At 34.3% G+C, this 115,343-nt stretch carries 96 protein-coding genes, 3 tRNA genes, 3 rRNA genes and 1 pseudogene (1 of these 103 running past the window's edge); 40 read left to right on the top strand and 63 right to left on the bottom strand.

What is annotated here, in order from left to right; translation table 11 throughout:
• Window positions 1–75: 75 nt before the first annotated feature.
• The 4 genes from AC1QSP_RS12320 to AC1QSP_RS12305 all read left to right on the top strand — a co-directional run bounded on the left by AC1QSP_RS12320 (window position 76) and on the right by AC1QSP_RS12305 (window position 4,276).
• Window positions 76–846 (top strand): DUF3822 family protein, encoded by a 771-nt coding sequence (locus AC1QSP_RS12320; RefSeq protein WP_484078952.1) that lies wholly within the window; start codon window positions 76–78, stop codon window positions 844–846.
• Complete coding sequence (locus AC1QSP_RS12315; protein ID WP_484078951.1) at window positions 837–1,379, top strand: RsmD family RNA methyltransferase; 543 nt, start codon at window positions 837–839, stop codon at window positions 1,377–1,379. Before AC1QSP_RS12320 ends, AC1QSP_RS12315 begins: the two co-directional genes overlap by 10 nt.
• Before the next feature lie 126 nt (window positions 1,380–1,505).
• A complete protein-coding gene (locus tag AC1QSP_RS12310; protein WP_484078950.1) occupies window positions 1,506–3,659 on the top strand; it encodes a TonB-dependent siderophore receptor in 2,154 nt (717 codons plus the stop codon).
• Window positions 3,660–3,784: 125 nt separating this feature from the next.
• Complete coding sequence (locus tag AC1QSP_RS12305) at window positions 3,785–4,276, top strand: TlpA family protein disulfide reductase (RefSeq protein ID WP_322970960.1); 492 nt, start codon at window positions 3,785–3,787, stop codon at window positions 4,274–4,276.
• A gap of 51 nt (window positions 4,277–4,327) precedes the next feature.
• Here the strand turns inward: AC1QSP_RS12305 and AC1QSP_RS12300 are convergent, their stop codons facing one another.
• The 3 genes from AC1QSP_RS12300 to dnaX all read right to left on the bottom strand — a co-directional run bounded on the left by AC1QSP_RS12300 (window position 4,328) and on the right by dnaX (window position 7,078).
• Window positions 4,328–5,254, bottom strand: a complete 927-nt coding sequence (locus tag AC1QSP_RS12300; RefSeq protein ID WP_484078949.1) for an FKBP-type peptidyl-prolyl cis-trans isomerase — start codon at window positions 5,252–5,254, stop codon at window positions 4,328–4,330.
• 88 nt (window positions 5,255–5,342) lie between these two features.
• Window positions 5,343–5,972 carry a hypothetical protein gene (locus AC1QSP_RS12295; protein ID WP_484078948.1) on the bottom strand — a complete coding sequence of 210 codons (630 nt, stop codon included), beginning with the start codon at window positions 5,970–5,972 and terminating at the stop codon, window positions 5,343–5,345.
• A gap of 17 nt (window positions 5,973–5,989) precedes the next feature.
• Entirely contained in the window at window positions 5,990–7,078 is a 1,089-nt protein-coding gene (gene dnaX / locus AC1QSP_RS12290; RefSeq protein WP_484078947.1) for a DNA polymerase III subunit gamma/tau, read from the bottom strand.
• A gap of 129 nt (window positions 7,079–7,207) precedes the next feature.
• On the opposite strand from dnaX, the gene AC1QSP_RS12285 reads away from it, so the two are divergent.
• Genes AC1QSP_RS12285 through ribB form a run of 4 tightly spaced genes read left to right on the top strand, consistent with a single transcriptional unit; the run spans window position 7,208 to window position 13,085 of the window.
• Window positions 7,208–9,829, top strand: a complete 2,622-nt coding sequence (locus AC1QSP_RS12285; RefSeq protein WP_484078946.1) for a DNA translocase FtsK 4TM domain-containing protein — start codon at window positions 7,208–7,210, stop codon at window positions 9,827–9,829.
• A gap of 17 nt (window positions 9,830–9,846) precedes the next feature.
• Complete coding sequence (gene lolA1 / locus AC1QSP_RS12280; RefSeq protein WP_322970965.1) at window positions 9,847–10,479, top strand: outer membrane lipoprotein periplasmic chaperone LolA1; 633 nt, start codon at window positions 9,847–9,849, stop codon at window positions 10,477–10,479.
• A 3-nt stretch (window positions 10,480–10,482) separates the two neighbouring features.
• A complete protein-coding gene (locus tag AC1QSP_RS12275; RefSeq protein ID WP_484078945.1) occupies window positions 10,483–11,949 on the top strand; it encodes an LptF/LptG family permease in 1,467 nt (488 codons plus the stop codon).
• A gap of 8 nt (window positions 11,950–11,957) precedes the next feature.
• Entirely contained in the window at window positions 11,958–13,085 is a 1,128-nt protein-coding gene (gene ribB / locus AC1QSP_RS12270) for a 3,4-dihydroxy-2-butanone-4-phosphate synthase (protein ID WP_484078944.1), read from the top strand.
• A gap of 70 nt (window positions 13,086–13,155) precedes the next feature.
• Here ribB and AC1QSP_RS12265 read toward each other — a convergent pair whose 3' ends face one another.
• The 7 genes from AC1QSP_RS12265 to rpsA form a co-directional block, all read right to left on the bottom strand.
• A complete protein-coding gene (locus AC1QSP_RS12265) occupies window positions 13,156–13,629 on the bottom strand; it encodes an Lrp/AsnC family transcriptional regulator (protein WP_323674070.1) in 474 nt (157 codons plus the stop codon).
• A gap of 124 nt (window positions 13,630–13,753) precedes the next feature.
• A complete protein-coding gene (locus AC1QSP_RS12260) occupies window positions 13,754–15,124 on the bottom strand; it encodes an MFS transporter (protein WP_484078943.1) in 1,371 nt (456 codons plus the stop codon).
• A gap of 24 nt (window positions 15,125–15,148) precedes the next feature.
• The gene (locus tag AC1QSP_RS12255) at window positions 15,149–16,585 is read right to left on the bottom strand and encodes a porin (protein WP_484078942.1); all 1,437 of its coding nucleotides are present in this window, start codon (window positions 16,583–16,585) and stop codon (window positions 15,149–15,151) included.
• A gap of 146 nt (window positions 16,586–16,731) precedes the next feature.
• A complete protein-coding gene (locus AC1QSP_RS12250) occupies window positions 16,732–18,027 on the bottom strand; it encodes a sensor histidine kinase (RefSeq protein WP_484078941.1) in 1,296 nt (431 codons plus the stop codon).
• Complete coding sequence (locus tag AC1QSP_RS12245; protein ID WP_484078940.1) at window positions 17,999–18,676, bottom strand: response regulator transcription factor; 678 nt, start codon at window positions 18,674–18,676, stop codon at window positions 17,999–18,001. Before AC1QSP_RS12245 ends, AC1QSP_RS12250 begins: the two co-directional genes overlap by 29 nt.
• 83 nt (window positions 18,677–18,759) lie before the next feature.
• A complete protein-coding gene (locus AC1QSP_RS12240; protein ID WP_484078939.1) occupies window positions 18,760–20,211 on the bottom strand; it encodes a porin in 1,452 nt (483 codons plus the stop codon).
• A 189-nt stretch (window positions 20,212–20,400) separates the two neighbouring features.
• Window positions 20,401–22,206 carry a 30S ribosomal protein S1 gene (rpsA, locus tag AC1QSP_RS12235; protein ID WP_484078938.1) on the bottom strand — a complete coding sequence of 602 codons (1,806 nt, stop codon included), beginning with the start codon at window positions 22,204–22,206 and terminating at the stop codon, window positions 20,401–20,403.
• Window positions 22,207–22,460: 254 nt separating this feature from the next.
• Between rpsA and AC1QSP_RS12230 the strand changes: the two genes are divergently transcribed.
• Complete coding sequence (locus AC1QSP_RS12230; protein WP_484078937.1) at window positions 22,461–24,110, top strand: ABC1 kinase family protein; 1,650 nt, start codon at window positions 22,461–22,463, stop codon at window positions 24,108–24,110.
• A 118-nt stretch (window positions 24,111–24,228) separates the two neighbouring features.
• Here AC1QSP_RS12230 and AC1QSP_RS12225 read toward each other — a convergent pair whose 3' ends face one another.
• Together AC1QSP_RS12225 and smpB are read right to left on the bottom strand one after the other, a co-directional pair.
• Window positions 24,229–25,731, bottom strand: coding sequence for a thrombospondin type 3 repeat-containing protein (locus tag AC1QSP_RS12225; protein ID WP_484078936.1), 1,503 nt, complete (start codon window positions 25,729–25,731; stop codon window positions 24,229–24,231).
• Between the two features lie 55 nt (window positions 25,732–25,786).
• The gene (gene smpB, locus AC1QSP_RS12220) at window positions 25,787–26,239 is read right to left on the bottom strand and encodes an SsrA-binding protein SmpB (RefSeq protein WP_484078935.1); all 453 of its coding nucleotides are present in this window, start codon (window positions 26,237–26,239) and stop codon (window positions 25,787–25,789) included.
• A 67-nt stretch (window positions 26,240–26,306) separates the two neighbouring features.
• On the opposite strand from smpB, the gene AC1QSP_RS12215 reads away from it, so the two are divergent.
• Window positions 26,307–27,932, top strand: a complete 1,626-nt coding sequence (locus AC1QSP_RS12215) for an ABC-F family ATP-binding cassette domain-containing protein (RefSeq protein ID WP_484078934.1) — start codon at window positions 26,307–26,309, stop codon at window positions 27,930–27,932.
• A 124-nt stretch (window positions 27,933–28,056) separates the two neighbouring features.
• Here the strand turns inward: AC1QSP_RS12215 and gyrB are convergent, their stop codons facing one another.
• The 3 genes from gyrB to AC1QSP_RS12200 all read right to left on the bottom strand — a co-directional run bounded on the left by gyrB (window position 28,057) and on the right by AC1QSP_RS12200 (window position 31,225).
• Window positions 28,057–29,994 carry a DNA topoisomerase (ATP-hydrolyzing) subunit B gene (gene gyrB / locus AC1QSP_RS12210; RefSeq protein WP_484078933.1) on the bottom strand — a complete coding sequence of 646 codons (1,938 nt, stop codon included), beginning with the start codon at window positions 29,992–29,994 and terminating at the stop codon, window positions 28,057–28,059.
• Window positions 29,995–30,146: 152 nt separating this feature from the next.
• Entirely contained in the window at window positions 30,147–30,773 is a 627-nt protein-coding gene (gene rsmG, locus AC1QSP_RS12205; protein ID WP_322970980.1) for a 16S rRNA (guanine(527)-N(7))-methyltransferase RsmG, read from the bottom strand.
• A 5-nt stretch (window positions 30,774–30,778) separates the two neighbouring features.
• A complete protein-coding gene (locus tag AC1QSP_RS12200) occupies window positions 30,779–31,225 on the bottom strand; it encodes a GAF domain-containing protein (RefSeq protein WP_484078932.1) in 447 nt (148 codons plus the stop codon).
• A 205-nt stretch (window positions 31,226–31,430) separates the two neighbouring features.
• On the opposite strand from AC1QSP_RS12200, the gene xrtF reads away from it, so the two are divergent.
• Both xrtF and AC1QSP_RS12190 read left to right on the top strand, forming a co-directional pair.
• Window positions 31,431–31,967 (top strand): exosortase family protein XrtF, encoded by a 537-nt coding sequence (gene xrtF / locus AC1QSP_RS12195; protein ID WP_484078931.1) that lies wholly within the window; start codon window positions 31,431–31,433, stop codon window positions 31,965–31,967.
• A complete protein-coding gene (locus AC1QSP_RS12190; protein WP_484078930.1) occupies window positions 31,960–32,400 on the top strand; it encodes an exosortase F system-associated membrane protein in 441 nt (146 codons plus the stop codon). Before xrtF ends, AC1QSP_RS12190 begins: the two co-directional genes overlap by 8 nt.
• 15 nt (window positions 32,401–32,415) lie before the next feature.
• Here AC1QSP_RS12190 and AC1QSP_RS12185 read toward each other — a convergent pair whose 3' ends face one another.
• From AC1QSP_RS12185 to AC1QSP_RS12175, 3 genes are read right to left on the bottom strand one after another with little or no spacing between them, the layout of a single operon-like run.
• Window positions 32,416–32,646, bottom strand: coding sequence for a hypothetical protein (locus tag AC1QSP_RS12185; RefSeq protein ID WP_322970984.1), 231 nt, complete (start codon window positions 32,644–32,646; stop codon window positions 32,416–32,418).
• Window positions 32,647–32,659: 13 nt separating this feature from the next.
• Window positions 32,660–33,409, bottom strand: coding sequence for a 23S rRNA (guanosine(2251)-2'-O)-methyltransferase RlmB (rlmB, locus tag AC1QSP_RS12180; RefSeq protein ID WP_322970985.1), 750 nt, complete (start codon window positions 33,407–33,409; stop codon window positions 32,660–32,662).
• Between the two features lie 16 nt (window positions 33,410–33,425).
• Window positions 33,426–33,689 (bottom strand): hypothetical protein, encoded by a 264-nt coding sequence (locus tag AC1QSP_RS12175; protein WP_484078929.1) that lies wholly within the window; start codon window positions 33,687–33,689, stop codon window positions 33,426–33,428.
• A gap of 81 nt (window positions 33,690–33,770) precedes the next feature.
• Here AC1QSP_RS12175 and AC1QSP_RS12170 point away from each other — a divergent pair, with 81 nt between their 5' ends.
• The 6 genes from AC1QSP_RS12170 (at window position 33,771) to AC1QSP_RS12145 (ending at window position 43,213) form a co-directional block, all read left to right on the top strand.
• Window positions 33,771–34,565, top strand: a complete 795-nt coding sequence (locus tag AC1QSP_RS12170; RefSeq protein ID WP_484078928.1) for a thymidylate synthase — start codon at window positions 33,771–33,773, stop codon at window positions 34,563–34,565.
• Window positions 34,566–34,704: 139 nt separating this feature from the next.
• The gene (locus tag AC1QSP_RS12165; protein WP_484078927.1) at window positions 34,705–37,326 is read left to right on the top strand and encodes a zinc-dependent metalloprotease; all 2,622 of its coding nucleotides are present in this window, start codon (window positions 34,705–34,707) and stop codon (window positions 37,324–37,326) included.
• 521 nt (window positions 37,327–37,847) lie between these two features.
• A complete protein-coding gene (locus AC1QSP_RS12160) occupies window positions 37,848–39,551 on the top strand; it encodes a zinc-dependent metalloprotease (protein ID WP_484078926.1) in 1,704 nt (567 codons plus the stop codon).
• A gap of 61 nt (window positions 39,552–39,612) precedes the next feature.
• Window positions 39,613–40,059 (top strand): hypothetical protein, encoded by a 447-nt coding sequence (locus tag AC1QSP_RS12155; protein WP_484078925.1) that lies wholly within the window; start codon window positions 39,613–39,615, stop codon window positions 40,057–40,059.
• A 51-nt stretch (window positions 40,060–40,110) separates the two neighbouring features.
• A complete protein-coding gene (locus tag AC1QSP_RS12150) occupies window positions 40,111–42,642 on the top strand; it encodes a M1 family aminopeptidase (RefSeq protein ID WP_484078924.1) in 2,532 nt (843 codons plus the stop codon).
• A 70-nt stretch (window positions 42,643–42,712) separates the two neighbouring features.
• Window positions 42,713–43,213: a dihydrofolate reductase gene (locus AC1QSP_RS12145; RefSeq protein WP_484078923.1), complete on the top strand. Its 501-nt coding sequence runs from the start codon at window positions 42,713–42,715 to the stop codon at window positions 43,211–43,213.
• Here AC1QSP_RS12145 and AC1QSP_RS12140 read toward each other — a convergent pair.
• From AC1QSP_RS12140 to AC1QSP_RS12110, 7 genes are all read right to left on the bottom strand, one after another.
• Window positions 43,194–43,619: a DUF2752 domain-containing protein gene (locus AC1QSP_RS12140; RefSeq protein ID WP_484078922.1), complete on the bottom strand. Its 426-nt coding sequence runs from the start codon at window positions 43,617–43,619 to the stop codon at window positions 43,194–43,196. The genes AC1QSP_RS12145 and AC1QSP_RS12140 overlap by 20 nt on opposite strands.
• Window positions 43,620–43,698: 79 nt before the next feature.
• A complete protein-coding gene (locus tag AC1QSP_RS12135) occupies window positions 43,699–45,078 on the bottom strand; it encodes a nucleoside permease (RefSeq protein WP_484078921.1) in 1,380 nt (459 codons plus the stop codon).
• Between the two features lie 18 nt (window positions 45,079–45,096).
• Window positions 45,097–45,726 (bottom strand): bifunctional nuclease family protein, encoded by a 630-nt coding sequence (locus AC1QSP_RS12130; protein WP_484078920.1) that lies wholly within the window; start codon window positions 45,724–45,726, stop codon window positions 45,097–45,099.
• Between the two features lie 110 nt (window positions 45,727–45,836).
• Entirely contained in the window at window positions 45,837–46,796 is a 960-nt protein-coding gene (locus AC1QSP_RS12125) for an electron transfer flavoprotein subunit alpha/FixB family protein (protein ID WP_484078919.1), read from the bottom strand.
• 25 nt (window positions 46,797–46,821) lie between these two features.
• Window positions 46,822–47,568, bottom strand: a complete 747-nt coding sequence (locus tag AC1QSP_RS12120) for an electron transfer flavoprotein subunit beta/FixA family protein (RefSeq protein WP_484078918.1) — start codon at window positions 47,566–47,568, stop codon at window positions 46,822–46,824.
• A gap of 68 nt (window positions 47,569–47,636) precedes the next feature.
• Window positions 47,637–48,473: a twin-arginine translocase subunit TatC gene (gene tatC, locus AC1QSP_RS12115; RefSeq protein ID WP_484078917.1), complete on the bottom strand. Its 837-nt coding sequence runs from the start codon at window positions 48,471–48,473 to the stop codon at window positions 47,637–47,639.
• A 1-nt stretch (window position 48,474) separates the two neighbouring features.
• Entirely contained in the window at window positions 48,475–49,440 is a 966-nt protein-coding gene (locus AC1QSP_RS12110; RefSeq protein ID WP_484078916.1) for a KpsF/GutQ family sugar-phosphate isomerase, read from the bottom strand.
• A gap of 151 nt (window positions 49,441–49,591) precedes the next feature.
• On the opposite strand from AC1QSP_RS12110, the gene recQ reads away from it, so the two are divergent.
• From recQ to AC1QSP_RS12085, 5 genes are read left to right on the top strand one after another with little or no spacing between them, the layout of a single operon-like run.
• Window positions 49,592–51,793, top strand: coding sequence for a DNA helicase RecQ (gene recQ / locus AC1QSP_RS12105; RefSeq protein WP_484078915.1), 2,202 nt, complete (start codon window positions 49,592–49,594; stop codon window positions 51,791–51,793).
• 58 nt (window positions 51,794–51,851) lie between these two features.
• A complete protein-coding gene (gene gpmI, locus AC1QSP_RS12100; RefSeq protein ID WP_484078914.1) occupies window positions 51,852–53,393 on the top strand; it encodes a 2,3-bisphosphoglycerate-independent phosphoglycerate mutase in 1,542 nt (513 codons plus the stop codon).
• 18 nt (window positions 53,394–53,411) lie between these two features.
• Window positions 53,412–53,831: a BT0820 family HAD-type phosphatase gene (locus AC1QSP_RS12095; RefSeq protein ID WP_484078913.1), complete on the top strand. Its 420-nt coding sequence runs from the start codon at window positions 53,412–53,414 to the stop codon at window positions 53,829–53,831.
• On the top strand, window positions 53,828–54,637 hold the full coding sequence (map, locus tag AC1QSP_RS12090) for a type I methionyl aminopeptidase (protein WP_484078912.1): 810 nt from the start codon (window positions 53,828–53,830) through the stop codon (window positions 54,635–54,637). Before AC1QSP_RS12095 ends, map begins: the two co-directional genes overlap by 4 nt.
• 40 nt (window positions 54,638–54,677) lie before the next feature.
• A complete protein-coding gene (locus tag AC1QSP_RS12085) occupies window positions 54,678–55,424 on the top strand; it encodes a methyltransferase domain-containing protein (RefSeq protein WP_484078911.1) in 747 nt (248 codons plus the stop codon).
• A gap of 42 nt (window positions 55,425–55,466) precedes the next feature.
• Here the strand turns inward: AC1QSP_RS12085 and AC1QSP_RS12080 are convergent, their stop codons facing one another.
• The 4 genes from AC1QSP_RS12080 to AC1QSP_RS12065 all read right to left on the bottom strand — a co-directional run bounded on the left by AC1QSP_RS12080 (window position 55,467) and on the right by AC1QSP_RS12065 (window position 59,957).
• On the bottom strand, window positions 55,467–56,060 hold the full coding sequence (locus AC1QSP_RS12080) for a hypothetical protein (protein WP_484078910.1): 594 nt from the start codon (window positions 56,058–56,060) through the stop codon (window positions 55,467–55,469).
• A gap of 96 nt (window positions 56,061–56,156) precedes the next feature.
• Entirely contained in the window at window positions 56,157–56,582 is a 426-nt protein-coding gene (locus AC1QSP_RS12075) for a hypothetical protein (RefSeq protein ID WP_484078909.1), read from the bottom strand.
• Between the two features lie 112 nt (window positions 56,583–56,694).
• Window positions 56,695–59,529 (bottom strand): DNA polymerase I, encoded by a 2,835-nt coding sequence (gene polA, locus AC1QSP_RS12070; protein ID WP_484078908.1) that lies wholly within the window; start codon window positions 59,527–59,529, stop codon window positions 56,695–56,697.
• A gap of 95 nt (window positions 59,530–59,624) precedes the next feature.
• On the bottom strand, window positions 59,625–59,957 hold the full coding sequence (locus AC1QSP_RS12065; RefSeq protein WP_484078907.1) for a 2Fe-2S iron-sulfur cluster-binding family protein: 333 nt from the start codon (window positions 59,955–59,957) through the stop codon (window positions 59,625–59,627).
• A gap of 143 nt (window positions 59,958–60,100) precedes the next feature.
• On the opposite strand from AC1QSP_RS12065, the gene AC1QSP_RS12060 reads away from it, so the two are divergent.
• Both AC1QSP_RS12060 and AC1QSP_RS12055 read left to right on the top strand, forming a co-directional pair.
• Window positions 60,101–60,892, top strand: coding sequence for a TIGR00266 family protein (locus tag AC1QSP_RS12060; RefSeq protein ID WP_484078906.1), 792 nt, complete (start codon window positions 60,101–60,103; stop codon window positions 60,890–60,892).
• A 256-nt stretch (window positions 60,893–61,148) separates the two neighbouring features.
• Window positions 61,149–61,910, top strand: a complete 762-nt coding sequence (locus AC1QSP_RS12055; RefSeq protein ID WP_484078905.1) for a LuxR C-terminal-related transcriptional regulator — start codon at window positions 61,149–61,151, stop codon at window positions 61,908–61,910.
• A 37-nt stretch (window positions 61,911–61,947) separates the two neighbouring features.
• Here the strand turns inward: AC1QSP_RS12055 and AC1QSP_RS12050 are convergent, their stop codons facing one another.
• The 4 genes from AC1QSP_RS12050 to AC1QSP_RS12035 form a co-directional block, all read right to left on the bottom strand.
• The gene (locus AC1QSP_RS12050; RefSeq protein ID WP_484078904.1) at window positions 61,948–64,770 is read right to left on the bottom strand and encodes a T9SS type A sorting domain-containing protein; all 2,823 of its coding nucleotides are present in this window, start codon (window positions 64,768–64,770) and stop codon (window positions 61,948–61,950) included.
• Complete coding sequence (locus tag AC1QSP_RS12045) at window positions 64,770–67,613, bottom strand: T9SS type A sorting domain-containing protein (RefSeq protein WP_484078903.1); 2,844 nt, start codon at window positions 67,611–67,613, stop codon at window positions 64,770–64,772. The genes AC1QSP_RS12050 and AC1QSP_RS12045 overlap by 1 nt, the downstream gene beginning before the upstream one ends.
• A gap of 128 nt (window positions 67,614–67,741) precedes the next feature.
• The gene (locus tag AC1QSP_RS12040) at window positions 67,742–68,794 is read right to left on the bottom strand and encodes an NAD(P)/FAD-dependent oxidoreductase (RefSeq protein ID WP_484078902.1); all 1,053 of its coding nucleotides are present in this window, start codon (window positions 68,792–68,794) and stop codon (window positions 67,742–67,744) included.
• Between the two features lie 145 nt (window positions 68,795–68,939).
• Window positions 68,940–69,013: transfer RNA gene (locus AC1QSP_RS12035), tRNA-Met, on the bottom strand.
• Window positions 69,014–69,271: 258 nt separating this feature from the next.
• Here AC1QSP_RS12035 and AC1QSP_RS12030 point away from each other — a divergent pair.
• A complete protein-coding gene (locus AC1QSP_RS12030) occupies window positions 69,272–69,739 on the top strand; it encodes a heme-binding domain-containing protein (protein WP_484078901.1) in 468 nt (155 codons plus the stop codon).
• 55 nt (window positions 69,740–69,794) lie between these two features.
• Here the strand turns inward: AC1QSP_RS12030 and AC1QSP_RS12025 are convergent, their stop codons facing one another.
• On the bottom strand, window positions 69,795–70,976 hold the full coding sequence (locus AC1QSP_RS12025) for a pyridoxal phosphate-dependent aminotransferase (RefSeq protein WP_484078900.1): 1,182 nt from the start codon (window positions 70,974–70,976) through the stop codon (window positions 69,795–69,797).
• A 117-nt stretch (window positions 70,977–71,093) separates the two neighbouring features.
• On the opposite strand from AC1QSP_RS12025, the gene tpx reads away from it, so the two are divergent.
• On the top strand, window positions 71,094–71,597 hold the full coding sequence (gene tpx, locus AC1QSP_RS12020; RefSeq protein ID WP_484078899.1) for a thiol peroxidase: 504 nt from the start codon (window positions 71,094–71,096) through the stop codon (window positions 71,595–71,597).
• A 79-nt stretch (window positions 71,598–71,676) separates the two neighbouring features.
• On the opposite strand, the gene AC1QSP_RS12015 is transcribed toward tpx, so the two are convergent.
• The 5 genes from AC1QSP_RS12015 to AC1QSP_RS11995 form a co-directional block, all read right to left on the bottom strand.
• Window positions 71,677–72,990, bottom strand: a complete 1,314-nt coding sequence (locus tag AC1QSP_RS12015; protein ID WP_484078898.1) for an OmpA family protein — start codon at window positions 72,988–72,990, stop codon at window positions 71,677–71,679.
• A 26-nt stretch (window positions 72,991–73,016) separates the two neighbouring features.
• Window positions 73,017–73,958: a PorP/SprF family type IX secretion system membrane protein gene (locus tag AC1QSP_RS12010; protein ID WP_484078897.1), complete on the bottom strand. Its 942-nt coding sequence runs from the start codon at window positions 73,956–73,958 to the stop codon at window positions 73,017–73,019.
• A 34-nt stretch (window positions 73,959–73,992) separates the two neighbouring features.
• Complete coding sequence (locus AC1QSP_RS12005) at window positions 73,993–76,953, bottom strand: T9SS type B sorting domain-containing protein (protein ID WP_484078896.1); 2,961 nt, start codon at window positions 76,951–76,953, stop codon at window positions 73,993–73,995.
• A gap of 75 nt (window positions 76,954–77,028) precedes the next feature.
• Complete coding sequence (locus AC1QSP_RS12000; protein ID WP_484078895.1) at window positions 77,029–77,919, bottom strand: 3-hydroxybutyryl-CoA dehydrogenase; 891 nt, start codon at window positions 77,917–77,919, stop codon at window positions 77,029–77,031.
• 33 nt (window positions 77,920–77,952) lie between these two features.
• Window positions 77,953–78,957, bottom strand: coding sequence for a Gfo/Idh/MocA family protein (locus tag AC1QSP_RS11995; protein ID WP_322971016.1), 1,005 nt, complete (start codon window positions 78,955–78,957; stop codon window positions 77,953–77,955).
• A gap of 73 nt (window positions 78,958–79,030) precedes the next feature.
• Here AC1QSP_RS11995 and AC1QSP_RS11990 point away from each other — a divergent pair, with 73 nt between their 5' ends.
• On the top strand, window positions 79,031–79,678 hold the full coding sequence (locus AC1QSP_RS11990) for a protein-L-isoaspartate(D-aspartate) O-methyltransferase (RefSeq protein WP_322971017.1): 648 nt from the start codon (window positions 79,031–79,033) through the stop codon (window positions 79,676–79,678).
• A 59-nt stretch (window positions 79,679–79,737) separates the two neighbouring features.
• Here the strand turns inward: AC1QSP_RS11990 and AC1QSP_RS11985 are convergent, their stop codons facing one another.
• The 4 genes from AC1QSP_RS11985 to AC1QSP_RS11970 form a co-directional block, all read right to left on the bottom strand.
• Window positions 79,738–80,202 carry a PepSY-like domain-containing protein gene (locus tag AC1QSP_RS11985; protein WP_484078894.1) on the bottom strand — a complete coding sequence of 155 codons (465 nt, stop codon included), beginning with the start codon at window positions 80,200–80,202 and terminating at the stop codon, window positions 79,738–79,740.
• Window positions 80,203–80,236: 34 nt separating this feature from the next.
• A complete protein-coding gene (locus AC1QSP_RS11980) occupies window positions 80,237–80,665 on the bottom strand; it encodes a PepSY-like domain-containing protein (protein WP_484078893.1) in 429 nt (142 codons plus the stop codon).
• Window positions 80,666–80,734: 69 nt separating this feature from the next.
• Window positions 80,735–82,015, bottom strand: coding sequence for a sensor histidine kinase (locus AC1QSP_RS11975; RefSeq protein ID WP_484078892.1), 1,281 nt, complete (start codon window positions 82,013–82,015; stop codon window positions 80,735–80,737).
• Window positions 82,016–82,687: a response regulator transcription factor gene (locus AC1QSP_RS11970; protein ID WP_484078891.1), complete on the bottom strand. Its 672-nt coding sequence runs from the start codon at window positions 82,685–82,687 to the stop codon at window positions 82,016–82,018.
• Between the two features lie 89 nt (window positions 82,688–82,776).
• Between AC1QSP_RS11970 and AC1QSP_RS11965 the strand changes: the two genes are divergently transcribed.
• The 4 genes from AC1QSP_RS11965 (at window position 82,777) to AC1QSP_RS11950 (ending at window position 88,016) form a co-directional block, all read left to right on the top strand.
• Window positions 82,777–83,793 (top strand): threonine aldolase family protein, encoded by a 1,017-nt coding sequence (locus AC1QSP_RS11965; RefSeq protein WP_484078890.1) that lies wholly within the window; start codon window positions 82,777–82,779, stop codon window positions 83,791–83,793.
• A 1,179-nt stretch (window positions 83,794–84,972) separates the two neighbouring features.
• Window positions 84,973–86,121: a DEAD/DEAH box helicase gene (locus tag AC1QSP_RS11960; RefSeq protein ID WP_322971023.1), complete on the top strand. Its 1,149-nt coding sequence runs from the start codon at window positions 84,973–84,975 to the stop codon at window positions 86,119–86,121.
• Window positions 86,122–86,201: 80 nt separating this feature from the next.
• Window positions 86,202–87,410, top strand: a complete 1,209-nt coding sequence (locus AC1QSP_RS11955; RefSeq protein ID WP_484078889.1) for an acyltransferase family protein — start codon at window positions 86,202–86,204, stop codon at window positions 87,408–87,410.
• A gap of 9 nt (window positions 87,411–87,419) precedes the next feature.
• The gene (locus AC1QSP_RS11950; RefSeq protein WP_484078888.1) at window positions 87,420–88,016 is read left to right on the top strand and encodes a hypothetical protein; all 597 of its coding nucleotides are present in this window, start codon (window positions 87,420–87,422) and stop codon (window positions 88,014–88,016) included.
• A gap of 31 nt (window positions 88,017–88,047) precedes the next feature.
• Here the strand turns inward: AC1QSP_RS11950 and prfH are convergent, their stop codons facing one another.
• From prfH to AC1QSP_RS11930, 4 genes and pseudogenes are all read right to left on the bottom strand, one after another.
• The gene (prfH, locus tag AC1QSP_RS11945; RefSeq protein WP_484078887.1) at window positions 88,048–88,665 is read right to left on the bottom strand and encodes a peptide chain release factor H; all 618 of its coding nucleotides are present in this window, start codon (window positions 88,663–88,665) and stop codon (window positions 88,048–88,050) included.
• A 6-nt stretch (window positions 88,666–88,671) separates the two neighbouring features.
• A complete protein-coding gene (locus AC1QSP_RS11940; protein WP_484078886.1) occupies window positions 88,672–90,063 on the bottom strand; it encodes an RtcB family protein in 1,392 nt (463 codons plus the stop codon).
• Between the two features lie 334 nt (window positions 90,064–90,397).
• Window positions 90,398–90,574 (bottom strand): annotated as a pseudogene (locus tag AC1QSP_RS11935) (PLP-dependent transferase); the annotation flags it as partial.
• Window positions 90,575–90,726: 152 nt separating this feature from the next.
• Complete coding sequence (locus tag AC1QSP_RS11930) at window positions 90,727–91,170, bottom strand: OsmC family protein (protein WP_484078885.1); 444 nt, start codon at window positions 91,168–91,170, stop codon at window positions 90,727–90,729.
• Window positions 91,171–91,455: 285 nt separating this feature from the next.
• Between AC1QSP_RS11930 and lepA the strand changes: the two genes are divergently transcribed.
• The 8 genes from lepA (at window position 91,456) to AC1QSP_RS11890 (ending at window position 101,924) form a co-directional block, all read left to right on the top strand.
• Window positions 91,456–93,252 carry a translation elongation factor 4 gene (gene lepA, locus AC1QSP_RS11925; RefSeq protein WP_484078884.1) on the top strand — a complete coding sequence of 599 codons (1,797 nt, stop codon included), beginning with the start codon at window positions 91,456–91,458 and terminating at the stop codon, window positions 93,250–93,252.
• A gap of 357 nt (window positions 93,253–93,609) precedes the next feature.
• Complete coding sequence (locus tag AC1QSP_RS11920; protein ID WP_484078883.1) at window positions 93,610–94,566, top strand: IS110 family RNA-guided transposase; 957 nt, start codon at window positions 93,610–93,612, stop codon at window positions 94,564–94,566.
• A 169-nt stretch (window positions 94,567–94,735) separates the two neighbouring features.
• Window positions 94,736–96,274 carry a serine hydrolase gene (locus AC1QSP_RS11915; RefSeq protein WP_484078882.1) on the top strand — a complete coding sequence of 513 codons (1,539 nt, stop codon included), beginning with the start codon at window positions 94,736–94,738 and terminating at the stop codon, window positions 96,272–96,274.
• Between the two features lie 45 nt (window positions 96,275–96,319).
• Entirely contained in the window at window positions 96,320–96,946 is a 627-nt protein-coding gene (locus tag AC1QSP_RS11910) for a DMT family transporter (protein WP_484078881.1), read from the top strand.
• Entirely contained in the window at window positions 96,843–97,208 is a 366-nt protein-coding gene (locus AC1QSP_RS11905; protein WP_484078880.1) for an EamA family transporter, read from the top strand. The genes AC1QSP_RS11910 and AC1QSP_RS11905 overlap by 104 nt, the downstream gene beginning before the upstream one ends.
• A gap of 124 nt (window positions 97,209–97,332) precedes the next feature.
• The gene (locus AC1QSP_RS11900; protein WP_484078879.1) at window positions 97,333–100,737 is read left to right on the top strand and encodes a hypothetical protein; all 3,405 of its coding nucleotides are present in this window, start codon (window positions 97,333–97,335) and stop codon (window positions 100,735–100,737) included.
• Entirely contained in the window at window positions 100,737–101,246 is a 510-nt protein-coding gene (locus AC1QSP_RS11895) for a hypothetical protein (protein ID WP_484078878.1), read from the top strand. The genes AC1QSP_RS11900 and AC1QSP_RS11895 overlap by 1 nt, the downstream gene beginning before the upstream one ends.
• Before the next feature lie 45 nt (window positions 101,247–101,291).
• Window positions 101,292–101,924, top strand: a complete 633-nt coding sequence (locus AC1QSP_RS11890; protein WP_484078877.1) for a CatA-like O-acetyltransferase — start codon at window positions 101,292–101,294, stop codon at window positions 101,922–101,924.
• Window positions 101,925–101,969: 45 nt separating this feature from the next.
• On the opposite strand, the gene AC1QSP_RS11885 is transcribed toward AC1QSP_RS11890, so the two are convergent.
• The 16 genes from AC1QSP_RS11885 to AC1QSP_RS11810 all read right to left on the bottom strand — a co-directional run.
• On the bottom strand, window positions 101,970–102,305 hold the full coding sequence (locus AC1QSP_RS11885; protein WP_484078876.1) for a hypothetical protein: 336 nt from the start codon (window positions 102,303–102,305) through the stop codon (window positions 101,970–101,972).
• Window positions 102,306–102,565: 260 nt separating this feature from the next.
• Window positions 102,566–103,213 (bottom strand): DUF2306 domain-containing protein, encoded by a 648-nt coding sequence (locus tag AC1QSP_RS11880; RefSeq protein WP_484078875.1) that lies wholly within the window; start codon window positions 103,211–103,213, stop codon window positions 102,566–102,568.
• A 99-nt stretch (window positions 103,214–103,312) separates the two neighbouring features.
• Complete coding sequence (locus tag AC1QSP_RS11875) at window positions 103,313–103,816, bottom strand: regulatory protein RecX (protein ID WP_484078874.1); 504 nt, start codon at window positions 103,814–103,816, stop codon at window positions 103,313–103,315.
• A gap of 262 nt (window positions 103,817–104,078) precedes the next feature.
• Entirely contained in the window at window positions 104,079–104,726 is a 648-nt protein-coding gene (rpe, locus tag AC1QSP_RS11870) for a ribulose-phosphate 3-epimerase (RefSeq protein WP_322971038.1), read from the bottom strand.
• A gap of 87 nt (window positions 104,727–104,813) precedes the next feature.
• Window positions 104,814–105,401: a hypothetical protein gene (locus AC1QSP_RS11865; protein ID WP_484078873.1), complete on the bottom strand. Its 588-nt coding sequence runs from the start codon at window positions 105,399–105,401 to the stop codon at window positions 104,814–104,816.
• Window positions 105,402–105,446: 45 nt separating this feature from the next.
• Complete coding sequence (locus AC1QSP_RS11860; RefSeq protein ID WP_484078872.1) at window positions 105,447–105,839, bottom strand: hypothetical protein; 393 nt, start codon at window positions 105,837–105,839, stop codon at window positions 105,447–105,449.
• 55 nt (window positions 105,840–105,894) lie between these two features.
• Window positions 105,895–106,761, bottom strand: coding sequence for a sigma-70 family RNA polymerase sigma factor (locus AC1QSP_RS11855; protein ID WP_322971041.1), 867 nt, complete (start codon window positions 106,759–106,761; stop codon window positions 105,895–105,897).
• 124 nt (window positions 106,762–106,885) lie between these two features.
• Window positions 106,886–107,812: a formimidoylglutamase gene (gene hutG, locus AC1QSP_RS11850; RefSeq protein ID WP_484078871.1), complete on the bottom strand. Its 927-nt coding sequence runs from the start codon at window positions 107,810–107,812 to the stop codon at window positions 106,886–106,888.
• Complete coding sequence (locus AC1QSP_RS11845; protein WP_322971043.1) at window positions 107,812–108,423, bottom strand: trimeric intracellular cation channel family protein; 612 nt, start codon at window positions 108,421–108,423, stop codon at window positions 107,812–107,814. Before AC1QSP_RS11845 ends, hutG begins: the two co-directional genes overlap by 1 nt.
• Window positions 108,424–108,535: 112 nt before the next feature.
• Window positions 108,536–109,147 (bottom strand): trimeric intracellular cation channel family protein, encoded by a 612-nt coding sequence (locus AC1QSP_RS11840; RefSeq protein WP_484078870.1) that lies wholly within the window; start codon window positions 109,145–109,147, stop codon window positions 108,536–108,538.
• 493 nt (window positions 109,148–109,640) lie between these two features.
• A 5S ribosomal RNA gene (gene rrf, locus AC1QSP_RS11835) occupies window positions 109,641–109,748 on the bottom strand.
• Between the two features lie 146 nt (window positions 109,749–109,894).
• Window positions 109,895–112,676, bottom strand: a 23S ribosomal RNA gene (locus tag AC1QSP_RS11830).
• A gap of 216 nt (window positions 112,677–112,892) precedes the next feature.
• Window positions 112,893–112,966, bottom strand: a tRNA-Ala gene (locus tag AC1QSP_RS11825).
• A gap of 42 nt (window positions 112,967–113,008) precedes the next feature.
• Window positions 113,009–113,082, bottom strand: a tRNA-Ile gene (locus AC1QSP_RS11820).
• Between the two features lie 121 nt (window positions 113,083–113,203).
• Window positions 113,204–114,720 (bottom strand): 16S ribosomal RNA (locus AC1QSP_RS11815).
• The 16S, 23S and 5S rRNA genes sit together here with 2 tRNA genes alongside, the layout of an rRNA operon.
• A 527-nt stretch (window positions 114,721–115,247) precedes the next feature.
• Window positions 115,248–115,343 carry the 3' end of a hypothetical protein gene (locus tag AC1QSP_RS11810; RefSeq protein ID WP_484078869.1) on the bottom strand. The gene runs 3,600 nt beyond the window's last position, so 96 of the gene's 3,696 nt are visible here — the last part of the coding sequence; the start codon falls outside the window, past its right edge; the stop codon is at window positions 115,248–115,250.

Genomic DNA, 115,343 nt, shown 5'->3' with positions numbered 1-115,343 from the left:
TTCAAAATTGTATTATTTTTAATATCATTCGCTTTGATCTATATCTTAATAAACGAACTGAAATAAATCGTTGCTATGTCAGAAAATTCATCTACTAAATCTTTAGCGCTTTTGGTATCCCATGATACAATTACCTTTTTAACAAAGACGAATCAGCACGACGAACTGTTTTATTCAGAACCCATCGTCATCGCAATGAAAGATCTGAATCAATCGGTAGCCTATGAAGAAATCGAAGGGATGATAAAAAATCATCTCCCTTTATTATTATATTACAATCAAATCATTGTTTGTTATCAATCGACACCAGTAGTCATTGTACCTCAAGCATATCTTGACGAACGTTCTGAAACGAATTATATTCAAAAATGGCCTCAAGATCAACTTGTATGTCCTCTTTCCAAAATTGATGCCTCTATCGCTTTCAATAACTTTGGTCATTTGTATAAAGTATTTCAAAATTTACCCAATTTTACAAATGCCATTTATACCCACACAGCCAAAAAATTTTTGGATAGAATAAAATACGATCGAGAAAAGATTCAAGTATTTGCACAATTTATCAATCAAAAGTTAGAACTTTGCATTTATAACAAAGGAATTTTTACATTGTATAATATATATGACATTATCGGCGATGATGATATTGTTTATCATATCTTAAATACAATGCAACAATTACAATTGGACCCTAGTCAAGTGGAAGTTTCGTTAGATGGTAATATTTCAGCAGATCATCCCATTTACGAACATCTACCAAAATATGTTCATTCTGTTTCATCAAATGAGGACATCCAAGAAAAGGGCCCAAAATATTTACTTTATAAAATTTTCGAATGCGAATAATTTCAGGAACATTAAAAGGAAAAAGAATTACAGCACCAAACAATTTACCTGTAAGACCTACAACCGATTTTGCAAAAGAAGCATTATTTAATATTTTAAATAATGAATGGTATTTTGACGAAATCGCAGTTTTAGACTTATTTTCAGGAATTGGATCGATCAGTTTAGAGTTTGCATCACGTGGCGCTAAAAAAATTACTTCAGTTGATAATTTTGTAGGCTGCATCAAATTTTTAGATGATACAGCTAAAAAATTAAATCTTGATCATATTATTGATACTCAAAAAGCAGATGCTATCAAATACGTAAATAAAAAAGCATCTAAATCGTATGATATTGTTTTTGCTGATCCACCCTATGATTTACCAGAAGAGGATTATCAAAAATTATTAAATGGAGTCTTAGAAAACGAATGGTTAGAAGAAGGTGGAAATTTTGTTTTAGAACACCCATCTCATATTCAATTCGAAGATCACCCTCGATTTGTACAGCATAAAAAATACGGAAACGTGCATTTTACGTTTTTTGAATAAAATTATTTAGAATATTTCTAAAAAAAGGATGATAAATGACATTTATCATCCTTTTTTATTTTTATTTATACCAATTCTAAGATTACTTTTGCGTTATAATTATTTAGAACAAATAAAAATAACTACATGAAAAAAAATACCTACTTAATTACTACTCTATCTATACTATTGAGCATTAATGCTTATGCTCAAGAAAATGATTCTATAAATAATTTACAACAAGTCGAAATATTTGGTGAACGCAATCAAAAACAACGTGGACTAGAAACCATCACTCGTTTTCCAGGTTCTCCACAAGAGCAATTACAATCGGTATCTGTAGTATCGGAAAAATTAATTGAAGATCAAGGAGCATTAACAATCACAGAAGCTGCTCGTAATGTTCCTGGTGTTACTTTATTTGGGTCTTATGGTGGAAATAGAGAATCCATGTCGATTCGTGGATACCGTGGTACTCCAGTTTTAAGAAATGGGGTAAGACAAGACTCTGATTTCAGATCTGCAGTAGGTGTAGCTGACATGCAAGGGGTTGAATCTATCCAAGTGATTAAAGGTTCAGCTTCAATCACTCAAGGAGTTGGAAATGGATTAGGATCTGCAGGTGGAGTAATCAACGTAGTTACAAAAACACCTCGTTTTATCAATGCAGGGAATATTGGTTTACGTGTTGGTTCATGGAATCAAATTCGTACAACATTTGATGTTCAAAGAACTTTAGGAGAACAAAAGAAATTTGCTTTCCGCGTAAATGGTGCTTATCAACAAGCGGATAGCTATAGAGATGTTATTAGTTCTAAACGTTTTTATGTACAACCATCTGTGGCTTGGAGACCAGACCGTAAGACGGAAGTTGTCGCAGAAATGGATTACTACAACTTTGATGGTGTGCCAGATCGTGGATCAGTGAATCTAGCGGCTGATGATACTGAAGCTTTAATCAACTTAGGACATAAATTCTTAGGATTTGATACTGATTTTGAAAAATCAGAAGCCATTACTTACTCTTTAAGAGCTACTCGTCAATTAACAGATAAAATTAGTGCACGTGTCGCATACTATGCATCATATTATGATCGTGACCAACAAGGAGCTTCTTTATCTGTTGGAAGAGGTGCTAATGTAAATTATGCTTTAAGAAACCGTGGAATGAGCCGTTCGTATAAAAACGACCGTAATTCAACTGTACAAATCGATATCATGGGTAGAGATTTAAAAGCAGGTATTTTCAATTGGAAATGGCAAGCCGGGTATGATTACACTACTGTTCGTGTTGATGCAAGATCTTCAGCTACTGTAAGTGGAATTGACCAAATCAATGTTTTAGAAGACTTTACAAATAGTTTACCGACTGATTTTGACATGAATCAAATGAATTTAACAACGGTGACGCCTTTAGAAACGAACTATTATTATGGTTTTATGACACAGCATCACGTAGACATTACAGATTATGTGAAAGTCGTTGGAGGTTTACGTTGGTCTTACTCAAGTGAAAATTCTAAAGATGTTATGGATCCAATGGCGGGAATTATGATTTCACCTGTGAAAAATATTCACATTTTTGGATCTTATACAACGACTTCTAACTTAAGAAGTGCATCTAATCCATTAGAAGGTGGAGGAACTGTAGGAACTTCGCGTACAAAACAAATTGAAGCAGGAGTAAAAACAGATTGGTTTAACGATCGTTTACGTGCTAATGTAACCTACTTTAATATGAACAATGATAATTTATCTTATCAAATTTATGACGCTGAAGGAAATGCTACAAACTTATATGGTTTAGCAGGTAACTTAAAACGTTCAGGAGTTGAAGTAGATATTACTGGTAGACCTTTACCTAACTTACAAGTATTATTAGGTTATGCTTATTTAGATTCTCGCTACGAAGATTCTCCTGCTTATATGGAAAATTCTCGTCCAATGAATGCGCCTTATACCACTGCAAATGCATGGGTACAATATAAATTTCAAAATACCCAATCTTTTATAGATGGATTATCATTATCTGCCGGAGTATATTATGTAGGTTCAAGACCTGTAAACGAATACACAAAGAAAACAGTGATTCATAACACAACACCAGGTGTAAAACCTTTCTTAATGCCAGATTATACTACATTGAATGCTCAAGTAGGATATGCGCTAAAGAATTTTGATATTCGAGTATTCTTCAATAATATCACGGATGCCGTGGGATATAACTCTTATTATAGAGGAGGTTATATCAACCAAATTGATCCATTTAACATGGCTGCACAAGTCGTATATAAATTTTAAATTTCAAACCAATCTTTAAGCTATAATAGTTTAATTAAAATTCATTTTTAGGAGACCGATTTTTCGGTCTCTTTTTTTATTTTTAAAAAAAGAGTACTTATCTTCCACTAAATTTAAGAAAACACATGAAATCTATTTTTACTTTTCTATGCATTACTTTCGCCTGTATTTTTAGTCAAGCACAATCTGCAACGGTAGAAATCCCTGCTCACCTTCCTGAATTCCAATTAATCAAAATCAAAGGAGAAGGTATTTTTGATTCAAAAGATATTGCGAAAAACAAAAAAACGTTATTAGGATATGTATCTCCCGAATGCATACATTGTTTATTATCCCTTGAACTGATTAATCATAATATGGAATTATTAAAGGATGTTAATATAATTTTTGTGACAGAGTATGATCAATCAGAATTCGAAGCAAAAGTAAAACCTATTGCACCAAAATTATTCGAAGCTAAGAATGTTGAAATTTTAAGAGATTCAGAATATGAGATGCCTGAAAAATTAAAATTAACAACATTACCGACATACTTCCTATTTGACAAAAAAGGAACTACCGAAACCATGAAAAGAGGATCGATTGAAGTAGTCCAAATATTCAATCATTTAAAATAAAAAAAAGCGAATCCCAAGGGATTCGCTTTTTTATGTTATGATTTTATCCGATTATTTACCCTGTTGAGCTTGAGCTTCGAATTGTTTTTGTAATTCTTTCATTTGCTCTTCTGTTAAACCTCCTTGAGATGGTGCTGGTTGAGCTCCACCGTCTTTAAAGTCTACTAATTCAACTTCGAATTCTAACGCTTGGTTAGGTCCAATTTGCCCGCCTGGTGCACCATTCTCTCCATATCCTAATTCTGCTGGAATATAGAATTTATAAGTTGCTCCTTTTGACATTAATTGTAAACCTTCAGACCATCCTGGGATAACAGCATTTAATGGGAATTCAACAGCTTCACCTTTATTGTTTTTCTCAGTAGAATCGAAAACTTTACCATTCGATAATAATTTCCCTGTATATTTTACTTTAACAATAGAATTTGCATTCGGTTTTTCTCCTGTTCCTTCTTTAACCACTTCGTAAACTAATCCAGAGGCAGTCGCTTTCGCTTTTCCTGTTTTCTTAGCTTCAACTAATTTTTTAGACTCTTCTTGATTCTTCTTAGCTGTATTTTTCATATGGTTTTGCGCATATCCATCTAAGAAAGTCATTCCAGCCTCTTGAGTGATTAACAATTTTTTGTGACGCACCACATCCATAATACCTTGTACAATGATGTCTTTGTCTAATTGATTTAATTGTTGTTGTTGGATAACAGTTTCAATTTGCTGTCCCATTTGTTGACCAATAGAGTAAGATTCTCTCCCTGTAGATCCGTTTAAATAGTCACTTAAACCTTTCTCTAACTGAGCGTAATCAATACTATCAGATTCTACTAAGCGAGCAGACATTTGTTTTACTCCTTCACCTAATCCAACTCCGAAAGCGTAAGATGCTTTTTGATCGTCGTTATCTAATTTTTCTACAGTTTTTCCTTTGTTACATGATGCTAATGATGCAACAACGAAAATTCCTACAAGAATTCTTTTCATTATATCTGTATTTAACTATGCAAGTTTACAAAATTATTTTATAAAATCACTTTTTATTGAAGCAATTACATGGAGAATTTTTAGTGATTTATTCATATAAATCCAATCCAAACTCTTCTTTTAGCTTTAGGATTGTTGGATTTTTTTGAACAAAAGCGTCGAATTTTTCTTTTGAGGTAAGGATATGACTTTTGGCTTCAGATTGCGAAAAGGCAATTTCAATGGTAAAATAAAAATTCTTAATCGCGTTTCTTAATCCATTCATAATTCGATTTTTATAAATCTCATATTCGGATTCTGATGAAGCCGAAATAAATTCCAGAACAATATTATTGTCTTCTTTTAAATGAATGGTTGTCGTTGCTAATGCATTATATGAAGGAATGTTATTCTCAACCTTTAATTTTTCTAAGAATTTATTCCAGAAGTTCTGTACATCTTCTAAAGTATATGGATTTCTCGGAAGATCATTGCGAAGAATTTCTTCTTCTGGAGCTGCCTCTTTCTTCTCTTCAACAATTTTCTTTAAACTAAATGCAGATCCATTAGCTGTTCCTAAAGGCTTGCTTACTCTTCGATTTTCATTCGGATTTGGAGGAGCAGGCACCGGTTTAGGCGAAGAAACAGGACTTGGATTAGGAGCAACAGATGGCGGAACAGAAGCAACCATTGATCCTTTCGTACCAATGGAACTTTGTTGTTGAGCATCTTCTGCCAAATAAAAAGAGGGAGGGACTATCCTATACTTTTTTTTTTAAGCCCTTGCTCTTCGGCTGTTAAAGAAGACAACTGCATTAAAGCAATTTCAACCGTTAGGCGAGGATTCTTACTCGTTTTATAATGAATATCAGCTGTATTACAAATTTCAATTGCACCAAATAAAAATACACTAGAACATTTTTGAGCATGTTCTACATATTTGGCTTTTGTACGCTCTCCTACTTCAAGTAATTGAACAGTATTGGTTGTTTTAGCCATTAATAAATCACGGAAATGAGATCCAAGTCCTGTAATAAATAAATGCGCATCAAACCCTTTGTTTAAAATGGTATTGAATTGAAGCATCGCTTCTGGAATATCATTTGACAAGAAAGCATCTGTCATTTTAAAATAATATTCATAATCCAAGACATTTAGGTTTTCTGCAACCGCTTCTAAAGTTAAATTCTTGTTCGTAAAAGTGACCATGCGGTCAAAAATTGATAACGAATCACGCAAGGCACCATCTGCTTTTTGAGCAATTAAATGCAAAGCATCATCTTCGTATGAAACATTTTCTTTCGAAGCAACATGGATCAAATGACCTTTGATGTCTTCAACTGAAATACGTTTAAAATCATAAATCTGACAACGCGATAAAATGGTAGGAATAATTTTGTGTTTTTCCGTTGTCGCTAAAATAAAAATAGCATGCGCGGGTGGTTCTTCCAAAGTCTTCAGAAAAGCATTAAACGCTGCAGTAGATAACATATGAACCTCATCGATAATATACACGCGATATTTCCCTACTTGAGGTACAATGCGGACTTGATCAATCAAATTACGAATATCATCAACGGAATTATTTGAAGCGGCATCCAATTCGAAAATATTAAATGCGAAGTCATTCTCTCCAGACACTCCATTTTCTTCATTGATTTTGCGTGCCAAAATACGTGCACAAGTTGTTTTACCAACTCCACGTGGTCCACAAAATAATAAAGCTTGGGGGATCTGATTACTGGTAATTGCCTGTTCTAAAGTGTTTGTGATTGAAGATTGACCTACCACATCATCAAATTCTAAAGGACGGTATTTACGTGCTGAGACAACAAAATTTTCCATACGAAGGCAAATATAATAGTTTTAATTCTCGTATAAAAAATATAATTTTAGAAAGTAAAATTTACTAAGATTTACAACAAGTCTACTTTAAAGTTTTATATTTTTGCAAACTCACAGATCAGATTGAAAATGGCTATAAAAAACACGCAACAAGAACCCAAAAAAAATAAAGCAAAACTATATTTACAATCACTTTATGTCGCAATATTTTGTATTGGGATAGCAATTTTAGCAGCCTTTGTTTCTTTTTATTTTAATGGATTTGAAGATCAAAGCCAAATTTCTGAAATGATTGATAAAAATGTAGAGGCTGAGAATTCTTTAGGGAAAGTCGGAGCCTTACTGGGCCATGTATTTATTGAAAATGGGGTAGGAATTGCCGCTTTTATTCTTCCAATTTTTATCATGTTATTTTCGGCGAAGAAAATTTCAGGTTTGTCTCAAATCAAACCATTTTATTTCTTATCTAAAACCTTATTTTTTGTGATTTGGTTGCCTATCTTCTTAGGCTTTGTATATCCAGACCATCCTACTTTTTCTGGCGTAATGGGATTTGAAATCAACGATTTTCTAAACAGTTTTATTGGAAAAATTGGGGTAGGAATTATCCTTGGAATTTCATTATTAATTTACTTAATGGTCCGTTACGACTTAAGCTGGGAAAGATTTCAAGCGTGGCAAGAACGTCGCAGAGAAGAATTACGTTTACAAAAGGAAGAGGAAAATCGAATTCTTTTAGAGCAAGAGAAAATAGAGTTGGCAAAACGTGAGAAAGAAAAGGCGGAAGAGTTACGTAAAAAATTAGAAGAAGAACGCATTCGCATTGCTAAAGCGGAAGAAGAGCTTTTAAATAAATTTAATGATGAAGTAGAAAATCAAAGTAAATCGAAAGAAATTACGCCCACTGCTTCATCTGAGATTGAACCTCAATTACCAGAAGATGCTTTTGATTTTGAAATAATCGATCGATCTCAAAATGAAATCAACATTACTTCTGCAGTGGAAGAAGATTTAACGGATGAACCGGTGCTCAATGAAAATGATTTGGATCAAGAATTAAATGCATCGAATGATAATTCGTTTGTATTTGAAATGCCTAAAGATGAAGATGTAGTAGCCGAAGATGATCAAGATAGCCTTCCTCCTACTCCTCCAACAACAGATGGTCCACAATTGGAAGTAGAAACTGTTGCCGAAGAAGAAACAGTAGAAGAAACGGCTGCACGCTTAATTTCTGAACAAGGGGAATACGACTCAAGAAAAGATTTGCCGAATTACCAATTTCCTACGCTTAATTTATTAAAACGCTATGAATCGGGTACAAATACCATCATTGATCAAAAAGAATTAGAACAAAATAAAAACCGAATCTTAGATACATTAAAGAATTACGGAATCGGTATTGAACACATCAAAGCAACCATTGGTCCTACTGTAACGTTATACGAGATCGTACCTCAAGCAGGGGTTCGTATTTCGAAAATCAAAAACTTAGAAGATGATATCGCTTTAAGTTTAGCAGCTTTAGGGATTCGTATTATTGCACCTATTCCAGGAAAAGGGACAATTGGTATTGAAGTACCAAACAGTAATCCATCCATGGTATCCATGCATTCGGTTATTGCTTCACAAAAATTTCAAAATGCAGATATGGAATTACCGATTGCTTTCGGAAAAACCATTACCAATGAAACCTTTATTGCCGATTTAGCTAAAATGCCTCACCTCTTAATGGCGGGAGCAACGGGACAAGGAAAATCGGTTGGATTGAATGCAATTATTACTTCATTAATTTATAAGAAACACCCGTCTGAATTAAAATTTGTGATGGTGGATCCTAAGAAAGTGGAGTTAACATTATATTCTAAAATTGAACGTCATTTCTTAGCCAAATTACCGGATGCTGAAGAAGCCATTATTACGGACAATGCTAAAGTAATTAATACGCTTAATTCATTGTGTATCGAAATGGATGATCGTTATGAATTATTGAAAAATGCATTTGTTCGTAATATTAAAGAGTACAATGCTAAATTCAAAGCTCGAAAATTAAATCCAGAAAATGGACACCGCTATTTACCATACATTGTTTTAATCGTCGATGAGTTTGCCGATTTAATCATGACTGCCGGGAAAGAAGTGGAATTACCCATTGCACGTTTAGCCCAATTGGCTCGTGCCGTAGGAATTCATTTAATTATTGCCACACAACGTCCATCGGTAAATGTAATTACAGGTACAATTAAAGCCAATTTCCCAGGACGTGTTGCTTTCCGTGTAACGTCTAAAATTGATTCACGTACAATTTTAGATTCTCCAGGAGCTGATCAATTGATTGGAAAAGGAGATATGTTATTCACAACAGGTAATGAACTTGTTCGTTTACAATGTGCCTTTGTGGATACACCGGAAGTGGATGATATTACTGAATTTATTGGAGAACAACGTGGTTATCCAGACGCAATGCATTTACCTGAATATGTGGGCGAAAACGAAGGTTCATCTGTTGATGTTGATCTATCTGATCGCGATCAATTGTTTGAAGATGCTGCACGATTAATCGTTATTGCACAGCAAGGATCTGCATCTTTATTGCAACGAAAATTAAAATTAGGATACAACCGAGCAGGGCGTATAATTGATCAGTTAGAAGCTGCTGGTATTGTTGGACCTTTTGAAGGCAGTAAAGCGCGACAAGTATTGGTCGCAGATGAAGTGAGTTTGGAACAGTTGTTGAATAATTTAAATTAACAAAATTGTCAAATTGTATGAAAAAAACTATTTTTAGTTTCATACTCTTATTAGTAGGGGTTGGAATGGTAAATGCACAAACTGCAAAACAGTGGTTAGATAAAGTGTATAATAAATACCAAAATGCGCAGACGTATTATATTAAATTTGATTTTGAACATCAGAATAAAGGAAACACTCAAAAAAATAGTGGGGAAGTCTATTCTGCAAAACAAAAATTTAATTTAAATGTGGATCAAACAAATCAAATTTTTGATGGTAAAAAATTATATACAGTTGCCAAGGATGAAAAAGAAGTCGTAATTTCAAATGCATCAAATACGGAAGATTTTTTAACGCCAACAAAAGTTTTAAATTCTTATAAAACAGGATACCACTACACGTTAGATAAAAAACAAACCATTGGTGGACAACCGATTCAATACATCAAATTAACGCCTACAACACAGAATGCAACAATGAAATATTCTGTTTTAGGAATTAATACCAAAAACAATCAAATCTATTCATACCAAGAATTTGGTAAGGATGGTGCAAAAACAACGATTACCGTAAAAGAATACCTAGAAAATTTAATTATTCACAAAGATTACTTTAACTTTGACCAAAAGAAATATAAGTCTAAAGGCTATATTGTTACTCAATTATAATCAATGTTAAAAAAGCTTGACGGATATATCCTTAAAACCTTTTTAGGACCATTTTTTTTCATCTTTAGTATTCTATTTTTCATCTTTATTGTACAGTTTGCCTGGCAAGAGATGGAAAAATTCATTGGAAAAGGTCTAGAATGGTATACCATCGCAGAATTATTACTATACTTAGGTATTAACGTTATACAATTAGTTTTACCTCTAACAGTCCTGCTAGGATCTATTATGACCTTTGGAGGATTTGGTGAACGATACGAATTAGCAGCAATGAAAGCGTCTGGAATTTCCTTGATGCGCATCATTGCTCCTATTTTCGTATTGGTATTTACCATGTCAGTTGGTCTTTATTTTTTTGGAGACCGCGTGATGCCCTTATCGCAACGAAAAGCTAAAAACTTATTATTCACGATTATTCAAACCAAACCTACCATGCAAATCAAGGAAGGAGTTTTTATTGACGCCATTCCTGGTTTTCAATTAAAAGTAAATGAGGTTTCTGGAGAAAATAGTGAATTTCTAAAAGATATTTTCGTTCATCAAAATGCAGGGTTTGGTGAAAATACCATGACGATTCTCGCGAAAAATGGAATACTTAAAGCTGATAAAGAAGACAATCGCTATTTGAAATTGGAGTTATTTAATGGTACAGCTTATACCGATAACATCCAAGGAAAAAACATACTGCAACGACAAAAGCAAGAAAATCAAACGACGAAGTTTGACACGTTAAATTATTACTTTGACATTTCGGAATTAATTGAAAAGAACAACAGTGATAATCAAGTGGGGGATCATTACAAGTTTTTAAATGGGAGTGATTTAAAATTGACCATCGATTCAGTAAAAGAGAATTTCAAAGTGGTATATAAAGAAGAGCAACAAAAAGCATATGATAATTCTTATTTTTATGCAAAAGAGTTCTCTAAAGTCGATTCAACCAATCTTGAACCGACTGTAACTTTTGATCAATTTTCACCTCAAGATCAAGATAAAATTTTGATTCAAGCCATTCAAAATGTAGAGCGTGAAAAAGAAAACTCAGGCTATTTGGTTGATTTCTTTAAAAATAACGATAAATATTACAGTAAAATCAATTTACATTATTATCGTAACTTATCTTACGCTTTTACATGTATCATTTTCTTTTTGATTGGAGCTCCTTTAGGATCTATCGTAAAAAAAGGAGGTATTGGTATGCCTGTAATTATATCCATTGTTATTTTCGTCGTATATTTCGTTATTAATTTCTCGGCAGAGAATATGGCCAAAAATGGTAAATTGACTCCATTTACAGCGGCTTGGATTGCGAATATGATTGCACTACCGATATCAATTGTATTATGTGTAAAAGCCAATAAAGATTCTGGATTATTTGATGCTTCAAAATATGTTGATCCAGTTATTGACTTTATCAATAAGTTTAGAAAAAAGAAACAAAACACGGAAGAACATTCCCGCTATCAATAAATATAAAAATGAGTACAAGATCATCTCAATTGAACACAATTGAAGAAGCTTTAGAAGATTTAAAACAAGGTAAAGTCATCATCGTAGTAGATGATGAAGACCGTGAGAATGAAGGCGATTTTTTGTGTACAGCTCAATCAGCTACTCCAGAAGTCATTAATTTTATGGCTACACATGGACGTGGATTAGTCTGTGCACCATTAACACAAGAACGTTGCAAGAAATTAGGTTTAGACCTAATGGTGGGACACAATACGGCGATCTATGAAACGAATTTTACCGTTTCAGTAGATTTACAAGGTCATGGATGTACAACAGGAATTTCTGCATCTGACCGATCGAAAACAGTACAAGCATTAATCGATGATTCTATCGATCCAGACGAATTAGGTCGTCCTGGACATATTTTCCCTTTAATTGCTAAAGATGGCGGTGTATTAGTTCGCATGGGACATACAGAAGCTGCGGTTGATTTAGCACGTTTAGCAGGACATTATCCAGCAGGATGTATCGTTGAAATTTTAAAAGAAGATGGGGAAATGGCACGTTTACCTCAACTTTTAGAAATTGCGAAAGAATTTAATTTAAAAATTATTTCGATTGAAGATTTAATTGCTTATCGTTTAAAACACGATAACTTAATTGAACGCATCGATGAATTTCCAGCGAAAACAACATTTGGAGAATTTAACCTGGTGGCATACAAACAAACGAATAACGCACAAGTTCACTTTGCTTTAACGAAAGGAGAATGGACAGAAAATGATGTTGTTCCAGTTCGTGTGAAATCATCCAATAATTATTATGATTTATTTGCTGCTTTACAAAATGGAGAAACGCCATTATTAGAAAAAACAGCGAAATTAATTGATGAAGCAGGAAAAGGTGCAATTATTTTTATTAACAATATCCAAGATGGTGATTTAGTTCAAACTAAATTGGATATGTTTAAAAAATATTCGAATGGATCTGCTGAAACAGCCATCTTACCAGAGGATGAGAAAAACCATGGCATTGGATCTCAAATCATCAAAGATTTAGGCATTAAACGTATGAATGTCATTACTCGTAAAATTTCAGAGGAACCTCATACGACACAATACGGATTAGAAATTGTTGATTACACACAATTATAATTACTCATCATTATAAAAGGAAAAAGCCAGTTCAATTTGAACTGGCTTTTTTTATGTCTTTTAAATGAGATTATTCAGGAATAACAATCGTCGGTACTTCTTTAATCGTTTGTAAAACAATCGTTGTACGCGTAGATGTAATTCCACCAATTTTACTTAATGAATTTCGCATTAATTCCACTAATCCTTCTGAATCTGCTGTTCGTACTTTAATCAAATAACCATCATCCCCCGCAATGTCATGAACTTCTAATACTTCTGGAATTTGAGCCAATTGATTCCCAACAGTTTCATCACCAATTATATCGGTCGTTTTTATGAACATAAACGATAATAACTTTTGACCTATTGCAACAGGATTAATTTTTGCATGATAGGATAAAATAACTTGCTTTTGTTCCAATTTTTTCACACGTTCTAAGATTCCAGATGGAGCCATTCCTAATTCACGTGCAATATCAGCATTATTGATACGTGCATTTTCTTGCATCAATCGCATGATCTTTAAATCAGTTGCGTCTAAATTTACTTCTATTTTATTCATATCCATTACAAAGGTATTATTTTATAATGATTTGACCGATTCTTGCAAAAAAAAAGCTGAATCAGAGATTCAGCTTTATCAAAATAATAAACAATCTAAAGTAATATTAATTTAAAATATAGTATTAGTCTTTATTTAACATCGAATGCTCTTTGGTATCTTTCATAAAGAAATAAACCACTAAAGAAAAGGCAATACATCCCGTGATGTACCAATAGAAATAATGCTCTACATTATTTTGTTTAAACAATAATGCTAAATATTCTGCAGTTCCACCAAAAATACAAACGGTTAAGGCATAAGGCAATCCAACGCCTAAGGCTCTAATTTCTGCAGGAAACAATTCAGCTTTTACTACTGCGTTAATCGATGTATAACCCGAAACAATAATTAAGGCAACCATCAAGAAGAAGAAAGCACCCCACATTGTCGTCACTTGTGCTAATCCCGTTAATAAAGGAACCGTAAAAATTGTACCTAAGACTCCAAATCCTAATAATAATGGACGGCGACCTATTTTATCCGATAATAATCCAAACAATGGTTGTAACACAGCAAAGATCAATAATGATAAGAAAGAAATAAATGTCGATTCTTCTTTTGTTAAATTCACTGTATTAACTAAGAATTTTTGCATATAAGTCGTATAAGTATTGAATGCTAATGTTCCTCCCATCGTTAACCCAACTACTGTTAAAATAGCTTTAGGATGCTGCAATAATAACTTCATCGATCCATTCGATTCTTTCTTTTTATCTTGGTCATTATTCTTTTCAAATGCTTCTGTCTCGTGTAAGTTTTTTCTTAAGTACAATGCAATAACGGATAAGATCGCACCAATAACAAATGGTATTCTCCATCCCCAATTCATTAATTGTTCTTCCGTTAAAACTAATTTTTGTAAGATTAATAAAATCCCTAAAGCAATCAATTGTCCACCAATTAAAGTGACATACTGAAAAGAAGAATAAAATCCACGACGATCGGCTGTTGCCATTTCCGATAAATAAGTGGCTGAAACTCCATACTCTCCTCCTACACTTAAACCTTGCAATAAACGAGCAATTAATAACATTGCAGGAGCTAAAACTCCAATGGTAGCATAGGTAGGGGTTAAGGCAATTAATAACGAACCAAAAGACATCAATAATACAGATAATGTCATTGCTTGTTTACGTCCAATTTTATCGGCAATTGTTCCAAATAACCATCCACCAATTGGACGCATTAAGAATCCAACGGCAAAAATTCCAGCTGTATTTAATAACTGTGCAGTTTGATCACTTGAAGGAAAGAAAGAAGATGAAAAATAGATGGCAAATGCGGCGTAAGCATACCAATCATACCATTCCACTAAATTTCCAATCGACCCTCCTACGATAGCTTGTACACGGTCTTTAACGGTTAAATCTAAATCTGATTTTGAAGGTTTTTGCCCAGCAATCACTTTGCTTTTAGACTGAACAATTTCTATTGTATCTGATGTATTTGACATAATATTTTGTGTGTTTTAATAGGGTTATAAAGCAATTTGTAATGTAAAAAGATGTTCTCCTCTACGCGTCAATAATCGTTTGGATTCCGCTTCGAACAAAGGACGAGAAGAGTATTGATATGCTAATTTGGCGTTTTGAGATAAGATGAATAAGTTCGCACCAACATCATAGAAATGGGCAAGATCATTTAATCCATCCAAATCTTTTAACGTATAACTCACAAAAGGTTGAACTTTTAATTGATGACTAAATTTTGGTAAAACAAATCCAGCTTGTGTAAACCACATTTGCCCTGAACCTAACAGATATTTGGCATTTCCATATCCTTCTACCGCTGCAATTCCGGTAAAGTTGGGATCTTTTGTCCCTGGATTCATAATCCCATTGGTACGCAAATAATTCGGTCCAAAATTGTAATCAAAAAACGCAGAATAAACCGATATTGCCATCTCCTTCGAAGGTTTACCGATAGGCATATCCAAAAAGGCATCTACACCAATCATGGTATTATCATAAGAACGAAATACCTCTGCCTCTGGTTGTGCAAGTGTTGCATCTGCTGAGGTATATATTCCAGCACCAATGTTAAAAACTTTTTTTGCACCAAGATAAGTTCCTGCTAAGAATGAAGTCGCTGTCGTCTCTTTTTCTAAAAACTGATACATTCCATATCCAGCATAGGATAATTTACCCCCTTGATTATTATCGACAATTTCACCTACGCCTGGTTGACGATTTGTGGCAAAAGGTTTATTCACCGCCACACGATAATTCAATTTGTTGAATTCACCGTGAGCAAATATTCCAAATTGACGCGCAAACTGATCGGATACTTCAATGTTAGGAAAATGAAATACAGGTAAATCTGCTGTTAATAACTTAGTCGTACTCGCATTTGTTATACGAGAGATACCTGACCAACTGTGTAATCCAGCACCTAAGTAAAGATGATTTTTATTGGGCTTTTTGGTTTCAGCATTGACGCGAGGTACAATAGCCAATTCATTATAAGCGTCCATAAAGAAAATCTGTGGTTTTTTCCCTTGACCATTCCCTCCCGTTCCCGTTCCTCCTCCACTAATAAAGGATTGGTTATTGATACCAAATTGTAAAAAGATGGAATAAGCTTGGGTTAATTGAGCATTTAACGTAATACGCATTCGACGTATCCCTGCATCATACGTTCGGTCTTGTGGAACACCATTTACCGCAGTACCTGGATTATTTTCCAAATACCTAAACCATACTTGGTTTGAAAAACCGAATTTTACATTTTTATCTCCAGATGGATCAATATTAATTTTTAATTCTCCTAAAGAATTTTTAAACGTTGGGAGATTCTTATTTTCGAGAATAGGTTGAGGTTGCTGAATTTCATCAACAAGTTTTGGCGAAATAGAATCTTGCGCAGAAACTATTCCGGTCAAAAACATTGTTGAAATAAGTAAGCAATTTTTCATGTTAATTTTAGTAGTGTTGTTGGTAAAAAAGGTTGTGTATTTTTTACACCACTAAGTAACAATCCAAATTTGAAGTTTTTTTGAAGTTTTCTTGAATTAATTCTGATTTTTATTAAATCAGTAATGATCAACCTTTTATAAAGAAATCAATTCTTGAATTTGATTATAAATACATGTTCATTATTTTCGTAATGATACGCTATTTCATAACGATAAAGCGTTAAAATTTTCTTCACTAAAGCTAATCCAATCCCAATGGATTGGGCGTTATGTTTCCCTTTTTTAAAGCGTTGAAAGATGGTATCATTCGAAAATTCTTGTTCATATCCTGTATTCTTAATCATAAAATAATCTGTAGTCAACTGAATTTCAATCTTTCCCTGAGGAATATTATGACGATTGGAGTTGCTAATCAAATTAGAAAACACAATTTGCGCCAATAATGGATTCAATTGAATGGGAACGTTCGCTTCAAGTTGATATGTCAATGCTACACCATTCATTGCAATCATATCTTCATGATCTAAGATAATCTCTTCAATTAGGGGAGATACATTCAATTCCTCCTCCGTAATTTGATGATGATCTAAACTCATCAATAAGACCAACGAACGATTAATGGAAGATACTTTATTGAGTTCATCATACATACTACTCAAAGCTTGCATTTGCTCTTCCGAAAGATTGGTATTGAGCATAAGTTCAATTTTCCCTTTTATATTGGCCATAGGGGTTTGCAATTCGTGGGATAAATTTTGGGTAAATTCTTTTAAAGCTTCGTAATGCGCAATGGATTGATTTGAAGTTTTAAGAAATAAATGATTGAGTTGAGCAAGTTCTGTTATATCAGTATCCATCACTTGCAATGTGGGGCTTTCACGGACATCAAAACGTTGCATTTCTTCCACCAAATGATAAAAAGGGGTATATAATTTTCGTGTAATTAATTCCCCAAAGAAAATTAAAGTAATAATAATAAAGACAAAAATCCATGCAATGGTCATGATAATACCAACGAAAAACTCATTATCGATGATGGTTAAACTGATTTGACTTTGAATAGCATAATGTTTATTGCCTACAAATGGAAAAGTAGTAACAGTCACATTATTCGCATTCGTTAGTAGCCTATCGTTCCATTCATACTTCCCTTCTTTAACGACTTCATCGACCAAATGAATGTCTTCTGGAGTGAGCTCTGTAATTTGAACGTGAGGGTGTGTCAATTGAATTTCATCAATAGACTGTTCGCTTAATTTATGAGCAATCACTTGGTTCAAATGTTCTAATTTACCAATAGCTGATTGTGTCGTGGCACGTTCGATGGCAAAATAAAAAATAATGAACCCAAATGCCAAGGATAGAAAGACAATTACCGCAAAATATTGCGTAAGCTTTTGGCTAAGGCTTAATTTATTCCGACCATTTATACCCCAACCCATATACTGTCTGTACATAATCTACACCCCCACACTCCGCAATCTTCTTTCTTAAATTCTTTAAATGTTGATAAATAAAATCCACATTGTCCAAATTATAAGTATATTCTCCCCAAAGATGAATGGCTATGGCCTGACGAGATAATACTCGATTCTTATTATTGATAAAATAGATCAGTAAATTGAGTTCTTTCTTTGTAAGAGTAAGATTCTTGCCATTCACTTTACATTCCATTGAATCCAAATCCACTTCAATTTCATTAAACTTCAAAATTTGATGCATACCTTGGTCAGCACTTCGGCGTGTAACCGCTTTGATGCGCGAATGTAATTCTGGCAAGGGAAAGGGTTTGGTAATGTAATCATCTGCTCCACTGTCTAACCCTAAAATTTTATAATCCAAGGAATTTTGAGCTGAAATTATAATAACCTTAGTAGCAGAATAATTATTTTTGATGTGGTGCAATAAAGTCAATCCAAGTCCATCGGGTAAAGTAATATCCAAAAGAATACAATCGTACTCATACATGGACAAATGATCCTTTGCCAAGGATAATGTATCCACCCAATCACACAAATAATTTTCTTGTTGAAGGAAATGAATAATGTTTTGGGCTAATTCGGAATGATCTTCAATTAATAGTAGTTTCATTTAATGTTAAAATTGGTTCTAAAGTTAAACTTTTTGCATAAAAAACAAAACCATCCCTTATGAGAAGAGATGGTTTGATATAATTAAAATGCGATTTGTAACATTAAGATATGTTCCCCTTTGCGATCGAACATTTCTTTATTAACTCGATCATACAACGGCCGTGAAGAGTATTGATAGGTGATTTTTGCAGATTGCGATAGGATAAATAAATTAGCTCCTAAATCATAGTAATGACCAACTTCATTTAAACCATCTAAATCTTTTAAAGTATAGGATGCGAAGGGTTGCAACTTGACCTTATCGCTAAATTTAGGCAATAGAAATCCAGCTTGTGTATACCACATATTTCCTGTTCCTAATAAATTACGTCCATTTCCCGCCCCTTCAAGCGCTAGGGTTCCATCATAATTTGGATCGATGGTTCCCGGATTCATAATTCCAGTATTTCTCAAATAATGGGGTCCAAAATTATAACGGTAAAAAACCGAATAAACATTAAATGCCATTTCTTTATGAGGATTACCAACCGGTAAATCGGCATATATATCAGCACTTAGTACGGATTGGTCGTGAGATTTAAATTCACCTTCATTTAATTGAGAGAGAGCGGATGAGTTGGCATTATAAAAACCAACACCAAGATTCAACATTTTTTTAGTTCCTAAATTATTTCCCGAAAAGAAAATCGTAGAGGTATCATCCTTATCCAAGAAGTTGTAGGCTACATATCCCGAATAACTTAATTTTCCAGATTGATTGTTATCAACGGTTTGTCCAACTTCCGGTTGCTGATTTGTCGCAAAAGGCTTATTAACAGCAAAACGATAATTCAAATGGTTCCACTCACCACGAGCAAAAACACCAAATTGTCGAGCAAACTGATCGGATACTTCTATATTAGGATAATTGAAAACAGGCAAATCGGCCATCAAAAATTTAGCGGTTGAGGCATTACTTAAACGGGAAATACCATTCACACCATGCAATCCTGCTCCAAGCGACAGATGAAATTTATTTTCTAAATTGGTTTTGGAATTTATTTTAGGTATAACTTCGTATTCATTAAATGCATCCATAAAGAAAATTTGTGGCTTTTTTCCTTGGCCATTGGCTCCGGTTCCACTTCCTCCACCCGCAATAAATGATTGATTGTTGATTCCTAATTGAACATAAATATGATAAGCCGAAGAAAGTTGTGCTTTCAACGTTACACGCATTCTTCTAAGTCCTGCATCCGTCGTATGGGATTGTTGAACACCATTCACTAATGTTCCAGGATTATTTTCAATGCTTCTTAACCAAACCTGTGAGTTAAGATTAAATTTCATAAAACGAGAGCCACTCTCATCCAATTTTATATTTAATTCTCCTAATGAATGCTTAAAAACTGGAGCCGTAGTATTCTCCCTATGTTGTATTATCATTGAATCAGCAGGAATGGCTTGTACCGAATCTTGCTGTATTGAACTTTCTTGTCCAAATAATTTTGCAGTTGCAAGTAATATGCCCACAAAAATTAAGCCTCTTTTCATATTTATCCGTTCGCCGCCAAATATATTAAATAAAAAGCGATGAATTTATCAATTTCATCTACTTAATTTCTTAATCCATAACATTTAACATTTTGTTATAGAATTCCTATAAAAAGAAGTAAAAATAAAAAAGGCTACCCATAAAATGAGTAGCCTAAGCATTATTTTTTTAAAACTTCAGTTAGAGAATTAGTTTCCTCCTTCTTCCATTTTCTTTTTTAATTCTGCTAATGAATCGATATCTCCTAAAGTAGAAGTTTCGATTTTGTTGTTGTTATCAGCAACTTTCTCAGCTTGTTTAGCTTCTTCCTCACGGAAAGTAGCAGTGTGAGAAACTACAACGCGACGGAATTCTTTGTTGAATTCAATTACTTTGAAAGAAATTTCTTCACCTTTTTTAACGCGAGAACCATCTTCTTTATCTAAAGTACGAGCTGGAGCGAAAGCTTCAACTTCTTGGTCTTCGAATTGAACTGTAGCACCTTTGTCAAATACGTCAGCAGCAACACCTGTGTGGATAGTTCCTACAGCATATTTAGCTTCGTATTTGTCCCATGGGTTTTCAGTTAATTGTTTGTGTCCTAAAGATAAACGACGAGCTTCAACGTCTAATTCTAAAACAACTACATCTAATACGTCATCTACGTTAGTAAACTCAGATGGGTGTTTGATTTTCTTAGTCCAAGATAAATCAGAGATGTAGATTAATCCGTCAACACCTTCTTCTAATTCTACGAATACACCGAAGTTAGTGAAGTTACGAACTTTACCTTTGTGAGTAGAACCTACAGGGTATTTCGTTGTAATATCTGTCCAAGGATCTGGAGTTAATTGTTTGATTCCTAAAGACATTTTTCTTTCTTCTCTGTCTAAAGTTAAAACTACTGCTTCAACCTCATCACCAACTTTTACGAAATCTTGAGCAGAACGTAAGTGAGTTGACCATGACATTTCAGAAACGTGGATTAAACCTTCTACACCTGGAGCAACCTCAACGAATGCACCGTAGTCAGCTAAAACAACAACTTTTCCTTTAACTTTATCACCAACTTTGATATCAGCATTTAAAGCATCCCATGGGTGAGCTTCTAATTGTTTAATACCTAATTGGATACGAGATTTATCTTCGTCGAAATCTAAGATTACAACGTTGATTTTTTGTCCATCTTCTAAGATTTCAGATGGGTGGTTGATACGAGACCAAGATAAGTCAGTGATGTGGATTAAACCGTCAACACCTCCTAAGTCTACGAATACACCGTAAGAAGTAATGTTTTTAACTTCTCCTTCTAAAACTTGTCCTTTCTCTAATTGAGCAACGATTTCTTTCTTTTGAACTTCGATGTCAGCCTCGATTAACGCTTTGTGAGAAACAACTACGTTTTTGAATTCTGGGTTAATTTTAACCACTTTGAATTCCATAGTTTTTCCTACGAATTGTTCGTAATCACGGATTGGTTTAACATCGATTTGAGAACCTGGTAAGAAAGCTTCGATTCCAAATACGTCAACGATCATACCTCCTTTCGTACGAGCTTTAATGTAACCATTAACAATTTCTTGAGAATCGTGTGCTTTATTAACAGCATCCCAAGCGTTTAATGTACGAGCTTTTTTGTGAGATAAGATTAATTGTCCGTTTTTGTCTTCACGTTGATCAACCATTACTTCAACGATATCCCCAACTTTTAAATCTGAGTTGTAACGGAATTCGTTTAATGAAATAACACCTTCTGATTTGAAGTTGATATCAACGATAGCTTCTTTATCTGTAATACGTACAACTTGACCTTTGAAAACTTCGTTTTCGTTTAAGTCTTCTAAAGTTGTATCGTACATTTGCTCTAATTCAGCTTTTTCTTTACGATCTTCTTCGTTTAAACCTGATTCGAAAGATTCCCAGTCAAAAGACTCAGGAGCAACGTTAGCGTTAGCTAAAACGTCAGTTTGAGCAGTTTCAATTACTTGCTCTTCTACTTGATTTTCTGTAGACATAATAATATCATTTGTATCTCAATTCAATTTTGTTAGAAGCCTATAAATGTAAACAAATGAATGAGAGGAGTTTAACTTAATATAAGTTCGCTGGCTTCTTTCACATTTTAGCGAGTGCAAATATATACATTAATTTTCAATTAATTACATCATTCTTTCGTTAAAATTGCTCAAAATCACAACCTTTTTTAAAATTGAGAACTCCAAATTGGCAAAAATTTTGTCTAACTTTATAAACAATCAATACCTAACAGATGGACAGCATAAAAAAAATAAAACGCTTTTCTAAAATTGTAAGTGTTTTATCGAAATATGGATTTGAAGAGATTCTTTCGAGAAGTCCTTTAGAAGCCTTAACGCCCGACTTTTTAAACACAGGCCATACCCAAGATATTTTTACTCAAAATTTTAATCAGAGAATTCGTCTCGCATTAGAAGAATTAGGTCCTGCCTATATCAAATTTGGACAGTTATTAAGTAATCGTAAAGATTTGGTTCCTGAAGAATTGATTTTAGAACTTAAAAAACTCCAAGATAATGTCCCTCCTGAACCCATCGATATCGAAGCGCGTTTAGAAGAAGAGTTTGGAATTGTGGTACGGGATCATTTCTTAGAAATCGAGCCAATGCCATTTGCCGCGGCAAGTATTTCTCAAGTATATCGTGCAAGACTTATTACAGGTGATCGTGTGATTCTAAAAGTTAAACGTTCAAATATTCAACGAATCATCGAATCGGACTTAGCATTAATCCGTGATTTAATTTTCTTCTTAGAGAAAAAGTATGTTCGTTTGCAAAAATTATTTATTTCTGAAATTGAACGTAGTTTCGAAAATTCGATTCTAAAAGAACTTTCCCTAGTCAACGAATATCAGAATATCGAACGATTCCGAAAAAATTTTGAAGGCAGTAAAGATGTATATGTCCCTAAAACTTATGAAGATTATTGCAACAACAATATTCTTTGTATGGAATTCATTGAAGGGTTTAAAATTACTGACATTGAACAATTACGAACGCATGGAATAGAACCTAAAAAAATTGTAGAAAAGGGATTTGATATTTATCTGAAACAACTTTTAGACGATGGTTTTTTTCATGCCGATCCTCATCCAGGCAATATCTTTATTCAACCCAATGGTCAAATTGTCTTTATTGATTTTGGCTCGATGGGCGTGCTAACGGTAACCGAACGAGATTTGCTAGAAGATGTCGTAATTAATTTTGGTTTAAAGAATACACGTAAAATTGTACGATCGTTAAAAAAAATGGCCATTAAACATTATATTGAAGATGACAAACAATTAGAACGTGACATTTCTGATATTTTCGATTACTTAGAATACAACACCGTAGACACAATCGAAGTCCAAGTGATTATCAAAAAATTTAACAATATTTTGAATCGTAATCATGTTTTACTTCCTGAATATGTCTATATCTTACTAAGAGGTGTGGCTTTAATTGAAGGGATTGGACAACAATTAGACGCGGATTTAAATGTTCAAAAATCCATGCGACCATATGCCGCTAAACTTGCAAAAGAAAAATTATACCCTCAAAACGTAGCAAAGAAAGCCATTAAAAATTTGAGTGATCTCAAAGATTTAATGGATGATATCCCAGAAGATACTTTAAAGTTAATTGAAAAAGTAAACAATGATCAATTGGCTTTAAATTTTAAGATTGCTGAAATTCGATTAATCCTTGCCATTATAAAGACAAGTGTCAACAAATTAGTATTAGCAATTCTTACACTGACCTTTGGGATTGGAGCCAGTATGCTCGCCAATACCAAAGTGAGACCATTAATTCTTGATATGCCATTATTAGCTTGGGTTGGATATGGAATGTCCATTTTTACAGGACTATCCATTTTATATTACGTATTCCGAAAGAAATAACAGGCAATAAAAAACTCCTTTCTCAAACGAAAGGAGTTTTTTATTGGTTACATATAGCACCGATAATAAAAAAGGCCTTCTCATCGAGAAGGCCTTATATCTAATGTATCGTTAGAAATTATTTCTTTTTGATAACTTTAGTTTCAGTTACTGTTGCAGTTTTAGGTAAAACTTCAACACGTCTGTTTCTTTGGTAACACTCTTCAGTTTCTTCTTTACATAATAACTGAGACTCACCTAATCCACGAGCTGTTAAACGTTTTGCGTCAACACCACCTCTTTCAGATAAAACCTTTACTAATGCTTTAGCACGTTTTAAAGATAAAGTTTTGTTGTAAGCAGCAGATCCTCTTTGGTCAGCGTGTCCGTCGATGTAGAAGTTTTTATCTTTTAAATCTTCAGAGTTTAAGATTTGTGCTGCTACACGTACGTCATCGTAAGAAGACTCAACAATTTTATCAGAGTTGTACTCGAATAAGATTGAAGATAAACGTTTAGCAACGTGAACTTCAGTCCAAGGACATCCGTTGTTTTCTGCTGGTCCTTTAACGTCTGGACACTCATCTAATTTATCAACAACACCATCTCCATCTCTATCTGGACATCCGTTAGTTGCTGGATCGTTTGTAGCAATACCTGCTTCTGTAGGACAAGCGTCTTCTTTATCTAAGATTCCATCACCATCTGTATCTGGCCAAGGACATCCGTTGTTTTCTTGTGGTCCTGCAACCTCTGGACATTCGTCAACATTATCAGTTAATCCGTCACCATCAGTATCTGGCCATGGACATCCGTTGTTTTCTTTTGGTCCGAATTCGTTTGGACAGTTATCTAAATGATCTGGAATTCCGTCTCCGTCAGCATCTGGACATCCGTTTGTAGCTGGATCGTTTGTAGCGATACCTGCAACTTCTGGACATGCATCCTCGTCGTCGATGATTCCGTCACCATCTTTATCATTGTTTCCGAAACGGAAAGTTAAACCAACTGTGTGTTGGAAGAAGTCGAAGTAATCAGTTTGAGTTGCTGGGATCCAGTTGTAATCAGAAGCAACGTTTAAACCGAAGTTTTTAGTAAACCAGAAGTTAATACCAACACCTCCGTTTAATACGAAGTGATTTTTCTCAGCTGTTACATCTTCGTTTAAGATATCAGTTTGTGGGTTATCAGACTCACCAATTGTAGAAACGTATGGAGTTGAGAATCCAGAGTAATCATAACGGTGGTATCCCGCTCCAATTCTTAAATATGGATCAAACCAAGAGTTTTCGTTTAAGAAATATCCATTAGCGAATTTATAACGTAAACCTAAACCAGCGTTGATGAATAATTCGTCGTTGATATTTAATCTTTTGTTGTCAATTTCACCAACAGAAGCTGTTAAATCAACATCGAAAGATCTGTTTAAGTTACGGATAACAGATAATTTAGATAAAGGTGGAACGATATCCCAGTTATCAGTATCAAAGTAGTGGTCGAAAGCTCCACGAGCTGCACGGTGATCAGTTGCGTGTGCACCTACTGTAATTGCCCATGGATTTCTAGAATTCTGAGCGTCTACTAATGAGTTACCAGCTAATAGTAACGTCATTGCAGATAATAATAGATTAAACTTTTTCATTATCAAATATTTAGCGTTTTAAATATATTTTCTTTTTAGTAATATTAAAGCAAATTTAAGAATTCTTTATCATTCTATCCAAATCTCTTTTCAAATCTTTTCCTTTTATTGTCTCTCGCTTATCATAAAGTTTCTTTCCTTTTGCTAAATAAATCCTTAGCTTAGCTAATCCTTTATTGTTAATATAGAGAGTTGTCGGAACAACTGTTAATCCAGTTTCTTTTGTCTTACGTTCTAACTTCTTTAATTCAGAACGCGTCAAAAGTAATTTTCGATCTCTTCGAGTTTTATGGTTAAAATAGGTCCCCCAATCATACTCATCAATAAACATATTAATGATATACAGTTCACCGTCTTTCATTTGACAGAAACTTTCAGTGATTGAGGCTTTCCCCATTCTTATTGACTTTATCTCAGTTCCAAACAATTGGATCCCGGCATCGTATGAATCTAATAATTCAAATTCAAAGCGTGCACGTTTATTCTTAATTGTAACTTCCTTTTGCACTTTATTTTATTCCAATTAAAATTTGTAACTTTGCCGAAATGTTAAAACAAACATCATACCAAAAATTATGTTAAATGTTTCTAATTTATCACTTCAATTCGGAAAGCGTGTACTTTTCGACGAAGTTAATATAAAATTTACAAATGGCAACTGTTACGGAATCATTGGGGCTAACGGTGCCGGAAAATCTACATTCTTAAAGATTTTATCGGGAGAAATTGATCCAACTTCAGGACATGTTTCTTTAGAGAAAGGGAAAAGAATGTCTGTACTTGAACAAAATCACTTTAAATACGACGAATACACTGTTTTAGATACTGTATTACGTGGAAATAAAGTGTTATATGATATTAAAGAAAAAATGGATGCCTTATACGCTAAGCCTGATTTCTCTGAAGAAGACGGAATCAAAGCAGGTGAATTAGGTGTTATTTATGAAGAAATGAACGGGTGGAATGCAGAATCAGACGCTGCAACATTATTATCGAATGTTGGGATTGAGTCGGATATGCACTACACATTAATGGGAGATTTAGATAATAAAGCGAAAGTACGTATCTTAATTGCTCAAGCATTATTTGGTAATCCTGATGTATTGATTTTGGATGAGCCTACGAATGAGTTGGACGTTAACACAATCCAATGGTTAGAAGATTTCTTAGGAAACTTCGAAAACACGGTAATTGTTGTCTCTCACGACCGTCACTTCTTAGATGCAGTTTGTACGCACATTTGTGACTTAGATTTCGGAAAATTAAACTTATATTCTGGAAACTATACGTTCTGGTACGAGTCTTCTCAGTTAGCAGCAAAACAACGTGCGCAACAAAACAAGAAAGCAGAGGAAAAGAAAAAGGAATTACAAGATTTCATTGCTCGTTTCTCTTCTAACGTAGCGAAAGCAAAACAAACGACTTCTCGTAAGAAAATGTTAGAGAAATTAAATATCGATGACATTAAACCTTCTTCTCGTCGTTACCCAGCGATTATTTGGGAACAATCACGTGAAGCTGGAGACCAAATCTTAGAAGTTAACAATTTATCGGCTTCTGTTGATGGTGAAATCTTATTTAAAGATGCAAACATCAACTTAAAGAAAGGGGATAAAGTAGGTATCTTCTCTCGCAATTCGAAAGCCATTTCTCAATTCTTCGAAATTTTAGCAGGAAATGCACAACCAGATTCTGGAGATTTCTCTTGGGGAATTACAACAACTCAAGCTTACTTACCATTAGATAATACTAATTTCTTTAAAGAAGATATCAATTTAGTGGATTGGTTACGCCAATACACAGAATCAGATGAAGAGCGTCACGAAGAATTTATGCGTGGTTTCTTAGGAAAAATGTTATTCTCTGGAGACGAAGCTTTGAAAAAATCTTCTGTATTATCAGGAGGTGAAAAAATGCGTTGTATGTTCTCTCGTATGATGTTATTACGTGCGAACGTTTTAATGTTAGATGAACCTACAGGTCACTTAGACTTAGAATCGATTACAGCTTTAAACAACTCTTTAGTCAACTTCAAAGGAACTGTTTTAATGGGGTCTCATGACCACGAATTAATTCAAACGACTTGTAACCGTATCATCGAGTTAACACCAAACGGTATTATCGATCGTTACATGTCTTACGATGAATTCTTAGAAGATCCTAAAGTAAAAGAATTAAAAGCGAAATATTACGGAAAATAATTCTTCACTATAATTTAAAAAACTCCAATCAAACGATTGGAGTTTTTTTTATCCCTAAAAAATAATTGCCATAAAAAAAGTCCAGCTCGTCAGCTGGACTTCAAAATATATGAAAGCTTAAAAATTAAGCATCAATTTTTGCATAGTGTGCATTTTGCTCAATGAATTCACGACGTGGTGGAACATCATCCCCCATTAACATCGAAAAGACACGATCGGCTTCAGCAGCATTATCAATCGTTACTTTACGTAATGTACGGTGTTGAGGATTAAGGGTTGTATCCCATAATTGTTCCGCGTTCATTTCCCCAAGACCTTTGTAACGTTGAATGGTTACACCTTTACCATCAGTTGATAATTCTTGTGTAATTTGTTCACGCTCTTTCTCGTTCCAAGCATATATTTGTTTCGCTCCTTTCTTTAATAAATAAAGTGGTGGAGTTGCAATATAAATATGTCCTTGCTCGATTAATTCTTTCATGTAACGGAAGAAGAACGTTAAAATTAATGTCGCGATGTGAGAACCGTCGACATCGGCATCGGTCATAATGACGATTTTGTGGTAACGTAATTTTGCAATGTTTAAGGCTTTTGAATCTTCCTCTGTACCAATAGTTACACCTAAAGCCGTATAAATATTTTTAATCTCTTCGTTATCTAAAACTTTGTGAGCCATCGCTTTTTCCACATTCAAGATCTTACCACGTAATGGTAAAATCGCTTGAAAATGACGATCACGCCCTTGTTTTGCCGTACCTCCGGCAGAATCACCCTCGACAAGGAATAATTCAGATTCTTCTGGATTACGTGAAGAACAATCCGCTAACTTACCTGGTAAACCACTTCCACCCATTGGGTTTTTACGTTGTACCATTTCACGGGCTTTCTTCGCCGCTTGACGTGCCTTAGCCGCTAAAATCACTTTATCAACAATTAATTTTGCCGATGCTGGATTTTCTTCTAAGAAATTCGTTAACATCTCCGCAACGATTTTATCAACCGCTGGAGACACTTCAGAGTTCCCTAATTTTGTTTTCGTTTGACCTTCGAATTGAGGTTCCATTACTTTAACAGAAACTACTGCTGTTAAACCTTCACGGAAATCATCCCCTACGATTTCAACTTTCTCTTTTGCTAAGTTAAAGTTTTCTTCGGCGTATTTTTTTAAGGTACGTGTTAATGCACGACGGAAACCTGTTAAATGGGTTCCTCCTTCGTGTGTATTAATATTATTAACGTATGAATGGACATTCTCTGTATACGAAGTATTATAACGCATCGCTACCTCAACTGGAATACCATCACGCTCACCTTCCATGAAGATCACGCTATCCATAATAGATTCACGATTACCATCAATGAATTCAACGAATTCTTTTAATCCTTCTTCAGAATGGAACGTTTCAGAAACATAATTTCCTTCTTCGTCTGTAGTACGCTCATCAGTTAATGTAATGTTGATTCCCTTATTTAAGAATGCTAATTCACGTAAACGATTGGCTAATGTATTATAGTTGTATTCTGTTACTTCTTGAAAGATCGTATCATCCGGTGTGAAAGTCACAGTTGTACCATTGCGATCGGTCTCACCTACTGCTTTGACATCGTATAATGGCTTACCTTTTGAATACTCTTGGATATATTTTTTACCGTTTTTAAAAACTTCTGCCGTTAAATGGTTAGATAACGCATTCACACAGGATACACCAACCCCGTGTAAACCTCCAGAAACTTTATAGGTATCTTTATCGAATTTTCCACCAGCTCCAATTTTAGTCATTACAACCTCTAAAGCCGATTTCCCTTCTTTTTTGTGCATATCAACAGGAATCCCACGACCGTTATCTTCTACACGAATCGAGTTCCCTTCTAATATTGTTACTTTAATCGTATCACAGTAACCTGCTAACGCTTCATCAATAGAGTTATCAACAACCTCATAAACTAAGTGATGCAATCCTCTAACTCCGACGTCTCCAATATACATTGAAGGACGAAGACGAACGTGCTCCATACCTTCTAACGCCTGGATATTATCCGCCGTATATGTGTTATTACTCATAATGTATTTCTCTATCTTTTTAAAACAAACAAATATAGTGAAATTTAGCCAACTTACCATCACAAACTAAGGTTAAAAACATCCTTTTCAAAATGAATCATCACAAAAAAAGCCTTGAAAAATCAAGGCTTTATCGATAGACCAATAAATGGTTATATGTCTTTTTTATGCAAGTAAACGACTTTCTTCGTCTCGAAGAAATCTTCTTCAAAGAAATCAGAGATATTATGCAATTCAGCATTTGGAAAATCTTTTAACTCTTCCGTCAAATCACCTCCTTTCAAATATAACAAGCCGTTCGGCAATGGATTTAATGAATCTTTTTTAAATTTTCCTCTGATCCATTCTGCAAAACGAGGCATAGCAGTTACCGCACGAGAAACAACAAAATCATAATGTTGATGCAACTCTTCCGCTCTTTTTTGTTCTGCTTTCACATTTGTTAAACCTAAACCGTTGGCAACACCTTGAACCACTTTAATTTTTTTACCAATAGAATCCACCAAATGAAAATTAACATTTGGGAATAAAATCGCTAATGGAATACCAGGCAATCCACCTCCAGTACCAACATCTAAGACATCCGAACCATCCTCAAACTTCATCACTTTAGCAATCGCTAAAGAATGTAAGATATGATTGGTATAGATTTCATCGATATCCTTACGTGAAACAACATTGATTTGCTCATTCCACTCTTTGTATAAATCGCCAACTTTATTGAATTGTTCGATTTGTTTTTCAGTTAAATCAGGAAAATATTTTAAAATTAAATCCATAAAGATTATATGATTTCAGAAACTTTGTTGCAAATATACTCCAACAATTTTGTGTCTGCATCAGTAAATGGATCAATTGTGTGCGAATCAATATCAATTTGACCAATATTTTCTCCATTTTTGAAAATAGGCATTACAATTTCAGCTTTTGTTTCAATCGAGCAAGCCAAATAATTATCTTGAGCATATACATCTGGAACAACAAAAGTCTCGTTCGATTCAGCCACTTGACCACAAATTCCTTTTCCGTAAGGAATAATTACATGATCGGTTTCAGCCCCGACATATGGTCCTAATTTCAATTCATTTTTATCTCCATTCTTAAAGTAAAATCCCACCCAATTGTAGTGTTCTACTTCATCCGATAACAATTGACAAATACGTTGTAGTTTTTCCTCTACTGCTATTGGACTATCAAAAATGACATCTACTCTTTTATTTAAATTTTCCATGGTATATTCTAATTTTAAAACGAACAAAATTATGAATTAGATCAGATATTAATCGCTTTAAAGAAATAAATTAAGCATAATCAACATTTATTAGAACATTATTCTTTTCTTGTATTTATATACAGAGAATAATTATTGTATTTCTGCAAAGGAGAACGAATATATTCTTATGATTTCAGTTATATTTGTTTATATAAACTACCCTATGAAACAATATTTACCCACACTATATTTTCTGCTTCGCTTTTTAGGCTCATATATTCTATTGATTATCATTTACAACTGGTACCTGAATCAATATTTACCTTTTAATCAGCCTGATCCTTTTACACGTTTTTGTGCAGATTTAGCCTCAAAAGGGTTTAATTGGATTGGTTTTGAATCGATGACGGTGCATTTGCCTGGAGAAAATTTTATGCGCTTATTAGTGGATCGTAAAATAGGCTCAATTGTAAATGAAGGATGCAACGCTATATCCGTGTTAATTATATTCGTCTCTTTTATTTTAGCCTTTTACACTACTTTTAAACAAACCTTTACCTATATCATCCTTAGTTTAGTGGCTCTTTTTGGTATGAATATTTTTAGAATTATTCTTTTAACGTACATTTTCCGATACCATTCGGAATATTCTAAAGTTTCTCACGACTACCTCTTTCCTGCCATTATTTACGGTTCAATTATTATTCTATGGATTGTTTGGATAAAACAATTTGTCTTAAAAAAGAAATCAAATGCCTAACTATTTACGATACTCCATAGCTGCTTTATTGGTATTTGGATTGGTGTTGGTTCGTGTTTTCGAACAGCACTTATTTTATGATCCTTTACTAAGCTATTTTAAAAATGCACAACATGACACCCTTCCTGCTATGGATGAGATGAAATTGTATAGTCATGTATTCTTCCGTTATATGATTAATCTTCTGTTAACTGCTTTCATCATAAAAGTGTTGTTCTGGAAGCAGATGTATGTAAAATTGACGATTGTTCTTGGAATAGTAGGGTTTATAATATTGTTGCCAATTTATGCATATATGCTCCGTCATCAATTCAACTTTGGAGAAATGATATTCTTTTATATTCGTCGATTTTTAATTCAACCCATGTTTTTAATCCTTTTGGTTCCCTGTTTTTATTACCAAGAGATCCGAAATAAAAAAGCGACTGAATAATTTCAGTCGCTTTTTTTATATTTTATCTTGTTGTTCTGCTTCTTTTCGAGCTTCTTTTTTTAGGGTGCGGTATTTAAATAACCATCCTAAAAACCCTCCAAAAATCAACCCTATACCAATTCCACCTACAATCCCAATACTAAAACTGTATTCTTTAATCATCACCTCAAAAACAGTGTGTGTTGTCGCATACATCACATATGATAATGCTAAAAGTAAAAGTCCTATGATTGTTGCGTATGACATGGTTTAATAAAATTTAGAATAAATCAGCATTGATACGTTGGCGAACCGCTTCGTATAAAATGGCACCAGCAGCAACTGAAACATTTAAAGATGCCGTTTGTCCTGCCATTGGTAACTTAATAATTTTATCTGAAATTTTAATGATCGAATCTGATACTCCATCCTCCTCACTACCCATAACAATAGCTGTTGGAACAGAGAAATCGGCATCATAAATAAAATCTGCTGATTTTTCTGATGCGGAGAAAATTGAAATTCCTGATGCTTGTAAATATTTAATTACATTCACTAAGTTTGTCTCTTTACAAACCGGAATATTATATAAAGCTCCTGTTGATGTTTTAATCGCATCCCCGTTTACAGAGGCTGAACCTTTTGCAGGAATAATAATTGCATCTACTCCGACACACTCTGCAGTACGTGCAATCGCTCCAAAATTACGAACATCACTTACACGATCTAAAATTAAAATGAATGGAGTTTTTCCTTTTTCCCAAACTTGAGGCAATACATTTTCAATCGAATCAAATTCAATCGGTGAAATAAATGCATAAACTCCTTGGTGGTTTTTTCCTGTGAAACGATTTAATTTTTCAACCGGAACATAACTTACTGGAATTTCGTATTCCGTTACTAATTTTCTTAATTCAGAAAAGATTTCACCTTGTAATCCTTTTTGAATAAAAATTTTATCGATTGTTTTCCCTGCTTCAATCGCTTCAATAACAGGTCTAAGACCAAAAATACCTCCTTCGTTTTTCATAGTTGCAAAGATACAATTATTTACCAATCCTTTTCTTTACTTTTTGGATATAATGTGGTAAGCCTGTCGTTAATGCAAATGCAAGGATAAATACAGCGATTACACTCCATAAATTCAAAGAAAAATGAATTAAACGAAAAACCAAACTCCCCATTAAAAATACCATAATAAAGGTCTGGAAATAAAAATGTTGCACTAACTCCTGTCCTTTTTTTGTTCGTTTGACAAAAAATAAGAGCGCCAATAGGAGAAGTACTGAAAGAATTGCTGGATATTTCATTTTAATCAATATGCAATTCAAAAATACGCTAAATTTACTATACTTTTGTTTTTATCATTTACTCATTAAAATTCGAATCAAATGCAACAATATTTAGACTTATGTCGTAAAGTCATGAACGAAGGAACATTGAAAGAAGATCGAACAGGCACAGGAACCAAAAGTATTTTTGGTTATCAAATGCGTTTTGACTTAAAAGAAGGTTTTCCTTTAGTAACTACGAAAAAATTGCATTTAAAATCGATCATTCACGAGTTATTATGGTTTTTAAAAGGAGACACAAACATCCAATATCTAACGGATAATGGTGTCAGAATTTGGAACGAATGGGCAGACGAAAATGGTGATCTAGGACCTGTATATGGAAAACAATGGCGTTCTTGGGGTAAACCAAATGGAGAAGTAGTCGACCAAATCAAAGTGGCCATCGATCAAATCAAAAATAATCCTGATTCAAGACGTATTATTGTTTCGGCTTGGAATGTGGGGGAATTAGATCAAATGGCTCTAGCGCCTTGTCATGCCTTTTTTCAATTTTATGTAAACGATGGTAAATTATCCTTACAGTTATACCAACGCAGTGCCGATATCTTTTTAGGTGTACCTTTTAATATTGCATCATATGCTTTATTACAAATGATGGTGGCACAAGTTTGTGATTTAGAAGTAGGCGATTTTGTCCACACTTTTGGAGATGCGCACATCTACAAAAATCATTTTGACCAAATTCAATTGCAATTAACAAGAGAACCCCATCCATTACCAACGATGAAAATCAATCCAGAAGTAAAAGACATCTTTGATTTTACGTATGAGGACTTTGAACTGATCAATTACCAAGCACATCCTCACATTAAAGGAATTGTAGCTGTTTAAAATATAATTGAGGCAATGAAGTGATTCATTGCCTTTTTTTACCTATCGATCATAAAAAATCATGAAAATGGTTTATTTCATTTTGAAATTAAAATTTTAATTCTACATTAGTGTTATAATTAACAATGATATAACACTAATGAAAAAAAATTTATTTTGTGTAGGGATGTTATTGTCTGTTTTCACATCGACTGTATCAGCACAAAACATTACTTCTATTACCTCATTCGATAATCGTGTAGAATCTTCAATTGTAAATATTAAAAAAGTAAATTTAACAAAAGAAGAAAATGCCATCAAAAATGCCATTGCGCAAAAATCTGATCGTTTTGTCATTGCATTACCTCAATTATCACAATCTTCTTCTGAACAATTTATTGTTAAAGAAAGAAACTTATTAAGTAAAAGTTTACAAGATCGTTACGAAAATATTCGTTCATATTATGGTTATTCAACAACTAACCCTAATAAACGTGTAAGTTTATCGTACTCTCCAGAACGTGGAATTAGTTCTGTTGTGTATAGTTCTTCCGAACGCTATGTTATTGAAAAATCAGGAGATAGCTATCAAGTACTTGATTCAAGATCAATTCCTGGTTTAAAAGATTTTACGTGTGGAGACGTTGAACCAACAACAGCTTACAAAAATTTAACAGATTATAACAATCCAAATACAAAACGTAAATATCGTTTAGCAGTTGCAACAGATTATCAATTTAATCAGACAGCAGCAAATAATGGTACACCTAATTTTGAAGCGACTTTAGCAGCAATCGTTCAAATGATGACTTACGTTTCGCCATTATACGAAAATGATTTATCGATCACATTCGAATTAGTGGATGGATTAGACCGCGTAGCATATTTAACTTCTGCTTCTAATCCATATACGAATACCAATTTAAATTCTAAAACGCAAGAAGTTTTAGATGCTCAAATTGGACCTGAAAACTATGATGTAGGTATTTTATTAACAAACCGTACAGGTGGAGGAAATGCAGGAGCCATTGGATCAGTATGTAACAATGCAATCAAAGGATCAGCATATGCTGGAGGATTAAATTCATTACAAGCTGTAGATATGATGACTTTTGCGATGGTTACTGCACACGAAATGGGTCACCAATTTGGAGCAAATCATACCCACGCTAGAAATGAAGGTTATTCGGCTAATCGTGAAATCGGGAGTGGTTTATCAGTAATGGGATATGCCGGTGTTACTGGAACTCATGATGTAGCTACAGAAGATAAAACATTACACCAATTCAATCATTACAATTTAAGACAGATTAATACGTATTTATCTCGTCAAACGTGTGGTGAAATTACACCTTCTACGAATACACCACCAGTTGTATCGTTACCTGCAGTAAGTTATCGCATCCCTAAAGGAACTCCTTTCCGTTTAGAAGGAATTGCAACTGATGCAGATGGTGATCCAATTACTTATTCTTGGGAACAATCTAATCCTTTAACGCAATATACTGGAGATAAGTTCAGAGATCCTAGCAGTACAAATGTAGATGGGGCATTATTCAATGTATATGGTCACAACGAAAGTCCTGTCGCTTATTTCCCACCATTAGAACAAGTGAAAAGCGGAAACTTAAGAACAAACTGGAATACCGTTTCTGATGTAGCTCGTAACTTAATTTTTGTATTACAAGCAAGAGATAATAATATTGATGGAGGACAAATCGATTCAAAACAAGTAACTGTAATTGTTCGAGATCTTGAACCTTTTGAAATTACAAACATCAATTTGAACCAAACATTAGTTTCTGGAGAACCAATGACATTAAATTGGAATGTATCAGGAACAGATGCTAATACTATAGATGTAGCGAATGTAGCCATCAAATTAACAACGGATGGTGGACAAACTTTTACAACTTTAGTTGAAAGTACTCCTAACAATGGTTCAGCTACATTTACAATTCCTCAAGAGATTTCGGCTGAAAGTGCTTATCTAGTTGTGGAAGCTATTGGAAATATCTTCTATGCTATGAGTCCAGAAGTTGCAATCAATTATGAAGTATCATTGGATTGTACGACCTATGAAAATACAAACACATACAATATCCCAGACGGGAATGCTGTAGTGGTTCCATTAACAATCGCTGGAGCTACTGGACAATTGGAAGATTTTTCAATTATTACAGATATTAATCATACAAGACGTTCTGATTTAGCGTTACAATTTGCTAAAATTGGATTTGATCAGTATTATCAATTAATGACTTATCAAAACTGTGGAACTTCTCAAAACTTAAAAGTAAAATTCTCTGAATTTGGGGATAACATGTACACGAACTGTGATGTAGAAAATGCGAATATTGCACCGACATCATTTGATTTCAATCGCTATAAAAATTTAAACATTAACGGAAATTATCAGTTCCGAGTTTTAGATTTAGTTGCAGGAAATTCTGGAACAGTTAATCGTGTAGCAATTGAAATATGTAAACGTTCAACGTCTACTTTAAGTCTAGATAATTTAGTCGCTGAAAAGAATGAATTTGGTATTTATCCAAATCCAAACAATGGTAATTTTAATGTACGTGTAAAATCAAACAGCAACACATTTACAGCTCATGTGATTAATTTAGCGGGACAAACTGTTTATTCCAAAACATTTAACACTACAAATTCTAATGTAAATGATTATGCGATGAGCGTTTCTCACTTACCTAAAGGAGTTTATGTGGTATCTATTCAAGATGGTACGCAGACACAAACTAAAAAATTAATGATTAAGTAATTTAAAAACAAATAAAAAAACCTCAGCTGAAGCTGAGGTTTTTTTTTATAATTCCTATTGAACAACATTCTTTTTCGTCCCCAATAACTATGAATATGATACAGTTTTTATAAAAAATTTCTGAATGAAATTCATATTACTCGAAAAACCACAGCAAAAATACTCCCTAATTTATTCATTTACACAACTTTAGTAACCTAAAATTAAAAATCCGTATTTTACAAAACCTAACAAACTCTGGAAGACTTTTCTCAACGCCTATAGATTATAGAAAAATTTTCAAACACTCTGTTAAAAAAAAGGTTTATTTACGGAAAGCACAACAAACACTATCGTATTGTTTTTTTAAATATTTAGATTTAAAAAAATCAAACCTTAAAAAACAAATATGGAAAAAAAATCTATTCTGTGCAGGATTTATTCTTGCCTCTCTATCTACCACTTTACATGCCCAAGACAAACCAATAATTGATGTCAATGTTTTATCAAAATTTGAACAAAGCAAAAAACAAAAAATTGATTTGAGTCAAATCGAGGGTATAATTCAACAGGCGATACAAACCAATGCTACTTCATTTAGAGGTAAATTATCCAATCTAAAGAATACAGGAGAGTTTGTATTTACAGAACGATCAATTTTAAATGCAAAATTAAAAGCGAAATTCCCCAACATCAAATCTTATACAGGGTACTCGACAACGAATCCAAACCAAAAGATTTCATTGAGCTACTCCCCTTCCAACGGAATTTCAGCAATTATTTATTCACCATCTGAAAAATTTGTGATTGAAAAGGTTGGAAACGAATATCAAATTTTCGATGCAAAAAATTTACCATCACTAAAAGGATTTGACTGTGGTGAAGCCAAATTAGCTTCAAACAAATTAACAAATTCTACCCAATCGGTGAATAATCCTAATCAGTATCGTAAGTACAAATTAGCAGTTGCTACAGATTATCATTTTAACCAATTCTTTGCGAACGGAGAAACTCCAACTTTAGAATCATCTTTAGCTGCAGTAGTTCAAACCTTAACGTATGTATCGCCTGTTTATGAAAATGATTTATCCATCACCTTCGAATTGGTCGATAATACGGAGAATGTAACTCATTTAACAGAAGAATCTGATCCTTATTTCTTAATTAACTTCTTTGGATTTGAATTGACTAATTTAAATGATAAGACGCAAGAAGATTTAGATCAATATATTGGATCAGAGAATTACGATGTGGGAATTGTACTTACAGGAAAAGCCAGTGGTGGAAATGCTGGAGGAATCGGAACTGTATGTAATAACGAATTAAAAGGATCATCCTATGCCGGGGGGATTGGAACAGGTGAAACATTTATTCAATTTGCCATGATTGTAGCCCATGAATTAGGACATCAATTTGGAGCGAATCATGTGCATGCGCGAAACGAAAATTTTGAGGCCAATCGTGAAATCGGAAGTGGGGTGACTGTTATGGGATATCCAGGAGTTACCGGAACCCATGATGTTACTGATGCATTTGTTCAACAATTTAATCATTACAACTTAAGACAAATAAATACTTATTTAGGCGCTCAAAGTTGTGGAATTACTACCCCATCGACAAATCAGGCGCCAATTGCGAATGCAGGAAACGATTACAACATTCCTAAAGGTACGCCATTCTGTTTGTCAGGTACGGCCACAGATGCAGACCAAGATCGTTTAACCTATTCTTGGGAACAATCCAATCCTTTGGTTTCTGATACAGGTATGGATTTCTTTAATCCTAGTTCGACAAATACGGAAGGAGCAAATTTCCGTATCTATGCACATCAGGAAAATCCTGTGGCTTATTTCCCTCCTTTAAAACAAGTTCTATCAGGAAATTTGAGAACGACATGGAATAATATTTCTGATGTTGAAAGAGATTTAAAATTCGTTTTTCAAGTACGAGACAATCAACCGCAGGGAGGACAAATTGCATCGGATGAAGTAACTGTGGCAGTAAAAGATGTAGGGCCTTTCAAAATCAATAATGTTAATTTAAATCAAACCATTCGTCTAGGTAACCCTGCCGAAAAAGTTTCTCTCGAAGTCATTAATCTAGCAGGTCAAAGTATTTATCAAAAACAATACAATAGTTCATCAAACGAAATCCGAGTGAATGTGAATCATTTACCAAAAGGAGTATATGTGGTGAAAATAGATGATGGAAAAGAAAAACAAACGAAAAAAATCATCATTAAATAGTTTAATAATTCTTAATTTTAGATACCTCAGGCAACTGGGGTATTTTTTATTTTTATTCCTTATGAAGAAAAGTGTAGCATTACTCCTTTTGATTGGTCTATGCCTAGCATGTCAATCACAGAAGCCGATAAATCAACCCATCGAACCAATTGAAATTATTACTCTAAGGGAAAATTCGTTGATTCAATTTGATTCCATTCTGTTGATCAATAATGAAATTGAATATGGTAAAGTAACCAATCAAATGAATGCCACTCGATTTCCTGGCATTCCATTTAAATCCGTTGATTTTAGCAACCAATCGGTCGTTTTAATCAATCTTGATATGACGAAAGCAAAAACCTCAACCTATAAAATCATTCCAGAGATTTCAGATCAACAACTCAAATTGAAACTGAAAGAACAAAAAAACGAACAATTTGATGATATTCCTAAAAAACAGCGATTCATCCAATTGCTTGAAATTCCGAAAGTCAATTCCATCGAAAAGATAGAATTTATTCCATAAATAATGTAACAAAACACGATTTTATGCATCTAATCATTTAATTGTTATTTTATGAAAAGAACTTTTTTATATATCGCCATCGCTTTCGCATTTACAACATATGCGCAAGCACAGGTTATGACACCTCCACCAAGTTACAGTGAAACACAGATGGACACTAGTAAAGTCTATCGCGCGGAAGCTGAACGCATCAATAATTTGGTGCACACCAAATTGGATTTGAAATTTGATTATGCCAAGCAGCATGTGTTAGGAGAAGCATGGGTAACTTTAAAACCCCATTTCTATGAAACCAACAAATTAACGTTGGATGCTAAAGCCATGTTAATTCATGAAGTTGCTTTGGTCCAAGGAAATACCAAAAAACCATTAAAGTTTACCAACGACGATTATCAGCTTTTTGTGGATTTGGATAAAGTGTATAAAAGGGATCAAGAATATACCGTGTACATCAAATATACTGCGCGACCAAACGAGGTAAAACAGCAAGGGAGTGCTGCCATTAACGATGCACGTGGAATATACTTTATCAATCCTGATGGTTCCGATCCTTCTAAACCAACTCAAATATGGACCCAAGGCGAAACAGAGTCATCATCTTGTTGGTTCCCTACCATCGATAAACCCAATCAAAAAACTTCTCAAGAAATTTATCTAACTTATCCTGAGAAATATGTTTCGTTATCGAATGGTTTATTAAAATCCTCAAAGAAAAATCCAAACGGAACAAAAACGGATTATTGGAAATTTGATTATAAACATGCGCCTTATTTATTCTTTGTGGGTATTGGTGACCACGCCATTATTAAAGACAAATGGAAACATATTGATGTTGACTACTACGTAGAACAAGATTATAAAGAGTATGCAAAGGATATCTTCGGAATGACTCCAGATATGATTACATTCTTTTCTGATCTTTTAAATTACCCTTACCCATGGGATAAATATCATCAAATGACGGCACGAGACTATGTCTCTGGAGCAATGGAAAACACGGGTGCTGTGTTATTTTATGAAGCGGTTCAACAAAAACCTGGAGAATTAATCGATGAAAATACAGCTGAGCCTATTATCGCACACGAATTATTCCACCATTGGTTTGGTGATTTAGTAACAGCTGAATCATGGACAAATTTAACAGTCAATGAATCTTTCGCCAATTATTCAGAGTATTTATGGTTTGAACATCGTTACGGAAAAGAAAAAGCAGACGAACACCGATACATCGACCGACAAGGATATAAACAAGGCGATAATTTCGAGAAAAAATTAGTACGACCACACTACAATTCGCGTGAGGATATGTTTGATGCTGTGTCGTACAACAAAGGTGGTGCAATCATGCACATGTTACGTCATTATTTAGGAGATGAGGCTTATTTTAAAGGGCTTAATCATTACTTAAAAAACAATGCCTATAAATCTGCTGAAGCAACGCATTTGCGTTTAGCTTTAGAGGAAATATCAGGGCGTGACTTGAATTGGTTTTTTGATCAATGGTACTATTCAAATGGACATCCAAAATTAACCATTGCGTCAGAATATCAAGCGGCAAACAAAAAGGTGAAAGTGATTGTCAAACAAGATCCAAAATTATTGTTTGAATTCCCGATCACTTTTGATGTGGTGGTAGATGGTAAAACAAAACGTCATCAAGTATGGGTTGGAAAGAAAAATGAATCCATTTTTGAATTTGACGCCGTTTCTAAACCAGAGGTGGTGATTTCAAATGCCGATCAAGTTTTATTGGCTGAAATTAATGATGTCAAAAGTATAGATGAATTCATCGCCCAATATAAAAACGGTAAAAACGAATTCGACACCAGACGTTTAGCCATAGAAGCATTCGCGAAAGAACAAACAACAAATGATAAAGCTCTAAACGCTTTAGTTCAAGCATTAGATGATTCGTACGAAGGAATTCGCAACTTTACGATTCAACAATTGGATTTAAGATCCGATAAAGTGATGGCAAAAGCGAAAAACAAGTTATTAGCCATCGCCGCAAATGATCCTAAGACGAAAGTACAAGGAACAGCGATTAAAGCCTTAAACGAAGCAAATATTTTTGATGCTACAGTTTTTGAAAAAGCAGCTTCAAGTCCATCTTTCCGTGTGAAAGGTGGAGCAGTTGCAGGGATTGTAAAAAACAATCCTTCGGCATTGGATCAGTATGCAAACTTAGAAGATGATGTCATCAAATCAAGTGATGATCTAGTCACTATCCTAATTCCGACTTGGATAAAAAACAACCAATTAAACAAAGCGAAATTGATTGGGGAAAATGCTGCTTTCTATGAATTAATCAAATTTCAAGATGCAAAAGTGGGGAAAACCTACGAAGATGCTTTTCGTTGGATCATGAGTAACGATACCCCAGAAGCAACTGCAGGAATCGTATCTGCTTTCAACCGTTATTATGGATACTTCAAAGGAGAAAATCCTGCAGTAGCCAATATTGTTCGACAAACAGCAACGAAAGGATTAGAACTTAAAACGCAAACACTAAAACAAAAACCTTCTGCGGCTTTGGAAAAACAAGTAGAGCTGTTAAAAAATGCGATTGAAAAAATGAAATAATTATTTTTTTATTATCTTTATGAAGCTATTCTCGTCAGGGAATAGCTTTTTTTAGCCTTAGAAATAAACTATGATAAAACTAATTGTAGCCAAAGCGAGTAATAATGTAATAGGAGATAAAAATAACCTGATTTGGCATTTACCCAACGATTTAAAGCATTTTAAAAATTTAACGACTGGACATCCCATTATTATGGGACGAAAAACCTACGAATCATTGGGAAGACCGTTGCCAAATCGCACAAATATCATCATTACACGAGATCAGAATTTTATCGATGATCAAATCATTATCACCCATTCGCTCGAACAAGCATTAGCCAAAGCAAATGAAATTCAAGAAGACGTTTTTGTGATTGGAGGAGGTGAAATCTACAAGCAGGCCATGGAATATGTGGATGTAATTTATTTAACGGAAGTCCATCACGAATTTAACGGAGATACATACTTCCCTGAGATTGATGAAGAATCTTTTGAGGAAGTAGAACGTGTACATCATATGAAAGACGAAAAACATCCCTATTCCTATTCATTTATTACGTACAAACGAATCACGGACTCAGAAGAGTAAAAGGATAGACAGAGACATTTCTCATAATCCCAAACAACAACACAAGAAGAAGCAATCCAATCCATACCATTCGATTTGTAGGGATTCGGGTTGTTTTTTTTGCATCAAAAATAAAGTTATAGGTTTTAATGGCTATCCCATAGATCACGAATGGTGCAGCCAATACAAATAGAGCATTGTATCGTAGAGCTTCTCGGATTTCCAAATGCAGCAAATGATGCAAGGCACGTTGCGTCCCACAGCCGGGGCAATAGATTCCGAAAATCAGATGAGATGGGCAACGTAAAAATACAGCGTCTCCTGCTGATGGATCATTGTGATAAAAATAAAAAACACCGACAATCACAACAAGAAGGAGCATTCCTATTGTGATAAACTTCGTTGGTTTTATAGTTTTATTGATCATTCATCCAAAACTACAATTTAATTTGAATTTTATCCATAAAAAAAGGAAGAGCTCAGGTCTTCCTTTTCAATGATATCGATTAGTGAGAAATATTTTCTACAGCTTTTGGATCGTGTTTGTGTTTGAATAACAGAGCAAAGAAAATCGCAATAACTAAGGCATAAGCTGCAAATGTTAACCAGATGTTTTGCCAGTCTTTAAATAATAAAGGCTGATCAAACACACCATTTGCTCCAATGCTAATACCACGTTCGTTGATAAACTTCATCATTAAATTGTTATCCACTGTCGTGTCTAAAAATGAAGCTAATTCTTCGGTTGTTCCAAACGATTTTGTAAAATATTTATCAATTAACCAACCTGAAGTTAAACTTCCAAATACTGCTCCAATTCCGTTGGTCATCATCATAAACAGACCTTGAGCGGATGATCTAATTTTCGAGTCTGTTGTCGTTTCAACAAATAATGAACCTGAAATATTAAAGAAGTCAAACGCCATTCCGTAAACAATACAGGATAAGATAATCATCCATAAGTTTCCTGCAGGATCTGAGAATCCTAATAATCCGAAACGTAATACCCATGCTAACATTGATATTAACATCACTTTCTTGATTCCGTATTTCTTTAAGAAAAATGGAATGGCCAAAATAAATAGCGTTTCAGAGACTTGAGAAATCGACATAATAATCGTCGAATATTTTACAACAAAAGAATCTGCAAATTTTGGAAAATGTTTGAACTCATCTAAGAAAACATCGCCATAAGCATTGGTTAATTGTAATGCTCCTCCTAAGAACATGGCAAAGATAAAGAACAAGGCCATTTTATAATTCGCAAATAATTTAAAGGCATCTAAACCTAACATTTGCGTTAAACTGGCATTTTCATTGATTGTACGTTGAGGTTTACATGCTGGTAACGTAAGAATAGCATATAAGCCCAAAATAAATGCAACAACCCCCGCAATATAAAATTGAAATTCAGTGGCTTTATTTCCTGTTAAATTAGTAATCCACATCGCGACGATAAACCCTACCGTACCCCATACTCGGATGGGTGGGAAATCTTTAACGACATCGTAATGGTTTGATTTTAAAATAGTGTAAGAGATCGAATTGTTAAGTGCCATAGTTGGCATATAACAAGCCATTGCGGCTAACATAACCCAAAAGAAAGTGTTAGGGTCTGTGACTTGAGGAAGATAAAATAAGACGATAGCATAAGCGATATGCAGTGCTCCATAAAGCTTTTCTGCGTTAATCCATCGGTCTGCTACAATTCCGGCTAAGGTTGGCATAATTAAAGATGCAAATCCCATTGTCGAGAAAATTAAACCAAATTTGGTTCCGTCCCACTGCTTTGTTCCAAACCAATAGTTTGCAATGGTTATAAGCCATGCTCCCCACACAAATAATTGCAGGAAGTTCATGAAAGCTAGTCTAACTTTTAAAGACATATATATTTGAAATAGTTATTAGTTTCTTAGATTTTCAATTTCGTCACGTAGACGGGCCGCTAATTCATAGTCTTCGTTCATCACGGCTTTTTTCATTTCTTCTTCTAATTCTTCTTTAGACCAACCTGAAAAATCTGAACCAAATTCTTCTTCGTTTAAAAAATGAATTTCATCGTCATTCTCTAAATCATCGATGGCATCATTCAAAAGCTCTTCCTCCTCTTGGATGATATCCAAATGGATTCCGGCCTTCTCTACGACATGCTCATAGGCAAAAATAGGCGCATTAAAGCGCACCGCTAATGCAATGGCATCCGATGTTCTCGAATCAATTTCAGAACGTTTTCCATGTTCATCAACAAATACGATGTTAGAATAGAATACACCATCTTCCAGTTTATAGATATAAACGGATTCGACTTGTATTCCGAACGATTCCCCTAAGCTTACGAATAAATCATGCGTCAACGGACGTGGTGGATTAATATCTTTTTCTAAAGCCAATGCGATAGATTGTGCTTCGAAACTTCCGATAATAATAGGTAATTTACGTAAACCTGATTCCTCTTCAAGAATTAAAGCATATGCACCAGTCTGAGTTTGACTGTATGAAATGCCTTTTATCACTAAGCTGATTAAATTATTCATTTGGGCGTAAAATTACCAAAAAAAACTCAATTATTGTTGTTTTTTTAACACATAAAAAAACCGAACCAATTGATTTGGTTCGGTTTTATTTATTTTAAGATCGGGAACAATTACGCTACTCCCTTTAATTTTTTAATTTCTTCAATTAATTTCGGTACCACTTCAAAGGCATCACCTACGATTCCGTAATCCGCTGCTTTAAAGAATGGTGCTTCTGCATCATTGTTGATTACTACAATTGTTTTAGAACCATTTACACCTGCTAAGTGTTGGATCGCCCCAGAAATTCCAATTGCAATGTATAAATTAGGTGCAATCGCTTTTCCTGTTTGTCCTACGTGCTCTGAATGAGGTCTCCATCCAATATCAGCAACAGGTTTCGAAGATGCAGTTGCAGCTCCTAATAATTGCGCTAATTCTTCGATCATTCCCCAGTTTTCAGGTCCTTTTAAACCACGACCTGCAGAAACTACAATTTCAGCTTCTTTTAAATCGATTGCTCCTGTTTGAGCGACTTCAGTTCCTACAACTTTTACTTTAACGTCTGCATCAGAAACCGCAACTGATACTGATTCTTCAGAACCAGTAACTGCATTTTCTTTCACACCGTAAGAGTTTTGTAAAACAGTTACTACTGCTTTACCTGATACAGCTACAGTTTCAATTCCTTTTCCAGAGAACGCTTTACGATCTACAGTTAATGGAGAAACTCCTTTAGGTGCTTTTTCTACATTCGTTACTAATGCAGCTCCTAATTTTAAAGCTAATAATGGAGCAACAGAACCTGCATCATTTGTTGAAGGTAATACCACTACATCACCTGCTGCTAATTCAGCAATAGCTTTAGCGTAAGCATTGGCATCAAAGTTTTTTAATGAAGCGTTATCCACTTTTAAAACTTTCGTTGCACCATATTTGTATAATTCTTCAGAAGATTCAGTTACATTAAATGCGATTGCAGTTACTGTATCACCAGCTAAATCTGCAACTGCTTTTGCGTAAGAAACTGCTTCTAAACCTGCTTTTTTATATTTTCCGTCGTGAGACTCTGCGTAAACAAAAATTGCCATTTTAATTTGATTTTAGGTTAATAGATTAGATTGCTTTCGCTTCTTCGTTTAATAAACGTACCAATTCAGCAACATTATCTTTGTCTACTAATGTTACATTACCACGAGAAGCCGGTTTTTCGTAACCAACAACTTCAACTTTTGCTTCTACAGCCTCAGCTGCAACCACGTTGATTTGTTTTGTACGAGCTTGCATAATTCCTCTCATGTTTGGAATTCTTAAGGCTGCTTCATCTACTAAACCTTTTTGACCTGCGATAACGGCTGGTAAAGCAACTTCTACAGTTTCCTTTCCTCCATCAATTTCACGTACGGCTTTCGCTGTAGAACCTTCTACTTCTAAACCAATACATCCATTCACGAATCCGTAATCTAATAATCCTGCAACCAATCCTGGTACAGCACCACCATTATAATCAATTGACTCTTTTCCTGTTAAAACAATATCAAAACCTCCATCTTTAGCTGCTTTTGCAATTTGTGTTGCTACAAAGAAATCATCACGTGCATCGGCATCGATACGAATACCATCATTTGCACCAATAGCTAAAGCTTTACGCATTACAGGATCAACTGAAGCATCACCCACTGTTAAGATCGTAACAGTAGCTCCTAATTTTTCTTGTAATTCTACGGCTTTGTTTAAACTAAATTCATCATGTGGGTTAATAACGAACTGTACTCCGTTTTTATCAAACGCTTTTCCGTCACCTGTGAAGTTGATTTTTGCTGTAGTATCTGGTACACTACTAATACAAACTAATATCTTCATAATTTTGGGTTTATTTAATCTTTATTGTAAAATTAATTAATTTATTTTATTATGCAAGCATAATAACATTATTTCTTCACAATCTCGTTTGGTTGAGATTTTAATTGATTTGTATACACACGATTAGATACAATTATACTGAATTCATACAAGATCCAAAGTGGTATTGTAACTAAGACCATACTGTAGACATCGTTCGGTGTAATGGCAGCTGCAATAACTAAAACAACTATGAATGCATGCTTGCGATACGTCTTCAAAAACATCGGTGTAAGAATACCAATACTTGTTAAGAAATACACAAAAACAGGCATTAAAAACATCACACCCATTGACAATAATAATTGAACGAATAAATCAATATAACTTGGCAGTGTCCATGTATTTCCGACCCCGAATGGATCATACGTAAATAAGAATTGAGTACAAAGTGGCAGTAATAAAAAATAGCTAAATAAGACCCCTAATATGAAGAAGAACGTCACCGCTGCAATGGTTGCACTGGCATATTTTCTTTCTGTTTCTTTTAATGCGGGTTTAACAAATCGCCAAATTTCGTAGATAATGTACGGAATAGCGATAATTACCCCACAAACCATCACCGCAAAAAACTGAGAAGTAATCTGCCCTGATGGATTTAAATTGGTCAAATCATTTGAAATATCAAAGGATGAAGTATATATTTTTCCATATCCTGTAAATTCACCAAAGGCATTAAACCAATCGAAAGTAGGAAACGTTGATTTTAATGGCGCCATGATCACATAGTCCACTAATTCATCCCAAAATATAGCGACTGCAATAGAAGTCACAATAACAGCTAGAAAAGAGCGGACCAAATGCCCTCTTAATTCGCCTATATGGGCTAAAAACGACATATCTTTATGTCCAAATCCTGTCGCCATCTTATTCGATTCCTTCGTTTAAAATTGAGTGAATATCCAAAATACCAAAGTAATGATTTTGATCGTCAACCACAACCAATTGACCAATACTATTTTGTCGTAAAATACTTAATGCCTCTCTCGCTTTTTCAGATTTATGAATCGTTTTCGGCGACATTGTGGCAATATCACGTGCAACAAGTTGTGAAAAATCAGAATGATTTAACAACATTCGACGTAAATCCCCATCAGTAATTACACCGATAATTTTTTCATCTTCTAACAACACGGTGATTCCATGACGCCCTGATGTTAACGAATTGATGACATCATAAATCGACGCCTCCGGTGACACAAATGGACGTTTATTGGGATCTACAATATTTTCTACAGTCCATAACAAACGCTTTCCTAAAGCTCCACCTGGGTGTGACTTGGCAAAATCGTCTGATTTGAATTGTTTCATTTGCATCAAAGCAACTGCTATTGCATCTCCCATCACCAACTGTGCGGTAGTTGACGAAGTAGGCGCTAAATTGATGGGACAAGCTTCTTTGGTCACATGAACATCTAAAACGATATCCGAATGTTTAGCCAATTCAGACTTTAGGTTAGCCGTTAGTCCAATTAAACAAGAAGAATAGTGTTTCAAAATCGGCGCTAAGTATGTAATTTCGGGTGTATTACCACTTTTAGAAATACAAATTACAACATCTTCGGGTTGTAATAAACCTAAATCTCCATGAATGGCTTCTGCAGCATGTAAAAATTGAGCAGGCGTACCTGTCGAATTTAATGTCGCTACAATTTTATTTGCAATATGAGCACTCTTCCCTACTCCAACAATAACTACTTTACCTGCAGCATTATAGATCGTATTCACTGCTGATACAAATGAATCATTTATACGTTCAGCAATTGAACTAAGCTCTTGAATTTCTTCTCGAAAAACATTTTGAGCAATTTGTATTAATTTAGAATCTTCCAAAACAAATAGTATTGTCTAATTTTATTTTTTTCAGTATCTTTAACCCTTCCTTTTTATCTCTAATTCAATCATATAAAAAATTAGAGTTATAATCAGGGTTCAAATATAGGAACTATTTAATTTATAATATTAATTTTAGTCTTTTGTGTAGATGGAAGCCACTTCGAAAAACTTAACATCTTACCTTAAAAAATACTTTGGTTTTGACCAGTTTAAAGGTCAACAAAATGAAATTATCAACGCTTTATTAAATAAAGAGGATGTTTTTGTTTTAATGCCAACAGGAGGAGGTAAGTCTTTATGTTATCAATTACCGGCACTAATGTCAGATGGAGTTGCAATTATCGTTTCACCTTTAATTGCACTAATGAAAAATCAAGTCGATGCAATTCGTGGGATTTCAGAAAATGATGGAATCGCTCACGTTTTAAATTCGTCTTTAAACAAGTCAGAGACTAAGAAAGTGATGACCGATATCCAAAACGGTATCACAAAAATGCTTTATGTTGCACCTGAATCTTTAACAAAAGAGGAATACATTGATTTCTTTAAATCAGTGGATATTTCATTTTTTGCAATCGATGAAGCACACTGTATCTCTGAATGGGGTCATGATTTCAGACCTGAATATCGTAATTTGAAAGCAATTATCAACAAAATTGGAGACGCTCCAATTATTGCTTTAACGGCTACAGCAACACCTAAAGTACAGGAGGATATCCAAAAAACGTTAGGGATGCAAACAGCAAAAGTTTTCAAAGATTCGTTTAATCGTGCCAACTTATTTTATGAAGTTCGCCCGAAAGTGAATCAGGATAAAGAAATCATCAAATTTATTAAACAAAACGAAGGGAAATCTGGAGTCATTTACTGTTTAAGCCGTAAAAAAGTTGAAGAATTCACTCAATTGTTACAGGTCAACGGGATTAATGCCATTCCTTACCATGCAGGCTTAGATGCTAAAACACGCAGCAAACACCAAGACATGTTCTTGATGGAAGATGCGAGCGTTGTCGTAGCAACAATCGCATTTGGTATGGGAATCGACAAACCAGATGTACGTTTTGTCATTCACTATGATATTCCGAAATCGTTGGAAAGCTATTACCAAGAAACGGGTCGTGCAGGTCGCGACGGCGGAGAAGGGCACTGTGTTGCTTTCTATGATTATAAAGATATTGAAAAGTTAGAAAAATTCTTAGCGAGTAAACCCGTTGCTGAACGCGAAGTCGGAATGCAATTATTATCAGAAGTCGTGGCCTATGCCGAAACATCGATGTCTCGTCGTAAATTCTTATTGCATTATTTTGGCGAAGAATACGATGAAATCAATGGAGCTGGTGCTAATATGGATGACAATATGCGCAATCCTAAGAAAATGGTCGAGGCAAAAGAAGATGCTTTAACAGCTTTAGATGTGGTAAGCAGAACGAGCCAAAAGCTGAAACTGAACGAAATTGTAAATGCTATTGTTGGTAAAGAAACTTCGACAACAAAATCATACAATTTAGAGAAAGAGAATTTCTTTGGCATTGGGAAAGGTAAAGAAGATTACTACTGGAAATCCATTTTACGCCAACTTATTGTTCATAATTTCTTGGAAAAAGAAATTGAAACATATGGTGTGCTTAAAATTACAGACGAAGGTCGAAACTTTATTGCAAACCCTACATCATTCAAGATTGCTGAAGATGTGGACTTTAAAAAGTTATTAACCGAAGGCGGTCTAGATAAAGAAGAAGTCACAACGGCTCCTGCAGCATTTGATGATAACTTATTAAAGCAATTAAAGGAATTACGTAAAAAAATTGCCAAAAAACATAACATCCCACCTTTCGCCGTATTCCAAGATACAAGTTTGGATGATATGACCATGCAATACCCAACAACCATCAAAGAACTAACAAATGTTTTTGGAGTTGGTGAAGGGAAAGCTCAAAAATTCGGAAAAGATTTCGTTGAATTTATTGCCCGTTATGTGGAAGACAACGACATCACACGTCCTGAAGATATGGTGATCAAACAAGTGGCGGATAAATCGAGCCATAAAGTGTACATCATCCAATCGACAGACCGCAAATTAAATTTAGAAGATGTGGCAGAAGCCAAAAATCTTTCGATGAGTGATTTGCTTTCTGAAATGGAGGCCATTGTTTACCAAGGCACTAAATTAAATATCGATTATTACATCGAAGACATCTTAGATGAAGACCAACAAGAAGAAATTTATGACTTCTTAATGGAATCCGATTCCGACTCTATGTCAACGCTACTAAAAGAATTTGGAGACGAATATGACGAAGAAGAACTTCGACTGATGCGCATCAAATTCATCAGTGAAGTTGCCAACTAAAATATAAATTGAAAGCCCAAAGATTTTGTAACTTTGGGCTTTATTTTTCAAACACACAATGAACAACAAAGTTATTTTAATGATCTTAGATGGCTGGGGAATCGGTACCAATCCTGAAGTTTCTGCCATTGAACAAGCGAACACTCCTTTTATTGATAGTTGTTACACACGTTTCCCAAACGCCACACTGGATACTTTTGGATTAGCCGTAGGGTTACCAGAAGGACAAATGGGAAATTCGGAAGTAGGACACATGAATTTAGGAGCAGGTAGAGTAGTTTTCCAAAACTTGGTTCGAATCAATATGGCCGTTGAAAATGGAACTTTTATTGATGAACCCATTTTAAAAGATGCCTTCGAGTACTCATTAAACCATAACAAAAACGTTCACTTCATTGGATTAGTTTCTGATGGAGGTGTACATTCACACATCAATCATCTAAAAGGGCTATTAAATGCTGCAAACCAAGCAGGATTAAAAGATAATGTTTTTGTACATGCCTTTACCGATGGACGCGATTGTGATCCGAAATCAGGTGAAGGATTTATCAGTGATTTAATGAATCACATGAATGAAACTACAGGAAAATTAGCCTCAATTACCGGTCGTTATTACGCTATGGACCGTGATAAACGTTGGGAACGTGTCCAATTGGCTTATGATGCTATGGTAAAAGGTGAAGGCTTAAAAACCGCTTTCCCTATTCAAGCCATTCAAGATTCTTACGAAGCTGAGGTAACGGATGAATTCATCAAACCAATTATTGTAGCGGACGAAAAATACGAACCAATTGCTACTATCCAAGAAGGTGATGTCGTTTTATGCTTTAATTTCCGTACCGACCGTGGACGTGAAATTACAGAAGTATTAACTCAAAAGGCCTATCCTGAATATGGCATGCAACCATTGAATGTAAAATATATTACAATGACACAATACGATGAAACGTATCAAAACGTAGAAGTATTATTCAATGACAGCAACATTAAAAACACATTGGGTGAAGTTTTAGAAGCTGCGGGTAAAACGCAAATTCGTATTGCAGAAACAGAAAAATACCCACACGTGACATTTTTCTTTTCAGGCGGTCGCGAAACCGAATTTATCGGTGAAAAAAGATTATTGTGCGCTTCTCCTCGAGATGTAGCTACTTATGATTTAAAACCAGAAATGGCGGCTTACGATATTACCAATGCCATTTTACCTGAAATTGAAAAGGAAACAGCCGATTTTATTTGTTTAAATTTTGCCAATACAGATATGGTAGGACATACAGGAGTGATGGAAGCAGCAATAAAAGCCGCTGAAGTGGTTGATGCATGTACCGAAAGAATTGTAAATCTTGCCCTTGAAAAAGATTACAAAGTGGTGATTTTGGCTGATCATGGAAATTCTGATTTTATGAAGAATGAAGATGGTTCACCAAACACACAACATACAACCAATCAAGTCCCTTTCATTTTAGCGCAAAACAAAAAGGAATGGAATGTTTCTCATGGAAAATTAGGAGATATTGCTCCAACTATTTTAACTTTAATGGGAATCCCGATTCCAGAAGAAATGACGGGTAATATCATTGTAAATAAAATCGAACAATAATAACTAAACAGCTAACCTATGACAAATAAAATCATTGCAGTAGATTTTGATGGCACAATTGTAGAAGATAAATATCCAGCAATTGGAAAACCAAAACTTTTTGCATTCGAGACATTAAAACAATTACAAAATGATGGCTATCGCTTAACGCTTTGGACTTACCGTAGTGGAAAGGCATTAGAAGAAGCCGTAGCGTTTTGTCAGAAAAATGGAATCGAATTTTACGGCATCAACAATAGTTATATTGGTGAAGAATTCAATGAAGAAAAAGCAAGCCGTAAAATCAATGCTGATATTTTTATCGATGATAGAAATTTAGGTGGGTTCCCTGGTTGGGGTGAAGTTTATCAAATTATAACGAAAAAAATAGAATTTTCTCTACACGAACACGGCAAAGAACGTGAAAAGAAAAAAAAGAGAGGATTTTTTGGATTATGATACATTTAAAAAGTAAAGAAGAATTAGAATTAATGTACCTAAGTGCACAGTTAGTGTCTAAAACATTAGGTATGTTAGCCAAAGAAATTAAACCAGGTGTTACGACGAATCACTTAGATAAATTAGGTGGTGAGTTTATTCGTGACCATGGAGGGTATCCTGCATTCTTAGGAATGTATGATTTCCCAAAAAATTTATGTATTTCTCCGAATGAACAAGTGGTTCATGGAATCCCTAATGATGAACCTTTACGTGAAGGGGATATCGTTTCTGTGGATTGTGGTGTTTATATGAATGATTTCTATGGCGATCACGCGTACACATTTGCTGTAGGTGAAGTGGATGCTGAAACAGAAAAATTATTACGCATTACCAAAGAATCTTTATACAAAGGGATTGAACAAATGCAAAAAGGTAATCGCATTGGGGATATTGGTCATGCCATTCAATTGCATTGCGAAAAAGAAGGATACGGAATCGTTCGCGAATTAGTTGGACATGGATTAGGTCGAAAAATGCACGAAGATCCTCAAGTTCCTAATTATGGTCGTAAAGGAACAGGTAAAAAAATCGAAGAGGGATTAGTATTAGCCATTGAACCAATGACCAATATGGGAACGGAAAAAGTGAAATTTCACAAAGATGGATGGACTGTAACCACTCGCGATAATAAATATTCAGCCCACTTCGAACATGATGTATGTGTCGTAGATGGAAAACCAAAATTATTATCAACTTTCCAATACATTTATGATGCATTAGGAATCGTTTCAGACGAAGAAACTCCATTTTTATTTAAACCATAAGCGATAATCTCAATTAGTGAAAGCGGCATTTAAAAAAATCATGAACATTGTTCCACGTCCTTTGTTAATTCAAGGAAGTTACATTGTTCGTCCTTTTATTGTTTGGTACATGCGTGGAAATCGTTTTGTAGATCCAATCGATAATCAAGGATACAAAAGCTTATTACCGTATGGATACGAAAAGCAACGAGAAAATGTACTTTCTCCAGGAACGTATTCATTAGAAAGACACCGTTTGATGTGGTTGTATCTAAAAAACGAAACTGACTTTTTTACGAAAGCAGCCAAAGTTTTACACATCGCCCCAGAACAGTCTTTCATTAAACGTTTTAGAAATCTTAAACATTTGGATTATACGACCAGTGATTTAGAATCACCTTTAGCCGATGTCAAAGCGGATATTTGTGATTTACCCTTTGAAGATAATTCCTATGATGTGATCTTTTGTAACCATGTTTTAGAACATATTCCTGATGATGCCAAAGCAATGGCTGAATTATTTCGTGTCATGAAACCTGGTGGATGGGGAATTTTACAAGTGCCTATTTCTTATCAAAGAGAAGTGACATACGAAGATCCTACCATCACTTCGAAAGAAGATCGTCGAAGAGAATTTGGTCAATATGACCATGTTCGTGTGTATGGAAAGGATTACTACAAGCGTTTAGAAAACGCTGGATTTATTGTAGAGCAAGTCGATTATACCAAACAAATTCCTGCAGCTGACGTTGAAAAATATTGTTTAGAAAAAGGGGAAATTTTACCTGTGGTAAGAAAACCTCTTTAACATAAAAACCCCTTATTTTCTATTGAATAAGGGGTTTTTCTATCAATAAGTAAGAATAATATTGTGATGGGTACGATGATTAATATTTTCAATCAGCAAACTGTCATTTTCCAATAATTTACCAGCTTTTTCAGGCGATTCATAATGGTAACCAAATGGTGTTCCGTACCGACGAATTAAAGTATCCGATTGCATCAAATCATCTTCAGTAAACCGATTGTAATAATTCGATTTATTTTTTAATAAATAAACCAATTCAGGATGATCATTTAGTTTTCGATTATTCTTAAACATTTGTCCTAAGTGATTCATACAATATCGCTCCCCTTGATATTCAACAAGAAAATCCACCTCGTTAGAAACTTGCAAAGAATTTAACTTGGAATCCTTCAACCCTTTTTTTATGGCATTATAATCGGATTTGCTCAATTGAATAATTTCCACATCATCAAAAGTGAATTGAAAATCTGAACAATTTTTTAAGGCTAGATTTTCCGATTGAAATGAAATTTTCATGTATTCATTTTTCAAGGAATTCTTTAGTTCATTTTCATTAGAAATGGTTAAATGATCCACTGATTCGCATGAGTACAGCAAGGCAATACATCCAAAAAATAAAGCGTAAAGTTTTTTCATTCCATCGTGTTAATTAGTCGATTCTAATATAATCAATCTTTAAAACAAAAATCAATCTTTTTTCTGATAAATAACAAATAATCAATACAGTTACATTTATAAATACTGTGATCCGATAAATACCATTTTAAAATTCACATTTCGACGTCCCACCATCGCTGGTTTAATTTTTTTGTGGTGTTTTTCAAAATAGTGTTGCAATTGATTCACGCGATGCACCAACTGATTCGCCGCTTTACGATTTTTACTTTCCAAAACTTCAATCGATTTTATTTTTCCATTTTGATCAACAATCATGGATAATTTAACCTGTATCGGAGCAATCGAATCATGTTTCGGTTGTACTGATTTTACATATAAATCCAAATCTTTCGTCATGCGCTCTTGGAAACATCCATTAAGTTTATGGTTATACTGCATATAACGATCACAACCGGGATAAATAGGAAAACGATCAATTGGTTGTGCTTTTAGAGAAGTTGCGAACAGGAATATAAAGAAGAAGAATGGCAATAATTTCATAAGGATTTATTTTCGTGCGCGAAATTAATATTTTAAACCCTTCGAACACCCTTGTCAACAAAAAAATCCACACCTTTCGGTATGGATTTTTATAACGATTTATTTTTATAGTTTAATGCGCTTCGTACCAGTTGGCTCCTACTCCAACCTCAGCAATTAAAGGCACATCGAAAGAAGCTGCAGCTTCCATCTTTTCTTTAATCATTTTCGAAACTGCTTCCAATTCATCTTTTGGTGCATCAAAAATTAACTCATCGTGCACTTGCAATAGCATTTTGGTTTTGAAATTTTTCTTCAATTCACGTTGAATTTCAATCATCGCCATTTTTACGATATCGGCTGCCGTTCCTTGAATTGGCGCATTCACCGCATTTCTTTCTGCATGCGAACGAACCACTCCATTACGCGAATTGATATCTTTTAAATAACGACGACGTCCCATTAACGTTTCCACAAATCCTTGCTCTCGCGCGAGATCCACTTGTTTTTCGATGTACGTTTTTAATGTTGGATACGTTTGATAGTAAGCATCGATTAATTCTTTGGCTTCTTTACGTGACACATTCGCTTGATCCGCTAATCCAAAAGCTGAAACCCCATAAATAATTCCGAAGTTGACCGTTTTCGCTTGGCTACGTTGCTCACGCGTCACCTCCTCTAAGGCCACATTAAATACTTTTGCAGCTGTTGAGGCATGAATATCTTCTCCACTTTTAAACGCTTCGACCATCGCAGGATCTTGCGACATTTGAGCAATTAAACGTAATTCGATTTGCGAATAATCGGCTGAAATAATCACATGATTCTCATCTCTTGCAATAAATGCCTTACGAATTTGTTGTCCTTCTTCAGAACGAATTGGAATATTCTGTAAGTTCGGATTTGTTGAAGATAAACGACCTGTTGCCGCAACCGTTTGCATATACGTCGTGTGCACGCGACCTGTTTTAGGATTCACCAATTCAGGTAATGCATCGATATATGTGGATTTTAATTTTTGTAACTGACGATATTGTAAAATATCATGGATAATCGGATGCTTATCTTTTAATTTCGAAATGACTTCTTCTCCTGTAGCGTACTGACCGGTTTTGGTCTTTTTTGCTTTAGGATCCAATTGCAATTTATCGAACAAAATATCGCCCAATTGTTTTGGCGAATTAATATTAAATACTTCCCCGGCATCTTCATGAATTTTCGCTTCCAATTCCGCTAATTTCGCTTCATGTTTTACCGACAATTCTTTTAAGAATGGGACGTCTAAATTAATTCCTTCCAATTCCATTTCTGCCAACACTTGCATCAATGGCATTTCCAAATCCGTAAATAATTTATACGTATTGGCTTTCACCAATTCAGGTTGAAACAATGTTTTTAATTGGTAAGTAATATCCGCATCTTCAACAGCATATTCCGTTTGTGCGTCTAATTCTACTTCATTAAATTTCTTTTGATTCTTCCCTTTTTTCCCGATTAAGTCTTCAATTTTAACCGGTTGGTAGCTTAAATAGGTTTCCGATAAGACATCCATATTATGACGCATATCGGGATTGATTAAGTAATGTGCAATCATCGTATCGAAGTTGTTTCCTTTCACTTCCACACCATATTTCGCCAATACTTTAATATCGTATTTTAAATTCTGACCAATTTTTGCAATTTGATCATTTTCTAAAACTTCTTTAAACTCCTGGATTAATTCCTGAGCAGCATCAAATTCGGCCGGAAAAGGAACATAATATCCTTTACCTTTTTCGTAAGAAAAGGCAATCCCGACCAATTCTGCTTCTAACGCTTCTAAAGAAGTCGTTTCAGTATCGAAACAGAACTCCGATAATTCGGTTAATTTTTTAATCAATAATTTTCGCGCTTTTGGCGTATCAATTAATTGATAGAAATGATCTGTAGTAGATGCATTGGTATACACCGAATTTTGAGGTACAATTTCTTCGTCCGATGTAAAATCAAACAACGATTGTTGACCAGCGGGGTCTGAAGCTACATTTTCTTGAGAAGCGATTGAAATCTCTGTCTGCGCTTCCTGAATTATTCCTGAAGCATCTAAACCATAGATTTTGTACACCGTCTCTAACATTCGACGGAATTCTAATTCATTGAATAACTCCGTTACTTTATCTAAATCGGGTGGGCAAACCAATAAATCTTCTTCATCAAACTCTACAGGTGCATCCGTAATAATTGTCGCTAATTTTTTAGATAATAAACCTAACTCTTTATTTGCTTCAATTTTTTCTTTGGCTTTCCCTTTTAATAAATGGGTATTTTCCAAAAGATTTTCCAACGAACCAAATTCTTTGATGTATTTACTCGCGGTCTTCGCACCAACACCTGGTAAGCCTGGAATATTATCCACCGCATCACCCATCATTCCTAAATAGTCAATGACTTGAATCGGTTCATCGACCCCAAATTTTTCTTTGATTTCTTCGATTCCCCAAATCTCAACCCCTTTTCCATTTGCGGGTGGACGATACATTTTGATATTGTCGGTAACCAATTGCCCAAAATCCTTATCAGGCGTCACCATATAAGTCACATAACCGTGTTGTTCTGCTTTCTTGGCTAATGTTCCGATGACATCATCGGCCTCATATCCTTCCGCAAATAAAACGGGAATTTTTAACGCACGTAATAATTCTTGAATCACCGGAACACCTTCACGAATGGCCTCAGGCGTTTCATCACGATTTCCTTTGTATTCTGCATAATCTACCGTACGCACTGTTGCTTCTCCGACATCGAAAACTACAGCTAAATGCGTCGGCTGTTCACGACGTAACACATCAAAAAGGGAATTCATAAACCCCATGACTGCTGAGGTATTGAATCCTTTTGAGTTGATGCGTGGATTTTTGATAAATGCATAATACCCTCTAAAAATTAAGGCATACGCATCTAAAAGAAATAATCTTTTATCTTGATTCATTGTTGATAAGTTTTAAGTATTACGTTTTACGTCTTACGACAAACGTATAAATGAGTCCACGTAGAACGTATTACATACTACGTAAAACTTGTCCATTAATATTCTGGCGCTAATTCGACCACTAATCCGTCCATCTCTTCCGTGATATGCAACTGACATCCTAAACGAGAATTCTCTTGCACATTGAACGCTTCACTCAACATGGCATCTTCGTCGGGATTCATTTCAGGTAAATTGATTTCAGGTGTATGCACATAACATTGACAAGATGCACACATGGCCATACCACCACAAACACCAATCGTTCCTTCTGGCACTAATTCGTATGCACGCGTTAGTTCCATAATATTCATGTTCATATCAGTTGGCGCATCCACTTCATGTTTTACACCGTCGCGATCTATAATTGTAATTTTAATATCTGCCATTTTATTCTTTCTTCCTACAAAAATAAGAATACTTACACCACTAAAAAAGGATTATACGTTTTGTCTAAATTTTAGCATTAATTTAAAATAATTCTTGTTACGAAATGTGCAATTTTGATACTAATTGGTAAAATTGAAATGTTATGAATGCACACGAAATAGATTACGAGATTTTTGGAGAAGAAATGCAATTCGTCGAAATCGAATTGGATCCACAAGAAACAGTAGTAGCCGAAGCCGGAAGTTTTATGATGATGGAAGATGGCATTAAAATGGAAACGATTTTCGGGGATGGTTCGCGTCAATCGGGCGGAATTTTTGGGAAATTAATGAACGCCGGAAAACGCATCTTAACGGGTGAAGGTTTATTTATGACCACTTACACCAACTACGGACATGGCAAGAAAAAAGTTTCTTTCGCTTCACCTTATCCTGGGAAAATTATTCCAATCGACTTACAAGAATACAATGGAAAATTCATTTGTCAGAAAGATGCCTTTTTATGTGCAGCGAAAGGAGTTGCTGTCGGAATTGAATTCAACCGTAAGTTAGGAACAGGATTATTTGGAGGTGAAGGTTTCATCATGCAAAAATTAGAAGGAGACGGAATGTCTTTTATTCATGCTGGAGGAACATTACACAAAAAAGTGCTACAACCGGGTGAAGTTTTAAAAGTGGATACCGGATGTATTGTTGGGTTTGAACAAACCGTGAATTACGACATCGAATTTGTTGGTGGAATAAAAAATACATTATTCGGAGGTGAAGGGGTATTCTTCGCCACGTTACGCGGTCCTGGAACAGTCTATGTCCAATCGTTACCATTTAGCCGTTTAGCAGATCGTATTATTGCTCATGCACCATCAGCGGGTGGTTCATCGCAAGGCGAAGGTTCTATTCTTGGTGGATTAGGACGTTTAATGGACGGAGATTAACCGTAAAATAAAATCACCTTGTCAAGGTTTAGAACCTTGACAAGGTTTTTTTTTGGAGTTCAGTTGAGCTCTTTTTTTATCTTTAGTCGTTATGGTTTTCATAAAATTTAACCTTGGAATTTCACGGATTGAAAATAAAAGATAGATTATTTGTATCCATTAAAAATGATGTCCACAATAAATTCGATTAAATACTTAAAACAGTTTTTATGTTCAAAAATTGCACTAAATTATAACAACCTAAACAACTTAACCTATGCAAAATGAACATTTAAACACTTTGCAAACCATTTGGAATTCGATTGTGAAGACCGACGAGGAATCGGAATATTTAACCGATTATAATTTTGAACATTTACTCAATCTTTTTAAGGTTGGGGATTTCTACTATTACATTTTTAATTTACAGACTTCCCAAGTAGAATTTATAAGTCCAAGCGTCGAAACCATCACTGGAATTTCACCTGAAAATTTTACCCTTCGGAAATTTCTTCAAATGATACATCCAGCTGATTATACCCATTATCTGAACAGTGAAGCAACAGCCATAAAATTTGCCATGAATTTTGATGCTAAAAGATTAGTAAAATATAAGGTGCGAACAGATTTTAGATTGATCAATACCAAAGGGGAAACCTTACGGATTTTACAACATTTGCATCCTTTACAAATTTCGAAAGCGGGCGGTATCATTCGTTGTTTGGGCATACATACCGATATTTCGTACCTGAATGTCATGGGAAGACCCATCTTATCCTTTATTGGAATGGACGGTGAACCAAATTTTATTGATCTGGAAATTATTGAAAAATTTAAGCCTACAAAAGAGATCTTAACCGCTCGAGAAAAAGAATTATTACGCTATTTGTTCAAAGGACAAAGCAGCAAACAAATTGCTTATCATCTGTCATTAAGCGAAGCAACGGTGAATACACACCGCAGAAATATTTTAGCCAAAACATCATGCAATTCGATACAAGAGGTCATTTACAAAGCCATCGAAAATGGTTGGATATAAAAAAGGCATCAATTCCTTGATGCCTTTTTTGTGGGATTTATTTAATAATTAATTTCTTTGATTCTTTTCCTTTTGTTGTATTTACATTGATGATGTAAATTCCCTTAGGTAAATCTTTAATCTCAATTTTTATCTCTGATTGATTTTCGGTTAATTCTGTTCCCATTAATTTCCCAGTTAAATCATAAATACCAAAGCTTAAAATCTCTGCTGATTTAGTTGTTATAAATAATTCGTTTGTTGCTGGATTTGGGTAAACTATAACATTTTTATTACTGTTAGAATTTTGATTTTGAAAAATTTCTGTCATATTAAGAAACTGAAAATCTACATCCGAAACAATTAACTCACTTATACCATTATATCTAAAATTAGAATTACCAAATACTTTATTAAGTTGTGGATTATATACAACTTGACCTAAATAATTGGGAGGAATTACCAATTCATCATCAACTTTTATTGCGATTTCATTTATCTCACCATTTGCTATCTGAAAATAGGTATTGGGAATATTTGGGGTTCCTAATGAATTGTTCGCATATAGTATTGGAGAATTATTAATACACATACTATTATCTTTTAAAAAGGAATATGAATTATCAAAGGTAAATTCCAAAGTTTGCGTTTGGTTATTCCATACTCTTAAACCTCTAAAATTCATATCAAAATTAGTGTCACCATATAATGTATATTGACCACATTCTTCTAAAAGAAGTAATTCATTATAAAGATTTCCAATATTTGATTCTAATAATGTTATTTCATTATTAATAGTATTATATCTATAAAATTTTGAATCTTTAAAATAATAAATATTGTTTTTTGAACTTGATATTTTGTAATATAAATTCATAGAATCTACTTTAGTAATTGCAGATGTCTCTAAATCATATCTCCAAATGATTGCACCAGAATAATAAGCGTCAGAATTAAATACTCTTGTTTCAAAGTAAACAGCAGAATCATTTGCTGTAATTATTTGAAATTTCTCTAATAAACCATCATTTGTTAATTGAAACACATCAGCTATTGAATTGGTCCCATTAGATGTACCATCACTCTCCCATAATTTTATTAATGAGCCTCCAATATTTTGTAAAAAATATAATTTATCACCAACTATTGCTTTAGAAGATGTTGACAAATAAGGAGATTGTGAACCTTGTGCTATATCTTTTAAAATATACGTTCCTTCTTTTGTTCCGTTCGTTGTCCAAATTTCACTTCCTTGATGAGGTATATATCCAATGAAATAAAATCTATTTTGACCTTTACCTATAAAGCTTTTAAAACCACTCACATCACTATAAGGTCCAGCAGTCGTTGGATTAATTTCTATTTCTTGAGTTCCTTCAGGTGTTCCATCAGTAAACCATAATTCAGATCCAGAATTCGAACTTCTTCTTGTTCCTGAAAAATAAAGCTTGTTATTAAATTCCATAGCTTTCATCAACCCTCCAGATGAATTATTATTTAATCCTACATCAAATACTTTTCTCGTGGTATCTTCTGTTCCTTGGGTAACGTATAAATCATCATATCCTGATGGTGATAAAGCTTGATAAAAAACTTTATTACCTACATTAGTAAATACTCTTGGATTTGAATTTGGAGAATGATTAAGATCTCCATAATAATCTAATGATGATGTTAAATTGTTGTAAGCGAAAATCTCAGCACCAGTTTCAGGTGTAGAAGCATGTACTATAATTTCGTCGTTAGAAACACTTAATATTTTTTGAACTACTATATTTGAAATTAAAACTTCTCTTACTCCATTACTTAAATCATAAACTTCTAGATTTCCTTCTTTGATATAATATTGTTTAGAACCTATTGAATGATTTTCAAATATAGTCGTATAATTTAAGAAGGAAAGTTGTTCTATTTGACCTGTTAAAATATCAATTTTTATTGTTTCATAAGATCCTGTCTGACTAGAAAATACAGTTGTTAGAACTGAATTATTATATGAAATATCTAATGATGAATTATAATTTAATGAGTAGTTACCTAAATCGATTTGAGATGTAGTTCCATCTGAATTTATTTTATAAAAATTATAATTGAATATAAAAATTATTGAATCCCCAACTTTCTTGAATGATCCTAAAGTGAAATTAGGTAAGCTAGTTTCTTGAATATTATACGTCTCTAAATCGAATGTTTTTACAAATGGTTGATAGTTTTCATAAGATTTATAATACAATTTTGAATCAATAATATCTAATTTAAAATCAGTTATTTGATTACCATAATACAGCATATTATCAATAGGAAAATGCAATACTTCATTAGTAGATAGGTTAGCTACGCTAATTTTATTTTCATAAAGTACAACAAGCTTATTATCTTTAATGGTAATCCCCATTATTTTTGAATCTGTATTTAAATCTAATACATCCTCAAAAACACCATTGGTTAACTTAGCCAATTTTGGATTTGTAACATTATAACTATCAGAATATAATATATAACTTACATTTTCATCAATTTTGAAAATCTTATTCAGATAAAATGATGTTTTAATAGTATCTAATTGACCCTCCTCTATATATTTTAATAATAAATTTCTATTTGTATTATAAAAAAAATGGTTCGAACCGTCAGAAATTAAATTGGAATAATCTAAATTATTCGTTCCAGTATTAATCGAAGAATATTCTTTCGTTTGCTTATTCAACTTAGTTAATTTGCTGTTGGCAAGAAAAATATAATCTTCTGTAGCTGAAGTAAAATTTCTAACTGTTATATCTCCATTTTTTACGATATCTATAGTCTGAAAATTCAATTCATTCTGTGCAAATAAAATTGGACTTAAAGCGACTAAAGCAAGGGATAATACTAATTTTTTCATTAGTTTTTAATTAATTTATTAGAGTAATTAGATGTATTCGTTGTTATATTTAAGAAATAAATTCCTTTTTTTAATTGAGATAAATCTATTTCTGAGAAACTTTCATTTGAATGTATGTTTAGATTTAGAATTGTTTGCCCTGTAACATTTACAACTTTAATCTCTTTTATTTGCTCATCTTTATTTACTATAACTTTTACTTTACCAGTTACTGGATTTGGAAAAACTTTAACTTCACCTTTTTTATTTAAATTCAAGTTAATATTAGAATTTTGATCCGATAAAGTTGTTAAATTAAAAGCATCATAGTCTACCACAAACACTTCTTCTCCTGCATAATAATGGTATATATTTAAGTATAATTTATTATCCATAAATTCCATATCCTTCGTATAATCATAATTTAACCACATATTTGGTAGATCATTGAATTCAAAATCAAAAGTTTTTTTGGTTCCATTATCAATAACTGATATTTGATTACCATAATAATTTTCTATGAAGAATAATTTTCCATTATTACATTTCATAGGACTAGTATTTAACACATATGAATGATCCATAAACCCAACAGATCTTGTTCCTGCAGATGTACCATCCGTTTCATATAAATTATAATCTTTGAAACTAATAAAATACATTTTGTCGTTACATGCTTTACCAATAAATGAATCAGTACGATTTCCTTGCACATTCAATTTTTCGTGATTTACACCATCACTTGCCCATAAGTCATAAACACTTGAACTTCCAACCTGTTTTAAATAATAAAATTTGTTATTATGTATCGGTTGATTGTAAATATTAAAAGGTTCATCAGCTGGATATACATCACCAAATACAGTTCCATCAGTGACGTATGTCATGGTAGTCCCATTGTATAAATAATACCCGTTATTATAATTTACTAAAAGTTGATCATTAAATTTACCTACTATATTCGCTTGATTATCATCATAATTTTGTGCTAAAAATCGATAGACTGAATCAACTCTATTATTTGATAAATTAAGCTTATTGATTCTTCCTTTATTATTTCCTTCAGACACATAATAATATTGACCATTTAGTTCAAAAATTCCTTTAAATGAATATCCTAATATATCTGGATCCACATTAAAAATAGATTTTACATAATTAAGAGAATTATCTACTGGATCTAAATAATGTAATTGACTATTATAAGTACCTGATAAGGTATTAGATACAAAATATAATTTATTATTTAATACATATGGATTTCCGACAGAGAATAATGATGCAGAATAAATAATTTCAAAATCTTTTGTTTCCTCATTCAATTTTGATAAATGAGATTGATAATTTCCTTTACTTAATAAAATCACATCATCTCCCACTTGATAAAATGAATGCTCCACATAATTATAATTACTTTCTGGATTTGTATATTTTACACTTTCTCCTGTAGTAGATATACTATAAACACTATTTCCTACACCTTCAAAAAATAAACGATTATTTAATTTTTTAATATTTTGTACATTTCCTGAACCTCTATAATTGATATTTTTTACAAACTCTTTTGTATTTGTAACTTCATTATATTTCCAAAGTTCATCACCGTTAATTTCATCACTCTTTCTAAAATATAATTCACCATTATAGGTAATCATATCATATGAATTAATAATTCCAATCTCATTAACTAAGCCTGAAGTTTCTACAGTTCCTCCACTTCTAAAAACTCGATAAGATTGAGTATTATCGGTCACACTGAAATAAAAATTATCTTCCGTAAAATAGAAATCACTATGGATGTTACCTGTAGAGGCAAGAAATACTAATTGAGAATTTTCGTATTTATAAATACTACTTTCATAATTATGTTCAGTTACAATATACCATTGATCTTTGAACTTAAATGATTTTCTATAATTTAAATATAGATTTGATATTTCATTTCCATCGATTGTAATTAATTCAAAAGCGTTAGTTGACCTATTGTATTTATACGCTTTGGATTGTTTAGTAGACCAATCAATATTTTTTGCATCTATAATTAATATTTCATTATCTAATACCATTAATTTGTGATTAGGAAGTGAATAAATATCCTCAAAAGAAAATATTTCATTACAATTTCCATTTTCACAAGTTAAAATTTTACCTGAATTATAGGTATTAGACAAAGTGTAAATCCATTTGTTATCAACTTTTACATAATCATTAATCTTAAGATTATCAAAATTTGAAATTTGAATTAGATTTTGATTAGAATCTATCTTATAATGGAAATCCTTACTATTTATCGTTATTATAAAATGAAGCTCACCACCAATTACTTTTAATGAAGAAAAATTGGAATAACTAACATTGTCTGTAACAGTTACTTTTTTAGTTCCTATAGTTGTTCCATCTGTCTCATATAAATAATATTCATATCCATTATTTCTTACCAAGAAATACAACTTGTTTCCTAATTTCACATAATCTTTCTCATCAAAAGAAAATGATCCTAAATCAACTGTATTAGACTCTGTTCCATCTGTAATAAAAACTCTTTGGCTATTATAATTTTTAGTACCATACAATATAAATCTATTCTCATCAAATTGAATTGCCTTTGTACTACTGAAATTAATTGAAGTATTCGATTGATCCTTATTTACAAATTTTAATTTATTATCATCTAGTGTATATAACCATCGATAATCTCGAGATTGATTAGCCGTAAAATGTAGTTTATTATTGGATATAAAAAAACTAGAAATACTAGATCCTTCCGATTTAGAAATATCAATTACGTCTAACGCGACCGAATTTTGTTGTCCATAAGAAATAATTCCAATTAAAAATATAGCAGAGTAGATTATTTTCTTCATATATAAGTATATTGTGTAATAGTTACAAATATATCATTTATAAATATTTAAAGGCTAATATCAAAAAAGTAAAACGAAAAAGGCACCTCCATTGGAGGTGCCTTATATATTTATAATTAGAATTGAAATTAATCAATGGCTTTTACTACTGCTTTTTCAGCTTCTTTACGTGTTCCGTCAAATCCATCCACACCAGAAACGGTTGTATATTTTAAGACAAATTTCTTTCCTGGGTTTAATTTGTTATAAACTGATTGACACATTAAAGTCGCTTCGTGGAATCCACATAAAATTAATTTTAATTTTCCTGGATACGTGTTCACATCTCCAATGGCGTAAATTCCTTCGATGTTGGTTTGATAATCTAATGAGTTATCCACTTTAATCGCATTCTTCTCAATTTCTAATCCCCATTCAGCAATAGGACCTAATTTAGGTGATAATCCAAATAATGGAATAAAGTAATCTGTTGCTAAATCAAAAGTTTCACCTTCTTTCTCTACTACGATTGCTTCTACTTTTCCATCACCTTTAATTCCAACCACCTCTGCCGGTGTAACTAAATTGATTTTTCCTTGTTGTTTTAATTCAATGACTTTATCCACAGAATCTAAAGCACCACGGAACTCGTTACGACGGTGAATTAAAGTTACCTCTGCCGCAACCTCTGCTAAGAAGATCGACCAGTCTAATGCTGAATCTCCACCTCCTGCAATGACAATTTTCTTGTCGCGGAATTGCTCTGGATTTTTCACAAAGTACTCTACACCTTTTTCTTCGTAATCCGCTAAATTTTCAATTAAAGGTTTACGTGGTTCGAATGAACCTAATCCACCTGCAATTGCTACTGCTTTACCATGAACTTGTGTTCCCTTATTTGTCGTAACGATAAAAGTACCGTCTTCTTGCTTATCGATTGTCGTTGCTTGCTCTGCTAATGTAAATCCTGGCTCAAATTGTTTAATTTGCTCCATTAGATTATCAATTAATTCTCCTGCACCAACCGACGGATAACCTGGAATATCGAAAATAGGTTTTTTAGGATATAATTCTGCTAATTGTCCTCCTGGTTGAGGTAAAGCATCAATAATGTGACATCTTAATTTTAATAAACCTGCTTCGAACACAGCGAATAATCCTGTTGGTCCAGCACCGATAATAATTATATCTGTTTGAATCATTTTGTTTAAAACTTATTTAGAATACGACTAAATTGTTCGCAAATTTAGTGAAATTGAACCATTTAAATGATGATTATCGTCAGAACTCTGTTAATATTTCATCAAAAAAAAAAGCAGATTCGTAATGAATCTGCTTTTGAGGTCGTAGCGAAGAGCAGAATCGAACTGCCGACCTCAGGGTTATGAATCCTGCGCTCTAACCATCTGAGCTACCTCGCCTTGTTTGTTTTTAGTGGTGCAAATATAAGCGCATATTCTGGACTCTACCAAATGTTTTTTCAAATATTTTTCACTTTTTTAGGCTTAAACAGGCTAATCTATTGATGTTCATAAAAATAAATTTTAAAATATTTTTTAATTTTTTTTATTCAAACGAAGTTTAAAACGATTCATCGACAGAAAAAATCGATTTTCACCCCCATTTAAGCATTTGCATCAGCATTTGATTGTAATTTTGTAACTCAAAAATGAATTCAATTGAAAAAAATCGCAATCCTTATCCTTGGAATTTTTATTCTGATTCAATTGATACGAATTGATCAAAACTCATCGACCATCGATAAAGGGCAAGATTTTGCAACCAACGAAGCAATTCCTGCTGATGTCAGAACCATTATCAAACGCTCGTGTTATGATTGTCATTCGTTGGAAACGAAATACCCTTGGTACGCTAATGTTGCCCCAGTTTCATGGTGGATAAAAGGACATATTAACGAAGGACGAAAGATGATTAACTTCTCCGCGTGGGAAGCGTATAACAACGATGAAAAATCAAGAAAATTGGTCAATAGTATGGCCTATATTAAACCTGATATGATGCCATTACCAAGTTATGTTTCACAACACCCAGAAGCAAAATTATCCATAAAAGATAAAAAGATCCTTAAAGATTGGATGAGGGAAGAAGCAGAACGTTTAAATCCCCTTTTAAAAAAAGAGCATTAATTAAAAAGCCTCGAACTTTCGTTCGAGGCTTTTTATCATATGACTTGAATCTTAATTAAGATAATGCTTTCTTGATACGTGCCATGGCTTCTTGTAATTCTTCAACAGATGCTGCATACGAAATACGAATACATTCTTTCGATCCAAAAGCTGAACCTGAAACAATGGCCACTTGCGCGTGCTCTAAAATGTACATCGCTAAATCATCCGCGTTGTTGATGGTTACGCCATTGTATGTTTGACCAAAAGTTTCTGAAACGTCTGGAAATAAATAGAACGCACCTTTTGGTTCGTTAACTTTAAATCCCGGAATTTCTTTTGCCCAACCAATCATTAATTCACGACGCTCTGCAAAAGCATCAATCATGTATTTTACAGAAGATGGATCAGCTTCTAATGCAGTAATGGCAGCACGCTGTGCAATCGCATTTGTACCAGAAGTTACTTGGCCTTGTAAAGTTTCACACGCTTTCGCTAACCACGCTGGTGCTCCAATGAAACCGATTCTCCATCCCGTCATCGCAAAAGCTTTTGCTAAACCGTTAACCGTAACCGTTTGGTTGTACACTTCTGGGAAAGAAGCAATACTTACGTTTTTCTCTCCGTAAACGATATGCTCATAGATTTCATCAGAGATAATAATTACATTGGGATGTTTTGCTAAAACTGTAGCTAAACCTTGTAATTCTTCTTTGGTATATACTGATCCTGAAGGATTACATGGAGAGGAATAAATAATTGCTTTTGTTTTATCTGTAATTGCAGCCTCTAATTGCGCTGGTGTAATTTTAAAATCATTCTCTAAAGTCGCTTCTACAAACTTTGGTGTACCTCCTGATAATTCAACAATATCAGAATAAGAAACCCAATAAGGTGTAGGAATGATAACCTCATCACCATCGTCTACAATAGCTTGTAATACATTATAAATCGATTGTTTTGCACCTGTAGAAACTACAATTTGATTGGCTGTATAGTCAATCTGATTATCTCTTTTAAATTTCTTAACAATCGCTTCTTTTAATTCTGGGTAACCCGCAATTGGCGTATACGCAGTATAGTTTTCATCCAATGCTTTTTTAGCCGCATCTTTAATGAAATCTGGTGTATTGAAATCAGGTTCCCCGATACTTAAGCTAATAATATCTAAACCTTGCGCTTTTAATTCTCTTGCTTTTGCAGACATCGCAATAGTAGCAGAAGGCTTTAAGTTTTGTAGACGCTTTGAAAGTTGCATAATAGTTGTGAATTATTTGTTTGTGTAAAATTCTAATCTTCTTGCGAAGATAATTTATTCTCTTTAGAAATTGATTAAATTTATCGTGATTTAAATATCCCAAAAATCTTAACAATTATGGCTCAAATTACATTCAAAGGGAATCCTATTCATACGAATGGCGAATTACCACAAGTAGGGACAAAAGCTCCTGCATTCGAATTGACGGCAACCGATCTAAGCGCAAAATCATTAAATGATTATGCAGGTAAAAATGTGGTTTTAAATATTTTCCCAAGTGTAGATACGGGAATCTGTGCACAATCAGTTCGTACGTTTAATCAAGAATTATCCGCTTTAGAAAATACTGTTGTTTTATGTATTTCTAAAGATTTACCATTTGCATTCAGCCGTTTTTGCGCTGCTGAAGGATTAGAAGATGTCGTTTCTTTATCTGCTTTTAAAGATGCCTCTTTTGAGGAAGCATATGGCGTTAAAATGACAGAAGGTCCATTGGCAGGCTTATTAAGCCGTGCAGTAGTCGTAATTAATCCAGAAGGAAATGTCATTTACACGGAACAAGTTCCTGAAATTGCACAAGAACCTTCTTACGAAGCGGCATTAGCTTCGATTAAAGGATAAGATTTTATTTTTTAAAATTTTGAATAAATAAAAAGGTCATCCCATGGGGATGACCTTTTTTTAAGTTATGGATTGAAGATTAGTATCTATCAATAACGACTACACGACGGTTACATGCTCTACCTTCAGCAGTATCGTTAGTACATTTTGGATATTGTTCACCAAATGCACGAACTTCTAACTGTTCTGGTTTAACACCTTCGTTAATTAACGCTTGGCGTACAGATTCTGCACGACGGCGAGATAACTTAATGTTATAAGCATCCGAACCAACGCTATCTGCGAATCCATCAACAAAGTAGTTTCCTCCTTTTTGCTTGATGATATCAGCGGCAATTTTAGCATTTGCTACACCATCTGATGTTAAATCTGCAGAATTGTATTCGAATAATACGTTTTCGAAGTTAATTTCCTTCACTGGTTCAGGATCAACAACTGGTGGATCAATTGGTTTTGGTTTCTCCACTTTACAACCATTGCTACATGTGTATTCATCCGTTTCGAATCCGTCTGGACATGGATCATCTGGACATTGATCATCTTTATCAATAATCTTATCTCCATCACGATCAGGACATCCTTGGAATTCTACTAAACCTGGCTCATCTGGACATGCATCTTCGAAATCAAATACACCATCCTTGTCTTTATCAGGACATCCATTTGTTCTTGGATCGTCTGTTCTGATTCCTGGTTCATCTGGACATGCATCTTCATCGTCGCATACGCCATCTTTATCACGGTCTTTACACACTTTTTGACCAAATCGGAAAGCAACTCCTGCTTTCGCTTGGAAGAAATCAATATAGTCTGATTCCATCGCTGGTACCCAAACATATTGGGTTTCGATGTTAATCCCCACTTTTTGAGAAATCCAGAAGTTAATTCCTAAACCTCCTGATACGGCGAAGAAATTATTATGTGCATTTTGTGCATTCCCCATAATTTCACCTGCAACATCTTGTCCTCCATCAAAGTGAATTCCACGATATGGATGACGATAGAAGTTGGCTCCTGCTCTAAAATATGGATCAAACCAAGATTCTTCGTTTAAGATATACCCGTTCGTTAACTTATAACGTAACCCCGCACCAACCAACGACATAAATTCGTTGTTGTGGTTCAATCGAAAGTTATCCACTTCTCCAATAGATGCTTGTACATCCACTGCAAATGAACGATTTAAAGTTCTCGAAATTGTTAATTGTGATGGTGGTGGTACTGCTGACCAATTGTCTGTATCAAAAAATTGATCAAACATTCCACGAACACTATTATGATTCACCGCATGTGCCCCTGTAGACACATACCATTTTTTTGTTGTATTCTGCGCTTGCGCTTGATTTCCAAATAATCCAATCAAAGCAACCGCTGTAAATAATAATTTTTTCATTTGATTTTCTTTACGGTTTGAATGAATTATTTATGGTTTGGACTAAAGAAATTCTCGATATTGTATCCAATACTTACAGAGAATCCGTTGTTCCCTTCATTAGCGATATCTGATAATCCAATGTTATAAGCTGCACCAACATTAAATCTTCCGATTTCTGCCCCTAGTGCTGGCGATACAACAGTTGCTTGATTATCATCTCCCCAAAAATCGGTACGGTAATTTGCTCCAACCCAAACAGCATTCTCGTTCATTTTAAATTTGGCACGTAAATTCGCGTCTAAACGACTTTCACTTGCTTCATTCATACGATATGCAACCATTGGTTCTAATTCAAAATTCGAAGAAACATTAATGCGTTTCCCTAACATTCCGTAATAGAATACTGGATTAGGCTCTAATTCATTCACGATTGGTGAATTATAACTCAACGGAATATCTAAAACCGATGCAGCTAATGTCCAACCTTTGTATTGTACAGATGCTCCTAAGTTTAAGTAAGGAACATATACTGCTAACTGATCCATGTATAATGGATCATATAAGTCTTCCGGTTGTCCAGTATAACGGATTCCCGCAAAACTTAACGATGAACCAAATGAAAATTGTCCATCCTGACGGTTTTCAAACTCTCCGATTGGAATGTGATAAGCGGCTGCTAAATTGAAAGAACTTGTTGAGGTATTCCCATTTTTATCTTTCATAAAATAAGCACCAACGGCTAAACGATCAACCACCACCCCATGAATACTTGCAATAGAAGTTTCTGGTCCGTTTGGTAAATTATTCCATTGTCTACGGTGAGATAATTTGAATGCTATATCGTCTGTAATCCCTGCAAATGCCGGATTGATTAAAAACTTTTCTGATGTAAAATATTGTTCATCGAAAGGTAAGCTCGATTGCCCAAAGGCAACCGAAGCTGTTAATATCGTAAGTACTGATAGTACGTGTTTAATCTTCTTCATAATTTGAGATAAATGGATTAATAATTAATGTGGATTAAGAATTGTTATCCTTAGGACCTCTACTCTTAACAGTTACACTTCCTGTGAACTTGCGTCCATCAGTTAACTTAATCACATACCAATAATCTGTAGATGGTGCTTTTTTACCATCTGCATAGAATCCATCCCAAAGAACATTCGATTCGATACGCTTATTGATTAATAAACGTCCACCTCTATCATAAATTTCTAATTGAGAACCCTGATATAATTCGATTCCTTGAACTCTCCAAGTATCATTGATTCCATCGCCATTTGGTGTAAACATCGTTGGAATTGAGAAAATTGAGAATTCTCGTGTCGAAATACATCCCTCAGCATTTTTCACGTAAACCACATGCTGACCACCTTCTACATTCGTAAATGTATTTGAATCTTGCCAGTTGATTCCGTCTAAGCTGTACTGTAATGGCATAGCATCTGACGTTGCATTAACCGTTACATTTCTTTCGTTCACTTCAATTCCTGTGATTGTTGCACCAACCCCTTCTACAATAACAATTTGTTGTGAACCTCTACATCCTGAAGCAGATACCACTTCAACACCATAAGTTCCTGGAATAGTTACAGTATAAGTATCACCAAAGTTTCCTTCAATTTCTTGTCCATTAAAGAACCATTTGTATGTTAAAGCTTCTCCTTGGATGTTTGTTGTTGCACGAATTGGAACACTTCCGTCACAAATCGCAAAAGTATCTCCTAAAGAAACTTCTAATTCAGTTAACGCAAAGTCAATCATTTGAATTGAAGAACATCCATTCGCATCCATTACACGAACATACACTTGACCACCAACAGTTACCATATAAGCGGATGGATTATCGATCGCATTCGTATTGTTTTCAGCATCTGCTGCTGTTGGATAATAAATAAATGTTGCGCCAGCTACTGAACCAGCCAATTGATTTTGAGCAATCGTTAAGTCTAAAACTTCTACGCCTTCTCCATCACCTGGAGTATCACAGAATGTGATTGTTGCATCTTGAGCTCCTGTTAATTCATTCTGCTCAAAACGTATAGCAACAATTGATGAACATCCTTGCGGATCAACCACACGAACATAAACTGACGATCCCGTCGTATAAGTATAAGCCGTTGGTGTATCAATAGGATTTACATTTCCTTCAGCATCGGCTTGAGAAGCATAATAAATAAATGTTACACCTGGATAGGCTTGTAAAATTCCAGCTTCAACTGTAGTTAAATCTAAAACTTCAGTTCCAAAACCGTCTGTTAAAGTATCACAATACGTAATCACTGGTTCTGTCACTCCTGTTAACTCTCTTAAAGTAAAAGTAATTTCAGCAACTGTTGAACAACCATCTTCACTGATTACACGAGCATAAACTGAATTTCCGATTGTTAAATTGTAAGCTGTAGGGGTTGTTATTTCATTTGTATTAGCCAAAGCATCTGCTTCAGTTGGGTAATACATTACGGTTGCTCCTGTTAAATCGCCTGTCAATTGACCAGCAGCTAACGTTAAATCAACAGTTTCTACACCTAATCCATCTGTAAAGGAATCACAGATTTCTAAAGTTGCATTGGCTACACCTTCCATATCTTTCATACGGATATCAATTTCAGCAATTGTAGTACAACCACCTAAGTTAGATACTGTCGCATAAACTTTTGTATTGAATGGTGTAAGATAAGACGATGGATTTTCAATCGCATTTGTTCCGTTTACTGCATCTTCACGCGTTGGATAGTATCGAACCGTTACGTTTGTTAAATCTCCTAAAATTTCCGATTCAGCATTACGTAAGTTTACGGTTTCAACACCTAATCCATCTTCTAATGAATCACAATATTCTAATGTAGCATTGTTAACGGAATCCGTTGAATTGTTAAACGTAACTTCTACGACCGTGTAACAATCGTATTCATTCGCGATACGGATGTATGCTTTTGTATTGTTCGATACCACATATGCTGCAGGAGTTGCAATAGCGTTTGTTTGTGCTTCTGCATCCTCACGTGTGGTATAATACTCCGCTTCATATCCTTCACGATCATTGACCAATGATGTAAAAATATTTACTAAGTTGATTGGTTCTGAACCTTGCCCAGCCGCTTCTGTATCACAGAATGAAATCGCAAAATCTTCAAATGAAGGCGGATCTACCACGTTGAAGTTCATACGTGTAATAGTCGCTTCCCCCGTAATGAAGTTTTCGATTCTAAAATATAATGGATTTGGATTATTATCCTTATGGGCTGTAAATATTGTAGAAGTTAATGGAGTACCTACCCCTGATTCCGCTTCTTCTTGATCGGTAAAGATACGATAGTATAATGCCGGATCATCTTCCATTAAACTTAAAGCAATAGGCTCTAAGTCCCAAGTCGCTGTTCCATCTCCAGTATCACATGCGTTAAAATGTTCTCCCGGAACTGTAATCGAACAATCCAAATCAGCATCTCCACCGAACGAAATAGAGAAACCTCCAGTTGAACTCCAACGGTCGATACCAATTAAAATGACATCACCTGGCTGTACATCATAATGACGCTCAAAACCATCTCCAGAGACACCTTGACACAATGTCGGTGCATTCAAACGTAAACCAATACGTCCTTCATTCCCTCCTGCGTTTCGGTTTCCACGATCGGCTAACGGTAAATTGTTAATATCATCAACCGATATATTTCCAATATCTGGTAAAGGTGGATTTTGCCATGATAAGAAATCATAATCTCCACGGTCGTCCGATTGAACTGTAAATGTAAATGTAGAACCTGAACGAATTTTTACTAAGTAGAATACAAGACGATCGGAATAGGCATTTGGTGCACAGGTAGATCCAACATCAAAATTAGTAGCCTGAGGGGGTCCAGCTTCGAACGCGTCATTTGAACATACTAGGTTAACCACCTGTACATTCCCTGATTGCGCGTAAGAAACCCCACTAAAACTGCATAGCGAAGCCAATGCAATTAGCGTTTTTCTCATGTGTATTTAGTGTTAATGTGTTAATTAATGTTAAATGTAATGCAAAAAAAATTACTTCATAAGCTTTTTCGATTTTTATTTTGCAAATTGTTTTGCAAGCTTTTCAGCTTTTTTAGATGTAGAGTAGTCGTAGAAACCTTCACCCGACTTCACTCCTTTCTTACCTGCTGTCACCATATTAACCAATAATGGACAAGGGGCATATTTAGGATTTTTAAAGCCATCGTAAAGCACTTCTAAAATCGATAAACAAACATCTAAACCGATAAAGTCGGCCAATTGTAATGGTCCCATCGGGTGAGCCATACCTAATTTCATCACTTGATCGATTTCTTCAACGCCTGCTACTCCTTCGTATAACGAATAAATCGCTTCATTGATCATCGGCATTAAAATACGGTTAGCGATAAAACCTGGATAATCGTTTACTTCTACCGGAATTTTATCCAATTGTTTCGACATCTCCATAATAGCAGAAGTTACCTCATCTGAAGTACTGTAACCACGGATGATTTCGACCAATTTCATCATCGGCACAGGATTCATAAAATGCATTCCAATGACTTGCTCTGGTCGATTTGTTACAGAAGCAATTTTTGTAATAGAAATTGAAGATGTATTCGTTGCTAAAACGGCATGAGCCGGAGCCACCGCATCCAATTGTTGAAAGATTTTTAATTTTAAATCGATGTTTTCAGTAGCAGCTTCAACCACTAAATCGGCATCTTTAGCTCCTTCTTCGATGGTTAAAAATGGTGTAATATTTCCAAGAGTAGCTTCTTTATCAGCTGCTGTAATTTTTTCTTTTGCAATCATACGATCTAAATTACCAGCGATTGTTGCTAATCCTTTATCTAAACTTGCTTGCGCAACGTCTACCAAATTAACTTTGAATCCAGATTGTGCAAAAACATGGGCAATTCCATTCCCCATTGTTCCTGCTCCAATAACAGTTACATTTTTCATTTTTTTGTGTGTGTTTTTATTTTAAAAAAATAATTATTCTTTCTCGATCGTTTGATCTTTAATCACTTGCTGTGCTTGTTCAAAATAAGCAATAATCTCTAAAGCTACTTTTAAAGCGTCGCGACCATCTTCTAAAGATACACGAATCGGTGTATCATTAACAATTGAATCGGCAAATGATTCTAATTCATCCAAAATGGCATTGTTCGGCAATACTTCAGGGTGCTCGAAACAAATTTCACGACGATCCCCTTTATCATTTTGCAAAATCATCGCATATTCTGAAGGATTTTCAGGTGCTTTGTGCATTTTAATAATTTCTGTTTTCTTCTCTAAGAAGTCAATTGAAATGTATGCATTACGTTGGAACACGCGCATTTTACGCATATTTTTCATCGACATACGAGACGTAGAAACATTAACGACACAACCGTTCTCAAATTCAATACGCGCATTTGAAATATCAGGTGTATCCGAGATCACAGAAACTCCTGAAGAATGAATCGCTTTGATTTCAGATTTTACAATCGATAAAATCACATCCAAATCATGAATCATTAAATCCAACACTACCGGAACATCTGTTCCACGAGGATTAAATTCTGCTAAACGGTGCGTCTCAATAAATAAAGGTTCTTCGATATGAGGTAAAGCAGCAGTGAAGGCTGGATTAAAACGTTCCACGTGTCCAACTTGTGCTTTTAATCCTTTTGCAGAAGATAATTCGATCAACGAATTGGCCTCTTCTAAGGTATTTGTAATCGGTTTTTCTACAAAAAAGTGCTTCCCTTTTTCGATGGCTTTTACCGCAACTTCATAATGCGATAAAGTAGGCGTTACAATATCTACAACATCTACAGCCTCCATTAATTCGTCCATTGACGAAAAATACTTGTAACCGAATTCAGCTTCTACTTTCTTTCCATTCGCTTCGAATGAATCATAGAATCCTATTAAATCGTATTTTTCAGATTGATTTAATAACTTTAAATGAATTTTTCCAAGGTGTCCAGCACCTATTACCCCTACTTTTAACATTTTTGGTAGAATTTGCCGATAAAATTAATGAGAATATGTTGCATTTAACGCATTTTTGTAAAAATTTTGGAAGATGTCAATAGACGATTTTAAAAGTAAAGGTCGACGCAAAATGCTTGTTGATTTATTACGTACCAAAGGAATCGATAACGAATCTGTTTTACAAGCCATTAACACCATACCACGTCATCTATTTTTAGATAGTGCATTTTCAGAATATGCTTATCAAGATGAAGCATTCCCTATTGCCGCTGGTCAGACGATTTCACATCCCTATACGGTTGCTTTTCAGACACAATTATTGGATGTACAACCCCAAGAAAAAGTGTTAGAAATCGGAACTGGAAGTGGATATCAAACGGCCGTCTTGGTAGCATTAGGAGCGGAAGTTTACACCATCGAACGACAAAAAGAATTGTTTGATTTTTCAAAATTGATTTTACGTAAAATTGGCGCAGAACCCCGTTACCAAACCTATGGCGATGGGTATAAAGGTTTACATACCTATGCTCCTTTTGATAAAATCATTGTCACTGCCGGGGCTCCCGAAATCCCAAAAGAATTGTTAAAACAATTAAAAATCGGAGGATTAATGGTGATTCCGGTGGGTAATCCATCACAAAAAATGATTTCCATTCTACGATTGGATGAATCCCATTTTGAGATGTTTGAATTCGGAGATTTTAAATTTGTTCCGATGCTCGAAAGTCGTGAGAAATAAAAAAAATCCAACATGTAACATGTTGGATTTTTTTTTAATTTTTTAAGTATTTTTTTCCCTTAAGGATTGATTCGAACAAATTGTCCATTGGCATCAAAAATAAGATCCAAATCATTTGTAAGCTCGACTTCAAATCCTGTTGGCGTTTTTTCAATTTGATTGATTCCTTCTGTTGGATAATTGGTTGTTGTATACGCTACGATAGATGGCAATATAAATCCTGTTGGAATCACATTACGATCGGTTGCTTCTACCTTAATCCAATTTCCTGCTTGATCAAATTCTATTTCTGAACCGTTTCTAAAATTCACTTCATACATCGCTCCATTGGATTGTACAGGTGCATATTTTTCAATATTGAAAATTTCAACATCTGAAAAATACGTCGCCAAGAATTCAAGAGCAGATGTTGGTAAAGTATTCATTTCAACAATTGATACTTGATGATCGTCGTCGTCATTACATGAAACGGTTGCTACTCCTGCAAATACAAGTAAACCAATTCCTAAGATTAAATTTTTCATAAATTGTAATTTGATTGATTATTCGTTGATTTATTTAGTCATCGATACGTAAAAAATTTCCTTTTGAATCGAAATCAATATCTAATCCGTTCGACAATTCCACTTCGTAAGAAAAACGTTTTTTCTCAATTTTGATAATATGAGTATTTGGAAAACTTTTCTTCACATAAGACACGATGGACTTTGGTGCAAAACCAGCAGGAATAGGATTACGCTTTCCATCTACTTCTTTCCAATTACCACTTCCATCAAATTCAATTTTAGTTCCATTGGTTAAGATGACTTCATATTCTTTTTTGATAATATCATCATCTAAAATCACTGCACTAATGTGTTTTGGATTAAAATAGGTTTTAACGAATTGTTGACCTTTTTGAGGTAACTCGTTGAAACGGATCGCACGATCTTGTGCAAATGACATAATCCCAAATCCTAACATTAAAAGGCATAATAACTTTTTCATTGTTGATGTTTTTTAAAATTGATAGGACAAATTTCTGAAACGATTTGGGAAAGATTTAGGAATAAAACTCTATTTTATTTTTTTTAAAACAAATTGATGCATTTGATTTTCATAACGATAGTCAAGCAATAGTTCATTTTGATTTTGAATAATTGTTTTTACGATGGATAATCCCAAACCATTACTTTCCACTTGAAATCCTTGTTTATAAAATCGATTATAAATAACATTCGGATTTAAAGCCATAAAATCACTAGTATTTGAAACAATAATTTCGTTCGGTGTCGTTTCAATCTGAATAATCTTTTCTCGGTTATTATGTCGAATGGCATTTCGTAAAAGATTAGACATTAAAATTTGAGCCAATTGTTTATTAAAAGGGACTTCAAAATCCGATGGTATATGTAAGGATAGTTTAATCTCGTTGGATTCTAAAATGGGTTCAAAATCCTCTACTAAATCGCGAATTAATGTTGAAAAATTAACCGTTTCTTGCTCTTTGTATTGCTGATTTTCAATCCGAGATAACATCAATAACGACTTATTCAGATTCACCATTCGCCACAGTGATTTCTTTGTATCTACCAATTGGACATAGGTCGATTCGTCTAAATTTTCATTTTCAAGAATAATATCGATTTTATTCGATGCAATCGCGATAGGAGTTTGTAATTCGTGTGACGCATTTTCAATAAATAATTTTTGATCACTAAATACGCGCTCATTACGCTCGATCATCGTCGCGATTTCTTTTTGTAAAATTTCAAACTCTAAAACGTTCATCGGCGTCGTTTCCATTCCTTTCGTTTGTCCAAAGCGATAATTTTGCAACTGCGATACAATTTTCTCTAATGGCTTTAATGCTTTATTCAGTCCAAAATGATTAATAATTAAAATACTGATTAAGATAAAAACATATAACGCTACAAGCGAAACCGTAAGGTCGTAGATCAAATCATCTTCTTCCACAGTCGACGTTCGAATTTCTAACGAATAAGGTTGTCCATCTTTTCCGTAAAAACCTGTTCTTAGAATACGATAAGGTTCTTCTTCCCCATCATAGGGCATAAAAACCAATTCGTTGGACAAGCGATTGGTTTCATTGTAGGCGGAGGGATCAACAGGTAAAATTCGGAATTGAGCTAAACCAAATTCATTTGTTTTTAAAATTTCAGGATGAATATATGATTCACGTATAATTTCGATTTTTTGATTTTTTAATCCATCATCTACATTATCGTAGACTTCATCTAAAATTAACCCTCGGAATAATACAGCCCAAATGGTCAAAACGATAAGCAACCAAAACGTGGTATACTGAAACGTATAGTTTTTTAATGATGTTTTCATCTACACTAATTTATATCCTACTCCATACACGGCTTGCAAATCGGCATCCGCTCCGGCATCTTTTAATTTCTTTCTTAGGTTTTTAATTTGAGAATAAATAAAATCTAAATTATCCGCCATTTCGATATGATCGCCCCAAACACTTTCCGCCAAGGTTGTTTTTTGAAATACTTTTTCAGGACGCAACATAAAGTAATACAGTAGGTCGTATTCTTTACGGTTCAATTTGATTTCGTCTTTATCGACCACTACACGACGATCTTCTGGATATAAGTAAATGTTTTTGTATTGAATAATCTCTTCTCCGTGCTGTGCATTTTTACGCATAGCCACTTTGATACGGGCCAACAATTCGGCAAAATGAAAAGGTTTAGCCAAATAATCATCGGCTCCTACCAATAACCCTTCGACTTTATCGTCTACAGAATCTTTTGCGGAAAGAATAATCACTGATGTTTTCTTATCCATTTTACGCAATTCGCGCAAAATATCCATTCCATTCCCATCCGGCAGCATCATGTCCAACAAAATGCAGTCATAATCAAAGGAAATAATTTTATCGATTCCTTCGTGAAATGTACTTGCGGTTTCAACAATCATTTTTTCTTGAACCAAAAACTCAACGATTGTTTGTTGTAATTGGATTTCGTCTTCTACGACCAGTATTTTCATAGGAAAGAATTATTTTCTTCAAAGTTAGTTTTCAAAATAGGAAAAATTTAGGAAAAGCGTAATTTTAACGTATCAATTAATATACAATTTTGAAAAAATATAGTTTTAAAAACGATTACAGTGAAGGGGCACATCCAGCGATTTTACAACGTTTGATGGAAACCAATCTGCAACAGACCATCGGATATGGAGAAGATGAATTTTGTGATGAAGCGAGAGCATGGATTAAAACGTATTTGCAAAAAGATTCAGCCATTCATTTTGTTTCAGGAGGTACACAAGCCAATTTAATTGTGATTTCTTCGATGCTTAAACCCCATGAATCGGTCATTGCGGTTGAATCGGGTCATATTGCTGTACATGAAACGGGAGCCATCGAAGCGACTGGCCATAAAGTCAATACGGTTCCAACCATTGATGGTAAAATGACGATTGACGAAATTCAAAACATACTAAATCTTCATACCGATGAACATATGGTGAAACCTAAAATGGTGTACATCTCCAATTCAACGGAAGTCGGAAGTGTGTATACAAAAGCTGAACTAACGGCGATTTATGATTTTTGTCAAGCAAATCAGTTGTATTTATTTGTCGACGGAGCTCGATTAGGTTCCGCCTTAACTTCATCTAAATCGGATCTAACGCTAGAAGATTTCGCCAATCTTACAGATGTCTTTTACATTGGTGGAACCAAAAATGGGGCATTGATCGGTGAAGCCATCATCATCAACACCCCACAACTGAACGAAGATTTCCGTTACCACATCAAACAAAAAGGTGGAATGTTAGCCAAAGGAAGATTAATCGGTATTCAGTTTGCGGAAATGTTTAAAAATGATTTATTCTTCGAAATGGGAAAACATGCCAATGCCATGGCGAAGAAATTAGCGGAAGGAATTGCGGCGAAAGGATACGACTTTTTAACGGTTCCCTCTTCTAACCAAATTTTCCCGATTCTACCCCACCAAGAGATCGAACGTTTACATGAAAAATTTGAGTTTTTTGTGTGGCAAAAAATAGATGACGAACATTCAGCCGTTCGTTTGGTTACGTCTTGGGCCACACCTGAAGAACAAGTTGATCATTTCTTGAATCAATTATAAGTTTCATCCTCCATTCTTGGGGGATTTTTTTTGCATTTTTTCATCACGTGATGTTGAAAGAAGTTCAATAGGACTGCTTCTTTGATTTAACCGAACCGTGAAACTGCTGATTTACCCTTGTCAAGGATTAGAACCTTGACAAGGGTACTAGTCGAAATGTAATAAAGAAAATCCTATTCGTCATGTGATGATGTTGAAAGAAGTTCAATAGGACTGCTTCTTTGATTTAACCGAACCGTGAAACTGCTGATTTACCCTTGTCAAGGTTTAGAACCTTGACAAGGGTACTAGTCGAAATGTAATAAAGAAAATCCTATTCTTCATGTGATGATGTTGAAAGAAGTTCAATAGGACTGCTTCTTTGATTTAACCGAACCGTGAAACTGCTGATTTACCCTTGTCAAGGATTAGAACCTTGACAAGGGTACTGGTCGAAATGTAATAAAGAAAATCCTATTCTTCATGTGATGATGTTGAAAGAAGTTCAATAGGACTGCTTCTTTGATTTAACCGAACCGTGAAACTGCTGATTTACTCTTGTCAAGGTTTAGAACCTTGACAAGGGTACTAGTCGAAATGTAATAAAGAAAATCCTATTCTTCATGTGATGATGTTGAAAGAAGTTCAATAGGACTGCTTCTTTGATTTAACCGAACCGTGAAACTGCTGATTTACCCTTGTCAAGGATTAGAACCTTGACAAGGGTAGCTGGTCGAAATGAAAAAGTCAGCAACAGATTTAAAAAGACATCATCTTCTTATAAATGATTTCACTGGGAAAATAATCGAAAATTGCATCGACAGTTCGTTCGAAACTTCGTCATATTTCTCGATACCAAAATCAAAGATTTTCATGCGAAATAATGAACAAAACAGGGATTTTTTTTTAAATTTAGATTCTAACCATTGTAATCTCCATTTCAGGATCTTTACCAAATTTCTATGACGCTTCTATGCCGCCTTTATGCTACCTCTATGCCGCCTCCATCACGCCTTAACATTACCTCAATCCCATCCTAAAAAGCCCTTTACAAGGCATCAAGAAAGAGGTTTGTGCGGTGCTCCTGTTGTCTTCCTTCGGTATAACTGTCGGTTTAATCCAGAAATTGTTCCTCTATCCTGTTTCTCTACCCCAACATCATAAAAAATATAATCTTACCTTTGCAGCATAATTTATTTTATGTCATTCGAAAAATTAGGATTATCCCCATATATATCAAAGTCAATTTCTAAACTTGGATTTTTAAAACCATTCGAAATCCAAACACAAACCATCCCTTCTATTTTAAAAGGAAAAGATGTGATGGGAATTGCCAAAACAGGTTCAGGTAAAACCTTATGTTTTGTTGCCCCTTTATTACAAAAAATTCAACACCAACCCTACGAGAAATCACGTGCGATTAAAGCTCTAATTTTAGTCCCTACACGTGAATTAGCCGTTCAGATTGAACAAACATTTGCCGGATTACAAGAAGCTTTACGCCGCGAAGTACAAACCCAAGCGGTGTACGGAGGAACATCGATTAATCCCCAAATGAAAAATTTATACGGAACTGAAATTTTAATCGCAACTCCTGGACGTTTATTGGATTTAATGGATCACAATGCGTTTACAATGGATCAATTGCAATATTTAGTGATTGATGAAGCGGATAAAATGTTCCAATTAGGATTTGGAGACGAAATGGCGCGTATCTTAAAAGCAGTTCCCGCTAAAAAACAGTCGATTTTATTTTCAGCAACGTTAAATGATAAAGTGGATGAAATTAAATCGACATTAAAAATTAACCCAGAAGTTGTTGAGGTTAAAAAAGAAGATGCGAAAGAGGAAATCGAAAACATCGAGCAAATTGCTTATCAAGTAGAAGCCGAAACAAAAGGTCCTTTCTTGCGTTATTTAATTAAAACGGAAGGAATGCAACAGGTTTTAGTGTTTGTTTCTTCTACGCGTACGGCTGATAATTTAGTGGAAAAACTAAAGAAAAATAAAATCAAAGCGATGGCGATTCACAGTAAAAAATCTCAAGGTGCTCGTATGGACAACTTAGAAGATTTTAAATTGGGAGATGTTCAAGTTTTGGTGGCGACGGATTTAATTGGTCGTGGTATCCACATCGAAGGTTTACCTTGTGTGATTAATTACGAATTACCTCGTTCGCCTTTGGATTATGTGCACCGCATTGGACGTACAGGTCGTGCGAACCAAACGGGTAAAGCCATTACGTTATTAACAGAAGAAGATCTGCACCATTTTAAAGTGATTCAGAAAAAAATGGGTAAAAAAGTAGAGATTGCCTCAACAGAAGATGTTAATCTACACGGTTACTAAAATCTTTTCCACGATATAATTTATAATCCACGCGAGTAATTCGCGTGGATTTTTTATTTTTAGACCTTATTGAACTAAAAATGAAACCACCACGCTATTATTCCCTTGATGTTTTTCGAGGTGCAACTGTTGCTTTAATGATTTTAGTTAACAATCCAGGAACTTGGTCTGCCATGTTCGCCCCATTAAAACATGCGGATTGGCACGGATGCACACCGACTGATTTAGTTTTTCCTTTTTTCTTATTTGCAGTTGGGAATGCAATGGCTTTTGTCATTCCACGATTTAAGCAACAACCACAATCCGAATTTTGGAAAAAAGTAATTAAACGTACAATCATCATTTTTATAATTGGACTTTTTATCAATTGGTTTCCATTTTTTAAATGGGAGAATAATGAAATCATTTTTAAAGCGTGGCAAGATTCACCTGAAAGTGGAATTCGAATAATGGGTGTTTTACAACGTATTGCGATAGCTTATTTTTTCGCTTCTGTGATTGCCTTTTATTTCAAAGAGAAAATGGTGTTATGGATTTCGGGTTTAATTTTAGTTGGATATTGGATCGTTACAAAATTATTAGGCGGAATCGATCCTTACTCCATCGAAGGATTTATTGGAACTACAATCGATAATCAAATTTTAGGTTTAGCACATATTTATAAAGGCGAAACTATACCTTTTGACCCTGAAGGATTATACAGTACAATTAATGCCATTCCACAAGTTTTATTAGGTTATTTAGTCGGAATGTTTATCAACAAACAAGGAAACGTAAAATGGTTAAACAAAGCTTTACCTGAAACCAATCAACCGAATTATCGTTTAGTGGCTGGACTTTTTGTTTTGGGAACAATTGCTTTAGTTATCGGATACTTTTGGCAATTGGATTTTCCTTACAATAAAAAGATTTGGAGCAGTTCGTATGTCGTTCACACCACAGGATTATCTTTATTAACAATTGCTGCAATGATTTGGTTCATCGAAATTTTAAACATCAAAAATGGCGTAATGAAATTCTTTGATGTCTTTGGGAAAAATCCGTTGTTCATTTTTGCATTTAGTGGATTATTTCTCCGTTTATTGGGTTTAATTAGAATTGAAAATGGATTGAATGAAGATGGTCAGATTAAATACATTTCTCCTCTGGGTTGGTTCTACGAAAATGTTTGTGCAAAAATCCCTGGAATACCTGAAGTTGGATCTTTTGCGTATTCTCTTATCTTTTTAGGATTCTTTTGGGCTTTGGCTTATTATTTAGATCAGAAGAAAATTTACATTAAAGTTTAAATGCTATTTATGAAGAATTTTATTTTAGGACTATTTAGTATTATCCTTTTTACATCCTGCGAACAACCGAAAGAAATTTTACATCTTAAAGTAAATCCAGAGAAAGTAATCAAAGCTGTTTTTCAACCAGTATTTATAGAACATAATATTGCACCAACTTGTGATAACTTCACAAATAAATTTCATGATTTAGACTCCGAAATAGTCTTAATTAAAGCAAAAGAATTCAACTCGATTATTGATCGTTTAAAGAATTTAAAACCGTCAAAGGAAAGCAATGACTGTTCAAGTGATTTTAGCTTTTTTTTCGAAGAAGATAAATATTGTTCGTGTATTTACGACGAACGTCTGATTACCAAAAATGGACAATTGTTTGAAATCTCTGATACTTTATTATTTGATCTTAAAACAGCTTTGACTTATTATAATTCCAGAACAAAAGAAGATTTAAAATATGATCCTTTGATTCAAAAATTTGGTTTACCTCAAAACTATAAGTTTCAGCGTGCTGGAGAAGCATCCATTATTTATGATGAAAAAGGAAATCCAATTGATGAATTTATTCCTTTGGAAATGCGATTAGTTACATTAAGTGTTTCAAAATAAAAAAAGCCGTTCATTTGAACGGCTTTTCTGTTTATAAAAATTTTTCTCCACGAAATACTTTCACTGGATTTCCTCGCTGAATAGCCGTTTGATTTTGCCATTGGGCTTTGGCTAAATTCTTTTTTTCGTCCATTTCTAAGGCTTCTAATTTTAAAAGCATTCGCATGGTGGCGATTTTTTTGTTTTGATGTTGTGATCGCGAATCCATCGCAACCACAGCTAATCCCGTAGGCGGATGCGTTATCCGAACAGCCGAATTCACTTTATTCACATTTTGTCCACCATTGCCCGAACTGCGCATGGTTTGATACACAAATTCTTTTTCCAATTTCGGATTAGTTTTCGGTATTTCTAATTCGAAACAACCGATGAACCAATTTTTTCGTGCATGAAATTTTCGATACGGACTTTTCCCAATCCATTGGATTGTTCCGATCCAATCCGTTAAAAAAAGATTTAAATCACTCCCTTCTAACGATAAAATTACCGAAGTGATTAAATGAAAATCTGGATCTATCTCTCGATCAAGCTCCTCTGCTTGAATTTGATTTTTCTCGCAAAATTGTAAAAACTTTTTTAGCACATTGGTCACCACATATTTACATTCTGCAGGACCTCTACCCGAAGTTAATTGTATGATTTTTTTCATAAAAATTTATTTATCCATTCGTACAATCTTCGGTGTAAATGTACCTAAGACCTTCACCAATTCCGTTTGTAAATTCATTACCGTTTGAATGTTTTTGTACGCAAAAGGCGCTTCATCTACACTACCACCGATTAATTCGATGCCAGCATCTTTAACTTGTGCTTGTAAAAAACTTTTCGTGATGGTTTCCTTGCATTTTCCACGCGACATTTTTCTTCCTGCACCATGAGAAGCGGAGTTCAGGCTTAATTCATTTCCTAAACCTTCTACAATATATCCATTGGCTGTCATCGATCCTGGAATAATTCCTAAAACACCTTTCCCGGCTGGCGTTGCGCCTTTTCGATGCACAATGCGTTCAATACCATCAATATCTTCTTTCCACGCAAAATTGTGGTGATTTTCGATTGTGCAAACAATTCGTTTCCCTAACGCTTTTGCCAAACGTTTATGAATATTATCATGACACGCTTTTGCATAATCACCTGCTAAATTCATCGCCGCCCAATATTCTTGCCCATCGTGCGTATTTAAATCCAACCACGCCAAATGCTGTACAATTTTAGGCAACGGACATTGTTTACTTGCCAAATACGTATAATGTTTGGCAACATTAGCCCCTAAACCACGCGATCCACTGTGCGATAAAACTGCAACATATTCACCAGGCGTTAAATTCCATTCCGGTTTAACCTCATCTAAACGCACAATTCCAAATTCCACAAAATGATTACCTCCACCAGAAGTTCCCAATTGTTGATAGGCTTTCATTTTTAAGCTTTTTAAAATTGGAATTTCATTAAAGATAGTACGTTCAAAAATTTCGTGATCGGCTTTTACTTTATGCGTTTCGCTCATTCCGAATTTGGTATGTTCCTTTAAAATGGAAATCAATTGATGTGATTTTCCTTTCATAAAACTTGCAGGTAAATCGAAAATCGATAAACTCATTCGGCATCCGATATCGACTCCAACGCCATAAGGAATCACAGCATTATCTGTTGCTAAAACCCCACCGATGGGTAAACCATAACCAGAATGTGCATCGGGCATTAATGCCCCTTTCACTGCGATCGGTAATTTCAAGGCATCATACAATTGAAATTTTGCTTGTTCATCAATTTCATTTTCCCCGAAAATGGTAAAAGGTGAACGTGTTGTTTTCAATTCTTGCAAACGCACCTCAACGGGCTGAATTAAACCTTCTGCAACTTTACCCCAAATTCCATCGCCAATAAATTTCTGAGGTTCTAGTAAGACTTCTTTCGCTTCGTTTAAAATCGTTTGTTTCTTTTCTTTTTTTCTGTATCTGTGAATTTGTCCTAAGACAATATTGATTGAATTATTATTTGGAAAGCCTAATTTGATAAAGTCCTTTCCAGAAATTTTATTTCCCATTTTGTTTTATACTAAATCATCAATCGCTTTGATTCAACACAAAGGATTGTAACCTAAACTTTCGTTTATTACCTGCAGTCGGGAATTTTCTGAAAAAGAAAAAGCCCGAAGAATTCTTCGGGCTTTTGTATATGATGTAAATGGTTTCTTTACGAAATAACAGCACGAAGAATAGCCATTGCAAAAGCGTTTGCAACAGTTGAAATTGAATATGTACTTTGATTGAACATTTTTATTCTTCGGTATTAATAGTTATACAATAATTGATTTTATCGGCGCAAATTTAAATCATTAAAATATTAATTTCCAAATTTTTAACAAAAATCAATACAACTTAATCTTCTAACGCTTGTAAAATATCGGCTAAAATATCGTCGCGATGTTCTAAACCAACCGAGATTCGAATTAATCCAGGTGTTATATTTACTTTCATACGCTCTTCATCTGTTAATTTTGCGTGTGTGGTACTTGCCGGGTGCGAAGCAATACTTCTGGTATCGCCTAAATTTGCTATTGGCTTCTTCCTCATCGGCAAAAACCGCACGCATTTGTTTCGCATCATCGTAACAAAAACTACTGGTAAGAAATATCGGATTTGAATGTTCGCGTTCTTGCGTTTTTTCGATTTGCGTTCGAATGGCTGCGGTAATTTTATGCATTGGACTATTTTCCTTCGTTAATGATGACCTCGTATTCTACAGTTGCACCTGCTCTACGTAAAGTTTCTAAAACTGAACAATATTTTTCGATCGATAATTCTGCTGCACGTTGTGCTTTTGTTGCATCAAAATCTCCATCGATATAATATTCGATTTTTACTTTTTCCCAAACGGCTGGCGTTTTATCTTTTTCACGCTCTCCGAAAACTTTAATCGCTAAACGATCAAAATTTTGACGTTGTTTCTCTAAAATCATTACAATATCAATTCCACTACACGCTCCGCAAGCCATCAATAAGCTGACCATAGGACCTACCGATTTTCCTGTTGATTGTGGAGCAGCTTCGTGATTTTCTCGATCCGCTTTAAATGTAATTACGTTTCCATTTAAATCATCTGCTACATACGTATCACTTGCTTTGTGGTATAAAATATCGATTTGTGTCATAGTTTTAATTTTAACTGCAATTTAGCGAAATCAGTGTATATTCACTAAATAATACAGCATCAAGTTGTTGCTATTTTTTTTCACTTAAAGCATCAAAATGAAAAAATATCTTCTAATGATCACAAAGTATAGATTTATTTTTACAAAGATGAGGGCCCAATTTAATGGAAGAAATTCATTATTTCAAAACCCACTCGAAATCATTCGAAATAAACACATAATATTTTCTAAAATACTTGTACTCTGAACGGAAAAGATTATTTTTGCCTATTCGAGAAGAAAAGTATGAAAAATATCCGTAATTTCTGTATTATCGCCCATATTGACCATGGTAAAAGTACCTTGGCCGATCGTCTTTTACAAGTAACTAAAACAGTTTCAGACCGTGAGTTACAAAATCAAACGTTAGACGATATGGATTTGGAGCGCGAACGTGGTATCACAATCAAATCGCATGCTATCCAAATGGAATATGAAAAAGATGGTGAAAAATATATTTTAAATTTAATTGACACTCCTGGACACGTGGATTTCTCTTACGAGGTTTCTCGTTCGATTGCTGCTTGCGAAGGTGCGTTATTAATTGTGGATGCTGCGCAAAGTATCCAAGCCCAAACAATCTCTAACTTATATTTAGCTTTAGAGAATAACTTAGAAATTATCCCAGTTCTTAATAAAATCGATTTACCTTCTGCTAACCCAGAAGAAGTAACTGATGATATCGTAGATTTATTAGGTTGTGATCCTGAAGATGTATTACGTTGTTCTGGAAAAACAGGTGAAGGTGTAGAAGAATTATTACATACCATTATCGAAAAAATTCCAGCTCCTCAAGGTGATCCTAATGCGCCTTTACAAGCTTTAATTTTCGACTCAGTTTACAATCCTTTCCGTGGAATCGAAGCGTTCTATAAAGTGGTAAATGGTGAGATAAAAAAAGGTGACCAAGTAAAATTCATGGCAACTGATAAAAAGTATGGTGCTGATGAAATTGGAACTTTAAAATTAACTCAGGTTGAAAAGAAAGTGATCAAAACTGGAGATGTTGGTTATATCATTTCTGGTATTAAAGATGCTTCTGAAGTAAAAGTTGGGGATACAATTACACTTGTAGATAATCCTGCTGAACAAGCTATTGAAGGATTTGAAGAGGTAAAACCAATGGTATTCGCGGGTATTTATCCTGTAGATACCGAAGATTACGAAGATTTACGTTCTTCGATTGAAAAGTTACGTTTAAATGATGCTTCATTAACTTTCGAAGCTGAATCTTCTGCAGCCTTAGGTTTTGGTTTCCGTTGTGGATTCTTAGGAATGTTACACTTAGAAATTATTCAAGAGCGTTTAGAACGTGAGTTTGGTATGACGGTGATTACAACTGTACCTAACGTATCGTATGAAGCCTACTTAGAAAAAGATCCAGAAAAAGCAATACCAGTACATAATCCATCAGAATTACCAGATCCATCTGGATTGAATCGTGTAGAAGAGCCTTATATTCGTGCAGCAATCATTACAAAATCGGAATTCGTTGGACCTGTAATGAGTTTATGTATCGAAAAACGTGGAGAACTACAATCTCAAAATTATTTAACGCAGCACCGAGTAGAAATGATTTTCAATATGCCTTTAGCTGAGGTTGTATTCGATTTCTATGATCGTTTAAAATCAATTTCTAAAGGATATGCTTCTTTCGATTATGCACCTTCAGGAATGAAAGCATCGAAATTAGTAAAAGTGGATATCATGATTAACGGGGAAGTGGTTGATGCTTTATCTGCCTTAATTCACGTTGACAATGCTTACACGATTGGTAAAAAAATGTGTGAGAAATTACGCGAATTAATCCCACGTCAACAATTCGATATTCCAATCCAAGCGGCGATTGGTGCGAAAATTATAGCACGTGAAACGATTAAAGCCTTACGTAAAGACGTTACAGCTAAATGTTACGGTGGAGATATTTCTCGTAAACGTAAGTTATTAGAAAAACAAAAAGCTGGTAAGAAGAAAATGCGTCAAATTGGACGTGTAGAGGTTCCACAATCTGCCTTCTTAGCGGTATTAAAATTAAACGACTAAGATTTATTTGATATAAATTTATAAGCCACTCGAATGAGTGGCTTTTTTTTGTCATCCTAAACTTGTTTCAGGATCACATCTTTTATGCGAAGCTGAAATAAATTCTGCTTGTCAAGCTCCTTAATAAACATCAATAGTCATTCTATGTTTGTAAAAGTTTAAATTAGAAGAAGTAAACATAGAAGAAAAGACCAGGGTAAAGAAAAAAACTATAGCTTGTCATTTGTCGTCGTAGACCGTTCGGGATGTTAGTTCCTTTACCCTTCCTACAAAAATTTGAACAGAACATTAGGTTATAAAGCCTGTATTTAGAATAGATAAATTAATGTAGAGATCTTTTCCATTAAAACATTTGTTATGAGTAAAATTATAGGAATTGACATTAGTAAACAAACATTTGATGTAAGTTTTCTTGAAAATGAGAAGTGGGAACACCAAATTTTTGAGAATAATCAAAAAGGTTTTAAAGCCTTAAATCGATTGATTACTCAAGACGATTGGGTGGTCATGGAAGCTTCTGGTACCTATTATTTTGCGTTAGCAAGTTATCTATTTCACAAGAATATTCAAGTTTGTGTAGAGAATCCATTGGTGATCAAGCGTTTCAGCCAGATGATGCTTTATCGCGCTAAAACAGACAAAAAAGATTCCAAAATCATAGCTGAATATGGAATGAAAAACGATTTGAAATTATGGAAATTAGAAAGTGAAAATAATATAAAGCTCCGACAACTTTATACCCGATTAGAGCTTATAAACAAACAAATTCATCAGAATAACCATCAGTTGGAATCTTATGTTAGCAGTGGATGTTTAGAGCCATTTTTAGAAAAAGAACTTAAAAAAGATATATGCTATTTAGAAAAATCAAAAGTAAAAATAGAACGACAAATGCTTCTATTATCTAAGGCTGAATATGGCGAAACATTAGCTCATTTAGAATCTATTCCAGGAGTTGGTCCCAAAACAGCTATGATGATGGCTTTGATCACAGACAATTTTAAAAAGTTTGATAATTATAAACAACTGATCGCTTATATCGGATTTAGTCCACGTATCTATCAAAGTGGAAGCAGCGTTCGAGGGAAAGGACATATTTGTAAAATGGGTAAATCCCAACTTAGAAAATTACTTTACTTATGCAGTTGGTCCGCTAAACGCTACAATAAATCTTGTAAAGAAATGTACGATCGATTAAAAGTGAAAGGAAAACCTGAACGAGTAATAAAAGTTGCAATAGCCAATAAGCTAATCAAACAGATTTTTGCTATTGGAAAATCTAATCAAAATTATAACGAAAATATTTGTCTATAAACACAGAACATCTTGAACTTGTTTCAAGATCGCATCCTCAATTTCTAATTAGTCGCTGAAATGAATTTTGGTTATGATGATCACGAAAATCACTCGAAGTGACGATTGATTCTTCAACAAACTCCAAAATCAATTAAATTTATTAACTTCGTTTCAATTCAGAATACAAATGAAAAATATACTACTTACCACAATTACGTTAGCTTCTACGGTAGCTTTCGGACAACATATATCGAATCAAAAAATTGATCAAGTTGCAGAAAATGCGATGAAAGCATTTGATGTTCCTGGAATGGCTGTTGCAGTAATCAAAGACGGAACAATTGTACACTCGAAAGGTTACGGCGTGAAATCCATTTTAACCGGAGAAAAAGTTGAATCTTCAACAAATTTCGGAATTGCATCGAATTCAAAAGCATTTACGGCTGCTGCTTTAGCCATTTTAGTAGATGAAGGAAAAATCAAATGGGATGACAAAGTCATTCAACACATTCCTGAATTTAAAATGTACAACGATTATGTAACGAAAGAATTTACGATTCGCGATTTATTAACACACCGCAGTGGATTAGGTTTAGGCGCTGGTGATTTAATGGTATGGCCTGATGGACACAATTTCACACCGAAAGATATTATCAACAATATTCAATTCTTGAAACCGGTTTCAGATTTCCGTTCGAAATATGATTACGATAATTTATTGTACATCATTGCAGGTGAAGTTATCGAAAGAGTTTCTGGTCAAGCCTGGACTGATTTTGTCACAAAACGTTTATTAGAACCAATTGGAATGACGAATTCTGCTGCCAATTGGCATTTGGTCAAAAATCAAAAGAATGCGATTGCACCACACGTTCCGATTGATGGAAAATTACAAGTGATCAATCGTTACACGAATACAATTTTTGATGCAGCTGCCGGAATTTATTCGAATGTGGATGATGTTGCCAAATGGTTACAATTCAATTTAGATAAAGGAAAAGTGAACGGCAAACAAATCATTTCTGAAAAACAAATGAAAGAAATGATTACCCCTCAAACGTTGCAAAAAGTTGGTACAACACCACCTTATAATTCATTGTTTAAAGCGTATGGATTAGGATGGCAATTGCAAGATTATAACGGGAAATTAGAAGTTTCGCACACTGGAGGATTGGAAGGAATCGTGACACAAACGATTTTTTATCCACAACTGAATTTAGGGATTGTGGTTTTAACGAACCAACAAGCGGGAGTTGCGTTTAATTCGGTTTCGAATACGATCAAAGATTTTTATTTAGGAAATCCTGAAAAAGATTGGGTGCAAACCTATGACCAATTAATGAAATCTCGTGTGGCTGAAGCAGACGGAATTACGGACGAAGTTTGGAAAACAGTTGAAGCGAATCAAAAAAATAAGAAATTAAAAATTGATACCAAATCATTCGTCGGAACGTACAAAGACAATTGGTTTGGTGATGTAGAAATTTACGAGAAAAAAGGAAAATTAATTTTCGAATCAAAACGTTCGCCTCAATTAACGGGAGAAATGTTTTTCTATAAAGACAATACTTACGCCGTGAAATGGTACAATCGTTACTTCCACGCCGATGCGTTTGTATTTGCTGAAATGAAAGATGGAAAATTAGCTGGATTTAAAATGAAAGCGATTTCGCCAATGACCGATTTTAGTTACGACTTCCACGATTTAGATTTTACTAGAAAATAAATACGTTAAACGAAGTTCGAAATTCGAGCTTCGTTTTTTTTTATTATGAAATTCAAAGGTTACGCATTAGGATTACTTTCATCCATTTCTTATGGATTAATCCCGTTATTTATATTACCGATCAAACAAGCCAATTTCTCGATAGACACGACGTTGTTCTATCGCTTTTTATTTTCGGCTTTAATTGTTGGAACTTATTTAATCCTCAAAAAACAATCAATCAAAATTGAAGTCCAACAAATTCCTGTCTTAATTATTTTAGGCATTTTGTACGGCATATCATCCGATTCATTGTTCTTGGCTTATGATTATTTATCGGCTGGAGTTGCCTCCACCTTACTTTTTATTTATCCATTAATCGTGGCGATCATCATGGCTGTTTTTTTCAAAGAAAAGATTACAACAGCTACACTGGTCCCAATTGCTTACGTCTTAATTGGAGTGATTTTGCTCAGTTTTAAAAACGGAAATTTCGATTTGAATCTTGTTGGATTAGGAATCGTATTCATCAGCGCATTGGCTTATTCTTCGTATATCATCACCGTAAATAAATCGAATGTAAAAAACAATGAAAGGCTTTACATTGACTTTTTATTCATTTGTCGTAACAATTATTTATTACGCCATCAAGATGTTGATCAACAAAGATTCTTTTGTTTTACCGTCCATTGATTTAGCGTTCAACTTTTTCACATTTGCGTTGATTACAACGGTTGTTTCAAGTTTAGCTTTGGTCTTTACGATTAAAGAAATTGGATCAACAGCTACTTCAATTTTAGGTGCATTTGAACCTGTTGTGGCGGTAGCTGTAAGTGTGATTCTTTTTGGAGAAGATTTTTCTTTGAGTTTAGCACTCGGAATTTTAATGATTATTGTAGGTATGATATTAAATATACTAAGCGATAAAATCATTAATAACACTAGAATACAATAGAATAAAAGTTTACTAATTACTTATATTGTTATATTTATTGATTAAAAATTTTACCTAAACCCTGTATTTTAAAAAATCATAAGTCTTAATTGGATAATTTTGTTAAAATTTACTACAAATACTCATGAAAAAACAACATTTTTATTTATTCTTATTTTTTTTTACTTATTTACTCTATGGGCAACAGATCAATGACGAATTCTATTTTAAAGGAAATTTAAAAGCTGAAAGTAGAGCCAAATATCTTACAAAACTTTTAAGCAATTCAGGAGGAAGCTTTATTCAAGACTATGTAAAAGTCGGAAGTAAAACCCAACAGGTTTACAATAAATCTCAGGCAAATGATGGTTTAGTTTATACGATAGACGATATTAACAATTTTAAAGATTATACTTATAATGTAATCTATTACATGCCTGCGTACACTAGCTATAATCGAATCCAAATGTTTGGAAATTTAGAAGGTGGTGTATATAGATATGGAACTGGACTTTACGTTTATGGTTCTGGAATTAATGATAGACCTTCATTATTACCAAAATCTGGCTATAATTATACTCATATAGGTATATCAAGAAAAGCATCAACAAATACAGTAAGAATCTATATAAATGGAGATTTTTATAAAGAATACACGAATACTTCTGACGCTTTAAAAATTCAATCTGATAAAAAATTTACTTTCTTTAAAGATAATGGAGGAGAAGAAAATGTTGCGAAAGTGGCATATATTAACGTGGCCAACTATATACAAACTGCTGATGAAATTAGAAAGATTTTTGAGAAAGCTACAAATCCTATTTTAGAAGAAAGTTATTTGTTTTTAAATAATTTAAATAATACGGATAATTCTTCTAACTTATCAAATTCATCAACAACGACTTTTGGCCAAGTTTACGATCCTTCTTGTCAAGTAAATCGTAATGCATTACTAATTAATTCAAATAATGATTTAACGTTCAAAAACAAATCGCAATCTGATTTAAATTATACTTTTATTTTTAAAATTAAACCTTCATCAAGTAGTAATAATATTTCGTTAATAGATTTTTCTAATGATGGTACAAATCGTAAAATTTCATTAGTAAATAATAAATTATATTTTGGTGGAAATACAAGTAATATTACACTAAACCGACAAGATGAAAATTCTTGGATTGATTTAGCAATTACTAGAAACGATTCTGATAATAAAATAAATATATATAGCAATAATATTTTATTGGGAACGTATTTAGATTCTGATAAAATTTTTAAATTTTTAGATACCTATGAAGCTAAAATTTGTAAGGTAAACGATAATTCTACAACATCATTAGCTTTATTCAAATATACAAATGAAGTTTATACTCTGGATAAAATCAAAAATGAATTTACATCAATATGTAATGTTACTATTGATAATACCTATTTATTTAATCAAACATTAAATAACTTATCTAATACAAATCCTTTAATTGTTAGCTCTGTAGATAATTCACACAGTTCAAATAATTATTCAAACAATGTAATTTCTAATTGTAATACATCAGCCTACACTTATAATGCAAATCCAAAATCTAAAATTAAATATAACAATGGATATGGAATGTATTACTACAACTTTACCTTGAAGTTATATTTTCATAATAATAATACTTCATCTATAAAATTAATAAGCTTTGATGATTCTGCCAAAGGAATTTATCAAAATGGAAACCAATTACTTGTTAAAACTTCCATAAATGATTATACTTTTAATATTCCTGCACAAGATTCACAAGAATTCAATTTGTTATCATTTATTAAAGACGGATCTACGAAAGAAATAAAAGTTTATGCGGATAAAATATATTTGGGAACTGTTTTAGATATTAATAATGATATTGCTATTAACGCAAATGGAGATGTATATTTATTAAACAATATAAATTCTGCATTAACTAATATTAAAATTAAATATTTTAATATTTCAAATTCGATTAAAGATTTAGATGATATTAAATTAACTCTAAATGAATTTTGTCCAAAAATTGTTAATGAATCGTTTGAATTTAATGGAAATCTAAGTAATCAAACAAACACAAAAAATTTAAATTTTGTACCATCGTTGGATTCATACAATGTACAAAATTTTTATTCCGATAAAAACACAAACTGTGGAGATCGAAAAGTTTTCTATACTTTAAATCAAGGTGAAGGCTTTATTTATGAAGATGAAGATTATTTTGTTTACAATAAATTTACTATCAGTCTGTATTTTAAAGTAGCTTCTAAATCTGACGTAAATCAATTAATAAACTTTGGGAATAATAATTCTATCACTTACCAAAATGACAGATTATATTTTTCCCCAACTTCCAATAATTTAAGTTTATCATCTTTGATGATTCATAACTATAACTTATTAACAATTGTTAAAAACCCTGGTGTTTTACAAATTTATATGAATGGTAATTTTGTTGGTCAAATAGCTGATCCTAACAATAATTTCTCATTTACAAAACAATCTCCTCTTACTTTTTTTAATGATAAAAAAGCTTTTGTTGGTGAAATTAAAATTGAAAATAGAGCATTTACATCTACTGAAATTATTAACAATTATAAAAATTTATGTGTAAGAAAAGTGAACCGAACTTTCCCTATGTTCATGAATTTAAAAGATTCAACTGGAGAAAACGAACTTGTTCCAACCTCGTATGTTAATCAACATTTGGATAATAAGTTTATAAAAGATGAGGTTATAAACTGTGGCGTATCTAGAACTGTATATTTCGTAGCTGATAATGCTGGTTTAATATTTAATGATGGTGTTGGTGAATTGTATAATGATTATACCATAAGCTTATATTTTCGTTTAAATCCTTATTTAGGAGGTTGGGCACGTCTTATAGATTTTAGTGACGGGGAATCTGATGCGGGAATCTACAGACTTTCTAATGGATTAAACTTCTATCCTAATGGAAATGTAGGGAACGATTTATTATCTAATTCTCACGCCGAATATACTTACCTAACTCTATCTCGTAATAGTGCTACAAATATCATTACAGTTTATATTAACGGAAAAAAAGTATCTACTTACAATGATTCAGCTGGATTATATAAAGTTCCAGCTAATGGCAATATCTTATTTATTAAAGACGACTTACGTGTAAGAGACGAACAATCTCCTACTAATATTGCTTATATCCATGTAACAAATTCAATTTTATCGGATATAGAAGTTATGGATGATTTTAACAATTTATGTTCTTCCATTGCTTGTAATCAGCCTGCTCAATTGACTGGAAATATAATTCCCTCAAATGTAGGAATTACAACTCAAATTCAAAATAACCCAAATTGGCCAAACAATGTTAATGGTGGAAACCTTGTGTTAGAGTCAAAAGAAAAAGGTTTTGTAATTCCTAGTGTTTCATCAGCAAACACTGCTATAAATCACAATCAAGGAATTGAAGGAATGATAATCTATGATCAATTTGATAAATGTGTCAAATTATTTAATGGAACAGAATGGAAATGTTTAACTGCAAGTTGTGTACAATAATGAATAAAATTAAATTAACTCTTATAATAGGATTTGGGCTTTCTTCTATTAATTATGCACAAGTAAGTTTCGGAAGAAGTGATGCAAGAGGAGCTTCGTTAATAGACTTCGGCAAAGGGAATATTAATGGTATTGTTTTACCTTATCATTATAACACAGTTTCCCCTGTTGAAGGAACTTTTAGAGTAAACCTTAATAATTCTAAAATCCAATATTATGATGGTCATAATTGGATAGACCTTACAGAACAAGGAAGTATAAATGTAGAAGTAAATACAAACGAAGAAATAGCTTCAAATAATGGAATCATAATTACAGATAAAAAAGATGTAACCAACCATCCTAAAGGTATTTTGGTATTAGAAAGTGATCATCGAACTATAACTCTACCACATGTTGATAGACCACATCAAACTATAGTTGATCCACCTATTGGAATGATGTGTTATGATTCTTTCAATAAAGTCATAGCTATATTTAATGGTAACAATTGGAGTTTCTATAAATAATTCAAAAACCTTCTTATTCCGATAAGAAGGTTTTATTTTTGTTACATGAAACGAATTTTTAATGCTGAAGGTTGGAATAGAAAAGAGCATTTTGAGCTATTTTCGAGAATGGATAATCCCTATGTTGGTGTGGTTGCAGAAGTAGATTGTACGAAAGCGTATCAATTCGCAAAAGCAAACAAACAATCCTTTTTTGCGACGTATTTATTTTGTTCGATGCAAGCAGAAAACAGTGTGGAGGAATTCAAATATCGTTTAGAAGATGGTGAAATTTTTATCTACGATCACATTGATTGCGGAACAACCATTGGACGAAAAGACGGAACGTTTGGATTTGCCTTTATTCCTTATTCGGACGATTTTGAAACATTCAATTCAAAATTACAGCAAGAGATTAAAGAAGTGGAAGAATGTGTAGGATTACACATCAAAAACGAAGATTTAACTTTAGGATTAATTCGTCATTCAACTTTTCCTTGGTCGAGATTTACAGGATTAATTCAGCCATCAAATTATGGAACAGAAGAATCGATTCCACGTATTATTTTCGGAAAAGCATATCAACAAGGCGACAAAATGATGATGCCTGTCTCTGTTGAGGCCAATCACGGTTTTGTGGATGGTTTACATTTGGCCAATTATTTAGCCAATTTTGAAAAAGAATTGAGTAAGTTTTAAAATAGAAAAACCGAAGTTCGAAATTCGAACTTCGGTTTTTTATTATTATTTAATTTCTTCAATAGGAGGTTCTGGCTCAGGTTCTTCCATTATAAATTTTCTTTTAGGAAAATATTCTTGATCTTCTCCTAAAATAAAATCATCGTTCAAAAATTCGTAATGCAATACTTTTATTAATTGATACTCGCCAATCTCATTTTTACGATAAGCGAAAGCTAATCCATCAAAAATATCACAAATCATCGTTATCTCTTGGTCATCTGAAACGTACTTTAAATCTTTTAAATCAATATGATTGATTAAGAATTTATTATTTCTTAGAATTAAAGCGTAATCTTTTTGATTTAATTTAATGGGCAATTGATAATAATCACCGTACATACAATCTTCGATCACTTCAGAAGTAAAAAAATAAATCTGATTTTCTGTAAACGTTACATTGATATTATATACTTCGATATTATTTTTTTCAGTAATATCTATTACTTGTTGTAAAGTATTGTAAAACTTTTGATCTTTAATTTCCTTAGGAATTTCTATTTTATATTCGAAAGTAGATTTCTTCTCTTTACATCCAAAGAAAAAAATAGAATTATAAAATAGTAAAAGAATTTCATATCAAGTCGTTTGATGAAAGATAATTAATTTATCACAGGTTTTTTATTCAATTTTCTTCCCCAAGCGATAATATAAATTGTTCCTATTACGGTTGGTAAAATCCACGCATAGAAATTATCTCCATAACCTAATCCAGCTACGATAAACGCAGTAACTGATGCGATATAAGCTCCGACCATTTTTCCGACGTGCGACTTTACCCAATTTTTATGATTTTCGGGATCTTTATAAAATTTAAAATCGCGTGAAGCCATAAATGCACTTAAGACTCCAAAGATGATAAATAGAATTGGTAATTTATCGTACATCAATCGGAAATAAATTGCAAGACCAATCATTACAATTCCCGCGAAAAACATCATATAAGAAATATATTGATCGATCGAATTTTTATAATTTTTCTTTTTGTATTTCGTTACTCGGTTTCCTAATAAAATCATATAAATGCTGAAAATTCCGATTAAAACTAAAAATGAATTGTGATGATTTGGGAAAATACAAACGATGAATGAGAGAATGGTGCTGATCAACATTCCTATTGAAAATATTTTTCCGGCTTTTACGTGTAATTGATTTCCTTTTTTGGCGAACATAATGACTGTTCCTGCGATTAAGCCAATCCCTCCGAAAAAAGCGTGAATGTAAATTAATGTTTTAATGAAATTTTCCATATGTGTTAATTTTTAAGTGAAATTAATGTATGAAAAAAATCAGCACAACAAATTAAAGATGAAGTGTTTATTTTATGGGATGAATTGTAATTTGAGTGATTATTCTTCAGAATTAATCGTATGAATCGCTTCGTTGATTAAATCGAATTCATAGCCTTTGTACGCCAAATACGCTTTGATTTTATTCATTTTTTTAAAGGATTCACGCTCGCTATATAAAGCATCGTGTTTTTTCTGCGCCAATCGAACTAAATTGTTCCAATATTTTTCGGGATCGATTTCTTCCTTAAATGCTTTATCAATTAATTTCCCATCAATTTGACGCATTTTTAATTCTTGTCGAAGGCGATTTCGTCCCCATAATTTTTGATTGACTTTTCCACGAACAAATGAATGTACAAAACGTTCTTCGTTCAAAAAACCGTAATGAATCAATTTGTATAAAATTTCATCTTTCGCTTCCGGAATCAAATCAAATTCGCGCAGTTTTTTTTCTACTTCCCAATGACAACGATCTTGGTAAAGACAAAATTTGGCCATTTTATCTTTAATTTCATCAATTGTATAAATCTTTTTCGAATTGTCTTTTGGGGTAAAACTCATATTGCAAAGGTAATTCGATAATTTGAAAATTTGTAAAAAAGGGTTTTCCGTCTTAATTCTCGATACTATTTTCTTCGAAATCACTTGTAATGATGGAAAAATCAATATTGAATTTGAAATTTATATTATTACTATGAGATCCTGAAACAAGTTCAGGATGAAGGAACTATTTAACATTCTTAGAGTGACAAAGAACTTAAACAAAATAAAAAAAACTGAACCATTGCTGATTCAGTTTTTAGAATATGTAGAAATTGAATTCTTAAGCTTTCTTTAAAGCTGCGATGTATTCTGTTGGATTCTCCGCATTGAAAACTGCCGAACCAGCAACTAATGCATCAGCACCAGCTTCGATTAATTGAGTCGCGTTTTGTACACCTACTCCACCATCAATTTCGATGATCACATCAGCACCAGCTTCAGTAATCATTTGTTTCAATTTAGACACTTTGTTGTACGTATTTTCAATGAATTTCTGACCTCCAAAACCTGGATTCACACTCATGATTAATACTAAATCTAAATCGTTGATAATATCTTCTAAAACCGATACAGGCGTATGCGGATTTAATGCTACACCAGCTTTCATTCCTTCTGCTTTAATCGCTTGGATGGTACGGTGTAAATGTGTACACGCTTCGTAGTGAACCGTTAAAATATCTGCTCCAACTTGTTTGAACGTAGAAATGTAACGATCGGGATCCACAATCATTAAATGAACATCTAAAACTTTATCCGTTAACGAATTAATTTTTTCGATAATTGGCATTCCGTAAGAAATATTAGGAACGAATACGCCGTCCATCACATCTAAGTGAAACCATTCGGCTTGAGAATTGTTAACCATTTCGATGTCTTTCGCTAAATTTCCGAAATCAGCAGCTAAAATTGAAGGTGCGATAATTGCCATAATTTTTTGAGTATTGTTTGTTTGTATTTTGTGTTGCAAAGGTACGGAAATAAAAAAATCGCTGTGGGTACAGCGATTGAAATATTTTTAAAAATTGTATCCAACTCGAAATCCTAAGTCAAGTGCTAACGCTGTAGTAGTAGATTGATAAGGATGATAGGTTTGATGCTCTGGATCAAAAGAATAATTTTCATCATCATAAAAAATTATACCTAATCCTGTATAAAATTCATAGAAAAAATTTGTTGAAAAAGAACGTTTTAAACCATAGTTTAACGTAATCATTCCTTGAGGATTTACAGATAAATTATCACTATTAGAATAGGTTAACCAATCGGGAGTATAAGTCCCTTTTAAAGCTAAGTAATTCCCTGAATTATTTTTTGTATTTTTATCTTTAGAAATTCTTCGATCAAAATTATAATAATACCTTCCTTCTAATGCTAAATTAGTTGTAAGGATATACTCAAAATCACTTCCGTAATAATCACTATTACTATATCTAAAACCGCCAGCATAGTCTAAAGTACCTAATGCAGTAAAATTTTCAGATAATGCTTTCTCATATTGTAATCCTACTCCTAAAATACTCACATTAACGTTAAATAAGTCCGTGGCTTTTTCTTGTGCAAATAACGTGGTTGAAAATAAGAATGTAAATAAAGTTTTTTTCATTTGTGTTAATTCATTGTTGTGCACAAATGTAAACTAATAATAGTATTAATCTAGAATTACTTTATAATCCACAAAATTGTATGGTTCTTCTTTGGATTGAGGTTCATTGATGATAAAATGAATGGAATCTTTGGCAAGAAAAAGAAAAGAATAACGATCCATCTTTTCATCACTTTCTTTAAATTCGAAATATTCATTTCCTTTTACACACCATAAACCTTGTTCTTCAGAATAAGTCACATTATCATCGGCATGAATTGTTTTAAAGCTAATCATAAAGGTTCCATCCTCTTTACGGTTTACGACCCAAGTGTTAGTTTCTCCTTTAAAAAATTTTCCGTGATCTGTACCTCTCCAAACACCAACAAATCGTTTGTCTCGATCTCCTGATCTAAAAAATGAAATATTTTTATCTTCTCCTTCTAATGTCCAGTTCACAATATCTAATTTATTTTTATTGATTAAAAAAAGCAGCCTGAGCTGCTTTTATTTTTTATCGTCCGATATACGTTTTTAAGATCTTTGATCTTGATGTATGTTTTAAGCGACGAATTGCTTTTTCTTTAATCTGACGTACACGCTCACGAGTTAAGTCAAATGTTTCACCAATTTCTTCTAGAGTCATTGGATGTTGACCGTTTAATCCGAAATATAAACGAATTAAATCTGCTTCACGAGGAGTTAACGTTTGTAAAGCACGTTCAATTTCTACACGTAAGGATTCCATCATTAATTGCATATCTGGAGATGGTGACTCACCGATGTTTAATACATCGTATAAGTTTGAATCTTCTCCTTCTACTAATGGAGCATCCATTGAGACGTGACGACCTGAGTTTTTCATCGACTCTTTTACATCACCTTCAGACATGTCTAATACTTCAGAAATTTCTTCTGCAGATGGGGCACGCTCATGCTCTTGCTCTAATAATGCGTATGCTTTATTAATTTTATTGATCGAACCAATTTTATTTAAAGGTAAACGTACGATACGAGATTGTTCTGCTAACGCTTGTAAGATTGATTGACGAATCCACCATACGGCATATGAAATGAATTTGAAACCACGCGTTTCATCGAAACGCTGAGCAGCTTTAATTAAACCTAAATTTCCTTCGTTGATTAAGTCAGGTAAGCTTAAACCTTGATTTTGGTATTGTTTTGCAACCGATACCACGAAACGTAAGTTTGCTTTTGTTAATTTTTCTAAGGCAACACGATCACCTGCTTTGATGCGCTGAGCTAATTCTACTTCTTCCTCCGCCGTAATTAAGTCTACTTTACCAATTTCTTGTAAATATTTGTCCAACGACGCAGTTTCACGATTCGTTACCTGCTTTGTAATTTTAAGCTGTCTCATTTAACTAAAAACCTCCTAATTTATATGAATGATTGTTTGAATATAAGCCCTTTCGAACAGGCCTACATTATTATATACGAAGGAAAACTCAAAAGGTTACAAAAAATTGTAAAGTTTTTGATATTTAATCCCTTAAAAATTCGTAAATCATCTGTGCAGCAAGTTTAGATGTTTGATTATCACGATCAAATGTAGGATTTGTTTCTACTACATCCATTACTTTCACTTTGTCAGATTTTTTTAATAATTTTAATAGGTATTTAACTTGGAATGGAGTAAGTCCATTAATTGTCGTTGCACTCACTCCTGGTGCATACGCCACATCAAAAACATCCATATCAAGTGAAAGATAAATGGCATCAAAAGATTCAATTACTTGTTTCAATTCTTCTAAAACACGATTAAAATTTGCATGAAGTTCATCTGCTAAAATATAATTGACCTTTAATTGTTCTGCACGTTGAAATAACGCTTTTGTATTTCCTAATTCTTGTATACCCAATACCAAATAATTAAACTCAATACCATTTGCTGCTGCATTTTTATACATTTCATAAAATGGTGTTCCAGAAGATGAAATCGGATTAGGCGTTCTTAAATCAAAATGAGCATCTAAATTAATCACCAAACTATTTGTTGGAAATTTGTTTATAAAACCTAGATAATTTCCCAGTGCCGTTTCATGCCCACCACCGATAACAATGGGTTGTAAATTCTGACTCATTAATTCAGAAATCTTTTCAATTTGAATTTCTCGGCAATGTTCTAAATCAGAATCAACTTTAATATTTCCGGCATCATATAAGGATAGATCCGTAAAGTGTACAGGCAAATTTGCTAAAGCTTTGCGGATGAAATTTGGAGCATCTTTTGCACCTAAACGACCTTTGTTTCTTTCCACCCCCTCTTCAGAACAAAATCCAAGAATAACTTTACCCTTTTTTTGGTTTTGATATTCTTTTATAATTTGATGAATACGCAAACCTAATTCACCATCTTCAGAGTCTATTCTTCCAGTCCACCAATTTTGATCATACGAATCGTAATGCATTATTTATAAAATTTAGGTAATGATAAATTAAATTTAAAGGCAATAATTCGAATTACTGCAATCAAACTACCTGAAATTAAGAAATTAATATTACGATCTAAACCAAAATCGTCTAAAATAATATAGATAATTCCTCCTGCAATACATGCCGTAGCATAAATTTCTTGGACAAAAATAGTAGGTGTTTTATTAATCATGGTATCACGAATAACTCCTCCCATAACGGCTGTAAACATTCCCATCATTACAGAAATAAAGTTATTTGCACCTAAGGATTGGGCTTTTTCTAAACCTACAATTGTAAATAATGCTATTCCTAATGTATCAAACAACATTAATGTTGTTTTTAATTTTGAGAATTGTTTATAAAATAGACCTGTTAATAAAATACCTGCAAATATCGTATATACAATATACATATCTTTAAACCATACCAATGGATAACTACCTAAGAATAGATCACGTAAAGTACCACCTCCAATGGCTGTGATAAATGCAATGAAAGTAATTCCAAACCAATCATGTTTTTGTCGCTCATCACCGGCTAATGCTCCTGAAATAGCAAAAGCTAAAGTTCCTATTAATTCGAAGATATATTGTATTTGCATCATTTTTAGATAAAGGGCGACAAAGATGCCAAAATTTGTTGAATAATAAAATTAAATAAATTCCTTTAACAATAAAAAAGTGACGCATTTAGCTTCACATTAACATTTATAGCATTTAATGACTTTTAAATTTTGGTATGGATAAATTATATCGTAAAGCTAATAATCGAATGGTTACAATAACAGACCCAGAAACAAAGAAGTTAATCGTACGTTCAACATTTAATAATTCTAATATCACATACAAGATTGCTCCTGCTAAACATGCTGAGGCGTATATTTCTTTACGAAATACAATGGGCAATTCATTAATCATCATATCTCGAATAACACCACCCATAATGGCTGTAAACATCCCCATAATAATCGCAACTACCGGACTTACTCCTAATCCTAATGCTTTCTCAACACCAACTATTGTAAATAGTGCAATACCCAATGTATCAAATAACATAAATGTTTTTCTTAATTTTAAAAAGAAATCATAGAATATTGCAGCTAAAATAATTCCTGCTGCTACGGCATATAGAATATTCACATCTTTAATCCACATAATGGGATAAGCACCTAACAATACATCACGAATTGTTCCCCCTCCAAGAGAGGTTATAAATGCGGTAAATGTTACTCCAAACCAATCTTTACCTGATTTTTCATCTGCAGCTAATGCCCCTGATATCCCATAAAAAATAACTCCAAAAATCTCGAAGTAATATTGAATTTCCATTAAATAATTTAGAAGTTTAGATTGACAAAATTATAAAACATAATTTCGAAACGATAAAATTCAAATAGTTTTATTCTTTTAATTTAATGATATCTGAAGGAATAATTACTACATCTAGTGGATTTTAATGAATATTATTTGAATGAATACTGATATTAAAATATAAGACCAAATGCAAAATGAAGAACTTCATCCTAAAATGATATAAAGTGTAAGACGTAAGACGAAGTTAGAACAAAAGTAAATTTTTCACTTTTCACTTTTAGTTATTCACTAATCTTTTTGCTCAAAATTATTTATTCACATACAAAAATCGGTCACTGAGGTTCTCGAAGTGCCGATTTCCTTTGTCTTCGAGAACCTCAGACACCGGAAATCTTTCATTCAGCACGAAACATTAGCAAAGTAAAGATTTAAAGCCTATAGCATAAAGCCCACAGCTTATAGCATAAAAAAATCCCCAACCAAATAAATGATTGAGGATTTAAATAAAGACTGGCGGCGACCTACTCTCCCGCAATAGCAGTACCATCGGCGCTGAAAGGCTTAACTTCTCTGTTCGGAATGGGAAGAGGTGAGCCCTTTCGCTATAACCACCCTAATTTCTTAGATATTTTTAATTAGGTTTGATTCCTAATCTATTTTTGACATTATTAGATAATTGAATACAAATACTCTTGCTTATACAATCCAGTATACAATTCAAATAAGATTAACTAACCTTCTCTATGACGGTTAAATTAATATTTGAAAAAGTTTATGGGTAATTAGTACTACTCGACTTTGACATCACTGCCTTTACATCTATAGCCTATCAACGTGGTAGTCTGCCACGACCCTTTAAAGAAGTCTAATCTTGCGGCGAGTTTCGCACTTATATGCTTTCAGTGCTTATCTCATCCAAACGTAGCTACTCAGCGGTGCACCTGGCGGCACAACTGATACACCAGAGGTTTGTTCAACACGGTCCTCTCGTACTAGAGTCAAGTCCGCTCAAACTTCTAACGATCACAACAGATAGAGACCGAACTGTCTCACGACGTTCTGAACCCAGCTCGCGTGCCACTTTAATGGGCGAACAGCCCAACCCTTGGGACCTTCTCCAGCCCCAGGATGTGACGAGCCGACATCGAGGTGCCGAACCTCCCCGTCGATGTGAGCTCTTGGGGGAGACTAGCCTGTTATCCCCGGAGTACCTTTTATCCTTTGAGCGATGGCCCTTCCATACGGAACCACCGGATCACTATGTCCTGCTTTCGCACCTGCTCGGCTTGTTGGCCTCACAGTCAAGCACCCTTATGCCATTACACTCTACGCACGGTTACCAAGCGTGCTGAGGGTACCTTTGAAAGCCTCCGTTACTCTTTTGGAGGCGACCACCCCAGTCAAACTACCCACCATGCACTGTCCTTCTATTCAGAAGTTAGGCTCCAAGTAAATAAAGGGTGGTATTTCAACAATGACTCCACAAATCCTAGCGAACCTGCTTCATAGTCTCCCACCTATCCTACACATTATTTACCCGAAGTCAATACAAAGCTATAGTAAAGGTTCACAGGGTCTTTTCGTCCCGTTGCGATTAACCGGCATCTTCACCGATACTACAATTTCACCGAGCTCATGGTTGAGACAGTGCCCAGATCGTTACACCATTCGTGCAGGTCGGAACTTACCCGACAAGGAATTTCGCTACCTTAGGACCGTTATAGTTACGGCCGCCGTTTACTGGGGCTTCAGTTAAGAGCTTCGCCGAAGCTAACCCCCTTCCTTAACCTTCCAGCACCGGGCAGGTGTCAGACCCTATACGTCATCTTTCGATTTTGCAGAGTCCTGTGTTTTTGATAAACAGTCGCCTGGGCCTTTTTACTGCGGCTGACTTACGCCAGCGACCTTTCTCCCGAAGTTACAGGTCTATTTTGCCTAATTCCTTAACCATGACTCACTCGAGCGCCTTAGGATACTCTCCTCGACCACCTGTGTCGGTTTACGGTACGGGCTGCACATCTCGCTATTTCTTGGAACAATTTTCAGAGGATTATCACGCCACCCGAAGGATTTGTGTACTATCCCTGCTTTACGCAGGTTCAACGTGCTATTCCGTCAGCACGCACCTCCTACAATCATTCGTCACTTTTATTGAGTGCAGGTACGGGAATATTAACCCGTTTGCCATCCACTACCCCGTTTGGGTTCGTGTTAGGACCCGACTAACCCTAAGCTGATTAGCATAGCTTAGGAAACCTTAGTCTTACGGCGAATAAGTTTCTCACTTATTTTATCGTTACTCATGCCTACATTTTCTTTTCTAAAAGCTCCACCACCCATTACCAGGTGACTTCTGCGCCGTTAGAATGCTCCCCTACCAGTCATACATAAGTATGAATCCATAGCTTCGGTAATATGCTTATGCCCGATTATTATCCATGCCGGATCGCTCGACTAGTGAGCTGTTACGCACTCGTTAAATGAATAGCTGCTTCCAAGCTAACATCCTAGCTGTCAATGCAATCCAACCGCGTTTTTTCAACTTAGCATATATTTGGGGACCTTAGCTGATGGTCTGGGTTCTTTCCCTCTCGGACATGGACCTTAGCACCCATGCCCTCACTGCCTAGAAACATATATTAGCATTCGGAGTTTGTCAGGAATTGGTAGGCGGTGAAGCCCCCGCATCCAATCAGTAGCTCTACCTCTAATATACTTCACTAAACGCTGCACCTAAATGCATTTCGGGGAGTACGAGCTATTTCCCAGTTTGATTGGCCTTTCACCCCTACCCACAGGTCATCCGAAGACTTTTCAACGTCAACCGGTTCGGTCCTCCACTTTGTGTTACCAAAGCTTCAACCTGCCCATGGGTAGATCACAAGGTTTCGCGTCTAATACCACTGACTCTATCGCCCTATTCAGACTCGCTTTCGCTTCGGCTCCGTACCTGAAGTACTTAACCTTGCCAGTGACATTAACTCGTAGGCTCATTATGCAAAAGGCACGCCGTCACCCCGTAGGGCTCCGACCGCTTGTAGGCGTACGGTTTCAGGTTCTATTTCAACTATCTATTCGATATGCTTTTCACCTTTCCTTCACAGTACTAGTTCACTATCGGTCTTTGAGGAGTATTTAGCCTTGGAAGATGGTCCTCCCATATTCGGACAGAATTTCTCGTGTTCCGCCTTACTCGTTATCAACCTTATAACACTTTCGCTTACAGGACTATCACCCTCTTCGGTTAACCTTTCCAGGTTATTCTGCTAGCATTATAAAGTCTTTAGGGCTAATCCGCGTTCGCTCGCCACTACTTACGGAATCTCAATTGATTTCTTTTCCTATTGGTACTTAGATGTTTCAGTTCCCAACGTTCGCTCTCTAATAAATTAGAGTGACATGTCTTCAACATGCCGGGTTGTCCCATTCGGAAATCTACGGATTAATGCGTATGTGCCGCTCCCCGTAGCTTATCGCAGCTTATCACGTCCTTCATCGCCTCTCAAAGCCTAGGCATCCGCCGTACGCCCTTAGTAACTTTTTTCATAATTTAACCGTCATAATAATGAGCGGTTATGTTAATCTTACTCGTTTTTGTTTAATTGTATACCTTCAATTTGCCGAATTAAATCGTTTAATTATTTAATTCTATATTGCTTTGATTAATTTCTTAATCTCTGTTTGATTGTATGTCGTTAACAATTTCTTGTTATCTTTTTCTAATAATGTCAATGAACTCTTCTTGTCCGTTAGGACTTCGTGGAGAATATCGGAGTCGAACCGATGACCTCTTGCGTGCAAGGCAAGCGCTCTAGCCAGCTGAGCTAATCCCCCTCTTTTTACGTATTACGTACGACGTTAAAACGTTTTACGTTGTAGTCTCAGGCAGACTCGAACTGCCGACCTCTACATTATCAGTGTAGCGCTCTAACCAGCTGAGCTATGAGACTCTTTAATACTCTTAAAGAGTGGTCTTTGTAATATATGTTTTTGAAATCAATTTTGACAGTAAATAAAACCGAATAAAGGTCAATCTTCTAATTTAATAGAAGAAAATTCGTCGTTCTCTAAAAATGAGATGTTCCAGCCGCACCTTCCGGTACGGCTACCTTGTTACGACTTAGCCCTAGTTACCAGTTTTACCCTAGGCAGCTCCTGTTACGGTCACCGACTTCAGGTACCCCCAGCTTCCATGGCTTGACGGGCGGTGTGTACAAGGCCCGGGAACGTATTCACCGCATCATGGCTGATATGCGATTACTAGCGATTCCAGCTTCATAGAGTCGAGTTGCAGACTCCAATCCGAACTGAGATAAGTTTTCGAGATTCGCATCCTGTCGCCAGGTAGCTGCCCTCTGTACTTACCATTGTAGCACGTGTGTAGCCCAAGACGTAAGGGCCGTGATGACTTGACGTCGTCCCCACCTTCCTCTCAACTTGCGTTGGCAGTCTCATTAGAGTCCCCGTCTTTAAACGCTGGCAACTAATGATAGGGGTTGCGCTCGTTGCAGGACTTAACCTAACACCTCACGGCACGAGCTGACGACAGCCATGCAGCACCTTGCATTCTGTCCGAAGAAATATCTGTTTCCAAATACGTCATTATGCATTTAAGCCTTGGTAAGGTTCCTCGCGTATCATCGAATTAAACCACATGCTCCACCGCTTGTGCGGGCCCCCGTCAATTCCTTTGAGTTTCATTCTTGCGAACGTACTCCCCAGGTGGGATACTTATAACTTTCGCTTAGCCACTGAACTTGCGCCCAACAGCAAGTATCCATCGTTTACGGCGTGGACTACCAGGGTATCTAATCCTGTTCGCTCCCCACGCTTTCGTCCATCAGCGTCAGTTGAGGCTTAGTGACCTGCCTTCGCAATTGGTGTTCTGCGTAATATCTAAGCATTTCACCGCTACACTACACATTCCAGCCACTGCAACCTCACTCAAGACCAACAGTATCAATGGCAGTTCCATCGTTAAGCGATGGGCTTTCACCACTGACTTATTGGTCCGCCTACGGACCCTTTAAACCCAATAAATCCGGATAACGCTTGCACCCTCCGTATTACCGCGGCTGCTGGCACGGAGTTAGCCGGTGCTTATTCATATGGTACCTTCAGCTACTCACACGTGAGTAGGTTTATCCCCATATAAAAGAAGTTTACAACCCATAAGGCCGTCATCCTTCACGCGGGATGGCTGGATCAGGCTTTCACCCATTGTCCAATATTCCTCACTGCTGCCTCCCGTAGGAGTCTGGTCCGTGTCTCAGTACCAGTGTGGGGGTTCACCCTCTCAGGCCCCCTACAGATCATCGCCTTGGTGAGCCGTTACCTCACCAACTAGCTAATCTGACGCATGCCTATCCTACTGCGATAAATCTTTCAAGTATTACTGATGCCAGTCTCACTATTATAAGGTATTAATCCAAATTTCTCTGGGCTATCCCTTTCAGTAGGGCAAGTTACATACGCGTTACGCACCCGTGCGCCGGTCTCAAGATAGCAAGCTATCTCTACCCCTCGGCTTGCATGTGTTAAGCCTCCCGCTAGCGTTCATCCTGAGCCAGGATCAAACTCTCCATTGTAAATAATTTCTTTTAGCATTTCTGCTTATGTTTTACAACTTCGAATTTCCTTATGACTCTATTATTTAAGGATTGACCTAATTTATATTCGGCTTTTATTTCTTCTGTCTATATTGTAATTTCAAATGAACTTCTCAATTCAAGCAAACTTCTTTCGTTGTTTGCGGTTGCAAAGGTAATACTTATTTTTAAACTACAAAATCTTTTTTCAAAAATTTTTGAAGTTTTATTTTTTCAAGACTTTATTAAGAATAATCTTAATTTTTATCTCTCATTAATAAGTATACTTCTTCGCGATTTCAAGTTTTCAATACTACTCTTCTTTCGTATTGAGAGTGCAAATATAGGGGAAGTTTTTCCGAACTTCCAAATGATTTTGTGAATTATTTTCACTTTCATCCCTAACTCACTGAACCTCGGTGAAATATTTTTTTTTATCTTAATAATATATCATTATTTAGATGATTATTTACTAAATAAAAAAGCGGTTAAGAAAAACTTAACCGCTTTATTTATGAAAAATACGTTTAGTATTTCGCTGAATTCATAATTACAGGATTAATAATACCTTGATTACAATTATTAAAGTCAACTCTTAAATACTGAGGCTCTCCATAATCACA

This window comes from Faecalibacter sp., assembly GCF_057177045.1.
This window is presented reverse-complemented; position numbering and strand designations above follow the sequence as displayed.

Coding starts and splice junctions, on each gene's coding strand:
- AC1QSP_RS12320 (WP_484078952.1), top strand. CDS start 76: ATGTCAGAAAATTCATCTACTAAATCTTTAGCGCTTTTGGTATCCCAT.
- AC1QSP_RS12315 (WP_484078951.1), top strand. CDS start 837: ATGCGAATAATTTCAGGAACATTAAAAGGAAAAAGAATTACAGCACCA.
- AC1QSP_RS12310 (WP_484078950.1), top strand. CDS start 1,506: ATGAAAAAAAATACCTACTTAATTACTACTCTATCTATACTATTGAGC.
- AC1QSP_RS12305 (WP_322970960.1), top strand. CDS start 3,785: ATGAAATCTATTTTTACTTTTCTATGCATTACTTTCGCCTGTATTTTT.
- AC1QSP_RS12300 (WP_484078949.1), bottom strand. CDS start 5,254: ATGAAAAGAATTCTTGTAGGAATTTTCGTTGTTGCATCATTAGCATCA.
- dnaX (WP_484078947.1), bottom strand. CDS start 7,078: ATGGAAAATTTTGTTGTCTCAGCACGTAAATACCGTCCTTTAGAATTT.
- AC1QSP_RS12285 (WP_484078946.1), top strand. CDS start 7,208: ATGGCTATAAAAAACACGCAACAAGAACCCAAAAAAAATAAAGCAAAA.
- lolA1 (WP_322970965.1), top strand. CDS start 9,847: ATGAAAAAAACTATTTTTAGTTTCATACTCTTATTAGTAGGGGTTGGA.
- AC1QSP_RS12275 (WP_484078945.1), top strand. CDS start 10,483: ATGTTAAAAAAGCTTGACGGATATATCCTTAAAACCTTTTTAGGACCA.
- ribB (WP_484078944.1), top strand. CDS start 11,958: ATGAGTACAAGATCATCTCAATTGAACACAATTGAAGAAGCTTTAGAA.
- AC1QSP_RS12265 (WP_323674070.1), bottom strand. CDS start 13,629: ATGAATAAAATAGAAGTAAATTTAGACGCAACTGATTTAAAGATCATG.
- AC1QSP_RS12260 (WP_484078943.1), bottom strand. CDS start 15,124: ATGTCAAATACATCAGATACAATAGAAATTGTTCAGTCTAAAAGCAAA.
- AC1QSP_RS12255 (WP_484078942.1), bottom strand. CDS start 16,585: ATGAAAAATTGCTTACTTATTTCAACAATGTTTTTGACCGGAATAGTT.
- AC1QSP_RS12250 (WP_484078941.1), bottom strand. CDS start 18,027: ATGGGTTGGGGTATAAATGGTCGGAATAAATTAAGCCTTAGCCAAAAG.
- AC1QSP_RS12245 (WP_484078940.1), bottom strand. CDS start 18,676: ATGAAACTACTATTAATTGAAGATCATTCCGAATTAGCCCAAAACATT.
- AC1QSP_RS12240 (WP_484078939.1), bottom strand. CDS start 20,211: ATGAAAAGAGGCTTAATTTTTGTGGGCATATTACTTGCAACTGCAAAA.
- rpsA (WP_484078938.1), bottom strand. CDS start 22,206: ATGTCTACAGAAAATCAAGTAGAAGAGCAAGTAATTGAAACTGCTCAA.
- AC1QSP_RS12230 (WP_484078937.1), top strand. CDS start 22,461: ATGGACAGCATAAAAAAAATAAAACGCTTTTCTAAAATTGTAAGTGTT.
- AC1QSP_RS12225 (WP_484078936.1), bottom strand. CDS start 25,731: ATGAAAAAGTTTAATCTATTATTATCTGCAATGACGTTACTATTAGCT.
- AC1QSP_RS12215 (WP_484078934.1), top strand. CDS start 26,307: ATGTTAAATGTTTCTAATTTATCACTTCAATTCGGAAAGCGTGTACTT.
- gyrB (WP_484078933.1), bottom strand. CDS start 29,994: ATGAGTAATAACACATATACGGCGGATAATATCCAGGCGTTAGAAGGT.
- rsmG (WP_322970980.1), bottom strand. CDS start 30,773: ATGGATTTAATTTTAAAATATTTTCCTGATTTAACTGAAAAACAAATC.
- AC1QSP_RS12200 (WP_484078932.1), bottom strand. CDS start 31,225: ATGGAAAATTTAAATAAAAGAGTAGATGTCATTTTTGATAGTCCAATA.
- xrtF (WP_484078931.1), top strand. CDS start 31,431: ATGAAACAATATTTACCCACACTATATTTTCTGCTTCGCTTTTTAGGC.
- AC1QSP_RS12190 (WP_484078930.1), top strand. CDS start 31,960: ATGCCTAACTATTTACGATACTCCATAGCTGCTTTATTGGTATTTGGA.
- AC1QSP_RS12185 (WP_322970984.1), bottom strand. CDS start 32,646: ATGTCATACGCAACAATCATAGGACTTTTACTTTTAGCATTATCATAT.
- rlmB (WP_322970985.1), bottom strand. CDS start 33,409: ATGAAAAACGAAGGAGGTATTTTTGGTCTTAGACCTGTTATTGAAGCG.
- AC1QSP_RS12175 (WP_484078929.1), bottom strand. CDS start 33,689: ATGAAATATCCAGCAATTCTTTCAGTACTTCTCCTATTGGCGCTCTTA.
- AC1QSP_RS12170 (WP_484078928.1), top strand. CDS start 33,771: ATGCAACAATATTTAGACTTATGTCGTAAAGTCATGAACGAAGGAACA.
- AC1QSP_RS12165 (WP_484078927.1), top strand. CDS start 34,705: ATGAAAAAAAATTTATTTTGTGTAGGGATGTTATTGTCTGTTTTCACA.
- AC1QSP_RS12155 (WP_484078925.1), top strand. CDS start 39,613: ATGAAGAAAAGTGTAGCATTACTCCTTTTGATTGGTCTATGCCTAGCA.
- AC1QSP_RS12150 (WP_484078924.1), top strand. CDS start 40,111: ATGAAAAGAACTTTTTTATATATCGCCATCGCTTTCGCATTTACAACA.
- AC1QSP_RS12145 (WP_484078923.1), top strand. CDS start 42,713: ATGATAAAACTAATTGTAGCCAAAGCGAGTAATAATGTAATAGGAGAT.
- AC1QSP_RS12140 (WP_484078922.1), bottom strand. CDS start 43,619: ATGATCAATAAAACTATAAAACCAACGAAGTTTATCACAATAGGAATG.
- AC1QSP_RS12135 (WP_484078921.1), bottom strand. CDS start 45,078: ATGTCTTTAAAAGTTAGACTAGCTTTCATGAACTTCCTGCAATTATTT.
- AC1QSP_RS12130 (WP_484078920.1), bottom strand. CDS start 45,726: ATGAATAATTTAATCAGCTTAGTGATAAAAGGCATTTCATACAGTCAA.
- AC1QSP_RS12125 (WP_484078919.1), bottom strand. CDS start 46,796: ATGGCAATTTTTGTTTACGCAGAGTCTCACGACGGAAAATATAAAAAA.
- AC1QSP_RS12120 (WP_484078918.1), bottom strand. CDS start 47,568: ATGAAGATATTAGTTTGTATTAGTAGTGTACCAGATACTACAGCAAAA.
- tatC (WP_484078917.1), bottom strand. CDS start 48,473: ATGGCGACAGGATTTGGACATAAAGATATGTCGTTTTTAGCCCATATA.
- recQ (WP_484078915.1), top strand. CDS start 49,592: ATGGAAGCCACTTCGAAAAACTTAACATCTTACCTTAAAAAATACTTT.
- gpmI (WP_484078914.1), top strand. CDS start 51,852: ATGAACAACAAAGTTATTTTAATGATCTTAGATGGCTGGGGAATCGGT.
- AC1QSP_RS12095 (WP_484078913.1), top strand. CDS start 53,412: ATGACAAATAAAATCATTGCAGTAGATTTTGATGGCACAATTGTAGAA.
- map (WP_484078912.1), top strand. CDS start 53,828: ATGATACATTTAAAAAGTAAAGAAGAATTAGAATTAATGTACCTAAGT.
- AC1QSP_RS12085 (WP_484078911.1), top strand. CDS start 54,678: ATGAACATTGTTCCACGTCCTTTGTTAATTCAAGGAAGTTACATTGTT.
- AC1QSP_RS12080 (WP_484078910.1), bottom strand. CDS start 56,060: ATGAAAAAACTTTACGCTTTATTTTTTGGATGTATTGCCTTGCTGTAC.
- AC1QSP_RS12075 (WP_484078909.1), bottom strand. CDS start 56,582: ATGAAATTATTGCCATTCTTCTTCTTTATATTCCTGTTCGCAACTTCT.
- polA (WP_484078908.1), bottom strand. CDS start 59,529: ATGAATCAAGATAAAAGATTATTTCTTTTAGATGCGTATGCCTTAATT.
- AC1QSP_RS12065 (WP_484078907.1), bottom strand. CDS start 59,957: ATGGCAGATATTAAAATTACAATTATAGATCGCGACGGTGTAAAACAT.
- AC1QSP_RS12060 (WP_484078906.1), top strand. CDS start 60,101: ATGAATGCACACGAAATAGATTACGAGATTTTTGGAGAAGAAATGCAA.
- AC1QSP_RS12055 (WP_484078905.1), top strand. CDS start 61,149: ATGCAAAATGAACATTTAAACACTTTGCAAACCATTTGGAATTCGATT.
- AC1QSP_RS12050 (WP_484078904.1), bottom strand. CDS start 64,770: ATGAAAAAATTAGTATTATCCCTTGCTTTAGTCGCTTTAAGTCCAATT.
- AC1QSP_RS12045 (WP_484078903.1), bottom strand. CDS start 67,613: ATGAAGAAAATAATCTACTCTGCTATATTTTTAATTGGAATTATTTCT.
- AC1QSP_RS12040 (WP_484078902.1), bottom strand. CDS start 68,794: ATGATTCAAACAGATATAATTATTATCGGTGCTGGACCAACAGGATTA.
- AC1QSP_RS12025 (WP_484078900.1), bottom strand. CDS start 70,976: ATGCAACTTTCAAAGCGTCTACAAAACTTAAAGCCTTCTGCTACTATT.
- tpx (WP_484078899.1), top strand. CDS start 71,094: ATGGCTCAAATTACATTCAAAGGGAATCCTATTCATACGAATGGCGAA.
- AC1QSP_RS12015 (WP_484078898.1), bottom strand. CDS start 72,990: ATGAAAAAATTATTATTTACAGCGGTTGCTTTGATTGGATTATTTGGA.
- AC1QSP_RS12010 (WP_484078897.1), bottom strand. CDS start 73,958: ATGAAGAAGATTAAACACGTACTATCAGTACTTACGATATTAACAGCT.
- AC1QSP_RS12005 (WP_484078896.1), bottom strand. CDS start 76,953: ATGAGAAAAACGCTAATTGCATTGGCTTCGCTATGCAGTTTTAGTGGG.
- AC1QSP_RS12000 (WP_484078895.1), bottom strand. CDS start 77,919: ATGAAAAATGTAACTGTTATTGGAGCAGGAACAATGGGGAATGGAATT.
- AC1QSP_RS11995 (WP_322971016.1), bottom strand. CDS start 78,957: ATGTTAAAAGTAGGGGTAATAGGTGCTGGACACCTTGGAAAAATTCAT.
- AC1QSP_RS11990 (WP_322971017.1), top strand. CDS start 79,031: ATGTCAATAGACGATTTTAAAAGTAAAGGTCGACGCAAAATGCTTGTT.
- AC1QSP_RS11985 (WP_484078894.1), bottom strand. CDS start 80,202: ATGAAAAATTTAATCTTAGGAATTGGTTTACTTGTATTTGCAGGAGTA.
- AC1QSP_RS11980 (WP_484078893.1), bottom strand. CDS start 80,665: ATGAAAAAGTTATTATGCCTTTTAATGTTAGGATTTGGGATTATGTCA.
- AC1QSP_RS11975 (WP_484078892.1), bottom strand. CDS start 82,015: ATGAAAACATCATTAAAAAACTATACGTTTCAGTATACCACGTTTTGG.
- AC1QSP_RS11970 (WP_484078891.1), bottom strand. CDS start 82,687: ATGAAAATACTGGTCGTAGAAGACGAAATCCAATTACAACAAACAATC.
- AC1QSP_RS11960 (WP_322971023.1), top strand. CDS start 84,973: ATGTCATTCGAAAAATTAGGATTATCCCCATATATATCAAAGTCAATT.
- AC1QSP_RS11955 (WP_484078889.1), top strand. CDS start 86,202: ATGAAACCACCACGCTATTATTCCCTTGATGTTTTTCGAGGTGCAACT.
- AC1QSP_RS11950 (WP_484078888.1), top strand. CDS start 87,420: ATGAAGAATTTTATTTTAGGACTATTTAGTATTATCCTTTTTACATCC.
- prfH (WP_484078887.1), bottom strand. CDS start 88,665: ATGAAAAAAATCATACAATTAACTTCGGGTAGAGGTCCTGCAGAATGT.
- AC1QSP_RS11940 (WP_484078886.1), bottom strand. CDS start 90,063: ATGGGAAATAAAATTTCTGGAAAGGACTTTATCAAATTAGGCTTTCCA.
- AC1QSP_RS11930 (WP_484078885.1), bottom strand. CDS start 91,170: ATGACACAAATCGATATTTTATACCACAAAGCAAGTGATACGTATGTA.
- lepA (WP_484078884.1), top strand. CDS start 91,456: ATGAAAAATATCCGTAATTTCTGTATTATCGCCCATATTGACCATGGT.
- AC1QSP_RS11920 (WP_484078883.1), top strand. CDS start 93,610: ATGAGTAAAATTATAGGAATTGACATTAGTAAACAAACATTTGATGTA.
- AC1QSP_RS11915 (WP_484078882.1), top strand. CDS start 94,736: ATGAAAAATATACTACTTACCACAATTACGTTAGCTTCTACGGTAGCT.
- AC1QSP_RS11910 (WP_484078881.1), top strand. CDS start 96,320: ATGAAATTCAAAGGTTACGCATTAGGATTACTTTCATCCATTTCTTAT.
- AC1QSP_RS11905 (WP_484078880.1), top strand. CDS start 96,843: ATGAAAGGCTTTACATTGACTTTTTATTCATTTGTCGTAACAATTATT.
- AC1QSP_RS11900 (WP_484078879.1), top strand. CDS start 97,333: ATGAAAAAACAACATTTTTATTTATTCTTATTTTTTTTTACTTATTTA.
- AC1QSP_RS11895 (WP_484078878.1), top strand. CDS start 100,737: ATGAATAAAATTAAATTAACTCTTATAATAGGATTTGGGCTTTCTTCT.
- AC1QSP_RS11890 (WP_484078877.1), top strand. CDS start 101,292: ATGAAACGAATTTTTAATGCTGAAGGTTGGAATAGAAAAGAGCATTTT.
- AC1QSP_RS11885 (WP_484078876.1), bottom strand. CDS start 102,305: ATGTACGGTGATTATTATCAATTGCCCATTAAATTAAATCAAAAAGAT.
- AC1QSP_RS11880 (WP_484078875.1), bottom strand. CDS start 103,213: ATGGAAAATTTCATTAAAACATTAATTTACATTCACGCTTTTTTCGGA.
- AC1QSP_RS11875 (WP_484078874.1), bottom strand. CDS start 103,816: ATGAGTTTTACCCCAAAAGACAATTCGAAAAAGATTTATACAATTGAT.
- rpe (WP_322971038.1), bottom strand. CDS start 104,726: ATGGCAATTATCGCACCTTCAATTTTAGCTGCTGATTTCGGAAATTTA.
- AC1QSP_RS11865 (WP_484078873.1), bottom strand. CDS start 105,401: ATGAAAAAAACTTTATTTACATTCTTATTTTCAACCACGTTATTTGCA.
- AC1QSP_RS11855 (WP_322971041.1), bottom strand. CDS start 106,761: ATGAGACAGCTTAAAATTACAAAGCAGGTAACGAATCGTGAAACTGCG.
- hutG (WP_484078871.1), bottom strand. CDS start 107,812: ATGCATTACGATTCGTATGATCAAAATTGGTGGACTGGAAGAATAGAC.
- AC1QSP_RS11845 (WP_322971043.1), bottom strand. CDS start 108,423: ATGATGCAAATACAATATATCTTCGAATTAATAGGAACTTTAGCTTTT.
- AC1QSP_RS11840 (WP_484078870.1), bottom strand. CDS start 109,147: ATGGAAATTCAATATTACTTCGAGATTTTTGGAGTTATTTTTTATGGG.